The 99742-nt window shown below is 69.8% G+C and carries 97 protein-coding genes and 1 tRNA gene (1 of these 98 running past the window's edge); 20 read left to right on the top strand and 78 right to left on the bottom strand.

Annotation, left to right across the window (positions count from 1 at the left end; translation table 11 throughout):
• Positions 1–243: 243 nt before the first annotated feature.
• The 3 genes from ACIQMR_RS29865 to ACIQMR_RS29855 form a co-directional block, all read right to left on the bottom strand.
• A complete protein-coding gene (locus tag ACIQMR_RS29865; RefSeq protein WP_401393665.1) occupies positions 244–3027 on the bottom strand; it encodes a protein kinase in 2784 nt (927 codons plus the stop codon).
• Positions 3028–3227: 200 nt separating this feature from the next.
• Entirely contained in the window at positions 3228–5660 is a 2433-nt protein-coding gene (locus ACIQMR_RS29860; RefSeq protein ID WP_401393662.1) for a protein kinase, read from the bottom strand.
• Positions 5661–5824: 164 nt separating this feature from the next.
• Positions 5825–7531: a glycerol-3-phosphate dehydrogenase/oxidase gene (locus tag ACIQMR_RS29855; RefSeq protein ID WP_401393659.1), complete on the bottom strand. Its 1707-nt coding sequence runs from the start codon at positions 7529–7531 to the stop codon at positions 5825–5827.
• Between the two features lie 220 nt (positions 7532–7751).
• Here ACIQMR_RS29855 and ACIQMR_RS29850 point away from each other — a divergent pair, with 220 nt between their 5' ends.
• Both ACIQMR_RS29850 and ACIQMR_RS29845 read left to right on the top strand, forming a co-directional pair.
• Positions 7752–8993, top strand: coding sequence for a nucleotide sugar dehydrogenase (locus ACIQMR_RS29850; RefSeq protein ID WP_266381706.1), 1242 nt, complete (start codon positions 7752–7754; stop codon positions 8991–8993).
• Between the two features lie 122 nt (positions 8994–9115).
• Entirely contained in the window at positions 9116–9637 is a 522-nt protein-coding gene (locus ACIQMR_RS29845; RefSeq protein WP_401393656.1) for a hypothetical protein, read from the top strand.
• Positions 9638–9742: 105 nt separating this feature from the next.
• Here the strand turns inward: ACIQMR_RS29845 and ACIQMR_RS29840 are convergent, their stop codons facing one another.
• The 4 genes from ACIQMR_RS29840 to ACIQMR_RS29825 form a co-directional block, all read right to left on the bottom strand.
• Positions 9743–10870 (bottom strand): GuaB3 family IMP dehydrogenase-related protein, encoded by a 1128-nt coding sequence (locus ACIQMR_RS29840; RefSeq protein ID WP_401393653.1) that lies wholly within the window; start codon positions 10868–10870, stop codon positions 9743–9745.
• Between the two features lie 128 nt (positions 10871–10998).
• Positions 10999–12501, bottom strand: a complete 1503-nt coding sequence (guaB, locus tag ACIQMR_RS29835) for an IMP dehydrogenase (protein WP_401393650.1) — start codon at positions 12499–12501, stop codon at positions 10999–11001.
• 153 nt (positions 12502–12654) lie between these two features.
• Positions 12655–13242: a sigma-70 family RNA polymerase sigma factor gene (locus ACIQMR_RS29830; RefSeq protein WP_358671128.1), complete on the bottom strand. Its 588-nt coding sequence runs from the start codon at positions 13240–13242 to the stop codon at positions 12655–12657.
• Between the two features lie 355 nt (positions 13243–13597).
• Positions 13598–14209 (bottom strand): response regulator transcription factor, encoded by a 612-nt coding sequence (locus ACIQMR_RS29825; protein ID WP_003948568.1) that lies wholly within the window; start codon positions 14207–14209, stop codon positions 13598–13600.
• 382 nt (positions 14210–14591) lie between these two features.
• On the opposite strand from ACIQMR_RS29825, the gene ACIQMR_RS29820 reads away from it, so the two are divergent.
• Positions 14592–14915 carry a WhiB family transcriptional regulator gene (locus ACIQMR_RS29820; protein WP_017949599.1) on the top strand — a complete coding sequence of 108 codons (324 nt, stop codon included), beginning with the start codon at positions 14592–14594 and terminating at the stop codon, positions 14913–14915.
• Between the two features lie 161 nt (positions 14916–15076).
• Here the strand turns inward: ACIQMR_RS29820 and ACIQMR_RS29815 are convergent, their stop codons facing one another.
• A complete protein-coding gene (locus tag ACIQMR_RS29815; RefSeq protein WP_358671130.1) occupies positions 15077–15967 on the bottom strand; it encodes a LysR family transcriptional regulator in 891 nt (296 codons plus the stop codon).
• A 137-nt stretch (positions 15968–16104) separates the two neighbouring features.
• Between ACIQMR_RS29815 and ACIQMR_RS29810 the strand changes: the two genes are divergently transcribed.
• Positions 16105–16878 carry an SDR family oxidoreductase gene (locus ACIQMR_RS29810; protein ID WP_358671132.1) on the top strand — a complete coding sequence of 258 codons (774 nt, stop codon included), beginning with the start codon at positions 16105–16107 and terminating at the stop codon, positions 16876–16878.
• On the opposite strand, the gene ACIQMR_RS29805 is transcribed toward ACIQMR_RS29810, so the two are convergent.
• Positions 16841–18634, bottom strand: a complete 1794-nt coding sequence (locus ACIQMR_RS29805; protein ID WP_401393645.1) for a DUF2264 domain-containing protein — start codon at positions 18632–18634, stop codon at positions 16841–16843. The genes ACIQMR_RS29810 and ACIQMR_RS29805 overlap by 38 nt on opposite strands.
• A 145-nt stretch (positions 18635–18779) precedes the next feature.
• Here ACIQMR_RS29805 and ACIQMR_RS29800 point away from each other — a divergent pair, with 145 nt between their 5' ends.
• From ACIQMR_RS29800 to ACIQMR_RS29775, 6 genes are all read left to right on the top strand, one after another.
• Positions 18780–19874: a substrate-binding domain-containing protein gene (locus tag ACIQMR_RS29800; RefSeq protein ID WP_401393642.1), complete on the top strand. Its 1095-nt coding sequence runs from the start codon at positions 18780–18782 to the stop codon at positions 19872–19874.
• 137 nt (positions 19875–20011) lie between these two features.
• Positions 20012–21331: an ABC transporter substrate-binding protein gene (locus tag ACIQMR_RS29795; protein WP_401393639.1), complete on the top strand. Its 1320-nt coding sequence runs from the start codon at positions 20012–20014 to the stop codon at positions 21329–21331.
• 290 nt (positions 21332–21621) lie between these two features.
• Positions 21622–22512: a carbohydrate ABC transporter permease gene (locus tag ACIQMR_RS29790; RefSeq protein WP_401393636.1), complete on the top strand. Its 891-nt coding sequence runs from the start codon at positions 21622–21624 to the stop codon at positions 22510–22512.
• A complete protein-coding gene (locus tag ACIQMR_RS29785; protein ID WP_401393633.1) occupies positions 22509–23363 on the top strand; it encodes a carbohydrate ABC transporter permease in 855 nt (284 codons plus the stop codon). Before ACIQMR_RS29790 ends, ACIQMR_RS29785 begins: the two co-directional genes overlap by 4 nt.
• A gap of 70 nt (positions 23364–23433) precedes the next feature.
• Positions 23434–24504: a hydroxyacid dehydrogenase gene (locus ACIQMR_RS29780; RefSeq protein WP_401393631.1), complete on the top strand. Its 1071-nt coding sequence runs from the start codon at positions 23434–23436 to the stop codon at positions 24502–24504.
• A 145-nt stretch (positions 24505–24649) separates the two neighbouring features.
• Positions 24650–25342, top strand: coding sequence for an ester cyclase (locus ACIQMR_RS29775; protein WP_401393628.1), 693 nt, complete (start codon positions 24650–24652; stop codon positions 25340–25342).
• 108 nt (positions 25343–25450) lie between these two features.
• Here the strand turns inward: ACIQMR_RS29775 and groL are convergent, their stop codons facing one another.
• The 3 genes from groL to ACIQMR_RS29760 all read right to left on the bottom strand — a co-directional run bounded on the left by groL (position 25451) and on the right by ACIQMR_RS29760 (position 28776).
• Positions 25451–27073 (bottom strand): chaperonin GroEL, encoded by a 1623-nt coding sequence (gene groL / locus ACIQMR_RS29770; protein ID WP_401393625.1) that lies wholly within the window; start codon positions 27071–27073, stop codon positions 25451–25453.
• A 101-nt stretch (positions 27074–27174) separates the two neighbouring features.
• Positions 27175–27483 (bottom strand): co-chaperone GroES, encoded by a 309-nt coding sequence (gene groES, locus ACIQMR_RS29765; protein WP_015035628.1) that lies wholly within the window; start codon positions 27481–27483, stop codon positions 27175–27177.
• 333 nt (positions 27484–27816) lie between these two features.
• On the bottom strand, positions 27817–28776 hold the full coding sequence (locus tag ACIQMR_RS29760) for a polysaccharide deacetylase family protein (RefSeq protein WP_401393622.1): 960 nt from the start codon (positions 28774–28776) through the stop codon (positions 27817–27819).
• A 69-nt stretch (positions 28777–28845) separates the two neighbouring features.
• Here ACIQMR_RS29760 and ACIQMR_RS29755 point away from each other — a divergent pair, with 69 nt between their 5' ends.
• Positions 28846–30138, top strand: coding sequence for a methyltransferase domain-containing protein (locus ACIQMR_RS29755; protein ID WP_401393673.1), 1293 nt, complete (start codon positions 28846–28848; stop codon positions 30136–30138).
• A gap of 4 nt (positions 30139–30142) precedes the next feature.
• Here the strand turns inward: ACIQMR_RS29755 and ACIQMR_RS29750 are convergent, their stop codons facing one another.
• The 7 genes from ACIQMR_RS29750 to tsaB form a co-directional block, all read right to left on the bottom strand.
• Entirely contained in the window at positions 30143–30796 is a 654-nt protein-coding gene (locus ACIQMR_RS29750) for a hypothetical protein (RefSeq protein WP_401393619.1), read from the bottom strand.
• Between the two features lie 53 nt (positions 30797–30849).
• Positions 30850–32139 carry an RNA polymerase sigma factor gene (locus tag ACIQMR_RS29745; RefSeq protein WP_401393616.1) on the bottom strand — a complete coding sequence of 430 codons (1290 nt, stop codon included), beginning with the start codon at positions 32137–32139 and terminating at the stop codon, positions 30850–30852.
• Positions 32140–32209: 70 nt separating this feature from the next.
• Positions 32210–32566, bottom strand: coding sequence for a YciI family protein (locus ACIQMR_RS29740; RefSeq protein WP_401393613.1), 357 nt, complete (start codon positions 32564–32566; stop codon positions 32210–32212).
• A gap of 99 nt (positions 32567–32665) precedes the next feature.
• Positions 32666–32941: a hypothetical protein gene (locus ACIQMR_RS29735; RefSeq protein WP_401393610.1), complete on the bottom strand. Its 276-nt coding sequence runs from the start codon at positions 32939–32941 to the stop codon at positions 32666–32668.
• Positions 32938–34044 (bottom strand): tRNA (adenosine(37)-N6)-threonylcarbamoyltransferase complex transferase subunit TsaD, encoded by a 1107-nt coding sequence (gene tsaD / locus ACIQMR_RS29730; RefSeq protein ID WP_401393607.1) that lies wholly within the window; start codon positions 34042–34044, stop codon positions 32938–32940. Before tsaD ends, ACIQMR_RS29735 begins: the two co-directional genes overlap by 4 nt.
• On the bottom strand, positions 34037–34534 hold the full coding sequence (gene rimI / locus ACIQMR_RS29725) for a ribosomal protein S18-alanine N-acetyltransferase (RefSeq protein ID WP_385480465.1): 498 nt from the start codon (positions 34532–34534) through the stop codon (positions 34037–34039). The genes tsaD and rimI overlap by 8 nt, the downstream gene beginning before the upstream one ends.
• Positions 34531–35184: a tRNA (adenosine(37)-N6)-threonylcarbamoyltransferase complex dimerization subunit type 1 TsaB gene (gene tsaB / locus ACIQMR_RS29720; protein ID WP_401393604.1), complete on the bottom strand. Its 654-nt coding sequence runs from the start codon at positions 35182–35184 to the stop codon at positions 34531–34533. Before tsaB ends, rimI begins: the two co-directional genes overlap by 4 nt.
• Positions 35185–35287: 103 nt before the next feature.
• Between tsaB and ACIQMR_RS29715 the strand changes: the two genes are divergently transcribed.
• A complete protein-coding gene (locus ACIQMR_RS29715) occupies positions 35288–35839 on the top strand; it encodes a hypothetical protein (protein WP_401393602.1) in 552 nt (183 codons plus the stop codon).
• 104 nt (positions 35840–35943) lie between these two features.
• Here the strand turns inward: ACIQMR_RS29715 and ACIQMR_RS29710 are convergent, their stop codons facing one another.
• The 8 genes from ACIQMR_RS29710 to ACIQMR_RS29675 all read right to left on the bottom strand — a co-directional run bounded on the left by ACIQMR_RS29710 (position 35944) and on the right by ACIQMR_RS29675 (position 44036).
• On the bottom strand, positions 35944–36168 hold the full coding sequence (locus ACIQMR_RS29710) for a hypothetical protein (protein WP_401393678.1): 225 nt from the start codon (positions 36166–36168) through the stop codon (positions 35944–35946).
• Between the two features lie 135 nt (positions 36169–36303).
• The gene (gene tsaE / locus ACIQMR_RS29705; protein ID WP_401393599.1) at positions 36304–36828 is read right to left on the bottom strand and encodes a tRNA (adenosine(37)-N6)-threonylcarbamoyltransferase complex ATPase subunit type 1 TsaE; all 525 of its coding nucleotides are present in this window, start codon (positions 36826–36828) and stop codon (positions 36304–36306) included.
• Positions 36800–38029 (bottom strand): alpha/beta fold hydrolase, encoded by a 1230-nt coding sequence (locus ACIQMR_RS29700; RefSeq protein WP_401393596.1) that lies wholly within the window; start codon positions 38027–38029, stop codon positions 36800–36802. The genes tsaE and ACIQMR_RS29700 overlap by 29 nt, the downstream gene beginning before the upstream one ends.
• A 61-nt stretch (positions 38030–38090) precedes the next feature.
• Positions 38091–39350, bottom strand: a complete 1260-nt coding sequence (gene alr, locus ACIQMR_RS29695; protein WP_401393594.1) for an alanine racemase — start codon at positions 39348–39350, stop codon at positions 38091–38093.
• Between the two features lie 91 nt (positions 39351–39441).
• The gene (locus tag ACIQMR_RS29690) at positions 39442–40875 is read right to left on the bottom strand and encodes an NAD(P)H-hydrate dehydratase (RefSeq protein ID WP_401393591.1); all 1434 of its coding nucleotides are present in this window, start codon (positions 40873–40875) and stop codon (positions 39442–39444) included.
• A 76-nt stretch (positions 40876–40951) separates the two neighbouring features.
• Entirely contained in the window at positions 40952–41320 is a 369-nt protein-coding gene (locus ACIQMR_RS29685; RefSeq protein ID WP_401393588.1) for a holo-ACP synthase, read from the bottom strand.
• Positions 41317–43164: a glutamine--fructose-6-phosphate transaminase (isomerizing) gene (gene glmS, locus ACIQMR_RS29680; protein ID WP_401393585.1), complete on the bottom strand. Its 1848-nt coding sequence runs from the start codon at positions 43162–43164 to the stop codon at positions 41317–41319. The genes ACIQMR_RS29685 and glmS overlap by 4 nt, the downstream gene beginning before the upstream one ends.
• Positions 43165–43238: 74 nt before the next feature.
• The gene (locus ACIQMR_RS29675; RefSeq protein ID WP_401393582.1) at positions 43239–44036 is read right to left on the bottom strand and encodes a hypothetical protein; all 798 of its coding nucleotides are present in this window, start codon (positions 44034–44036) and stop codon (positions 43239–43241) included.
• 188 nt (positions 44037–44224) lie between these two features.
• Here ACIQMR_RS29675 and coaA point away from each other — a divergent pair, with 188 nt between their 5' ends.
• Both coaA and ACIQMR_RS29665 read left to right on the top strand, forming a co-directional pair.
• Positions 44225–45217: a type I pantothenate kinase gene (gene coaA / locus ACIQMR_RS29670; protein ID WP_401393580.1), complete on the top strand. Its 993-nt coding sequence runs from the start codon at positions 44225–44227 to the stop codon at positions 45215–45217.
• An 18-nt stretch (positions 45218–45235) separates the two neighbouring features.
• Positions 45236–46183, top strand: a complete 948-nt coding sequence (locus tag ACIQMR_RS29665) for a DUF389 domain-containing protein (protein ID WP_401393577.1) — start codon at positions 45236–45238, stop codon at positions 46181–46183.
• Here ACIQMR_RS29665 and ACIQMR_RS29660 read toward each other — a convergent pair.
• The 5 genes from ACIQMR_RS29660 to ACIQMR_RS29640 all read right to left on the bottom strand — a co-directional run bounded on the left by ACIQMR_RS29660 (position 46172) and on the right by ACIQMR_RS29640 (position 52118).
• Complete coding sequence (locus ACIQMR_RS29660; RefSeq protein ID WP_401393574.1) at positions 46172–47584, bottom strand: alpha/beta hydrolase family protein; 1413 nt, start codon at positions 47582–47584, stop codon at positions 46172–46174. The genes ACIQMR_RS29665 and ACIQMR_RS29660 overlap by 12 nt on opposite strands.
• 151 nt (positions 47585–47735) lie before the next feature.
• On the bottom strand, positions 47736–49094 hold the full coding sequence (glmM, locus tag ACIQMR_RS29655; protein ID WP_401393571.1) for a phosphoglucosamine mutase: 1359 nt from the start codon (positions 49092–49094) through the stop codon (positions 47736–47738).
• A gap of 176 nt (positions 49095–49270) precedes the next feature.
• The gene (gene rpsI, locus ACIQMR_RS29650; RefSeq protein WP_266381620.1) at positions 49271–49789 is read right to left on the bottom strand and encodes a 30S ribosomal protein S9; all 519 of its coding nucleotides are present in this window, start codon (positions 49787–49789) and stop codon (positions 49271–49273) included.
• Between the two features lie 44 nt (positions 49790–49833).
• Entirely contained in the window at positions 49834–50277 is a 444-nt protein-coding gene (rplM, locus tag ACIQMR_RS29645; RefSeq protein ID WP_266381617.1) for a 50S ribosomal protein L13, read from the bottom strand.
• A 218-nt stretch (positions 50278–50495) separates the two neighbouring features.
• Positions 50496–52118, bottom strand: a complete 1623-nt coding sequence (locus tag ACIQMR_RS29640) for an ABC-F family ATP-binding cassette domain-containing protein (protein WP_401393568.1) — start codon at positions 52116–52118, stop codon at positions 50496–50498.
• A gap of 56 nt (positions 52119–52174) precedes the next feature.
• On the opposite strand from ACIQMR_RS29640, the gene ACIQMR_RS29635 reads away from it, so the two are divergent.
• Positions 52175–53044 (top strand): hypothetical protein, encoded by an 870-nt coding sequence (locus ACIQMR_RS29635; RefSeq protein WP_401393565.1) that lies wholly within the window; start codon positions 52175–52177, stop codon positions 53042–53044.
• 51 nt (positions 53045–53095) lie between these two features.
• Here ACIQMR_RS29635 and truA read toward each other — a convergent pair whose 3' ends face one another.
• The 32 genes from truA to ACIQMR_RS29475 all read right to left on the bottom strand — a co-directional run bounded on the left by truA (position 53096) and on the right by ACIQMR_RS29475 (position 72178).
• A complete protein-coding gene (gene truA, locus ACIQMR_RS29630) occupies positions 53096–53965 on the bottom strand; it encodes a tRNA pseudouridine(38-40) synthase TruA (RefSeq protein ID WP_401393562.1) in 870 nt (289 codons plus the stop codon).
• A gap of 115 nt (positions 53966–54080) precedes the next feature.
• Positions 54081–54572, bottom strand: coding sequence for a 50S ribosomal protein L17 (gene rplQ / locus ACIQMR_RS29625; protein WP_266381606.1), 492 nt, complete (start codon positions 54570–54572; stop codon positions 54081–54083).
• A gap of 211 nt (positions 54573–54783) precedes the next feature.
• Positions 54784–55806, bottom strand: coding sequence for a DNA-directed RNA polymerase subunit alpha (locus ACIQMR_RS29620; protein WP_003956430.1), 1023 nt, complete (start codon positions 55804–55806; stop codon positions 54784–54786).
• A 134-nt stretch (positions 55807–55940) separates the two neighbouring features.
• Positions 55941–56345: a 30S ribosomal protein S11 gene (rpsK, locus tag ACIQMR_RS29615; protein WP_003948617.1), complete on the bottom strand. Its 405-nt coding sequence runs from the start codon at positions 56343–56345 to the stop codon at positions 55941–55943.
• Positions 56346–56415: 70 nt separating this feature from the next.
• Positions 56416–56796 (bottom strand): 30S ribosomal protein S13, encoded by a 381-nt coding sequence (rpsM, locus tag ACIQMR_RS29610; RefSeq protein ID WP_004946638.1) that lies wholly within the window; start codon positions 56794–56796, stop codon positions 56416–56418.
• Positions 56797–56992: 196 nt separating this feature from the next.
• Positions 56993–57106: a 50S ribosomal protein L36 gene (gene rpmJ, locus ACIQMR_RS29605; protein ID WP_003956441.1), complete on the bottom strand. Its 114-nt coding sequence runs from the start codon at positions 57104–57106 to the stop codon at positions 56993–56995.
• A 58-nt stretch (positions 57107–57164) separates the two neighbouring features.
• Positions 57165–57386: a translation initiation factor IF-1 gene (infA, locus tag ACIQMR_RS29600; protein WP_003956442.1), complete on the bottom strand. Its 222-nt coding sequence runs from the start codon at positions 57384–57386 to the stop codon at positions 57165–57167.
• Positions 57387–57546: 160 nt separating this feature from the next.
• Positions 57547–58383, bottom strand: coding sequence for a type I methionyl aminopeptidase (gene map, locus ACIQMR_RS29595; RefSeq protein WP_401393558.1), 837 nt, complete (start codon positions 58381–58383; stop codon positions 57547–57549).
• Positions 58384–58528: 145 nt separating this feature from the next.
• Positions 58529–59194, bottom strand: coding sequence for an adenylate kinase (locus ACIQMR_RS29590; RefSeq protein WP_401393555.1), 666 nt, complete (start codon positions 59192–59194; stop codon positions 58529–58531).
• On the bottom strand, positions 59194–60513 hold the full coding sequence (gene secY, locus ACIQMR_RS29585; protein ID WP_401393552.1) for a preprotein translocase subunit SecY: 1320 nt from the start codon (positions 60511–60513) through the stop codon (positions 59194–59196). Before secY ends, ACIQMR_RS29590 begins: the two co-directional genes overlap by 1 nt.
• Before the next feature lie 249 nt (positions 60514–60762).
• On the bottom strand, positions 60763–61218 hold the full coding sequence (rplO, locus tag ACIQMR_RS29580) for a 50S ribosomal protein L15 (RefSeq protein ID WP_266381595.1): 456 nt from the start codon (positions 61216–61218) through the stop codon (positions 60763–60765).
• Between the two features lie 2 nt (positions 61219–61220).
• Positions 61221–61403: a 50S ribosomal protein L30 gene (rpmD, locus tag ACIQMR_RS29575; RefSeq protein ID WP_266381593.1), complete on the bottom strand. Its 183-nt coding sequence runs from the start codon at positions 61401–61403 to the stop codon at positions 61221–61223.
• Positions 61403–62014, bottom strand: a complete 612-nt coding sequence (rpsE, locus tag ACIQMR_RS29570) for a 30S ribosomal protein S5 (RefSeq protein WP_242329302.1) — start codon at positions 62012–62014, stop codon at positions 61403–61405. The genes rpmD and rpsE overlap by 1 nt, the downstream gene beginning before the upstream one ends.
• A 42-nt stretch (positions 62015–62056) precedes the next feature.
• Positions 62057–62440, bottom strand: coding sequence for a 50S ribosomal protein L18 (gene rplR, locus ACIQMR_RS29565; protein ID WP_242329301.1), 384 nt, complete (start codon positions 62438–62440; stop codon positions 62057–62059).
• Positions 62441–62443: 3 nt separating this feature from the next.
• On the bottom strand, positions 62444–62983 hold the full coding sequence (gene rplF / locus ACIQMR_RS29560) for a 50S ribosomal protein L6 (RefSeq protein WP_266381590.1): 540 nt from the start codon (positions 62981–62983) through the stop codon (positions 62444–62446).
• 22 nt (positions 62984–63005) lie between these two features.
• Positions 63006–63404, bottom strand: a complete 399-nt coding sequence (gene rpsH / locus ACIQMR_RS29555; RefSeq protein WP_017949652.1) for a 30S ribosomal protein S8 — start codon at positions 63402–63404, stop codon at positions 63006–63008.
• A 212-nt stretch (positions 63405–63616) separates the two neighbouring features.
• Positions 63617–63802 carry a type Z 30S ribosomal protein S14 gene (locus ACIQMR_RS29550; RefSeq protein WP_003956452.1) on the bottom strand — a complete coding sequence of 62 codons (186 nt, stop codon included), beginning with the start codon at positions 63800–63802 and terminating at the stop codon, positions 63617–63619.
• A gap of 5 nt (positions 63803–63807) precedes the next feature.
• Positions 63808–64365 (bottom strand): 50S ribosomal protein L5, encoded by a 558-nt coding sequence (rplE, locus tag ACIQMR_RS29545; RefSeq protein WP_122615762.1) that lies wholly within the window; start codon positions 64363–64365, stop codon positions 63808–63810.
• A complete protein-coding gene (gene rplX / locus ACIQMR_RS29540; RefSeq protein WP_105868304.1) occupies positions 64365–64688 on the bottom strand; it encodes a 50S ribosomal protein L24 in 324 nt (107 codons plus the stop codon). The genes rplE and rplX overlap by 1 nt, the downstream gene beginning before the upstream one ends.
• A 2-nt stretch (positions 64689–64690) precedes the next feature.
• Positions 64691–65059 carry a 50S ribosomal protein L14 gene (gene rplN / locus ACIQMR_RS29535; RefSeq protein ID WP_003956455.1) on the bottom strand — a complete coding sequence of 123 codons (369 nt, stop codon included), beginning with the start codon at positions 65057–65059 and terminating at the stop codon, positions 64691–64693.
• Between the two features lie 106 nt (positions 65060–65165).
• Complete coding sequence (rpsQ, locus tag ACIQMR_RS29530) at positions 65166–65453, bottom strand: 30S ribosomal protein S17 (protein WP_262006829.1); 288 nt, start codon at positions 65451–65453, stop codon at positions 65166–65168.
• Positions 65453–65677: a 50S ribosomal protein L29 gene (gene rpmC / locus ACIQMR_RS29525; RefSeq protein WP_017949657.1), complete on the bottom strand. Its 225-nt coding sequence runs from the start codon at positions 65675–65677 to the stop codon at positions 65453–65455. Before rpmC ends, rpsQ begins: the two co-directional genes overlap by 1 nt.
• Positions 65677–66096, bottom strand: a complete 420-nt coding sequence (rplP, locus tag ACIQMR_RS29520; RefSeq protein ID WP_005313579.1) for a 50S ribosomal protein L16 — start codon at positions 66094–66096, stop codon at positions 65677–65679. The genes rpmC and rplP overlap by 1 nt, the downstream gene beginning before the upstream one ends.
• A gap of 5 nt (positions 66097–66101) precedes the next feature.
• Positions 66102–66944 (bottom strand): 30S ribosomal protein S3, encoded by an 843-nt coding sequence (rpsC, locus tag ACIQMR_RS29515; protein WP_266381584.1) that lies wholly within the window; start codon positions 66942–66944, stop codon positions 66102–66104.
• Positions 66944–67291: a 50S ribosomal protein L22 gene (rplV, locus tag ACIQMR_RS29510; protein WP_004571827.1), complete on the bottom strand. Its 348-nt coding sequence runs from the start codon at positions 67289–67291 to the stop codon at positions 66944–66946. The genes rpsC and rplV overlap by 1 nt, the downstream gene beginning before the upstream one ends.
• A 43-nt stretch (positions 67292–67334) precedes the next feature.
• Entirely contained in the window at positions 67335–67616 is a 282-nt protein-coding gene (rpsS, locus tag ACIQMR_RS29505; protein WP_003956461.1) for a 30S ribosomal protein S19, read from the bottom strand.
• Between the two features lie 12 nt (positions 67617–67628).
• Positions 67629–68465, bottom strand: a complete 837-nt coding sequence (gene rplB / locus ACIQMR_RS29500) for a 50S ribosomal protein L2 (protein WP_358667912.1) — start codon at positions 68463–68465, stop codon at positions 67629–67631.
• 39 nt (positions 68466–68504) lie between these two features.
• Positions 68505–68825 (bottom strand): 50S ribosomal protein L23, encoded by a 321-nt coding sequence (gene rplW / locus ACIQMR_RS29495; protein WP_266381579.1) that lies wholly within the window; start codon positions 68823–68825, stop codon positions 68505–68507.
• On the bottom strand, positions 68825–69475 hold the full coding sequence (gene rplD, locus ACIQMR_RS29490; protein ID WP_266381576.1) for a 50S ribosomal protein L4: 651 nt from the start codon (positions 69473–69475) through the stop codon (positions 68825–68827). The genes rplW and rplD overlap by 1 nt, the downstream gene beginning before the upstream one ends.
• Before the next feature lie 7 nt (positions 69476–69482).
• Complete coding sequence (rplC, locus tag ACIQMR_RS29485; RefSeq protein ID WP_242329291.1) at positions 69483–70127, bottom strand: 50S ribosomal protein L3; 645 nt, start codon at positions 70125–70127, stop codon at positions 69483–69485.
• A gap of 13 nt (positions 70128–70140) precedes the next feature.
• Positions 70141–70449, bottom strand: a complete 309-nt coding sequence (gene rpsJ / locus ACIQMR_RS29480; RefSeq protein WP_003948644.1) for a 30S ribosomal protein S10 — start codon at positions 70447–70449, stop codon at positions 70141–70143.
• Positions 70450–71020: 571 nt separating this feature from the next.
• Positions 71021–72178: a hypothetical protein gene (locus tag ACIQMR_RS29475; RefSeq protein WP_401393538.1), complete on the bottom strand. Its 1158-nt coding sequence runs from the start codon at positions 72176–72178 to the stop codon at positions 71021–71023.
• Between the two features lie 149 nt (positions 72179–72327).
• On the opposite strand from ACIQMR_RS29475, the gene ACIQMR_RS29470 reads away from it, so the two are divergent.
• The 3 genes from ACIQMR_RS29470 (at position 72328) to ACIQMR_RS29460 (ending at position 79401) form a co-directional block, all read left to right on the top strand.
• Positions 72328–73983, top strand: a complete 1656-nt coding sequence (locus ACIQMR_RS29470; protein ID WP_401393535.1) for an RNA ligase family protein — start codon at positions 72328–72330, stop codon at positions 73981–73983.
• A complete protein-coding gene (locus ACIQMR_RS29465; RefSeq protein ID WP_401393532.1) occupies positions 73984–77067 on the top strand; it encodes an RNA repair domain-containing protein in 3084 nt (1027 codons plus the stop codon).
• 396 nt (positions 77068–77463) lie between these two features.
• A complete protein-coding gene (locus ACIQMR_RS29460) occupies positions 77464–79401 on the top strand; it encodes a PIG-L family deacetylase (RefSeq protein ID WP_401393529.1) in 1938 nt (645 codons plus the stop codon).
• Positions 79402–79528: 127 nt separating this feature from the next.
• Here ACIQMR_RS29460 and tuf read toward each other — a convergent pair whose 3' ends face one another.
• The 14 genes from tuf to ACIQMR_RS29390 all read right to left on the bottom strand — a co-directional run bounded on the left by tuf (position 79529) and on the right by ACIQMR_RS29390 (position 97849).
• The gene (gene tuf, locus ACIQMR_RS29455; RefSeq protein WP_401393526.1) at positions 79529–80722 is read right to left on the bottom strand and encodes an elongation factor Tu; all 1194 of its coding nucleotides are present in this window, start codon (positions 80720–80722) and stop codon (positions 79529–79531) included.
• Between the two features lie 152 nt (positions 80723–80874).
• On the bottom strand, positions 80875–83001 hold the full coding sequence (fusA, locus tag ACIQMR_RS29450; RefSeq protein ID WP_358667899.1) for an elongation factor G: 2127 nt from the start codon (positions 82999–83001) through the stop codon (positions 80875–80877).
• Positions 83002–83040: 39 nt separating this feature from the next.
• A complete protein-coding gene (gene rpsG, locus ACIQMR_RS29445; protein ID WP_006347241.1) occupies positions 83041–83511 on the bottom strand; it encodes a 30S ribosomal protein S7 in 471 nt (156 codons plus the stop codon).
• A gap of 2 nt (positions 83512–83513) precedes the next feature.
• Positions 83514–83885, bottom strand: coding sequence for a 30S ribosomal protein S12 (gene rpsL / locus ACIQMR_RS29440; RefSeq protein ID WP_003948652.1), 372 nt, complete (start codon positions 83883–83885; stop codon positions 83514–83516).
• Positions 83886–84525: 640 nt separating this feature from the next.
• Positions 84526–88425, bottom strand: coding sequence for a DNA-directed RNA polymerase subunit beta' (locus tag ACIQMR_RS29435; protein WP_358667898.1), 3900 nt, complete (start codon positions 88423–88425; stop codon positions 84526–84528).
• Positions 88426–88516: 91 nt separating this feature from the next.
• Positions 88517–92002: a DNA-directed RNA polymerase subunit beta gene (gene rpoB, locus ACIQMR_RS29430; RefSeq protein ID WP_358667896.1), complete on the bottom strand. Its 3486-nt coding sequence runs from the start codon at positions 92000–92002 to the stop codon at positions 88517–88519.
• Between the two features lie 584 nt (positions 92003–92586).
• A complete protein-coding gene (gene rplL / locus ACIQMR_RS29425; RefSeq protein WP_072485559.1) occupies positions 92587–92970 on the bottom strand; it encodes a 50S ribosomal protein L7/L12 in 384 nt (127 codons plus the stop codon).
• 112 nt (positions 92971–93082) lie between these two features.
• Positions 93083–93613 (bottom strand): 50S ribosomal protein L10, encoded by a 531-nt coding sequence (gene rplJ / locus ACIQMR_RS29420; protein WP_360433161.1) that lies wholly within the window; start codon positions 93611–93613, stop codon positions 93083–93085.
• 279 nt (positions 93614–93892) lie between these two features.
• Complete coding sequence (locus ACIQMR_RS29415) at positions 93893–94858, bottom strand: hypothetical protein (RefSeq protein WP_401393520.1); 966 nt, start codon at positions 94856–94858, stop codon at positions 93893–93895.
• Positions 94859–95019: 161 nt separating this feature from the next.
• Positions 95020–95742, bottom strand: coding sequence for a 50S ribosomal protein L1 (rplA, locus tag ACIQMR_RS29410; RefSeq protein WP_266381532.1), 723 nt, complete (start codon positions 95740–95742; stop codon positions 95020–95022).
• 79 nt (positions 95743–95821) lie between these two features.
• On the bottom strand, positions 95822–96256 hold the full coding sequence (rplK, locus tag ACIQMR_RS29405) for a 50S ribosomal protein L11 (protein WP_003956479.1): 435 nt from the start codon (positions 96254–96256) through the stop codon (positions 95822–95824).
• Positions 96257–96417: 161 nt separating this feature from the next.
• Entirely contained in the window at positions 96418–97308 is an 891-nt protein-coding gene (gene nusG, locus ACIQMR_RS29400) for a transcription termination/antitermination protein NusG (protein ID WP_401393517.1), read from the bottom strand.
• 74 nt (positions 97309–97382) lie between these two features.
• On the bottom strand, positions 97383–97670 hold the full coding sequence (gene secE / locus ACIQMR_RS29395; RefSeq protein WP_266381527.1) for a preprotein translocase subunit SecE: 288 nt from the start codon (positions 97668–97670) through the stop codon (positions 97383–97385).
• 106 nt (positions 97671–97776) lie between these two features.
• A tRNA-Trp gene (locus ACIQMR_RS29390) sits at positions 97777–97849 on the bottom strand.
• A 204-nt stretch (positions 97850–98053) separates the two neighbouring features.
• On the opposite strand from ACIQMR_RS29390, the gene ACIQMR_RS29385 reads away from it, so the two are divergent.
• The gene (locus ACIQMR_RS29385) at positions 98054–99280 is read left to right on the top strand and encodes a pyridoxal phosphate-dependent aminotransferase (protein WP_358667888.1); all 1227 of its coding nucleotides are present in this window, start codon (positions 98054–98056) and stop codon (positions 99278–99280) included.
• Between the two features lie 124 nt (positions 99281–99404).
• Positions 99405–99742: the 5' end (the start) of an adenosine deaminase gene (locus ACIQMR_RS29380; RefSeq protein ID WP_401393513.1), read on the top strand. It continues 688 nt past the right edge of the window; only the first 338 of its 1026 coding nucleotides appear in the window; the start codon lies at positions 99405–99407; its stop codon lies off the right edge, out of view.

Genomic DNA, 99742 nt, shown 5'->3' with positions numbered 1-99742 from the left:
CGCGCCAGACCTTGCCCATGCCGCCCCGGCCGATGGTCTCGGTCAGCCGGTACCGGCCTGCCAGCAGCAGTCCCGCTGCCGTACTCGCGCTCTGTGCGTGTTCCACGTGTCCCCGCCCCGTTCCTTGGATTGACAGGTTACGGAGGGGAGGTACGTACGCGGAACCGGGGGCGGCTCAGTAACTCGCACCGTGATCCGATGGTTGCGGGGCGCGGTCGCCTCGCGGGGGGCCTGCCGGCCGGGTCAACCACCCGCCCGGTAGGCCGCCGTGGCCTGCTCGTAGATCTCGGTGACCTTGTCCCGCCGGTCCTCGGGGCCGATCACCTGCAGCACGTGGTACCTGTCCCCGACGATCATCGCGAGGTTGCGGACGAACACCTCGCGCCCGGTGCTGTCCTGCCAGGTGAACTGGCCTTCCGCCATGGCCTGCTTGCCCACGTCTATCCGGCGCAGCCCGGACGCGGAGGACCACGAGGAGTCGCGGAACGGCTGGAGTTCACGCTCCTTGTCGCGCTGGTACGCCATCGGGTCCGAGCCGTTGGCACTCACCGGATCGCGGCCGGGGACGACGATGAGCGTGAAGTCGCCGCCGACGTAGCGGACCTGGCCGCTGTCGTTGACGGGTCGGCGCTGCCAGGTCTTGTCGACACCGATCCGGAAGCCCTCGGGGTCGACACGCACGACATAGCCGTCGGCGAGGTCGACGGCGGGCGCGGAGGTCTGGGGCTGCCGGCCGTCCGGGGAGGCGTCGCCCGCCGGCTCGTTCGCGGGTGTGCCCCCCTGGGACGCGGGAGGGGACTGCGAAGCCGCCCCGGCGCCCGCCCCCGGGCCGGACTTCGGCATGAACAGCACGGCGTAGGCGATGGCGGCGGCGAGCGCGAGCAGGATCAGCAGGATCAGCAGGAGCAGGATCCTGCCCAGCGAGCGGGGTCCGCGCGGGCGCCGCTCCCGGGGCTCACGCGGTGCCTTGGGCTTCTTGTGGCGATGGCGGCCGTGCCTGATGTCCGGGGAACCGGCCCGGCGCCTGCGGACCAGTTCGCCCCGGCGGCGTACGACGGGCAGACGGGTGCCGTCGACCGAGGGCAGCGGAACGACCTCGGTGCCCGCCTCGGGTTCCGGAGCGGACCGCACGAGCGAGCGCAGCCAGCCGCGCAGCTCCTCGAAGTCCGGGCGCTCGGTGGGATCCTGACGCAGCAGCGACTCGACGACCGGGCGCAGCGGTCCGCATTCCTCGGCGAAGGCGGGCGGTTCGGCGCAGACGAGCTGCACCAGCTCGACGGCGCTCTCCTCGGGGTACGGGGCGTGGCCCTGCACCGCGCGGTAGAGCAGCGCGCCGAGCGCCCAGAGATCGGTGGCCGGGCCGATGGGCGGCGCCAGCTGCCAGTTCTCGTGCACGGGTCCGGCCTGCTCGGGTGCCCAGCGCTCGGTGACCGCGCCGACGACGGCGATGCGGGCCTGGCGCGCCCGCTCGGCGGCGAGAGGCGTGGCGGGCCCTCGATATGCCGTGGCCGCACCGGCGGCGACCACCTCGTCCCAGCGGCCACCGACGGTCGCCTGCTCCTCGTGGACGGACGCGCCGCTCTGGCGCCGTGCGTCGGCGCGCAGGGCGTCGCGGCCGGTCCCGGCGTAGGGCGACGCACCGTAGCGGGATGTGCCGCCGCCTGCGGAGATCGGCGCGGGGCCGTCGGCGCCGGATGCGGGGCCGTCCCGCCAGACGCCCGCGAGCTGTGGCCGGCGTGGGTTCGGGGGCGGATCCTCGTAGGGACGCTCGGACGGGCCCTCGTAGGCGTCGTCGTCCCTGTCGTCGTCCGTGGCGCCGGCGTCGCCTGCCGGCTGGGACCACCACCGCGGCGCGGGCGGGGCGGAACCGGGGCGGGGCGCGGGCAGGAGGGCGCCGCGGTCGTCGTCCGGCTCGTCCCGTACACCGGGGTGGTGCAGTCGCCCGACGCCGTCGATCCCGCGACCGGAGGCGGGCAGAAGGCCCCGATCACCGTGGTCGTCGACGGCGCCGTCACCGCCCTGGGCGTGCCGACCGTCGTGGCCGTACCGGCCTTCCAGGCCATGCGCGTCGTCCTTGCCGTGTGCGTCGTCCTGGCCGTGCGCGTCGTCCAGGCCGTGCGCGTCGTCCAGGCCGTGCCGGCCGAGTCGGCCCTCCTCGCGGTCCTGGTGGACTTGGTGGACCTGGTGATCCTGGCGGTCCTCCGGGCCGGTCACTTCCTGCCGGCGGTCCTCGCTTACGCGGGCCGCGGCCCGGGTGCCCGCCCGGTATGCGGCGATGGCACCGGCTCGTGCGGCCCGTACGTCCCCGGCGCCCTCGCCGAAGCCGTACCCGTACGCCGGCGGGGTGTACGGCGTGTACGGCTGCACCGCGTCGCCGGCGGCGGGCCCGGCGTCCTCCACCAGTTCCGCCTCCTCCACCGGCTCCACGGGGTCCGGCACCGGCGCGTACCCGCACAGGGCCTCCTCGGCGGCGCCCGCCGCGAGGCCGGTCAGGACGACTCTGCCGTCGTCGCAGACGAGGACCGTGCGCACCGTGATGTTCCGGTGGGTCCAGCCGTGCGCATGGAGGGCACGCAGCGCCGTGAGCACGTCCGAGCCGATCTCCGCCGCCCGGTAGGGATTCAGCGGCTCCTCCGCGAGCAGCGCGGCCAGCGGCCGTGCCGCCACCAGTTCACTGACGATCCACAGCGAACCGTCCTCGGCGAACACGTCGAAGACCTGGTCGAGCCGGGGGTGGTCGGGGATCTGCGCGGCGGCCTGGGCGGCTTCGACGGCCCGCCGCACCGCCGGATCCGTGGGCCGCCGGGTGCTGCGCCCGGGGGCCCGGCGAGGCGCGGGAACGCCCCCGGAGCCATCCGCGTCGAGCACTTCCGCTTCCACGACCTCCGGCAACGGCACCTGCCGGAGGAGGACTTCCTGACCGCTGTAGGTGTCAAAGGCGCGTGTCTCGACGAGTTCGTACTCGTCGGAGGGCGGCAGAGGCAGCCGATAGCGTTCGGCGAGCACCCTTCCCGCATAGTCGTCCACGACGCCTCCCCACAGCGTGCTGCTTTCATGGCTCGGCTCGCCTCGGGCCGCTCGGGCCGCCCTTCGGCCCACTCGCCGTCCCCCGGTCGCGCCGACCGCACGAAGCCGTCAATTCCGGTCGTTCACCGGTCTCTTGCGGCTGCGTACGGTCCACGGCCTCTCACGATACGTGGCCTGGTCAGTCCTTGGGGGTGAACCTCTCAGTCCTTTGGGGCGAACGTGGCGAACGCCGTCTTGCGCAGCGTGCTGCACTGCGCGCCGTCCCATTCACTCGCCTTGCAGCTGATCATGATCGAGTAGCCGTGCCCGGCGTCGACCTTGAACCCACGATTGAGCACCCGCACCCGCTGACCGTTCTGGTTGCGCTCGAAGCTCCAGTCGGCGACGGTCGGGTAGCCCTTGTAGTCGACGGCCTTGATGCCGAGGTGCTTGTAGCCGTTGCTGCTGCTCCGCACGGCGAACACCGCCGCCGTCCACGCGGCCTTCGCGTCGTCGCCCGGGCTGCCCGTGAAGTCCACCTGCACGCGCGGGAAGCCGCCGGTGGCGCTGAAGATCGCGCCGGAGTTCTGGCCGGCGGTACCGGTGCGGTGGAAGTTCTTCGGCATCGCCATGCTGAAGTGGAACTGGTCGTTCGTCACCATCGTGTACCCGGCGGGAATCCCCTTCCCGCCGCCGGGTCCTCCGGTGTCCTTGCCGCCGGACGGCTGTGTGCCGCCCGTGCCCGTGCTCCCGCCGCCGGTCTCGTCCGTGTCATCCTTCGGGGAGTCGTCGCCCTGGCCCTGGCCGCCCTGGCCGCCGTCCTTGCCCTTGGCGTCACCGCCGGCGGTGGCCCCGGCCGAGGCGGTCGCACCGCCCTTGGGCTTGCCCTTGGCACCCTCCTCGTCCCCGCCCAGCGTGACGACGAGCACGGTGGACAGGACGGCGAGCACGGCGACGACCGCGATGACCGCGATGACGACCAGCGTGCGCTTGGGCACCACATCGGTGAGCGGCGCCCGCACGGGGGCCGTCCGCGTGACCGCGGGCCCGTTCGCCGGCCTCGGAGCCGCGGCCGCGGCCGCGGACTTCTGCTCGGGCTTCGCCGCCGCGTTCCGCACGGAGCGCAGTGCGCCGCGGACCCGGTCGGCCGCCGCGTCGGCCGCCTCCTTGGCCCGGTCCCTGGCGGGAACCACGGGCTCCAGCGGGAGCGGCGGCAGCGCGACGACCCGGGTGGCCTCGGGCGACGGCTCCGGCTCGGCCGGCCGCTCCGGCGCGTGGATCACGTCCAGCAGCAGTGCCCGTGCCCCCGCCTCGTCGAGTCGCTGCGCCGGGTCCTTGGCGAGCAGGCCGTAGATGACCTCCTCCAGCGGCCCGGCGTTCTTCGGCGGGTCGAGCGGCTCGGTCATCACGGCGGTCAGGGTCGCGATGGCGGAACCCTTGTCGTACGGCGGGCAGCCCTCCACGCTCGCGTACAACAGCCCGCCCAGCGACCAGAGGTCGGCCGCCGGTCCTGGCTTGTGGCCGCGGGCCCGCTCCGGCGAGATGTACGAGGGGGCGCCGACGAGCATGCCGGTGGAGGTGATGGACGGGTCGCCCTCGACCTGGGCGATGCCGAAGTCGGTGAGCACGACCCGGCCGTCCTCCGAGATCAGCACGTTGGACGGCTTCACATCGCGGTGCAGGATGCCCTCGCGGTGCGCGGAGCGCAGCACGTCGAGGATGGCGAGACCCACCTCGGCCGCCCGGCGGGGCGTCAGAAGGCCGTCCTCGCGGACGGCTTCGGCGAGCGACTTGCCCTCGATGAGCTCCATGACGATCCACGGCCGGTCGTCCTCGTCGACCACGTCGTAGACCGTCACCGCGCCGTTGTTGCGGATCCGGGCGATCGCCTTCGCCTCGCGCAGGGTCCGTGTGATGAGGCGGCGCTTCTCGTCGTCGTCGATGCTGTTGGGGAAGCGGAGCTCCTTCACGGCGACCGTGCGGCCGAGCGTCTCGTCGACGGCCCGCCAGACGGTGCCCATGCCGCCGCGGCCGAGGACGCCTCCCAGCCGGTACCGCCCGGCCAACAGCCGTCCCTCGGCCGTCGGTCCGCGTCGCGCCGACGATCCGGCGGCCTTCGCGTCACCGCCGCGGGCGCCCTGCTGCGCCGCGTCCTTCACCGAGTCCCGCGCGTCCTTGGGCCCGGCCGCCGCGTCCTCGGCACCCCGGTCACCGGCACCGGCACGGGCGCCGCGGGCGTCCGGCGGCCCGGACTTCGTGCCGCCGCCCGCGCTCCCGGGCGCGTCCTTCGCCGTGCCACCGCGCCCGGCAGCCGACTTGGCGTCGTCCGCCCCTGCCCGGCGGGATGCCGCGGGCGCGTCGCCCCCGGTCTCAGGCCGCGCGTCGGCACTTCGTGGGTCCGGCTTCGCGCTCTTCGCTTCCTTCGCGCCGCTCACGTCCTTCGCGTCGCCGCTTCCCGCCCCCGGGCGCGACGCGTCCGACGCGTCGCGTCCGCCGTCCTTCGCCGTGCTCGCGCCCGAACCGCCGTGCTCACGCCCGGCCGAGCCCCCGGCCGCATCCGCCGTCGAGTCCGCGCCGGAGGCACGTTCGCCGTTCCGCTCCGCGTCCCGAAGGGGCTCCTGTGTCGTGTCCCGCGACTGCTCCGCCTCCGACATGCGTCCCCTCTGCGATCCCTGATCTTCGCCCGCGCCTGCCGCTTCCCGCGCGATGCGGTAACCCGCCCTGGAAGAGCCCCCATTCTCTCTCACTCCAGCACTGGCGAATCTCCCGGGTCCACCGTGTGTCAGGAAGGCTCCGGAGGAAGGGATTCCGCTGGATCCTAGATCGGGACGATGTCCGGCGCCCCCAGCCGCGCCGCGTCGGCCGTCAGATCGTCCGGCTGCCGCTGCGATTCCCGCTCGGCCTCCACCCGCTTCTCGTAGTGCTCCACTTCCTTCTCGATCTGCCCCTTGTCCCAGCCGAGCACCGGGGCCATCAGCTCCGCGCACTCCCGCGCACAGCGCGTGCCCCGGTCGAACGTCTCGATGGAGATGCGGGTCCGGCGCGTGAGCACGTCGTCGAGATGGCGCGCCCCTTCGTGGGAGGCGGCATAGACGACTTCGGCGCGCAGATAGTCCTCCGCGCCGCCGAGCGGCTCACCGAGCTTCGGGTCGGCCGCGATGAGTTCCAGCAGCTCCTCCGTCATGGATCCGTAGCGGTTGAGCAGATGCTCGACACGGGCGACATGGATGCCGGTCCGCGCCGCGATCCTCGCGCGCGCGTTCCACAGGGCGCGATAGCCCTCGGCGCCCATCAGCGGCACATCCTCCGTGACGCAGGCGGCGACCCGCTGGTCCAGTCCGTGCACCGCCTCGTCCACGGCGTCCTTCGCCATCACGCGGTACGTCGTGTACTTTCCGCCGGCGACGACGACCAGGCCGGGCGCCGGATGGGCGACCGTGTGCTCGCGGCTGAGCATGCTCGTCGCGTCCGACTCACCGGCGAGCAGCGGGCGCAGGCCCGCGTAGACCCCTTCGACGTCGTCGCGGCCCAGCGGCACGGCGAGCACCGAATTGACGTGCTCCAGCAGGTAGTCGATGTCGGCGCTGGACGCGGCCGGATGGGCCTTGTCGAGATCCCAGTCGGTGTCGGTGGTCCCCACGATCCAGTGCCGTCCCCAGGGGATGACGAACAGCACGGACTTCTCGGTGCGCAGGATGAGTCCGGTGGTCGAATGGATCCGGTCCTTGGGCACGACCAAATGGATGCCCTTGGACGCCCGGACGTGGAACTGCCCTCGCTCACCGATGAGCGCCTGGGTGTCGTCCGTCCACACACCCGTGGCGTTGACGATCTGCTTCGCCCGGATCTCGTACTCCCCGCCGGTCTCGACGTCCTGCACCCGGGCGCCGACGACCCTCTCCCCTTCGCGCAGGAAGCCGATGACCCGCGCCCGGCTGGCGACATGCGCGCCGTACGCCGCGGCCGTACGCACCAGGGTCGCCACATAGCGGGCGTCGTCCATCTGGGCGTCGTAGTACTGCAGGGCGCCCACCAGGGCGTCCTTCTTCAGGCACGGTGCGACCCGCAGAGCGTGCTTCCGGGAGAGATGGCGGTGGACGGGCAGGCCGCGGCCGTGACCCGAGGACACCGACATCGCGTCGTACAACGCGACGCCCGCTCCTGCGTAGGCCCGCTCCCAGCCCCTGTGCTGCAGCGGGTAGAGGAAGGGCACCGGCTTCACGAGATGCGGGGCCAGGCGCTCCAGCAGCAGTCCGCGCTCCTTGAGCGCCTCGCGCACCAGCGCGAAGTCCAGCATCTCCAGATAGCGCAACCCTCCGTGGATGAGCTTGCTCGATCTGCTCGATGTGCCCGAGGCCCAGTCGCGGGCCTCGACCAGCCCGGTCGACAGTCCGCGCGTCGCGGCGTCCAGCGCGGTCCCCGCGCCGACCACCCCGGCGCCGACCACGAGCACGTCCAGCTCACGCTCTGCCATTGCGGCGAGGGCCTCCGCGCGCTGCGCGGGTCCCAGTGTCGCTGTCCTCACGGTGCCTCCCGTCGCCCCCACTGGTCGGGCTCACACACATGATTCTGTCCGCACTCCGCGACTTCAGCCACCGCCTGTGGACAACACTCGGGCAGCCAGACACTCACAATCCCGCATAACGGTCATATTTACTCCTAGTCTGACATTGCGCCTCCTCGTTCTGTCCACAGAACTTGCGCGTCACGTCCCCTTCGGCTACTGGGAAGGACGCCTCACCACCATGCCCGCAGACCTCGCCGTCATCGGACTCGGCCACCTCGGACTGCCACTCGCCCAGGCCGCCGTAGCCGCGGGCATCGCGACCGTCGGATACGACACCGACCCCCGCCCCGCCGCCGAACTCGCCGCGGGACGTCCCCCCGTGGACGGTTCGCTCAGCGCCTCCGAAATCCGCCGGATGCTCTCGGGGGGCTTCCGGCCCACCACCGACTCCGCCGAACTCGGCCGGGTCCGCACGGCCGTCATCTGCGCCCCCACCACCCTGGGCGCCGACCGCAGACCCGACCTCGGCGCGGTCGGCGACGCCGCCCGGGCGCTGGCCGCGCGGCTGCGGCCGCACACCACCGTGCTGCTCGAATCCGCCGTCGAGCCGGGCACCACGGAGAGCTATCTGAAGCCGATCCTCGAAGAGGGCTCCGGGCTGCGCGCCGGCCACGACTTCCATCTGGCCTACTCCCCCAGCCGACTCGACCCGGGCAACCGCGCCTACGGCTACGCCAACACCCCCCAGGTGATCGGCGGACTCACCCCCGCCTGCACCGAATCGGCGGCGGCGTTCTACGGCCGCGTCAGCGACAAGGTGGTCCGCGCCCGCGGCCCCCGCGAGGCAGAGGCCGCCAAGCTCCTCGAAACCAACTTCCGGCAGGTCAACATCGCCCTCGTCAACGAGATGGCGGTGCTCTGCCACGATCTCGGCGTCGACCTCTGGGACGTCATCCGCTGCGCCGAGACCAAGCCGTTCGGCTTCCAGGCCTTCCGCCCCGGCCCCGGCGTCGGCGGCCACGGCGTCCCCCTCGACACGGTCGGCCCCCACCGCACCCTGCGGCTCGTCGAACTCGCCGGACAGATCAACGAACGCATGCCGCAGTACGTCATCCAGCGCTGCGCGACCCTGCTCAACGAACACGGCAAGTCGGCCCGCGCGGCCCGGGTGCTCCTCCTCGGCATCACCTACAAGCCGGACCTCGCCGACCTCGAAGGCTCTCCCGCACCCGAGATCGCGCAGCGGCTCATCGACCTCGGCGCCTCCGTCGGCTACCACGACCCGTACGTCCAGGACTGGCGCGTGCACGACCGCCCGGTCCCGCGCGCCGACTCCCTCTACGAGGCGGTGGCCAACGCCGACCTCACGGTCCTGCTCCAGCATCACCGCACCTACGACCTGCAGGGCCTCGCGGTGAAGGCGCAGATCCTGCTGGACACGAGGGGCGCGTCCCCGGCAGGCGCGGCGCACCGCCTCTGACCTGCCCAGGTCCGGGACGGCGGCCCGGGAATCCCCGTGTGCGATGTCGTAGGGAGGTGTTAGCCTCCAGCGCACTTGTCGCACATTCGTGCGCTTTTCCTTGTCCCGTGGGGGGATCCAGCATGTCTCAGTCCGTACCGCCTTCCGGCAACCCGTTCGCCGACGGCGCCACGCCCGCCGCACCCGCTCCCGCGCCCGCGCCCGCCCGGTCGGGCAACGTCGTCCTGGGCATTGTCGCCGGTGTCGTGGCGGCCCTGGCCGGCGCCGCCGCCTACGGCGGCCTGATGCGCGCGATGGCAGATGAGGACGGGAGCTACACCGAGATCGGCTTCGTCGCGCTCGGCGTCGGCGCGCTCGTCGGCTTCGCGCTCGGCAAGGTCGGCGGCCGCAACCCGCTGCTGCCGGTGCTCGGCGTCCCGCTCGCCCTCGCCGGCGTCTTCCTCGGCCAGCTCTTCGGCTACGCCCTGATGATCAGCTGGTGGTCCGCAGCCTCCGGTGAGGCCGTCACCGCCACCGAGCTGCTCACGAGCCACATCGGTGACCTGGTCGAGGGGTGGAAGGAGGAGGCCGGCGCGATGACCCTGCTCTTCTTCGCGATCGCCGGCTACGAGGGCTTCGCCATCACCAAGAAGGTCGCCGCGTGACCCGGGCCGCATGACCCGGGCCGCATGACCCGACCCGGGTAACGAACCCACATGGGGCCCGGCACCTTGGTGGTGCCGGGCCCCATGTCGTCGTCGCGGCAGGCGTCAGCGCTTGTGCTGGGAGTCCGCGACCGTCACCTCGACGCGCTGGAACTCCTTGAGCTCGCTGTAGCCGGTCGTCGCCATGGCACGCTTCAGGGCGCCGAAGAAGTTCATCGAGCCGTCGGGGGTGTGCGACGGACCGGTGAGAATCTCCTCCGTCGTGCCGACGATGCCGAGGTCGACGAGCTTTCCGCGCGGCACGTCCTCATGGACGGCCTCCATGCCCCAGTGGTGGCCGCGGCCGGGCGCGTCCGTCGCGCGGGCCAGCGGGGAGCCCACCATCACGGCGTCCGCACCGCAGGCGACGGCCTTCGGGAGGTCGCCGGACCAGCCGACCCCGCCGTCGGCGATGACGTGCACGTAACGGCCGCCGGACTCGTCCATGTAGTCGCGGCGCGCCGCGGCGACGTCCGCGACCGCCGTGGCCATGGGGACCTGGATGCCCAGCACGTTGCGGGTCGTGTGCGCGGCGCCGCCGCCGAAGCCGACGAGGACACCGGCCGCGCCCGTGCGCATGAGGTGCAGCGCCGCCGTGTACGTGGCGCAGCCGCCGACGATGACCGGGACGTCGAGCTCGTAGATGAACTGCTTCAGGTTGAGCGGCTCGGCCGCGCCGGAGACGTGCTCGGCCGAGACGGTCGTGCCGCGGATGACGAAGATGTCCACACCGGCGTCGACGACGGTCTTGGAGAACTGCGCGGTGCGCTGCGGCGACAGCGCCGCGGCGGTGACGACTCCGGAGTCGCGCACCTCCTTGAGGCGCTGCCCGATCAGCTCTTCCTTGATCGGCGCGGCGTAGATCTCCTGCAGACGGCGGGTCGCCGCGTCCTCGTCCAGCTCGTCGGCGATCTCGTCGAGCAGCGGCTGCGGGTCCTCGTACCGGGTCCAGAGGCCCTCGAGGTTGAGCACGCCCAGTCCGCCCAGCTCACCGATGCGGATCGCGGTCTGCGGGGAGACGACGGAGTCCATGGGAGCGGCCAGGAACGGAAGCTCGAAGCGATAGGCGTCGATCTGCCAGGCGATCGAGACCTCCTTCGGGTCCCGGGTGCGCCGGCTCGGGACGACGGCGATGTCGTCGAAGGCGTACGCCCTGCGGCCGCGCTTGCCGCGCCCGATCTCGATCTCAGTCACGATGTGTGGCCTTTCCCTCTACGTCTGCGCCTACCAGTATCCCCGACGCACACGTCAGGGGCGGTCCCGGGAATCCCCGGAACCGCCCCTGACGAAACGCGTGCGCTGCTTCCTGCTGTAGTCGTGCGCTACTTCCTGCTGTAGTTCGGCGCCTCGACGGTCATCTGGATGTCGTGCGGGTGGCTCTCCTTGAGTCCGGCGGAGGTGATCCGCACGAACCGGCCGCGGTCCTGCAGCTCCGGCACCGTCCTGCCGCCGACGTAGAACATCGACTGGCGCAGACCGCCGACCAGCTGGTGGACGACCGCGGAGAGCGGGCCCCGGTAGGGGACCTGGCCCTCGATGCCCTCGGGGACGATCTTCTCGTCGGAGGCGACGCCCTCCTGGAAGTAGCGGTCCTTGGAGAAGGAACGCTGCTCGCCACGGGACTGCATCGCGCCGAGGGAACCCATGCCGCGGTACGACTTGAACTGCTTGCCGTTGATGAACAGCAGCTCGCCCGGCGACTCCTCGCAGCCCGCGAGCAGCGAGCCGAGCATCACCGTGTCGGCGCCCGCGACCAGGGCCTTCGCGATGTCGCCGCTGTACTGCAGGCCGCCGTCGCCGATGACCGGGACGCCTGCCGCCTTGGCGGCGAGCGAGGCCTCGTAGATCGCGGTGACCTGCGGGACTCCGATACCGGCGACGACTCGCGTCGTACAGATGGAGCCCGGGCCGACACCGACCTTGATGCCGTCGACGCCGGCGTCGATGAGCGCCTGGGCGCCGTCGCGGGTCGCGACGTTGCCGCCGATGACATCGACGGGGGCGTTGGACTTGATCTTGGCGACCATGTCGCCGACCAGCTTGGAGTGACCGTGCGCGGTGTCGACGACGATGAAGTCGACTCCGGCCTCGATCAGGGCCTGGGCGCGCTCGAAGGCGTCACCCGCGACACCGACGGCGGCACCGACGAGGAGCCGGCCCTCCCGGTCCTTCGCCGCGTTCGGGTACTTCTCCGCCTTGACGAAGTCCTTGACGGTGATGAGGCCCTTGAGGATGCCCGCGTCGTCGACCAGCGGAAGCTTCTCGATCTTGTGGCGGCGCAGCAGCTCCATGGCGTCCACGCCGGAGATACCGACCTTGCCCGTGACCAGCGGCATCGGGGTCATGACGTCGCGCACCTGCTGGGAGCGGTCCGTCTCGAAGGCCATGTCGCGGTTGGTGACGATGCCGAGCAGCTTGCCCGCCGCGTCGGTGACGGGAACACCGCTGATCCGGAACTTGCCGCAGATGGCGTCCGCCTCGGCGAGCGTCGCGTCCGGGTGCACCGTGATCGGGTCGGTGACCATGCCGGACTCGGAGCGCTTCACCAGGTCGACCTGGTTGGCCTGGTCGGCGATGGAGAGATTGCGGTGCAGCACGCCCACGCCGCCCTGGCGGGCCATGGCGATGGCCATCCGGGACTCGGTGACCTTGTCCATGGCGGCGGACAGCAGCGGGATGTTCACCCGCACGTTCTTCGAGATGAACGAGGCGGTGTCGATCTGGTCGGGCGCCATGTCGGACGCGCCCGGCAGCAGCAGCACGTCGTCGTAGGTCAGCCCGAGTGTCGCGAATTTCTCGGGCACTCCGTCGACGTTGGCAGTCATGACACCTTCCCCAAATGGCCTTGATCGGTGCGGATGTCCATGCTAACGGGATCCGAAGGTGTCTCATTCCACGATCAAGATCGCCGAGCAGCTTTGTACGTTCGTACGTACGGAAGCGGCGTGCGGTTCATCGCGTGCCGCCATCCGTCAACGCTACTGCTCCGCCAGCGCCCGCAGGCGGCTGAGCGCCCGGTGCTGTGCCACCCGGACCGCGCCCGGGGACATCCCGAGCATCTGCCCGGTCTCCTCGGCGGTGAGCCCGACCGCGACCCGCAGCACCAACAGCTCCCGCTGGTTCTCCGGAAGGCTGGCGAGAAGCCTCTTGGCCCACTCCGCGTCATCGCTGAGCAGGGCCCGCTCCTCGGGCCCGAGCGAGTCGTCGGGCCGCTCCGGCATCTCGTCGGAGGGCACGGCCGTCGAGCCGGGATGGCGCATGGCGGCCCGCTGCAGATCGGCGACCTTGTGGGCCGCGATCGCGAAGACGAACGCCTCGAACGGGCGCCCCGTGTCCTTGTAGCGCGGCAGCGCCATGAGGACCGCGACGCAGACTTCCTGCGCGAGGTCCTCGACGAAGTGACGGGCATCACCGGGAAGCCGGCTCAGCCGGGTGCGGCAGTACCGCAGCGCGAGCGGGTGCACACGGGCGAGCAGGTCGTGCGTGGCCTGATCGTCGCCGTCGACGGCACGGTGAACGAGTGCACCGATTGCCCCATGGGCGGTCGCCGCCTCGTCGTCACGCATCGGTCCATGGTGCCTCGACTGCCGTCGATCCGTGGCACCGTGTCCATAGTTGTGCACCGAAGCGTTATGAGCAGGTGCGCCGGAAGTCATCTCCTGCGCCCTCCCCTTGCGCTCGACAGACTCGTCCCCGAGGAACTCCACAACTCAAGGATGCGGCATCGCGCGGGAAACGTGCGCCCGCTGTCGCCATCACCTCGCCCGCCGCCCCGCCCACCGTGTGACGGGCGGGACTCACGATGCCGGTGGGACCGGTGGGACCCGTGGGGCGGCGTACCGGGCGCGCGTCGCATGTACGACGGCCGCGCGCCCCTTCAGTTCGCCCGCCGGGAGCGGTCCCGGCCACGCCCGGCACCGCTCAGCGAACCAGGCCCCAGCGGAATCCGAGCGCGACGGCGTGCGCCCGGTCCGAGGCGCCCAGCTTCTTGAACAGCCGCCTGGCGTGCGTCTTCACCGTGTCCTCGGAGAGGAACAGCTCACGCCCGATCTCGGCGTTGGACCTGCCGTGGCTCATGCCTTCGAGCACCTGGATCTCACGCGCGGTGAGCGTGGGCGCGGCGCCCATCTCGGCCGAGCGCAGCCGCCGTGGGGCGAGCCGCCAGGTCGGGTCGGCGAGGGCCTGGGTCACCGTGGCCCGCAGCTCGGCGCGCGAGGCGTCCTTGTGCAGATACCCACGGGCACCGGCGGCCACGGCGAGCGCGACGCCGTCCAGGTCCTCGGCGACGGTGAGCATGATGATCCGGGCCCCGGGGTCGGCGGACAGCAGCCGGCGGACCGTCTCGACGCCGCCCAGTCCGGGCATGCGTACGTCCATCAGAATCAGGTCCGAGCGGTCGGCGCCCCAGCGGCGGAGGACTTCCTCGCCGTTGGCCGCGGTCGTCACGCGCTCTACGCCGGGCACGGTTGCCACCGCGCGACGGAGCGCCTCTCGGGCGAGCGGGGAGTCGTCGCAGACGAGGACGGATGTCATGGCCGCCCTCCGCAGCTGATGCGCGTCACCTTGAGCCTCCAGGCTGGTTACGTATCGTCACCTGTGCGGTTGAACGCCCCCGGACATCTGCCCGAGTGCTTGTTCTCTCAACCGCCTCCGCCCTCTCAACGACGGTCACTCGAAAGAGTTACGGGTGGGCCGGGCACCTTCGGCACTCTACGTGAGGACCCGTGAGCGGAGGAGAGCGACACAGCTCATCAGCACGTCACATGGCAGCTATGCCCCATTTAGCGGCATTTCTTCCCTTTTACTGGTGTCTGTGGCTAGATTCGCAATGAGTCATATTTACATCTACTTACACCGTAGATGTACGGTCGGAGCTCAGGCATCCACTCAGCACGGCTACAAGGGGACATGCGCTATGGCAGATTTCTCCCGCCTTCCCGGACCGAACGCCGATCTGTGGGACTGGCAGCTGCTCGCAGCATGCCGTGGGGTAGACAGCTCACTCTTCTTCCATCCCGAGGGGGAACGCGGCGCGGCGAGGAGTGCGCGCGAGAACTCGGCGAAAGAGGTCTGCATGCGGTGCCCGGTGCGCGCGGAGTGCGCGGCGCACGCACTGGCGGTGCGGGAGCCCTACGGGGTATGGGGTGGACTGACGGAGGACGAGCGTGAGGAGCTCATGGGGCGGGCCCGGCACCGGCTGATCCCGGCGGGTGGCGCGGGAGGTGCCCCGCACGGCTGAATCGAGCCGCCAACCTTTCGAAGAAACGTTCCTGCACAGTCCGGCCCCGGGCCGGCCGGTCCTGCACGACCCGGCCCCGCCCTGTCGTGCGCGGTCCCGCACCGAACGGTGCGGCGCGGGACCGCGGGCGGGTGCGCGGATCAGGCGGGACCGCGGGCGGATCAGCGCGCGGCGGCGAGCGCCAGCCGGTCCAGGGTGGCCGCGACCGTGGGGACCTGGGCCAGATCGGGCAGGGTCAGGGCGACGATCTCGCGGTGGACGGCAGGCTCCACCGCCACCGTTCTGGCGCCCTTGGGCAGGACGGACTCCAGCGCCAGCTCCGGCAGTACGGCCACGCCGAGACCCGCGCCGACGAGTCCGACCACGGCCGGATAGTCGTCCGTGGCGAAGTCGATCCTGGGCGTGAAGCCCGACTCCTCGCAGACCGCCACCAGTTGGCGGCGGCAGCGCGGACACCCGGCGATCCAGGGTTCGTCCGCCAGTTCCGCGATGGACAGGGATCCGGAGTCCGCCAACCGGTGCCCCTCGGGCACCAGCCCGACGAGCCGGTCGCTCAGCAGCGGCCGTACGACCAGGTCCTCCCACTCCGTGCCCCCGGGGCCGTAGCGGAAGGCCAGGGCCACATCGCAGTCCCCCTCGCGCAGCATCTCCTCGGAACGCGGCGGCTCGGCCTCGACCAGGGAGACGCGGGTGCCTGGATGTGCGGCGCGCAGCGCGGCCAGTGCGGTGGGCACGAGGGTGGAGCTGCCGCTGGAGAACGACACCAGACGGACCCGGCCCGCGCGCAGGCCCGCGATCGCGGCGACCTCCTCCTCCGCGGCGGTCAGCCCGGCCAGGATGCCGGCGGCATGGCGCACGAGGGCCTCACCGGCCTGGGTCAGCCGCATCTCCCGGCCCGCGCGGATCAGCAGCGGGGTGCCGGCGGACGTTTCGAGCGCCTTCATCTGCTGGCTGACGGCGGGCTGGGTGCAGCCCAGTTCCCGCGCCGCCGCGGAGAAGGAACCGGTGGCGGCCACGGCACGCAGGACACGGAGATGACGGGCTTCGATCACTTTTCGAGCATAAGGGACGCTTGGAGGGCCGGCGAATTGTTCGCCGGTCGCTTTGAGGAGGCTTGGAGGGGAAGCAACCGTTCCGAGGGCCGGGCCTGACAGGCCGGGGCCGGACCCCTGGCACTAACGTGCCGCCTATGACGACAGCACTGATTACGGGCGCGACCGCGGGCATCGGGGCCGCCTTCGCGCGGCGTCTCGCGGCGGACGGGCACGATCTGGTCCTGGTGGCACGGAACACCGAGCGGCTGCAGGAGCAGGCGACCGAGCTGCACGACCTGCACGGCATCGAGGCGGAGGTGCTGACGGCGGACCTGGCCGAGGAGGACGGGATCGTCTCGGTCGAGAAGAGGCTGGCCGACCGCAGGCGGCCGGTGGATCTGCTCGTGAACAACGCCGGCTTCGGCAACAAGGGCCGGTTCCTCGAAGTGTCCATGGCCGATGAGCTGCGGATGCTGAAGGTGCACTGCGAGGCCGTGCTCCGGCTGACGTCCGCGGCCACCGAGCCGATGCGCGACCGCGGCAGGGGCGGGGTGGTGAACGTGGCGTCGGTCGCCGCGTTCGTACCGCGCGGGACGTACGGGGCGTCCAAGGCGTGGGTCGTGCAGTTCACCCAGGGCGCGGCACGGGACCTGGCGGGCACGGGCGTACGGCTGATGGCGCTCTGCCCCGGGTTCGTGCGGACCGAGTTCCATCAGCGGGCGGGGATGGGGACGGAGAACATCCCGGGCTGGATGTGGCTGGACGCGGACAAGCTGGTGTCGTCGGCACTCGCCGACCTCGCCCGTGGCAGGACGCTGTCGATCCCGGACCCGCGCTACAAGGCGCTGATGGGCGTGGTCAAGCTGGCTCCGCGCGGTCTGCTCGGCGGGGTCAGTTCCCGGGCGGGCCGCAAGTACGGACCGAAGTAGTCCCGTCCGCCCAGGTCACCGTGAGGGTGCGGCCGGTGATCTCGATGTCCGCGAGCGCGGTGACGGGCGCCGGGTCCGGCTCGGCGGTGAGCGAGGCGAGCGCGACGAAGAGGCTGTCCGGCCCGCCGCCGGTGGTGCCGTGGAGGGCGGCGGTGCGGGTGCGCGGACCCTGGAGGGTGGGACCGGACGCGGAGGCGGTGCGCACCGCGTAGCCGTGCACCGGCTGGAGCTGGGCGGTGGGGCCGCCCGGGGTGGTGGCCCAGCCGGTCTGGCGTACGGGGGTGCCTTCGGGCGCTCCGGTGACGAGATGGGCGCGGATCTCGGCGCGGCCGTGGGCGAGCGTCAGGGAGTGGACCCGCACTCCCGGGCACGGGGTGTGGGCGGAGGCGGCCCAGCCGGGGCCGGCGCCCCGGGGTTCCGCGGGGCCGCGTGCGGTGGGCTTTCCGTCGACGACCAGGGCGAAGTGGTTGTCGGGGAGCGCGGTCGGCTCCGTGGTGGGCCCGGTGCGGGTCGAGTAGGCGAAGCGCGCGTAGCCGGGGTCGTCCTGCCCACCGCCCTGGCTGGAGCCGTGGTTGTGCAGCCGTACGAGTCCGTCGGCGGCGGTGGACTGGACGAGCAGACCCGGCGACGCGAGGGCGGTGACGGCGTCCTCGGTCTCGGCGGGCAGCCGCTCCTCGCGGCCGGTCCAGGCCGGGTGATCCGGTGGCAGGAGCAGGCCGAGGAAGCCCTTCGACGCCCAGTAGGGGGAGGCCGGTCCCGAGTAGTTCTGCAGGACGGGTTCGTACGGGCCGTGCCAGCCGAGGGTGAGCAGGCCGCGGTCGTCGGCGGCGCCCCGGTCGAGGAAGTGGCGCAGGGCGCCGGAGGCGAGCCGGCGGGTGGCGCCGGGCCCGAGCGGGGTGTGGCCGGTGAGGGCGCCGAGCCATGGGGCGGACGCGGCGGCGAAGCGGTACGTCAGCGAACGGCCGTACGGCATCGGTGACCCGTCGGCGCCGAAGAGGCGCGTGTAGCCGTCGAGATGGGCGCGCAGCCGGGGGCCGTAACGGTCGAGGAGGTCCTCGTCGCCGGCGAGGTGGGCGTGCAGGACGGGATAGAGGTGCAGGGCCCAGCCGTTGTAGTGGTCGAAGGACCTGTTGTCGCCGTCGCTGTACCAGCCGTCGCCTTCGTACCACTCCTCTATACGCGCCAGCGAGCGGTCGACGGTGCGCCGGGCCAGGTCGGTCTCGATGCCGGCGTCCTGGAGGAATCCGGCGACGGTGAGGCCGAAGAGCCACCAGTTGTTGTCGACGGGGGGCGGCTCGAGGGCGGGCAGCAGCCACTCGACGGCGCGCCGGCGGGTGCGGTCGTCGAGGGTGTCCCACAGCCAGGGGCGGGTCAGGCGCAGGGACAGCGCGACGGAGGCGGACTCGACGATCGCCTGGGGGCAGTCGGCCATGAGCGGCCAGCCGTCGTGCCCGTGGTCGCGCTCGGTTCCGGAGGCGAGCCCTTCGGCGTACCGGGCGAGGTGGCCGTGGGGGTCGTCGCCGTGCGCTCCCGTGACCCGGAGGGCGGCGAGGAGGAAGGTACGGGCGTAGCCTTCGAGACCGTCCGACCGGGGACCCGAGGCACTGGGGCGCGGGCCGGGAAGGTTGATCAGTCCGTGGTGGGGCGAGGCGTAGGGGCGTACGGCCAGCAGGAGTTCGTCGGCGACGGCCTCCCAGTGGCCGCGGGTCCAGCCGGTGTACGGGCTCAGCTCACGGTCTTCGGGCAACGTGGGCACGTTCCGCATCCTTCACCGCAGGTGATTCAACGGTCAATAGAATGCGAGCGAATGATCGAAACTCTTGTCGTTCGATCACCTTGCATTAAGGTCGGCTTCCTGCGAGTGACCGAAGCGAGTCATCACTGCGAGGGGGACAGCCGCCGTGCGCGAGAGTGCTGCCGAACGTCATGACCGACTGCTGAGCCTGGTTCGGGAGCGCGGCACCGCGCGCGTCTCCGATCTCGCCGGGCAGCTCGGGGTCTCCCACGTCACCGTGCGCAGGGACGTGGAGGCCCTGGCCGGGCGCGGACTCCTGGACCGGGTGCACGGTTCGGTGTCCTGGCCGGAGCGGGACGGACTGCCCCGGCAGCGCCAGGGCGGCGGCGAGGGGCTGGTCCTGGGACTGCTCGCGCCGTCGTCCACGTACTACTTCGCCGAGGTGATCCGCGGGGCGCACGAGGCGGCGGCGCACGCCGGCGCACGGCTCATCCTGCGGATCTCCGACTACCGCCCGGAGGAGGACCGCGCCCGCACGGAGGGGCTGTTGGCGGCGGGCGCGGAGGGGCTGCTGGTCGCGCCGGGCTGGCGAGGGCCCGACGATCCGGCCGAACACGGCGCCTGGATCACCGAGCTGCCGGTCCCGGCCGTACTGCTGGAGCGGCGGCCCGTCCCCGGCAGCGCGCTCGACGAGCTGGACCGGGTGTCGTCCGACCATCGGCACGGGGTGCTGCTCGCCCTGCGGCATCTGGTCGGACTCGGACACCGTACGCCGCTGCTGGTGGCGCGCGCGGACAGTCCGACGGCGCTGGAGGTGCGGTCCGGGTACGGGGAGGCGCTGGGCGCGCTCGGGCTGCGCGCGCCGGGCACGGTGATCGACTCGGTGCCGGCCGAGCGCGATCCCGCGGGCTTCGAGGCGGCGGCGCAGGCGCTGCGGTCGGCGGTGACCTCCGGCGAGGCGACGGCGGCGCTCGTGCACAACGACGTCGACGCGATCCAGCTGGTGCAGCGGCTGGCCGAGCTGGGTGTGCGGGTGCCGGAGGACCTGGCACTGATCGCGTACGACGACGAGGTCGCGGCGCTGGCCGACACACCACTGACGGCGGTCGCCCCGCCGAAGCGTCATGTGGGCCGGCATGCCGCCCAGTTGCTGGTGGAGCGGCTGACGGCCGGGCGGGACGAGGACGAGCCGGGAAGGCATCTGACGCTGCTTCCGCGACTCAACGTACGGGAGTCGTGCGGAGCGTCGACGCGCTCATAGTTTGATCAGATTTCGATCAATCAATCTTTCGCTCTTGACTTCGCTCATCCCTGGCTCAAGTATCTCGGCCAACGCCATTCGGCCGCTGTCGGTACGCACCGGTGCCGACGCAGCCATCAGGAGCCAGGAGCCCCGCCGTGATCCGTAGTTGGAGCAGATCGTCCCGAGTCATAGCCGGCACCGCCACAGCCTTCGCCGTCCTGACGGCGTGCGGCGGCGGTGACGGTGCATCAGGCCCCGCGGCGGACGGGAAGCCGGTGACCATCACCTTCTGGGCGTGGCAGAAGGGGTCGAAGGATGTCGTGGACGCCTTCAACGCGTCCCACAAGGACATCCAGGTGAAGTTCGAGGAGATCCCGTCCGGCAACGCGGGCGGCTACGCCAAGATCTCCAACGCCGTGAAGGCCGGGAACGCGCCGGACCTCATCGCCGTGGAGTACCCGCAACTGCCGGAGTACGTCAGCCAGGGCGCGGTCCAGGACATCGGCAAGCTCGTCGGCGACGACGTACGACAGAAGTTCCTGCCCCAGGCGGTCGAACTGACCACGCTGGGCGGCAAGAACTGGGCCGTGCCCTTCGACGCGGCGCCGCAGGCCTTCTTCTACCGGAAGGACCTCTTCGAGAAGTACGAGGTGGCGGTGCCGAAGACGTGGGACGAGTACCGCAAGGCCGCGGAGAAGATCAAGGCGGCCGACAAGAAGGCCCGTATCGGAACCTTCTTCCCCGATGACCCGAGCACCTTCCAGGCGATGTCCTGGCAGGCGGGGGCGCACTGGTTCAAGGCCGAGAACGACACGTGGAAGGTCGACACGACGGACCCGGCCACCCAGAAGGTCGCCGCGTACTGGCAGGGCCTCCTCGACAAGGATCTCGTCCACAACCAGGTGTCGTTCACGCCGGAATGGGTCAACTCGCTCAAGAGCGGCGGCACCGTCGGGTACGTCGGGGCGTCGTGGGGCGGCGGCGTCGTCAAGTCCACGCTGCCCGAGCAGAACGGCAAGTGGGCCGTCGCGCCGATCCCGACGTGGGACGGGAAGCCGGCGAGCGGGATGCTCGGCGGATCGACGTTCGCGGTGACCAAGGACAGCAAGCAGGCAGAGGCCGCGGTGACGTTCGCGACCTGGATGGCCACGACCCCGGAGGGCATCAAGGCCCGTATCGCGTCCGGGACGTCGAGCGCCTTCCCGGCCGCGTCCGAGCTGCGTCCGGTGGCCAAGTCGGCCTTCGACGCGGGCTTCTACGGCGGCCAGGACATCTACCAGGTCTTCGAGGACGGGGCCGCGTCGATCCGCCCCGACTGGACCTGGGGTCCCACCTCGGGCACGACCACGACCGCGATCAAGGACCGCTTCGGCAAGCTCAAGAGCGGCGACGCCACGATCGCCGACGGCATCAAGGCCGGTCATGACGCGACGGTGGCGGAGCTGAAGAAGCGCGGCCTGAAGGTCGAGGGCTGATGCCCTCGCCGACTCCCCGGGGCGGCACGGGCCGGCAGGCCCCGGCCGCCCCGGCGCCCGCGGGCGCCGGGGCGAGCGCCGGATCCGCAGGACGGAGCCCCGCGACGGGCACGCACGGAGGCGCCCCCGACGCCGTCGTGCGTGCCACCTCCGCGAACCGCCCCCGGACCACGGAGGACAACGGTCCCGCCCGGCAGAACGTCCCAGGCCGGCGCTCGGCCCCCGACGCCTCGGGGCGGGGCCGTGCCGAGGCGGGGCCTGCCGGGAGGACACCGCGGCGCGGGGTTCGGGTGAAAGGGCGTGCAGGGGCCGCGGTCGTGCTGCTCGTGCCGTTCTTCGCGCTGTTCGTGACGGTGACGGTGGTACCCATCGGGTACGCCGTGTGGCTGAGCCTGTTCACCGAGAAGCATTCGGGGCTGGGGTTCGGCGGGGCAGAGACCGTGTTCACCGGGTTCGGCAACTACGCGGCCGCACTGGGTGATCCGGCGTTCCGGGACGGGTTCCTCGTCCTGGCCGGGTACTGCCTCCTGTACATTCCGCTGCTGCTCGGCGGAGCCCTCGCGCTCGCGCTGCTGCTCGACTCCGCCCTCGCCCGCGCCCGCCGCTTCTTCCAGCTCGCGCTGTTCCTGCCGCATGCCGTGCCGGGCATCATCGCCGCGCTGATCTGGGTGTATCTGTACACGCCCCAGCTCAGTCCGGTCGTCCAGGCCATGGAGGCGGGCGGAGTCGGCTTCGACTTCTTCTCCTCCGACGGCGCCCTGCCCTCCGTGGTCAACATCGCCCTGTGGGAGTGGCTCGGCTACAACATGGTGATCTTCTACGCCGCGCTCCAGGCCATCGACCGCTCCGTCCTGGAAGCGGCCACGGTGGACGGCGCCGGCTCCTGGCGCACCGCGTTCAGCATCAAGATCCCGCTGATCCGCGCCTCCGTCGTCATGGTCGCCCTGTTCACGGTCATCGGCTCGCTGCAGCTGTTCACCGAGCCGCTGATCCTCAACAAGGGATCCGGCTCCGCCGTCTCCTCCACCTGGACGCCCAACATGTACGCCTACTCCGCGGCCTTCGACCGCAACGACTACGGACTCGCGGCCGCCGCCTCCGTGCTCCTCGCGCTGACCGCGGCACTGCTGTCGTTCGCCGTCACCCGCCTCGCCGCCGGCCGGAAGGGAAAGCAGACATGACCGGCCGACCCGCCGCGAACCGCTGGCTGTCCAGGACCGCCGTCAACGGAGTGCTCCTCCTCTCCGTCGTCTACATGCTGTTCCCCCTCGCCTGGCTGGTCACGGCCGCCACCAAGGACACCGGCGACCTCCTCGCGGGCGACGCGCTGTCCTTCGAGGGCTTCAACCTCGGCGCCAACCTCACCGCCCTCGCCTCCTTCGGCGACGGCGTCTACTTCCGCTGGTACCTCAACAGCCTTCTCTACGCGGGCGGCGGAGCCCTCGGCTGCTCGCTCATCTGCATCGCAGCCGGCTACGCCTTCGACAAGTACGACTTCCGCGGCAAGGAGAAGCTGTTCGGCGTCGTGCTGCTCGGGGTGCTGGTGCCGACCACGGCCACCGCGCTGCCCATGTACCTGCTCGCCTCGAAGACCGGGCTGGTCAACACCTACTGGGCCGTACTGATCCCCGTGCTCGTCAACCCGTTCGGCGTCTATCTCGCCCGGGTCTTCAGCGCGGGCTACGTCCCCGGCGAGGCGCTGGAGGCCGCCCGTATCGACGGCGCGGGCGAGCTGCGCGCGTTCTGGTCGATCGGGCTGCGCATGGTCATGCCCGGATTCGTGACCATCTTCCTCTTCCAGTTCACCGCGATCTGGAACAACTTCTTCCTCCCCCTCGTGATGCTCTCCGACCGTGAGCTCTTCCCGCTGAGCCTCGGCCTGTACGCCTGGAACACCAACACCCACAGCGAGCCGGAGTTCTACCCCCTCGTCGTCACCGGCTCCCTGCTCGCCGTCATCCCCCTCATCGTCGCGTTCGTCTCCCTGCAGCGTCACTGGAAGGCGGGCCTGACCGCCGGCAGCGTCAAGTGACCTCGGACGTGACCTGCCGAGCAGCCCGCCAGTTGACCCCAAGTGACCGACGAGGAGTCCGACTTCCACCATGCACCACGCCACTGACAACGCGACCGCCGGTGCCACCGGCAGCGGCGGCGGGCCGTCCGGCCCGCCGTCCCTGCTGCTCGCCATGGAGCCCGGCATCGCGGAACGCCTCTTCACCGACGCCCACCGGGCCCGCCTCGCCACGCTGACCCGGACCGACCCCCGGTTCGTCGCCCACGATCTGGCCGATCCCTCACCCGCGGTCGCCGCCGCGCTCGCCGAGGCGGAACTGCTGCTCACCTGCTGGGGCGTGACACCGCTGGACGAGCGCGTCCTGGACGCCGCCCCCCGCCTGCGCGCCGTCGTCCACGCGGCGGGCTCCGTGAAGCACCACATCACCCAGGCCTGCTGGGACCGCGGCATCGTTGTCACCTCCGCCGCCGCGGCCAACGCGCTGCCCGTCGCCGAGTACACGCTCGCCGCGATCCTCTTCGCCAACAAGCGTGTCCTGCACAGCCGTCGCCGCTACCACCAGTTGCGCGCGTCCCACGACTGGCGCGAGGAACTGCACGACGCCGGCAACTACGGCCGTACGGTCGGCGTCGTAGGTGCCTCCCGGATCGGCCGGCGGGTGATCGAGCTGCTGAGGCCCTTCGATCTGCGGGTGCTGCTGTACGACCCGTACACCGACGCGGCCGAGGCGGCCAGGCTCGGAGCGGAGGCGGTGACGCTGGACGGGCTGTGCCTGCGCAGCGACGTCGTCACCGTCCACGCCCCCGAGATTCCGGCGACCCGCCATATGTTCGACGCCCGCAGGCTGGCGCTGATGCCGGACGGAGCGACGCTGATCAACACCGCGCGCGGCTCGCTGGTCGATACGGACGCACTGCTTCCGGAGCTCGTCTCCGGCCGCCTCGGCGCCGTGCTGGATGTCACCGAACCCGATGTGCCGCCCGCCGACTCACCGCTCTACGACCTTCCGAACGTCCTGCTGACCCCGCATGTGGCGGGCTCCCTCGGCCAGGAGCTGCACCGGATGGCCGATCTGGCGCTGGACGAGGTGGAGCGTTACGCCCTGGGCCGGCCATTCGCGGACCCGGTCGTTCCGGCCGCGCTGAACCACTCCGCGTGAACCACTCCGCGTGAACCACTCCGGCTGAACCTGCTCTGCCTGAACCCGCTCCACCGATGCCGTACGAATGACATCGGAGTCAATTACCCCGATTTCACTAGAATGGGGGCATCCGACGCAGCGACCCACCCGCTCGGGAGACGCCATGACATTCGTACAGTTGATCGATTGCAAGACGGATCGCCTCGACGAACTCAACCGGCTCATGGACACCTGGGTCGAACAGACCAAGGGCAAGCGCACCGCCACCCACAACCTCGTCGCCAAGGACCGCTCCGACGCGACGCACGTCATAGAGATCGTCGAGTTCCCGTCGTACGAGGACGCGATGAGGAACTCGAACCTCCCCGAGACGGACCGGGTCTTCCAGGAGATGGTGGCGCTCTGCGACGACATGCCGACCTTCACCGATCTGGAGGTCGTCCGCGACGAGCGGCTCAACAAGGACGTCTGCGGCAGGCTCTTCACCGACGCGCTCGCCGGTGACCTCGGGCTCCTCGACGGACTGCTCACCCGGGACTACCACGATCACGACCCGGCCAACGCCCCGGACGTGATCGGCGTCGAGGCGTTCCGCCGCGAGGTCGGGATGTGGCGCGACGGCTTCGACTTCCGCTTCACCGTCGAGGACCAGATCGCCGAGGCCGACCGGGTCTGCACGCGCTGGACCTGGGAGGGCACGCACAAGGGCGAGTTCCTGGGCCTCGCACCCACCGGCAAGCGGGTCTCCATGACCGGCACGACCACCCATCGGCTCCACGAGGGACTGATCTGCGAGGGCTGGTGGCAGTACGACCGGCTCGGACTGATGGGCCGGCTCGGCGCCCTGGAGATGTAGGCGCGTCGCGCCGGATCCGCGGGCGCACGGGGAAGGCCCCCGCTCCCTCCTCGGGAGCGGGGGCCTTCGCACAGCCGTCACGGGCGGTGCGCCCGGTGCGGGCTCGGGTCAGTGGGAGTGACCGTGGCCGTGGCCCGCCTCCGCCGGCTCCTCTTCCTTCTTCTCCACCACGAGGGTCTCGGTGGTGAGCAGCAGGGAGGCGATCGACGCGGCGTTCTCCAGCGCGGAGCGCGTGACCTTGACCGGGTCGATGACGCCGGCCTTCACCAGGTCGCCGTACTCGCCGGTCGCGGCGTTGAAGCCGTTGCCCTTGTCCAGCTCCGCCACCTTCGCGGTGATGACGTAGCCCTCGAGGCCGGCGTTCTCGGCGATCCAGCGCAGCGGCTCGACGGCGGCGCGGCGCACGACCGCGACACCGGTGGCCTCGTCGCCGGCCTTGCCGAGGTTGCCCTCCAGGACCTTCACGGCGTGGACGAGCGCGGAGCCACCACCGGAGACGATGCCCTCTTCGACCGCGGCGCGGGTCGCGGAGATGGCGTCCTCCAGACGGTGCTTCTTCTCCTTCAGCTCCACCTCGGTGGCGGCGCCGACCTTGATCACGCACACGCCGCCGGCCAGCTTCGCGAGGCGCTCCTGGAGCTTCTCGCGGTCCCAGTCGGAGTCCGTGGCCTCGATCTCGGCCTTGATCTGGTTGACGCGGCCGGCCACGTCGCCGCTGTTGCCGCCGCCGTCGACGATCGTGGTGTCGTCCTTGGTGACGGTGACGCGGCGGGCGGAGCCCAGCACGTCCAGACCGGCCTGGTCGAGCTTGAGGCCGACCTCCTCGGCGATGACGGTGGCACCGGCGAGGGTGGCCATGTCCTGCAGCATCGCCTTGCGGCGGTCACCGAAGCCGGGGGCCTTGACCGCGACCGCGTTGAACGTGCCGCGGATCTTGTTGACGACGAGGGTGGAGAGGGCCTCGCCCTCGACGTCCTCGGCGATGATCAGGAGCGGCTTGGAGGCGCCGGCCTGGATGATCTTCTCCAGCAGCGGGAGCAGGTCCTGGATGGAGGAGATCTTGCCCTGGTGGATCAGGATGTACGGGTCGTCGAGGACGGCCTCCATACGCTCCTGGTCGGTCACCATGTACGGCGACAGGTAGCCCTTGTCGAAGGCCATGCCCTCGGTGAAGTCCAGCTCCAGACCGAAGGTGTTGGACTCCTCGACGGTGATGACACCGTCCTTGCCGACCTTGTCCATCGCCTCGGCGATGAGCTCGCCGACCTGCTGGTCCTGCGCGGACAGCGCGGCGACGGCGGCGATGTCGGACTTCTCCTCGATCGGACGCGCGGTGGCGATCAGCTCGTCGGAGACGGCCTTGACCGCGGCGTCGATGCCCTTCTTCAGGGCGGCCGGGGAGGCACCGGCGGCGACGTTGCGCAGACCCTCGCGGACCAGGGCCTGGGCGAGCACGGTGGCGGTGGTGGTGCCGTCACCCGCGATGTCGTTGGTCTTGGTCGCCACCTCCTTCACCAGCTGGGCGCCGAGGTTCTCGTACGGGTCCTCGATCTCCACCTCGCGGGCGATCGTGACACCGTCGTTGGTGATGGTGGGGGCGCCGAACTTCTTGTCGATCACGACGTTGCGGCCCTTGGGGCCGATCGTCACCTTGACCGTGTCGGCGAGCTTGTTGACGCCGCGCTCAAGGGCGCGACGGGCGTCCTCGTCGAACTTCAGGATCTTCGCCATGGAGCTTCTCAAGTCCTCTCAAAACGAGCTGCGCCCCGGGCACCCGGCTTCATCAGTAGCTGGGGGCCAGGGGCGCAGTGGAAAGCAAATCTGCCGGTGAATTACTTCTCGACGATCGCGAGCACGTCGCGGGCCGAGAGGACGAGGTACTCCTCGCCGTTGTACTTCACCTCGGTGCCGCCGTACTTGCTGTAAAGCACGACATCGCCGGTCTTCACGTCGAGCGGAAGACGCTCGCCGTTCTCGAAGCGGCCCGGGCCGACAGCCAGGACGACGCCCTCCTGGGGCTTCTCCTTGGCGGTGTCCGGAATCACCAGACCAGACGCGGTGGTCTGCTCGGCGTCGAGCGGCTGGACCACAATGCGGTCCTCGAGCGGCTTGATGGCAACCTTGGAGCTGGTGGTCGTCACGATCCGACCTCCCCCTTCGGAGATCTCACGGGGTTCAACTGTCTGAGGTGGCGACCAGGTCGATCCGTCGTCGCGGGTGCCGGACCTGCCCGTCGCTGTGTTGGCACTCTCCGGTGGGGAGTGCCAGAGCCGACACTATGACTGCGATTAGCACTCGGTCAAGCGGAGTGCCAATCCGCTGCGCGTTTCGGCCCGCTCCCGGCGAGATTCGACCCCCTGCCCCGTGCGGAGGCCGGCGGGGTCACTGCCCCGTGCGGAGGCCGGCGAGGTCCGGCTCCGTACCCCTCGCGCAGGGCGACATGGTTCGGCCCCGTGCCCCGCGCAAGGAGCGCGTCACACGTAGTCCTCCAGCCGCGCCACCGCGTAGCCCTTCGCCGTGACGACCTTCATCACGTTGCGGATCATGTCCGCCATGCTGCCCTTCCACTCCGCCTTGCCCCGGAAGTGCGTGAGGATGATGTCGCCGGGGTGCAGGTCCCGGTCCCACTCGCGCCACTCCATGTGGTCCGGGAAGGCCTCCGCCGCCCAGAGCGGTACCGCCTTCACGCCGCACGACTTCGCGGCCCGCAGGGTGTCCTCGTTGTAGCTTCCGTACGGCGGACGGAAGAGCCGCGGCCGCTTCCCGAACCGCTTCTCGATCTTTGCCTGCTGCTCGCAGATCTCCTTCTTCTGCTTCGCGTACGAAAGCGCCGGCATGTAGCGGTGGTTGAGAGTGTGGTTGTGCAGGGCGACACCGCGGTCCTGCATCTTCTCGAAGTAGCCGTAGTCGTCGCGCACGACGTAGTCGGTGAGGAACGCGCTGTACGGGATCCCCAGCTCGCTCATCATCCGCAGCAGCTCGGGATCCTTCTCCGCGCCGTCGTCGATCGTCAGGAAGACGATCTTCTTCTTGGTGGGCACGGTGGTGAAGACCGGCGGCAGCCCCTTCGGATGGTCGACCTCGAAGCCCTTGCGGGTGGTGATCTTCGGCTTCCTGGCGGGGGGCGCCGGCGCGAGCAGCGGGGTCTGCTTGAGGCGCCACCGCTTGGCGGCCGCGGCACGGGCCGCCTGCGTCTTCTTCATGCGCTGCGCGTACGCGGCGAGCGCCTCGGCGGGATCGGCCCGCTCGGCGCCCTTCTTCGCCTCCTTCCCGGCTTCCTCCCTGGCCCCCTTCTCGCCGCTCTCCTTCGACCGCTGCTGGCCGTGCGCGGGCTTGACCGCGGAGCTGGAGCCGGCGGCCCTGGACCCGCCGCCGCTGCCGCCACCGCTGCCGCCGTCCGGCGGCTCGGCGGCACAGCCCGAGCCGACAGCCATGGCGAGCAGCGCACACACCCACGTCCGCTTGCACCGAATTGCTGTCTTTTTGTCCTTTTGTCGTACTAGCTGCATGGCGTCGCATCCTGTCAGCGCCGCTCCCTCACGAGGCCCCGACACCGCCGCCCGGCGCGCACCATCCCCCGCCTGGCCGACAATGGCCGGGTGAACGACGCCGCCTCCCCCTCCCCCCACCTCGCCCCGCTGCTCGGCGACGAAGGACAGGCCCTGCTCGCCGCGCTGCGCGACTACGACCCGGGACAGGAACTCGCCGTCGCCACCCGGCTGCGCCGCGAGCACCCGGCCGAGCTGGTCTCGGCGGCGCTCACGCAGGCGCGGCTGCGACAGCGGGCGGTGGCGAAGTTCGGCGCGGAGGACGCGTACCGGATGTACTTCACCCCGCACGGCGTGGAGCAGTCCACGCGCGCCTCCGTCGCCGCTCACCGGGCGGACCGGTTCGCCCGGCTCGGGGTGCGCAGCGTGGCGGACCTGTGCTGCGGGATCGGCGGCGACGCACTCGCGCTCGCCCGCGCCGGGATCCTCGTCCTGGCCGTGGACCGCGACCCGTTCACCGCCGCCGTCGCCCGTGCCAACGCCGAGGCGCTGGGGCTCGCCGACCTGATCGAGGTCCGCTGCGCGGACGTCACCGAGGTCGACACGTCCCCGTACGACGCCGTCTTCGTCGACCCGGCCCGCCGGGGCGGCAGGGGCCGCATCTTCGACCCCGAGGCGTACTCCCCGCCGCTGTCCTGGGCCATCGGCGCGGCCCGTTCGCCCGGGTACGCCGCCCTCAAGATCGCCCCCGGCATCCCGCACGAGGCGATCCCCGAGGAGGCCGAGGCCGAGTGGATCTCGGACCACGGCGATGTGAAGGAGGCGGTGCTCTGGTTCGGCACCGCCCCCGGCGCCCGCCGTGCCACCCTCCTCCCGTCCGGCGCCGCGCTCATCGGCCGCGGTCTTCCGGACCCCGCGGTCCGTAAGACCGGCCGCTTCCTGTACGAGCCGGACGGCGCCGTCATCCGCGCGCATCTGGTCGCCGAGGTCGCCGAGGACCTCGACGGCGGCCTGATCGACGGGACGATCGCGTACATCACGGCGGACGAGCTGCGCCCCACGCCCTACGCCACCGCGTACGAGATCACCGACGAGCTGCCGTTCAACCTCAAGAAGCTGAAGGCGCTGCTGCGTGAGCGGGAGGTCGGCCACCTCACGGTGAAGAAGCGGGGTTCGGCGGTCGAGCCCGAGGAACTGCGCCGCAAGGTGAAGCCGAGCGGCCCGAACGCCGCGACGGTGTTCCTCACCCGGGTGGCCGGGGCCCCGGCCATGCTGATCGGCGCACCGGCGGCACGCGCCGTCCGCTGAAGGGTCAGCGGTGGGCGCCGCCGGGTGCCGCCGCGGCCGGTACGACGGAGGTCAGGCGCACCGCCCAGCGGTAGTGCGCCACCGCCTTCGTGACGCCGGTCAGGCCCGTCACCCAGCAGATGACGCCGACGCCCATGAAGTAGGCGACCTCGCCGTAGGTCCAGCTGCCGGCGCGCGCGGACGCCGGAGCCACGAACGAGATCCACAGCCCGAACGCGCCGAGCAGGAACGACACCAGGAACCACAGCAGGCTCAGCCCCGGTGCGCCGTGCCGCGCGTCCCGGGCCGGGTCGAGGTCCAGGGCCGCCCACGCGCCGAGCAGTCGCCGGATCCTCACGTCGCGGCGGATGCCGAAGCCGGCCACGAAGCCGAGCGGCACCAGGACGGCGAGGCCGAGCAGCAGTCCCACGGCCAGGAAGACGTAGCTCAGCGGATCGAACGCGCCGTCCAGGCTGACCAGCCCCGCGCCCACGAGCCCCCAGCCGGCCTGCAGCCCCGCCATCACCAGCAGGAACAGCAGCAGTTGCGGTACCCCGAGGAGCCGGCCGGTGAGCGAGCCCAGCACCGCCGCCCGGTCGGCGAGCATGGCTTCGCGGTCGGGCCAGCTGCGTATCTCCACCGGAGGCGGAGGCGGGGGAAGCGAGGGGGAACGGGACATGTCAATGAGGCTATCGCCCGCTCGCCCGGCGCTCGGCACCCCGGGCGGCGCCCTCAGTCGTCCTCCCTGCCCCCCGACGCCGCCCGCGCCAGCAGCAGTTCACGCTCCCGGGCGTTGCGGGTCAGCTCCGCGGCCCGTGCGAACTCCGCCCGCGCCTGCGCGGTGCGCCCCAGCCGGGCCAGCAGATCGCCCCGGACGCTCGGCAGCAAGTGGTAGTCCATCAACGCCGGTTCACCGACGAGCCCGTCGACGATCGCCAGGCCCGCCCCCGGCCCCTCGGCCATCGAGACGGCGACCGCGCGGTTCAACTCCACGACGGGGGACGGGGCGACGGCCGAGAGACGGGCGTACAGGGTCGCGATGGCCTTCCAGTCGGTGTCCTCGTAGTCCACCGCCCGCGCGTGGTAGGCGGCGATCGCGGCCTGGAGCACGTACGGACCGGGTGCGCCGCCGAGTGCGCCCGCCCGGTCGAGGGCGGCGAAGCCGCGACGGATGAGGAGCTGGTTCCAGCGGCGGCGGTTCTGGTCGGCGAGCAGGACCGGCTCTCCGTCGGGCCCGGTGCGGGCGGTCGTCCGGGACGCCTGGAGTTCCAGCAGCGCGGCGAGGCCGTGCACTTCGGGTTCCTTCGGCATCAGGCCGGTCAGGACGCGGGCGAGCCGCAGGGCGTCCTCGCACAGACCGGGACGCAGCCAGTCGTCGCCCGCGGTGGCCGCGTAACCCTCGTTGAAGACGAGGTAGATGACGTCGAGGACCGAGGAGAGGCGGGCGGTGCGCTCCTCGCCGTAGGGGACCTCGAAGGGCACGTCCGCCTTCGCCAGCGTCCGCTTGGCGCGCACGATGCGCTGGGCGACGGTCAGTTCGGGCACGAGAAAGGCCCGGGCGATCTCCTCGGTCGTGAGTCCGCCGAGCAGACGCAGCGTGAGCGCGATGCGCGCCTCGGCGGAGAGCACGGGGTGGCAGGTGGTGAAGACGAGCCGCAGCAGGTCGTCGTCGATGTCGTCGGGCCCCGAGACGAGATCCGCCGGATCGGGTTCGTGGACGGCCGCGGCGGTCTCCAGGTCGCGGCCCATCTCCGCGAGCTTGCGCGCGTACGTCTCACGGCGGCGTACGAGGTCGATGGCGCGGTGCTTGGCGGTGGCCATGAGCCAGGCGCCCGGGTTGTCCGGGACGCCCGACTCCGGCCACTGCTCCAGCGCGGCGACCAGAGCGTCCTGCGCGAGTTCCTCGGCGATGCCGATGTCCCGGACGATCCGGGTCACCGCGGCGATGATCCGCGCGGACTCGATCCGGAAGACGGTCGCGATGGTGCCGCCGGCGGTGTCGTCGCTGTTCCGTGCGCTCACGGACACCCATCAGAGCACCCGTGGCGTCCGGCAGCAATCGGACACGGATTCGGCCGGGTGGGCGGCCGGGTCAGCCCACGACGATCTCCCGGACCTCTGAGGTGACGGTCCAGTGCTCCTCGTGGATCTCCAGGAAGCGCTTGGTCCACTCGATCGCCTCGTCCATGTCCTTGGCCTGGATGATCGCGTAGCCGCCGACGACCTCCTTGGCCTCGGTGAAGGGCCCGTCGGTGACGGAGAGCTTCCCGCCGGACCAGGTGACGCGCTTGCCCTCGGATGTGGGGTGGAGTCCGGCCGTGTCCAGCATGAAGCCGGCCTTGGTCATCTCGTCGAGCAGCTTCCCCATCCGCTCCATGAGTTCCTGGCTGGGGCCCTCGGCGGGGGCCTCGGACTCGTTGATGCGGACCATCGACAGGTAGCGGGGCATGGTGACCTCCTCGGTCGGGTGGAGCGGGGCCGTTCCCCGCCTCTCACCCTGTACGTCGAACGGGAGAGACACCGATCGACACGGCCACCGGACTTTCTCTCAGGAGCTCCCGGTGACGACGTCGAGGGACTCGAAGCGCCAGCGGTGCACGGGGCGCGTGACCAGGTCCGCGGCCGGCTCGGGGAGCTCGGGCAGCGGGACGTCCGGGCCCGCCGCCGCCCACCAGGTCAGCACCAGCACCCGCTCCCCCGGCGCCCGGAAGGTCTCCCGGCGCAACGGGGCCGCGTCCAGGGTCTGTTCACGCGCCCACGCCAGCAGCTCCGCGCCCCGGCCGTCGGCCGCCCGCGCCTCCCACATGAGGGTGAGGACCGTCATGAGTAGAGGTTGTCCTTGCTGATCTCGTGCACATGGTCGTGGTCGTGGTGATGGCTGTGCGCGCCGGGCACGTGCGGGTCGGTCACCGGCAGCGAGGAGTCGGCGGACAGCTCCCAGTCCGAGGCCGGCCGGTTCCTCGCGACCATCTCCGCGCCGAGTGCGGCGACCATCGCGCCGTTGTCCGTGCAGAGCTTCGGCCGCGGCACCCGCAGCTGGATCCCGGCCCGTTCGCAGCGCTCCTGGGCCAGCGCCCGCAGCCGCGAGTTCGCCGCGACCCCGCCGCCGATCATGAGGTGGTCGACGCCCTCGTCCTTGCAGGCGCGCACGGCCTTGCGGGTCAGCACGTCCACCACGGCCTCCTGGAACGACGCCGCGACATCCCGTACCGGCACGTCCTCGCCCGCGTTCCGCTTGGCCTCGATCCAGCGGGCCACGGCCGTCTTCAGCCCGGAGAAGGAGAAGTCGTAGGCAGGGTCGCGCGGTCCGCTCAGCCCGCGCGGGAACGCGATCGCGCCGGGGTCGCCCTCCTTCGCCAGCCGGTCGATGACCGGGCCCCCGGGGAAGCCCAGGTGCAGGACACGCGCGATCTTGTCGAACGCCTCGCCCGCCGCGTCGTCGATCGTCGCGCCCATCGGCCGTACGTCGCTCGTGATGTCCGGCGCGAGCAGCAGCGAGGAGTGTCCGCCGGAGACCAGCAGCGCCATCGTCGGCTCGGGCAGCGGGCCGTGCTCCAGCTGGTCCACGCAGATGTGCGAGGCCAGGTGGTTCACGCCGTAGAGCGGCTTGCCCAGCGCGTACGCGTACGCCTTCGCCGCCGAGACGCCCACGAGCAGCGCGCCGGCGAGCCCGGGGCCCGCCGTGACCGCGATGCCGTCCAGGTCCCGCGCCGTGACCCCGGCTTCCTTCAGGGCGCGCTCGATGGTCGGGACCATCGCCTCCAGGTGGGCGCGGGAGGCGACCTCCGGCACGACCCCGCCGAAGCGCGCGTGCTCGTCGACGCTGGAGGCGATGGCATCGGCGAGGAGCGTCGTTCCGCGGACGATGCCGACGCCCGTCTCGTCGCAGGAAGTCTCGATTCCGAGTACGAGGGGTTCGTCAGCCATGGTTTCCGGTTCCTTGTGCGTCGTGTACGTGCAGCCGCATCACGAGGGCGTCGGCGTTGCCCGGCTGGTAGTAGCCGCGGCGGAAGCCGATCGGCTCGAAGCCGAAGCGCTCGTACAGCTTCTGGGCGCGGGTGTTGTCCACGCGGACCTCCAGCAGGACCTCGTCGCACTCGAACGCGGTCGCGTGCTGCAGCAGATCGGTGAGGAGCCGGGCGCCGAGGCCCGTGCCCCACTGTTCGCGGACGACGGCGATGGTCTGTACGTCGCCGAGGCCGCCGGCCGCCGCGAGGCCCGCGTACCCGACGATCCGGCCGTCCGCCGGGTCCTCCGCGACGACGTAGCGGCGCGTGGCCTGCGGGCCGCGCGCGTGCGCCAGCTCGGACCAGAACATCCCCGGGGACCAGGCGTCCTCCGGGAACAGCTCATGCTCCAGATCCAGCACCGGCGCGATGTCCCACCAGCGCATCTCGCGCAGGACGGCGGCACTCACCGGGGCGTGACCACCTTGTAGTTCTTCGGCACCTGCGCGTCCGGGCGGCGCAGATACAGCGGCCGCGGCGGCAGCAGTTCCTCGCCGGCCGCCAGTTTCCGGGCGGCGAGCGAGGCGAGCGCGGCCGCCGACTGGTGCTCGGGGCCGCGGGCGTCGGGGAAGACCTCGGGGTAGAGCAGGGCCCCGGCACCGACCGCGGGGAGCCCCGCGACCTGCTCGGCGATCTCCGCGGGCCGGTCGACCGCCGGCTCGCCCACCCGCGTACCGAAGCCGTCGTACCGCGCCCAGTACACCTCCTTGCGCCGTGCGTCCGTCGCCACCACGAAGGGCCCTTCGAGCCCGGACGCGTAGGCGAGGCCGTCGAGCGTGCACAGTCCGTGGACCGGGACGCCGAGCACCGAGCCGAACGTGGCCGCGGTCACGAGGCCCACCCGCAGACCCGTGTAGGGGCCGGGGCCGACGCCGACGACGAGGCCGGTGACCGCGTCCAGTTTCAGGCCGGCCGACGCGAGCACCCGGTCGACGGCGGGCAGCAGCAGCTCCCCGTGCCGGCGGGCGTCGACCTGGGTCGACTCGGCGACGACGGAATCGCCGTCGTGGAGGGCGACGGTGACGGCGGGCGTGGCGGTATCAACGGCGAGCAAGAGCACGCAAACAGCCTACGGCCACGGCGAGGGGCGCACGGCCGTCCCGCCCCGTCGCGGCCCTGCTGCTACCGTCACCCAGGCAGGTGTGCGAGAGAGGGGAGCCGGCGTGGCAAGGAGCAGCTCGGGAACGGTGGCCGGGCTCACCGTGGCGGCCCTCGCGGTGGTCGCCTTCCTCGCCTACCAGGCCTCCGCGAACGTCCCCGCGAGCCTGGAGAAGCCCGCCGTGTCCTCCCCCAAGGCTCTCCCTTCGGAGGCCGCCAAGGGCCCGCGCAAGGACCCGCTGGCCGTGCCCGTGGGCTCCGGCAAGGGGGTGCGCGTCGTCTACTCGCTGGGCGAGCGCCGGGTCTGGCTGGTGGGCGCGGGGCAGCTCACGCAGACGTTCACGGTCATGCCGAGCACGATCAGCCCGCGGCCCGGCACCTACGAGGTGCGATCGCGCAGCGGCAGGATCGAGGGCTCGGACGGCGTGGACATCGAGCACGTCGTACGGTTCACGACGGTCGACGACGTGTCGATCGGCTTCAGCGCCGCCGTGGACGGGACGCTGGAGAGCCCGGACCCGCAGCGGAAGACCGGCGGCGTGCGGATGAAGCGGGCGGACGGCGACGCGATGTGGACGTTCGCGACGATCGGCTCGAAGGTCGTCGTCGTTCCGTAGCCGGTCGGTGGGCGTTCCGTAGCCGGTCGGTGGGCGCGGTCCGTGCTCGCTCGCCCGTGGTCGTTCGGCGGTCCTCCGCGACGACGCGTTCTCACCCGAACGGACTACGCCGCGTCGCGGCGCGTCTCACGCTCCTCGGGGACGGCGGGCTCACGCGGCGGAGTGGAGACGGCGCTGGCCGCCGCGCACGACGCCAGCAGGTCCCTCATCGAGAACGCCGACGCCGGTGACGGGGACGACGGCTTCGGCCGTGGCCGCATGCGCGATTCGGCCTCTGCCTCGGCTCGCGACTCGCGCCCCGACCGCGTTTCGTACTCGGACGCCGACATGGATGCCTCCTGGTGCTCCGGGGGCAGGCGTGGTTAGGTACACCTAACTTAGCTGTCGTCATCCATGTGACCATGCCCGGAGCGGCAGACGCAACACTTTGCCGACGTCTTGTCGGAACGTACACACCCGGCCGGTCAGGCGGTGAGCGCCCCGAGCCCCGCGTCCGCCCAGCGCGCGCCGATCCCGGTCAGCGTGATCCGGCGGCGCTCGTCGTCCGTGTTGCCCACGACGCGGTGGATCACCACCTCCAGCCGGTCGTCGGACAGCTCCTCGACCTTGCCCTCGCCCCACTCGACGACCACCACCGACTCCGGCAGCGAGACGTCGAGGTCGAGGTCCTCCATCTCGTCGAGCCCGCCGCCCAGCCGGTACGCGTCGACATGCACCAGCGCGGGACCGCCCACCAGCGACGGATGCACCCGGGCGATCACGAAGGTCGGGGACGTGACGGCACCACGCACGCCCAGGCCCTCGCCGAGCCCGCGCGTCAGGGTCGTCTTGCCGGCGCCGAGCTCACCGGTGAGCATCACGAGATCGCCGGGCCGCAGCAGCTTCGCGAGCCGGCGGCCCAGCTCCTGCGTCTGGTCCGGTGAGGTGAGGGTGAGACGGGTGACGGCGGGGTCGGCGGCCTCAGCCGCCGGGCTGTGCGGTGCTTCCATACGTGCCAACGTTAGCCGCTGCCGGGACCGCTCCGATCCGCACCAGCAGGTCCGCCAGCCGGTCGGTGACCACCTCGGAGTGCTCCAGCATCACCAGATGCCCGGCGTCCGGCACGATCACCAGCTCCGCGTCCGGCAGCAGGTCCGCGATCGCCTCGCTGTGCGAGCTGGGCGTGACCAGGTCCCGGTCCCCGGCGAGGACCAGCACCGGGACCTCCTGGAAGATGTCGAGTGCCGCCGCCTTGTCGTGCTCCGTGAACGCCGGGTAGAACTCGGCGACCACATCGATCGGCGTGCCCTCGATCATCCGCTCCGCGAATCGGGCCACCGCCGGATCCACGTCCTTCGAGCTGAACGAGTACCGCTTGATCAGCCCCGCGAAGAGATCGGCCGTGGCCCGTCGGCCCCGCTCGACCAGTTCCGCCTGCGAGCCGAGCGCCTTCAGCACACCGGGCAGCACGCGCCGTACCGCGTTCACCCCGGCCACCGGCAGCCCGTAGTTCACCTCGCCGAGCCCGCCCGCCGAGGTGCCGACGAACGCGGCGCCCACCACCCGCTCCCGGATCAGCTCCGGGTACGCGGCGGCCAGCGCCATCATCGTCATGCCGCCCATCGAATGGCCGACCAGGACCAGCGGCCCCTCGGGCGCCGCCGCGTCGATGACGGCCTTGAGGTCGCGGCCCAGCTGGTCGATGGTGACGGCCACCCCGTCGGGCCCCGACTGCGCGGCCCCGCGTCCCGAGCGGCCGTGGCTGCGCTGGTCCCAGTGGACGGTACGGACCAGACCGCGCAGCGCGGCCCGCTGGAAGTGCCAGGAGTCCTGGCTGAGGCAGTAGCCGTGGCTGAAGACGACGGTGACCGGCGCGGGAGCCTTGCGGCCGAAGAGCCGGCGCCTGCGCGGCGCGGCGCCGCCCGTTTCCGGGTCCACCTCGTCGGTCTCGTAGTACAGGGCCGTGCCGTCGTCGGCGGTGGCCCTTCCCGGGGTACCGCGCAGCGCCCCGTACGGCCCCGAGGCGTCCAGGGCCAGCCGGGCCTTCCTGCGCATGCCGCGACCCACGGTCATCCGCTCTATCGCGACACCCGCCGCCGCGCCGGCGGCGATCACCCCTATGGCGGCGCCGGCGATACCCGCCCGGCGCCAGTTGCCCGTGGCGGCGTCGGACACCGCCGCCGCCACGTCCCCCGCGCTGCTCTCGCTCACCGTGCCGCTCCTACTGGTCGCCCTGTCCTTCGTCGCGTTCCGTGCTCTTCGCGTCCCGGTCCTACACGCGGGTATTCCCCGTGTTCCCCGTGTTGCCCGCGTTCTCGGTGTTGCCCGTGTTGCCCGCGTTCTTCGTGCTGCCCGCGTTGCCCGCGTTCTCTGTGTTGCCCGTGTTCTCCGTGTGGAGATGGACGCGCGGCACCCGGGTCCCGATCCGGGTCACGATCTCGTACGCGATGGTGTCCGCCGCCTCGGCCCAGTCCTGGGCGGTCGGCTCACCCCGGTCGCCGGGGCCGAACAGCACCGCCTCCGCGCCCTCCCGGATCCGGTCGCCCTCCGGGCCCAGATCGACGACGAACTGGTCCATCGCGATCCGGCCGGCCACCCGCCGCCGTTCGCCGCCGATCAGCACCGGCCCGCGGCCCGAGGCGTGCCGCGGAATGCCGTCCGCGTACCCGACCGGAACGAGACCGAGCATGGTCTCGCCCTCGGTGACGTAGTGGTGTCCGTAACTGACGCCATGACCCGCCGGGACGCGCTTGACCAGCGCCAGTGAGGCCTTGAGCGTCATCACCGGGCGCAGCCCGAAGTCGGCGGGCGTGCCCAGCTCCGGGCTGGGCGAGATCCCGTACACCGCGATGCCCGCGCGCACCAGGTCGAAGTGCGTGTCCGGAAGGATCAGCGTGGCCGGGGAGTTGGCGATGTGCCGGACCTCCGGCTCGACTCCCTCCTTCTCGGCGTACGCCACCAGGTCCTTGAAGACGGCCAGTTGGGCCGCGACGGATGGGTGGCCGGGCTCGTCGGCACACGCGAAGTGCGACCACAGGCCGGTGACCCTGACGGTGCCCGCCTCCTCGGCGGCGCGGGCGGCGGCGACCAGTTCGGCCCAGTCCCCCGGCGGGCAGCCGTTACGCCCGAGGCCGGTGTCCGCCTTGAGCTGGACACGGGCCGTACGGCCCGCCTGCCGGGCCGCGTGCGTCACTTCGCGCAGTGCCCATATGCCGCTGACCGAGACGTCCAGGTCGGCCTCGACGGCCTCGCGCCAGGGCCCGCCGGGCGTCCACAGCCAGCACATCACCCGGCCACCGATCCCTGCCGCCCGGAGCGCGAGCGCCTCCTCGGGGGTGGCCGTGCCCAGCCAGGTCGCGCCGGCGGCCCGCGCCGCCTTCGCGCAGGGCACCATCCCGTGTCCGTACGCGTCCGACTTGACCACGGCCATGAAGGCCGCGCGGGGCGCCCGCGCGCGCAGGGCGCGGACGTTGGCGCGCAGCGCGGCGAGGTCGATCTCGGCGCGGGCTCGGAAGGGTGCGTTCTGAGTCATCGCGCTCAGTCTCTCAGAGGGCCGCTGCATAGCTCGTACGGCAACGACCATGAGTGGCCCTGGTCACCCGCCTGCTGTGCCGGGGGACGCGTCAGGGGGTCTTGGCGTCGCGCCAGGCCCGGGGGATCGCCGTGGCCACGTCGTGCGCCGCCACCGGGGCGTCGTGGGAGGCGAGACGCGCCGCCAGCCCGTGCAGATACGCGGCCACGGATGCGGCGTCGAGGGGCGCGAGGCCCGCCGCGAGGAGCGAGCCGGCCAGTCCCGACAGCACATCGCCACTGCCTGCCGTGGCGAGCCAGGACGTACCGGTCGGGTTCACCCGGACCGGAGTCCTCTCGTCCGGGCCGGCCACCAGCGTCGTGGAACCCTTCAGCAGCACCGTGGCCCCGTACTTCGCGGCCAGCGCCCGTACGGAGCCGAGCCGGGCGCCCTCGACCTCCCCGCGGTCGACGCCGAGCAGCGCGGCCGCCTCGCCGGCGTGCGGGGTGAGCAGGGTCGGGGCGTTACGTGCGCGCACGGCGTCCGGGTCGAGTCCGCGCAGCCCGTCCGCGTCGACCAGTACCGGAACATCGGTGTCCAGCACCTCCTGCACCCCGGGTCCGTCGCCGAGGCCGGGACCGACGACCCACGCCTGCACCCGGCCCGCCCGTGACGGGGGCCAGCCGTGCACCAGCGCCTCCGGGAACCGGGCGATCACCGCGTCCGCCGCTGGACCCACGTACCGCACGGCTCCGGCGCCGCCGCGCAGCGCGCCCGCGACGGCGAGCACCGCGGCGCCCGGGTAGCGCGCGGACCCGGCCACCACGCCCACGACACCGCGGCGGTACTTGTCGCTCTCCGCGGCGGGTACCGGCAACAGCTGAGCCACGTCCGTGTGTTGCAGCGCCTCCAGGTCCGGCACGGACGGCAGGTGCGGCTCCAGACCGATGTCGACGAGTCGCACGGCTCCGGTGTGCTCCCGCGCCGGGTCGATGAGCAGGCCCGGCTTGTACGTACCGAAGGTGACGGTGGCGTCGGCCCGCAGCGCCTCGCCCGTCACCTCGCCCGTGTCCGCCTCGATCCCGCTCGGCAGGTCGACGGCGACGACCATCGCGTTCGAGCCGCGTGCCGCCCGCGCGACCGGCACGGCGTCGGGGCGCAGGCCGCCGTGGCCGCCGATGCCGGTGATGCCGTCCAGGACCACATCGGCCACGGCCAGCACGGCGAACGGGTCCTCGGCGACCTGCCCGCCGGCCTTCCGGAACGCGGTCAGCCCCTGCTGGTGCGCCCGGTCGGGGGCGAGCAGCACCGCGGCCACCGCCGCGCCGCGGCGCGCCAGCCGCGCGCCCGCGTACAGCGCGTCGCCGCCGTTGTCGCCGCTTCCGACGAGCAGCACGACACGGGCGCCGTACACCCGTGGGAGCAGCCCGGCGACGGCGGCGGCCAGCCCCGCGGCGGCCCGCTGCATGAGCGCGCCCTCCGGCACCCGGGCCATCAACTCGGCCTCGGCGGCCCGTACGGTCTCGACGCTGTAGGCATGACGCATGCTCAGAAGCATGCCGCGCATCGGCTCACGGGGCCATGCCGCCATGCCCGGCCCGCACGCCGCCGCCGGACACCGCTCACCCCTCCGCGATCACCATCGCCGAGGCCACCCCGGCGTCATGGCTCAGCGAGAGGTGCCACGTCCGCACCCCCCGCGCCCGGGCCGCCGCCGCCACCGTGCCGCGCATCCGCAGGCGGGGCCGGCCGGACTCCTCCACGTACACCTCGCAGTCCGTCCAGAGCAGCCCCGCCGGCGCGCCCAGTGCCTTCGCGACCGCCTCCTTCGCCGCGAAGCGGGCAGCCAGCGAGGCGACTCCGCGCCGCTCCCCGCTCGGCAGCTTCAGCTCGCTCTCGATGAACAGCCGGTCCGCCATCGCGGGTGTCCGCCGCAGCGCGTCCTCGAAACGGTCGATCTCGGCGACGTCGATCCCCACCCCGATGATCATTCGACGGTGACCGACTTCGCCAGGTTCCGCGGCTGGTCCACCTCGTTGCCACGGGCCGTGGCCAGCTCGCAGGCGAAGACCTGTAGCGGCACGGTCGCCACCATCGGCTGGAGCAGCGCCGGCGTCGCCGGGATGCGGATGAGGTGGTCCGCGTACGGCACGACCGCCTCGTCGCCCTCCTCCGCGATGACGATCGTCCGCGCCCCCCGCGCCCGGATCTCCTGGATGTTGGACACGATCTTGTCGTGCAGCACGGACCGGCTGCGCGGCGACGGGACGACGATGACGACCGGCAGGTCGTTCTCGATCAGCGCGATGGGCCCGTGCTTGAGCTCACCCGCCGCGAAGCCCTCGGCGTGCATGTACGCGAGTTCCTTGAGCTTCAGCGCGCCCTCCAGCGCGACCGGGTACCCGACGTGCCGCCCCAGGAACAGCACCGTCTTCTTGCGGGCCAGTGACCGCGCCAGTTCCCGTACCGGCTCCATGGTCTCCAGGACCCGCTCCACCTCGCCGGCGATCTGCGACAGGTCCCGGACGACGGCCCGGATCTCGTCGCCCCACTTCGTGCCCCGCACCTGCCCCAGGTACAGCGCCACGAGGTAGCAGGCGACCAGCTGCGTCAGGAACGCCTTGGTCGACGCGACCGCGACCTCCGGGCCCGCGTGGGTGTACAGCACGGCGTCCGACTCACGGGGGATCGTCGAGCCGTTGGTGTTGCAGATGGCCAGGACCCTCGCGCCCTGCTCCCGGGCGTGGCGCATCGCCATGAGCGTGTCCATGGTCTCGCCGGACTGCGAGATCGCGATGACGAGCGTGCGCTGGTCCAGGATCGGGTCCCGGTAGCGGAACTCGCTGGCCAGCTCCACCTCGCAAGGGATGCGCGTCCAGTGCTCGATGGCGTACTTGGCGATGAGACCGGCGTGGAAGGCCGTGCCGCACGCCACGATCACCACCTTGTCCGCCTCTCGCAGCACCGCGCCCGGGATCCGCACCTCGTCCAGCGTCAGCGACCCGTTCGCGTCGATCCGCCCGAGCAGCGTGTCGGCGACCGCCTTCGGCTGCTCAGCGATCTCCTTGAGCATGAAGTAGTCGTAGCCGCCCTTCTCGGCGGCGGAGGCGTCCCAGTCGACGTGGTACGACCTGACCTCCGCGGGCGCGCCGTCGAAGTCCGTCACGGTGACGCCGTCGCGCCGCAGTTCGACGACCTGGTCCTGGCCGAGCTCGATCGCCGAGCGGGTGTGGGCGATGAACGCGGCCACGTCCGAGGCCAGGAACGCCTCCCCGTCGCCGACGCCGACGACCAGGGGCGAGTTGCGCCGGGCGCCCACGACGACGTCCGGGTCGTCCGCGTGGACGGCGACCAGGGTGAACGCGCCCTCCAGCCGCCGGCACACCAGTCGCATCGCTTCGGTCAGTTCACCGCACGACGAGAACTCCTCGGCGAGCAGATGCGCCACGACCTCGGTGTCCGTGTCGGAGGCCAGGTCGTGGCCCCGCTCGCCCAGTTCGGCCCGCAGCGCCGCGAAGTTCTCGATGATGCCGTTGTGGACGACGGCCACGCGTCCGGCGTTGTCGAGATGCGGATGCGCGTTGGCGTCGTTCGGTGCGCCATGGGTGGCCCATCTGGTGTGGCCGATGCCCGTGGACCCGCTCGGCAGCGGCCGGTCGACGAGTTCCTTCTCCAGATTCAGCAGCTTGCCGGCCTTCTTGGCCGCGGCCAGCCCACCGTCGGCGAGCACGGCCACGCCCGCCGAGTCGTAGCCCCGGTATTCGAGCCGCTTGAGCCCGGCGATGACGACATCGAGCGCGGACTGCGCTCCCACATAACCCACGATTCCGCACATGGCGGCAGCCTACGACTCCGGTGGCCGTGACGCCGGAGTCGCAGGCTGCGTGAGCGGCCCGAACGGGCGAGCGGTCAGCCGAGCTTGGCGGCCTGCGCGTCGATGACGGCGGTCGGCAGCGGGAAGTCCTTGCCCGAGGCCATGGCGCCGATGTTGATGGCGGAGAACGAGGCGAGGGTGGAACCCTGGCGCACGAGGGCCAGCTTGTGCGGCATCTTCATGCCGTCCTGCTCGGACACCAGCGTCCAGGCGGCGGCCTCCTGACCGCCCGAGACCTTGGCCTCCTCCACCTTGACGACCTTGGACTTGTCCGTGCCCATCGTCATGGTGAACCCGCCGGCGCAGGCGGTGGCGGCCGTACGCAGCGTGGCGACGGCCTCCTCGGCGCCCTTCGCGTCGTACGAGGACAGGGAGACCATCGTGGCCGTCATGTTCAGGGACGCACCGAGCGCGTCCTCGATGTCCTTGTCCGTCATGTCATCGAGGTCGGTCTTGTCCGTGGTGCCCTTCTTCGGCTCCTCGACCACCTTGCGCTTGACCGTGGCCTTGGCGTCACCGAGCGCCACGGCGGCCACGGCGTCGGCCAGCGGCTTGCAGTCGGCCTTGTCGACGACGACCTTGTCGGCGGCGACCTCGTCCTCGGGACCGGCCTTCGAGACCTTGTGACCCTTGACGTCGGCGTCGGCCAGGGTGAGCTTCTCCAGCTCGGCGGCCGTCAGCGCCTTGGCCGCGGGCTCGGCGGCGGCGGTCGCCCCGGCCTTGCCCTTGTCGGTGCCCCCCTCGCCCTTCTCACCGCCGCACGCGGTGACGAGCAGTGCGAGAGAGATCGCGGTGGCGGCAACGGCGGTACGGCGGATGACAGAGGTTCGCATGGTGCATCTTTCTGTGTGAATGATGTGCACACGATAAGACCGCCCTGTGAAGCCCCGATCATGGGGGACGTACCGGTACCCGACCGTAACTTCCACGTGATCGCTGGCGTCCCGGCCGGACGCCGGCCCGGCACCTGCGTGACCGAGCCCACCCCCCACGCCCCCGTCGCAGCACCGACAATGAGCATGTGATCACTTCGCCGCCACGAAGCCGCAAGTCCGACAGGACAGAGGCGTCCCCGTACGTCGATCTCACCCGCGAGGAGTGGAGCGCCCTCCGCGAGAAGACGCCGCTCCCCCTGTCCGCCGCCGAGGTCGAACAGCTGCGCGGACTCGGTGACGTCATCGACCTCGACGAGGTACGGGACATCTATCTGCCGCTGTCCAGGCTGCTCAATCTGTACGTCGGCGCCACGGCCAACCTCCGCGGCGCGCTCAACACCTTCCTCGGCGAGGCCGGCAACGGCCACGGCACCCAGCGGGGCACACCGTTCGTCATAGGCGTCGCGGGCTCCGTCGCCGTCGGCAAGTCCACCGTCGCCCGTCTTCTGCAGGCCCTGCTCGCCCGCTGGCCCGAGCACCCGCGCGTCGAGCTGGTGACCACCGACGGATTCCTCTACCCGATGAAGGAGCTCCAGGACAGGGGCCTGATGTCGCGGAAAGGTTTCCCCGAGTCGTACGACCGCCGGGCCCTGACCCGCTTCGTCGCCGACATCAAGGCCGGCAAGGACGAGGTCACCGCCCCCGTCTACTCGCACCTCATCTACGACATCGTCCCCGGCGAGCGGCTGACCGTACGCCGCCCGGACATCCTGATCGTCGAGGGCCTCAACGTCCTCCAGCCCGCTCTGCCCGGCAAGGACGGCCGCACCCGCGTCGGCCTCGCCGACTACTTCGACTTCTCCGTGTACGTGGACGCCCGTCCCGAGGACATCGAGAGCTGGTACCTCAACCGCTTCCGCAAGCTCCGCGCGACCGCATTCCAGGACCCGTCCTCGTACTTCCGCCGGTACACCCAGGTGTCCGAGGAGGAGGCGCTGGACTACGCGCGCACCATGTGGCGCACGATCAACGGGGTCAACCTGCTGGAGAACGTCGCGCCCACCCGCGGGCGTGCCACGCTGGTGGTCCGCAAGGGCCCCGATCACAAGGTCCAGCGCCTGTCCCTGCGCAAACTCTGAACCGCCGAGGAGCACCGCGTGCTGCATCTGCGCCTGATCGTGCCGCCCCACCGCACCAAGCAGGTCGTCGACACTGTCGAGAACACGGTCGGCACGACGCATCTCGTCGTGCTCGCCGACGCCGCCCGCAATCCGTCGGGGGACGTGGTCATGTGCGATGTCGCCCGTGAGGCGGGCGACGAGCTGATCGGCCATCTTCGGGAGCTGGGCCTCGACCACGACGGCGCGATCGCCGTGGAGAACATCGACCTGTCACTGTCGAAGCGGGCGGACAAGGCGGAGGAGGAGGCTCCGGGCGAGGGCGCCGACGCGGTGCTGTGGGAGCACCTGACCGACGCGACGCACGAGGAGTCGACGCTCTCCGTCACCTACCTCGCGTTCCTGATACTGGCGACGATGATCGCCGCGTGCGGTGTGGTGCTCGACAACGCGGTCCTCATCGTGGGCGCGATGGCGGTCGGCCCGGAGTTCGGTCCGCTCGCCGGCTTCAGCACCGCCGTGGTGCAGCGGCTGCCGAAGCTGGCCTGGCGCTCCCTCGTCGCGCTGATCGTGGGTTTCGCGGCGGCCATGGCCGTGACGGTCCTCTTCAGCCTCTTCATGGGCGGCATCGGGCTCTTCGACCGCGCGCTGCTGGAGGGCGACCGGCCCAACACGGCGTTCATCTACAACCCGGACGCGTTCTCGTTCGTCGTCGCGGTCCTCGCGGGTATCGCGGGCACGCTCTCGCTGACCTCGGCGAAGTCGGGTGCCCTGGTCGGTGTGGCCATCTCTGTGACGACGGTTCCGGCCGCGGCCAACGCGGCGGTGGCGCTCAGCTTCAGCGAGTTCGGCCAGGCCTGGGGCTCCACCGAGCAGCTGCTGCTCAACCTGCTCGGGATCATCCTCGCCGGGACGCTCACGCTGTTCGTCCAGAAGGCTCTCTGGAACAACCAGCGGAAGCGCATGACGAGGAAGTCAGCTGCCTGACAGCGTCTCCTGCAGCCAGTCGAAGACGACCTCGCAGTGCAGCTGCGGGGCCATCGGGGAGCAGTGCAGCTGCGCGCCCTGGGCCGCGGTGAGCTTCACGTAGTCCTTGGGGGACGTCAGCTTGTCGTACATCTGGCGCGGCTGGCCGGGATAGAACTGCTCGTCGTCGTAGTCCAGCACGAGCGTGGGCGACTTGATGCGTCCGACCACGTCCGTGATCGTGAGTGCCCGGATGCGCGTGGCGGGCGTGTAGAAGTCGGTGAACATCTTGCCCTCGCGGGCGGCGAGCATCGCGGGGATCGAGAAGGGCTCGAAGCGCTTCTTCATCGTCGCGGCGGCGTCGGGCGGCAGCTCGGGGACGACCTCCTTGTTCCAGATGTCGTTGGTCTCCTCCTTGCTGGGGGTGAGGATCTCGCGGATCTCCGCGGGGAAGCCCAGCCAGGGCTCGACACAGCCGGGCATCGCCACCAGCGCGGCGATCCTGGTCTCGAAGGCCGCGGCACGGGGAGCCAGGTCACCGGCCATGCTCAGCCCCGTCAGGGCGATCTTCCGCGGGTCGACGTCCGGGCGCGCGACCAGCCAGTCCACCAGCGGGGTGACGACCTTCTCCCAGGTCGGTGAGAAGACCACCTGGTCCACGAAGAGCAGCTGTCCCTGGCCGGGCCCGTCGTACACGAGGGCGTTCCAGCCGCGGTCCAGGGCCGCCTGGACACCGTAGGTCCACATGTCGACGTTCTGGCCGTCGCTGCCGTTCGTGAGGATCACGGTGGGGCGGCGGGTGTCGGCCACGTCCGGCCGGAAGAACCACACCGGCAGCGGGGTCTTCCCGTACGGCACGTTCGCCTTCACCGGCGGCGGGTCGCACAGGCCGCAGAAGGTGTCCCAGGCTCCTCGCCCGGCCTTGTACAGCTGCTCCTCGTTGCCCGGATCGTCGGAGCCGAGGACGAAGAACAGCGCCTGTGCGTAGTACTGGGCCGCCCGCAGCGCGCGGAAGCGCCTGGTCTGGTCGTCGGGCTTGCTGCCCTCCGGGGCTTCCATGAGCTGGTCGCCGAGCTTCCTGAAGGTCTCGACGTACGTCTGGGAGGAAAGGCCGGCCTTGTTGATCGTGTTCACGGCGGTGAGCACCTCGCCCACCTCCCCGGCGCCGAAACCAGACCCGCCGAGCGCCATGAGACCGCCGAAGTTGTACGCGGGATCCTTGAAGAGCGTCATCGCCCCGGGCGTCGGGTTCGCCGCCGGGGCGGTGGCCCCCGGCGAACGGCTGGGGGTGGGCGCGGCGGCGGGTGACGCTCCCGAGGGGGTGCATCCGGCGGCCATCACGGCCCCGGCCCCGCCGACGAGCCCGGCCAGCGCGGTGCGACGAGTGGGTCCGGCTGCACGCTCCCTGGATTCGTACGTCATACGACCCGAAGGTACGAGCCGTCCCATCGGCCCTCACCGCGCCACACGCACGACTCGCCCGAACGGCCGACGCACCGGCCACCACCGAGCAGCTCACCGGGACCCGGAAGTGCCCACGGGGGTCGTCCCCGCGGGCACACACACCATGCTGTCAGCCGAGCGCCGACTTCACCGCGTCCGCCAGCCGTCCCGCCACCGAGCGGGCCTGGTCGATGTCCGCGGCCTCGACCATCACACGGACCAGCGGCTCCGTACCGGAGGGACGCAGCAGCACCCGGCCGGTGGTGCCGAGCTCCCGCTCGGCCTCGGTGACGGCGGCCGTCAGCTCGTCCGAAGACGAGACGCGCGACTTGTCGACGTCCGGGACGTTGATCAGGACCTGCGGGAGCCGGTCCATGACACCGGCGAGGTCCGCCAGGGAGCGGCCCGTCGCGGTGACCCGGGCCGCCAGCATCAGGCCGGTCAGGGTGCCGTCGCCGGTCGTGGCGTGGTCCAGGACGATGACGTGGCCGGACTGCTCGCCGCCCAGCGCGTATCCGTGCTCCTTCATCGACTCCAGGACGTACCGGTCGCCGACGGCCGTCTGCACCATCTCGACGCCCTCGCGCTCCATCGCCAGCTTGAAGCCGAGGTTCGACATGACGGTGGCGACGACGGTGTTGCCGCGCAGCGTGCCCGCCTCGCGCATGGCCAGCGCGAGCACGGCCAGGATCTGGTCGCCGTCGATCTCGTTGCCCGCCGCGTCCACGGCGAGGCAGCGGTCGGCGTCGCCGTCGTGGGCGATGCCGAGGTCGGCCCGGTGGTCCACGACCGCGGCCTTCAGCAGGTCCAGGTGGGTGGAACCGCAGCCGTCGTTGATGTTGAGGCCGTCCGGCTCGGCGCCGATCGTGACGACCTCGGCACCGGCCCGGGCGAACGCCTCGGGCGAGACCCGGGCGGCCGCGCCGTGCGCCTCGTCGAGGACGACCTTGAGCCCGTCGAGCCGGTTCGGCAGGACGGCGATGAGGTGGGCGACGTACTTGTCGAAGCCCTCGTCGTAGTCGCGTACGCGGCCGACGCCGGAGCCGGTCGGCCGGTCCCACGGGGCACCGGTGCGGTGCTCCTCGTAGACGGACTCGATCCGGTCCTCCAGCTCGTCGGCGAGCTTGTGGCCGCCCCGCGCGAAGAACTTGATGCCGTTGTCCGGCATGGCGTTGTGGCTCGCGGAGAGCATCACCCCGAGGTCGGCGCCCAGCGCACCGGTGAGGTACGCCACGGCCGGCGTGGGCAGCACACCGACGCGCAGGACGTCGACGCCCGCGCTGGCGAGGCCCGCCACGACGGCGGCCTCCAGGAACTCCCCGGACGCGCGGGGATCACGTCCGACCACCGCCGTCGGCCGATGGCCCTCGAACGTGCCCGCCTCGGCGAGCACGTGCGCCGCCGCGACCGACAGGCCGAGCGCGAGCTCGACTGTCAGGTCCGCGTTCGCGACACCGCGCACACCGTCCGTGCCGAAGAGTCGTCCCACTGGTGTCCTCCGAAAATGCTCCGAAAACGCGCGTCCCCCGGCGCTTTCCTGTCGTTTATACGCCCAGGACGCCGAGCTGTGTCACCCCGGGGGTCTCCCGGGTCCGATAAACGGAACGCCCCGGCAGCACGGAGTGCCGCCGGGGCGAACGTATGCCGTACAGGCCAGCAGGCGATTTAGCGCTTGCTGTACTGCGGGGCCTTGCGGGCCTTCTTCAGACCGGCCTTCTTGCGCTCGACCGCACGGTCGTCGCGGCTCAGGAAGCCGGCCTTCTTCAGCGGGCCGCGGTTGTTGTCCACGTCCGCCTCGTTCAGCGCGCGGGCCACGCCGAGGCGCAGGGCGCCGGCCTGGCCGGAGACGCCGCCACCCGCGATACGGGCGATGACGTCGTAGCGGCCGTCGAGCTCGAGCACCTTGAAGGGCTCGTTGACTTCCTGCTGGTGCACCTTGTTGGGGAAGTACTCCTCAAGGGTGCGACCGTTGATCTTCCACTTGCCGGTGCCCGGAACGATCCGGACACGGGCGATGGCGTTCTTGCGACGACCCAGGCCGGCGGCCGGCTGCGGCTCGCCGAAGCGGGACGCGAGGGACTCGGAGGTGTACTCGCCCTCGACGGGCGTCTCCGACTCGAAGGTGGTGACCTCGGCGTAGGTCTCTTCGCCCTCGACGGGGGTCTCTGCAGTGGTCTCGGCCACGATTCTCCTCAGATCTTTCTGTACGTCTTAGGGGGTGGCCGGAACTACTGCGCGACCTGGGTGATCTCGAACGGGACCGGCTGCTGAGCAGCGTGCGGGTGGTTCTCGCCCGCGTAGATCTTCAGCTTCGAGAGCATCTGACGACCCAGGGTGTTCTTCGGGATCATGCCCTTGATGGCCTTCTCCACGGCCTTCTCCGGGCTCTTGGCCAGCAGCTCGTCGTAACGGACGGAGCGCAGACCACCCGGGTACCCGGAGTGGCGGTACGCCATCTTCTGGGTCTTCTTGTTACCGGAGAGGTGAACCTTCTCGGCGTTGATGATGATGACGAAGTCGCCCATGTCCATGTGGGGGGCGTAGATCGGCTTGTGCTTGCCCCGGAGGAGGTTCGCTGCCGTGGTCGCCAGACGGCCCAGGACGATGTCCTGCGCGTCGATGATGTGCCACTGGCGAGTGACATCGCCGGGCTTGGGGCTGTACGTACGCACTTCGTAGCCTTCGCTTCTTCAGTGGATGGAGTCCAGACACACCTGAAGCGATCATGCAGCTGGGGCCTGCACTGCCGGGACACTGCCCGTATGCGAGCCACTGGTAACTGCTCCAGGGAACTTGCGTAAGGGCCCTCGCGTAAGAACGACGAAGCCAATACGCATAACAAACGGCAACAGTACCCGCGCCACCCCGGAGGGGTCAAAACGCGCCGACCCTACCGCGCCCGCTCGACCCGCCGCTCGTCCCACACCGGCTCCGCCGTCTCCCGGACCACGCCGTCCGAGCCGAAGACCAGATACCGGTCGAAGGACTTCGCGAACCAGCGGTCGTGCGTGACGGCGAGCACGGTGCCCTCATAGACCTCCAGGCCGTCCTGGAGCGCCTCCGCCGACTCCAGGTCCAGGTTGTCCGTCGGCTCGTCCAGCAGCAGCGCCGTCGTCCCGCGCAGCTCCAGCAGCAGGATCTGGAAGCGGGCCTGCTGCCCGCCCGAGAGCCGGTCGAAGGACTGGTCGCCCTGCCGCTCCAGCTCGTACCGCCGCAGCACCGACATCGCGCCGCCGCGGTCCTTGGCGTGCTCGGTCCACAGGATGTCGACCAGCGTGCGTCCGAGGAGCTCGGGGTGCGCGTGCGTCTGGGCGAAGTGCCCCGGCACCACGCGCGCGCCGAGCTTCCACTCGCCCTTGTGGGCCACGGACGTGTCGCCGGCGAGCAGCCGCAGGAAGTGGGACTTGCCCGAGCCGTTGGACCCGAGGACGGCCACCCGCTCGCCGTAGAAGACCTCCAGGTCGAAGGGTTTCATCAGCCCGGCGAGTTCGAGGCCCTTGCAGGTGAGAGCGCGTACGCCGGTCCGCCCGCCGCGCAGCCGCATCCGGATCTCCTGCTCGCGCGGCGGCTCCGGCGGCGGCCCCGCCTCCTCGAACTTCTTGAACCGGGTCTGCATCGCCCGGTACCGCGACGCCATGTCGGGGCTGATCGCCGCCTGCTGCCGCAGCCGCAGCACCAGCGCCCTCAGCCGGGCGTGCTCCTCCTCCCAGCGCCGCTTCAGCTCCTCGAACCGCGCGAACCGCTCCCGGCGCGCGTCGTGGAACGTGTCGAAGCCCCCGCCGTGCACCCACACGTCGCTGCCCGCCGGCCCCGGCTCGACCGCCACGATCTTCTGCGCCGCCCGGGCCAGCAGCTCCCGGTCGTGGGAGACGAACAGCACGGTCTTACGGGTCTCCCGCAGCCGTTCCTCCAGCCACCGCTTGCCGGGCACGTCCAGATAGTTGTCCGGCTCGTCCAGCAGCAGCACCTCGTCGGGACCGCGCAGCAGCGCCTCCAGCACCAGCCGCTTCTGCTCGCCCCCGGACAGGGTGCGGACGAGACGCCACTGGGCCTGCTCGTACGGGACGCCGAGCGCGGCCGTGGTGCACATGTCCCAGACCGTCTCGGCCTCGTACCCCTGCACCTCGGCCCAGTCGCTCAGCGCCTGCGCGTACCGCATCTGCGCGGCCTCGTCGTCCACGGTCATGATCAGGTGCTCGGCCTCGTCGACCGCCCGCGCCGCCTCCCGGATCCTGGGCTGGGCCACCGAGACCAGCAGGTCCCGGACCGTGCGCTCGTCCCGCACGGAGCCGACGAACTGCTGCATCACCCCGAGCCCGCCGCTCACCGACACGGTCCCGCCGTGCGGCTTCAGCTCCCCGGCGAGCAGCCGGAGCAGCGTCGTCTTGCCCGCGCCGTTCGCCCCGACGAGGGCGGCGACCGAGCCCTCACCGACGCGGAACGAGACGTCGCCGAGCAGCACCCGCCCGTCGGGCAGGTAGTACTCCAGATGTCCGGCTTCGAGATGTCCCATGGGGGGCATTGTCGCCGCGGGACACGCCCACGCCCAACAGGTTTAGGATGCGCGACATGAGCTTTGGGGGACCGCAGTGGCCGCAGGAGCCGCAACAGCCGTACGGACAGCAGTCACCGTCGTCGTCGACGCCCGACTGGGCCGCGCTGGCCGACGCCTCCGCGTCGCGTGCGCGCCGCAAGAGGTGGCTGCTGATCGGCGCCGGTGCGCTCGCGACGGCCGCCGTCGCCGCGATCGTGGCCACGGCCGTCGTCTTCATGAACGACGCCGCGCCCTCCGACAAGAACGCCGGTGATCTGCCCACGGCACCCGAGCTGCCGAACGAGACGACACAGCCGGAGCCTTCGTTCTCCGCGGTCGCCCCGCCGCCTCCGCCGAATCCGAAGGACTTCATCTCCAGCGAGACGAAGGACAAGGCGCCGCTCAGCGCCGACACCCTCTTCCCCGGCCGGAAGCTGACGATGGGCGACCGCGTCTACACCAAGGGCCCCACGGCGCGCACCACCAACTGCGCCTCCGCCACCCAGGGTTCACTGGGCACCGCACTCCGTTCCCACGGCTGTGACCAGGTCATCCGCGCCACGTACACCAAGGACGGCGTCGCCGTCACCATCGGCGTGGCGGTCTTCCCGACCGAGGCCCAGGCCAAGGCCGCCGTGACGAAGTCGGCCCGCAACATCGCGCCCCTCTCGGGCTCCGGCGTCGCGGGCTTCTGCAAGGGCGGCCCGGTCTGCCGCTTCGTGGGCAACTCCTACGGCCGCTACGCCTACTTCACCGCCACCGGACATCTCGACGGGAAGTCCGTCACCAAGGGCGACACCAAGGCGTTCCAGCCCGGCGACGACCTGGCCGAGTTCACGTTCCGCCAGATCGTGCGCCGCGGCGAGCTGCAGGCGTCGGCGGCCGCGACGGCCCCGGCGGGCTGACGGCCGACGCGGCGCCCCGCCCGGCGGCTGACGGCTCGCCACCGGGCCGGTTCAGCAGCAGCCGCCCGCCGCGGGGCCGGCGGCGGGAAGCGAGCGCCTGTTGCGGGCCTCCAGGTTCCTGGCGGCAAGCAACTCGTCGGCGGGGTAGCCGACTTCCTCCAGGGTGAGCCCGTGCGGTCGTACGACGTGGACGGCGGAGTCGCGGACCCCGGCGGCCAGGACCTTGCCGGGCCAGTCCACCGGCCGGTGTCCGTCACCGACGAAGAGCAACGCGCCGACGAGCGAGCGCACCATGTTGTGGCAGAAGGCGTCGGCCTTCACCGTCGCGGTGAGGATCCCCGACGGATCCCGCTCCCAGCGCAGTTGCTGCAGGGTCCGGATGGTGGTCGCGCCCTCGCGCTTCTTGCAGTACGCGGCGAAGTCGTGCTCGCCGAGGAGCCGTTCGGCGGCGGCGTTCATGGCGTCCAGGTCCAACGGCCAGTCGTGCCACAGCACATGCCCGCGCAGCAGCGGGTCGACGCCGCCGGGCTGGTCGGTGACGCGGTAGGCGTAACGTCGCCAGATCGCGGAGAAGCGGGCGTTGAAGCCGGCGGGGGCCTCCTCGGCCTTCCACACCCTCACGTCGTGGGACAGCCGCCCGGCGAGCCGTCGCAGCAGCTTCTCGCGGTGCTCGTCCCACAGGGCCTGCGGCAGATCGACGTGAGCGACCTGACCGCGGGCGTGCACACCCGCGTCAGTGCGGCCCGCGACGGTCAGCTCGTACGTCTGCGACGACCGCGTGACCGTACGGATCGCGTCCTCGATCTCGCCCTGGACGGTGCGCTGCCCACGGGTCTGCCGGGCCCAGCCGGAGAAGTCCCGGCCGTCGTACGACAGGTCCAGCCGCACCCGTACGAAACCGGGCTTCACGTCATCGCTCACGTCTCATATCCCTCTGGGGGTCCCCCCGGACGGGGTCTGGGGAAGGAACGGGCCCGCCCCCACGAGGGGGACGGGCCCGTCCGTCAGCCGTTCAGCCGGAAAGCCGCTCGAACGCTCAGGCGTCCTTCGACTCGGCCGGGGCCTCGGCGGCGTCCTCGGCCTTGGTCTCCTCGACCTTGGCCTCGTCCGCTTCCTTGACCGCACGCTTGGTGGCGGCCTCGGCCTCGGCGACCGTGGCCTTCTTCGCGATCTCGCCCTCGACGAGCTCGATCACGGCCATCGGGGCATTGTCACCACGACGGTTGCCGATCTTGGTGATCCGGGTGTAGCCACCCGGACGCTCGGCGTAGCGCGGAGCGATCTCGGTGAAGAGCGTGTGGACGATGCCCTTGTCCGTGATCGTCTGCAGCACCAGGCGACGGTTGTGGATGTCGCCCTTCTTCGCCTTCGTGATCAGACGCTCCGCGACCGGGCGCAGGCGGCGGGCCTTGGCCTCGGTCGTGGTGATGCGGCCGTGCTCGAAGAGCGACTTCGCGAGGTTCGCGAGGAGCAGCTTCTCGTGCGCGGCGCTGCCGCCCAGACGGGCACCCTTGGCGGGCTTCGGCATGGTTCTTCTCCTTGGGATCTGCCCCGGCCGTATCAGGTACCGAGGTCAGCCTGTGCGAGGGACGTCGCCCCTCGCGCACCCCCGGGGACCCGGGGGAAGCCTTGCGCCGGCCGGGACCCGAGGGCCCGGCCGGGGTCCGGGGCGGGGCCCCGGGAAAGCCACCCCGGTGGGGTGCGGGGGCGTCGGCCCCGGCACACCCACCGGGAGGGGCTCAGTACTGCTCGGTCTCGACGAAACCGGCGTCCGCGTCGTCGTCGGCGCCGAAGGCGTCCGCGGCGGCGGTCGGGTCGAATCCGGGCGGGCTGTCCTTGAGGGCCAGGCCCATGCCGGCCAGCTTCGCCTTGACCTCGTCGATCGACTTCGCACCGAAGTTGCGGATGTCGAGCAGGTCGGCCTCGGAACGGGCGACGAGCTCACCCACGGAGTGGATGCCCTCACGCTTGAGGCAGTTGTACGAGCGGACCGTGAGCTCCAGCTCCTCGATCGGCAGCGCGAGATCGGCGGCGAGGGCGGCGTCCGTCGGGGACGGGCCCATGTCGATGCCCTCGGCGTCGATGTTGAGCTCGCGGGCCAGACCGAACAGCTCGACCAGGGTCTTACCGGCCGACGCCATGGCGTCACGCGGACGCATGGCCTGCTTGGTCTCGACGTCGACGATCAGCTTGTCGAAGTCGGTGCGCTGCTCGACACGGGTCGCCTCGACCTTGTACGTGACCTTCAGCACCGGCGAGTAGATGGAGTCGACCGGGATACGGCCGATCTCCTGGCCCACCTGCTTGTTCTGCACGGCGGAGACGTAGCCGCGACCGCGCTCGACGGTCAGCTCCATCTCCAGCTTGCCCTTGCCGTTGAGCGTGGCGAGGACGAGGTCGGGGTTGTGGACCTCGACACCGGCCGGGGGCGCGATGTCGGCGGCGGTGACCAGACCCGGGCCCTGCTTGCGCAGGTACATCACGACCGGCTCGTCGTGCTCCGAGGAGACGACCAGCTGCTTGATGTTCAGGATGAGGTCGGTGACGTCCTCCTTGACGCCCGGCACGGTGGTGAACTCGTGCAGGACACCGTCGATCCGGATGGACGTGACGGCCGCGCCCGGGATCGAGGAGAGGAGCGTACGGCGCAGAGAGTTGCCGAGCGTGTAGCCGAAGCCGGGCTCCAGCGGCTCGATGACGAACCGCGAGCGGTATTCGTCGACAACCTCTTCGGTCAGCGAAGGACGCTGAGCGATCAGCATGGTGTTGTTTCCTTCAGTCGTGGGCGCCCGCTATTTGACGCCCTCGGATACTGCAAGGGTACGGGCGCCAGGGCCCGAAGGGGTCCTGGCGCCCGAAATCCCACATCGACCACAGATGCGTGACGCATCTGAGGTCAGACGCGCCTCCGCTTGGGGGGACGGCAGCCGTTGTGCGGCGTCGGGGTGACGTCCTGGATCGAGCCGACCTCGAGGCCGGTGGCCTGGAGGGAGCGGATCGCGGTCTCACGGCCGGAGCCCGGACCCTTGACGAAGACGTCGACCTTGCGCATGCCGTGCTCCTGCGCGCGGCGGGCGGCCGACTCGGCGGCCATCTGCGCGGCGAAGGGGGTGGACTTGCGCGAGCCCTTGAAGCCGACGTGGCCGGCGGAGGCCCAGGAGATCACGTTGCCGGTCGGGTCCGTGATCGAAACGATGGTGTTGTTGAACGTGCTCTTGATGTGCGCGTGGCCGTGAGCGACGTTCTTCTTTTCCTTGCGGCGCACCTTCTTGGCAGCGCCCTGACGTCCCTTGGGGGGCATGTCTTAACTCCAGATGGAGAGGAGGTGGTCGGTCCTACAGCGAAGACCGCTGATGAGCGTCCGCTGTGGACTACTTCTTGCCCGGCTTCTTCTTACCGGCGATGGCGCGACGCGGGCCCTTGCGGGTACGAGCGTTCGTGCTGGTGCGCTGACCGTGGACCGGCAGACCGCGGCGGTGGCGCAGACCCTGGTAGCAGCCGATCTCGACCTTGCGGCGGATGTCGGCCTGGATCTCGCGGCGGAGGTCACCCTCGGTCTTGAGGTTGGCGTCCACGTACTCGCGGATCTTGACCAGGTCCTCTTCGGCCAGGTCACGAACGCGGGTGTTCGGGTTCACACCGGTCGCGGCGAGAGTCGCCTTCGACTGGGTGCGGCCGATACCGAAGACGTAGGTGAGTGCGACCTCCACACGCTTGTCGCGCGGGATGTCAACACCGGAAACGCGTGCCATTCAATGGCTCCTGTGGTGTTCGGGGGTCTTCCGCAGTACCGCTCCCGACCGCCGATCTCTCCTGTTCGAAGAGGTGGTACGTCCGGGTCCCCGGCCCCCGCCGGAGGTGTCGTCAGCCGTGAGGCGTGGACGGGCACTGCTTATGTACGTATTGCTCGCGTCGCTCGAAGAACTGCGAGGTGCAGGTCGGCGTGCTTCAGCCCTGGCGCTGCTTGTGGCGCAGGTTGTCGCAGATGACCATGACCCGGCCGTGACGGCGGATCACCTTGCACTTGTCGCAGATCTTCTTGACGCTCGGCTTGACCTTCATGGGATGTGAGGTTCTCCGGGTCAGTGCCAGCACCCCACGGGAGGGGTGACGGCAAGATCTACTTGTACCGGTAGACGATCCGGCCACGCGTGAGGTCGTAGGGAGAGAGCTCCACCACGACCCGGTCGTCCGGGAGGATTCGGATGTAGTGCATCCGCATCTTGCCGGAGATGTGCGCGAGGACCTTGTGACCGTTCTGGAGCTCTACCTTGAACATGGCGTTCGGCAGGGACTCGATCACGGTGCCCTCGATTTCGATGGCACCTTGCTTCTTGGCCACGCTTCGCCCTTCGAATCGGCTACCTTGATCGACTCTCGCTACCGTTTGACCGCAACGGACTACCGCAAGCGGACATACGGGTACACGAGAGCCGACGCATCAGTCTACGTCAGGCCCCTGGAAAAGACGAATCCGGAAGTTTGCCCAACGGAAGTGATCGTTATGCCAGGGGATCCGGCGCCGCCGTGACACCGAGCTCCGCCAGCTTGGCCCTGCCACCGTCGACCGCGGTGAGGACCAGGGGGCCCTCCTCGGTCAGAGCGACGGAGTGCTCCCAGTGCGAGGACCAGGTGCCGTCGATGGTGATGACGGTCCAGTCGTCCTCGAGGACCTCGGTGTGCGGCGTACCGAGCGACACCATCGGCTCGATGGCCAGGCACACGCCGGGGACCAGCTTGGGGCCCTTGCCGCGCTTACGGCTGACGTAGTTCAGCAGATGCGGGTCCATGTGCATCTCGGTGCCGATCCCGTGGCCGCCGTACTCCTCGATGATCCCGTACTTGCCGCCGCCCGGCTTCGGCTGACGGCGGATGTACGTCTCGATGGCGCGGGAGATGTCGACCAGGCGGTTGCCGTTCTTCATCGCGGCGACACCGGCCCACATGGACTCCTCGGTCACCCGGGAGAGCTCCAGCAGCTCCGGGGCATGACCGTCACCCACGAACGCCGTGTACGCCGCGTCGCCGTGCCAGCCGTCGACGATCGCGCCGGCGTCGATGGAAATAATGTCGCCGTCCTTGAGGACCGTCTTCTCGTCCGGGATGCCGTGGACGACGACCTCGTTGACCGAGGTGCAGATGGTGGCGGGGAAACCGCCGTAGCCGAGGAAGTTCGACTTGGCGCCATGGTCGGCGATCACCTTGCGGGCGACCTCGTCGAGATCCCTCGTCGTGGCGCCGGGGACCGCCGCCTCACGGGTCGCCGCGTGGATGGCGGCGACGACCAGCCCCGCCTCGCGCATCTTCGCGATCTGCTCGGGGGTCTTGATCTGCACCATGAGTGCCGGCGCCTTTCGGAATCGGAGAGTGGTTCGGCGGAATGCCTGGGTAATCAACGATACGGCCGCGGCGTCCCTGGGACACCGCGGCCGTATCGGAAACAGCTCAGTGGTGGTGCGTACCGCGCACCGCGCACCGCATGACTCAGGCCTGGGCGGCCGGGTCGTTCTGCAGTGCCTCCATCGCCCGCTCGGTCACCTCGGTGACCTTGCCGAGCGCGGAGATGGTGACCACGAGGCCCTGGGCCCGGTAGTGGTCGATGATCGGCTCGGTCTGCGTGTGGTAGACCTCGAGCCGCTTGCGCACGGTCTCCTCCGAGTCGTCGTCGCGCTGGTACAGCTCGCCGCCGCAGACGTCACAGACGCCCTCGGTCTTCGGCGGGGTGTACGTGACGTGGAAGACGTGCGCACTGTCGTTGCGGCAGATGCGGCGACCCGCGATCCGCTTCACGACCTCGTCCTCGGGGACCTCCAGGTCCAGCACCGCGTCCAGCTTCACGCCGTCCACCGCGAGCGCGGCGTCGAGCGCCTCGGCCTGGGAGACGTTGCGCGGGAAACCGTCGAGCAGGAAGCCGTTCTGGGCGTCCGGCTGAGCCATGCGGTCCCTGGCCATCCCGATGGTGACCTCGTCGGGCACCAGGTTGCCGGCGTCCATGTACGCCTTGGCCTGCTTGCCGAGCTCCGTGCCCTTGCTGATGTTGGCCCGGAAGAGGTCGCCCGTGGAGATGTGCGGGATCGACAGGTTCTTGGCAAGGTACTGAGCCTGCGTGCCCTTGCCCGCACCGGGCGGTCCGACGAGGACGATTCGCATCAGCGGAGGAACCCTTCGTAGTTGCGCTGCTGGAGCTGGCTCTCGATCTGCTTCACGGTTTCGAGACCGACACCCACGATGATGAGGATGCTGGTGCCACCGAACGGGAAGTTCTGGTTGGCACCACCGAAGCCCGCCAACGCCATCGTCGGCACAAGAGCGATCAGACCCAGATACAGCGAGCCCGGCCAGGTGATCCGGTTGAGCACGTAGCTCAGATACTCGGCGGTAGGTCGACCAGCCCGGATACCCGGGATGAAGCCACCATACTTCTTCATGTTGTCCGCGACTTCCTCGGGGTTGAACGAGATCGCCACGTAGAAGAAGGCGAAGAACACGATCAGGAGGAAGTACAGAGCGATGTAGTACGGGTGGTCGCCCTTGACGAGATGGGCTTCGATCCAGGTCTTCCAGCTCGAGCTGGAATTCGAGAACTGTGCGATCAACGCCGGGATGTAGAGCAGCGACGACGCGAAGATGACAGGAATCACACCCGCCTGGTTCACCTTCAGCGGGATGTATGTGGACGTACCGCCGTACGACCTGCGGCCGATCATGCGCTTCGCGTACTGCACGGGGATACGGCGCTGGGCCTGCTCGACGAACACGACGAGCGCCACCATCACGAAGCCGATCAGGATGACCGTGCCGAACTCGATCCAGCCCTTGGCGAGGCTGCCGCTCTCCTTGATGGCCCAGAGGGCGCCCGGGAAACCGGCGGCGATCGAGATGAACATCAGGATCGACATGCCGTTGCCGATACCACGGTCCGTGATCAGCTCGCCGAGCCACATGACCATGGCCGTGCCGGCGGTCATGGTGACCACCATCGTGGCGGTCACGAAGATCGACTGATCAGGGACGATCTCGCTGGCGACCTGACACCCCGAGAACAGCGCTCCGCTGCGGGCGGTGGCCACCAGGCCGGTGCCCTGCAGCACGGCCAGCGCGACCGTGAGGTAACGCGTGTACTGCGTGATCTTCGCCGTGCCGGACTGGCCCTCCTTCTTGAGGGCCTCCAGACGCGGAATGACCACGGTCAGCAGCTGCAGGATGATGCTCGCTGTGATGTACGGCATGATGCCGAGCGCGAAGATCGTGATCTGCAGCAGCGCTCCGCCGCTGAACATGTTGACGAGGCCGAACAGGCTGCTGTTGTTCTTCGAGGCCTGGTCCACACAGATCTGGACGTTCTCGTAACTGACGCCGGGGACCGGAATGTGTGCGCCGACCCGGTACAGCACGATGATGGCAAGCGTGAAGAGCAGCTTCTTGCGCAGGTCGGGCGTCTTGAACGCCCGGGCGAACGCGGTGAGCACGGTGCCTCCTGCGACCCCCGCGCAAAGCGTCAGAGGTGACGGTCTTGAGGTTCGACGAATACGTATGAGTCCAAAACCGTCCGGGGAGGCCTTCGGCCCCACCTCGCGGCGCGGGGGTCACCCCCCAGGATTACAGCAACAACGCACGCCACCTTACCGGCGAGTGTGCCCCGCTTGGAACGACCAACCGGGGATGCCCCTTTTGAGAGGCATCCCCGGTTGGTGTTCAGGCCATCGGCTCGTCTCAGATCAGACGAGCTCGGTGACGGTGCCGCCGGCGGCGGTGATCTTCTCCTTGGCGGAGCCGGAGACGGCGTCGACCGTCACCTGCAGCGCCACGGAGACCTCACCCTGGCCGAGCACCTTGACGAGCTGGTTCTTGCGAACCGCACCCTTGGCGACCAGGTCCGCGACCGTGACCTCGCCACCCTCGGGGTAGAGGGCGGTGAGCTTGTCCAGGTTCACGACCTGGTACTCGGTCTTGAACGGGTTCTTGAAGCCCTTCAGCTTCGGGAGACGCATGTGGAGGGGCATCTGCCCACCCTCGAAGCGCTCCGGAACCTGGTAACGGGCCTTCGTGCCCTTGGTACCACGACCGGCCGTCTTACCCTTCGACGCCTCACCACGACCCACACGGGTCTTGGCGGTCTTGGCGCCCGGGGCGGGACGGAGGTTGTGGATCTTCAGCGGGTTCTGCTCCGCCATGATCAGTCGACCTCCTCAACCGTCACGAGGTGGCGGACGGTGTGCACCATTCCGCGGAACTCGGGGCGGTCCTCCTTGACGACCACGTCGTTGACCCTCTTCAGGCCAAGCGAACGCAGGGTGTCACGGTGGTTCTGCTTGCTGCCGATGTACGACTTCGTCTGCGTGATCTTGATGCGGGCCATTACGCACCCGCTCCCGCACCGGCACGCGCACGAAGCAGCGCCGCGGGGGCGACGTCCTCGAGCGGCAGACCGCGGCGCGCCGCGATCTCCTCGGGACGCTGCAGACCCTTCAGGGCCGCGACGGTCGCGTGGACGATGTTGATCGCGTTGGACGAGCCGAGCGACTTCGACAGGATGTCGTGAACGCCGGCGCACTCGAGCACGGCACGCACCGGGCCACCGGCGATAACGCCGGTACCGGGGGAAGCCGGCTTGAGCAGGACGACGCCCGCGGCCTTCTCGCCCGTGATCGGGTGCGGGATGGTGCCCTGGATACGGGGGACCTTGAAGAAGTGCTTCTTGGCCTCCTCAACACCCTTGGCGATGGCGGCCGGCACCTCCTTGGCCTTGCCGTAACCGACACCCACGGTGCCGTCACCGTCGCCCACCACGACCAGCGCGGTGAAGCTGAAGCGACGACCACCCTTCACAACCTTGGCGACACGGTTGATCGCGACAACGCGCTCAACGTAAGCGGTCTTCTCGGCGGCAGCTGCGCCGCCGTCACGGCCCTTCCGGTCCCGCCGCTCGCCGCCACCGGCACCGCTTCCGCGGCGCTGGGGTCCAGCCATTGGAATTACCTCTCTTCGTTTTCCGTCAGCTACGGAACCGGGTCAGAACTTCAGACCGGCTTCGCGGGCGGCGTCCGCCAGGGCGGCAATGCGCCCGGCGTACTGGTTGCCGCCACGGTCGAACACGACAGCCTCGATGCCGGCGGCCTTGGCACGCTCGGCCACGAGCTGGCCGACCTGCTTCGCCTTCGACGACTTGTCGCCTTCGCCGCCACGGATGGACGAGTCCAGGGTGGACGCCGACGCGAGGGTGTGACCCGCGAGGTCGTCGATGACCTGAGCCGTGATCCCGCGGTTGGACCGGGTGACGACCAGACGCGGACGCGCCGGGGTACCCGAGATCTTCTTGCGGATGCGGATGTGGCGACGCTTCAGGGAAGCGCCCTTGTAGGCCTTGCCCTTGGCAATCTTCACGCCGTATGCCATGGCTTACTTACCAGCCTTTCCGACCTTGCGGCGGATGACCTCGCCCGCGTACTTCACGCCCTTGGCCTTGTACGGGTCGGGCTTGCGCAGCTTGCGGATGTTCGCGGCGACCTCGCCGACCTTCTGCTTGTCGATGCCCTCGACCGAGAACTTGGTCGGCGACTCGACCTTGAAGGAGATGCCCTCGGGCGCCTCCACCAGGATCGAGTGGCTGTAGCCGAGCTGGAACTCCAGGTTGGAGCCCTTCGCGGCAACGCGGTAACCGACACCGCTGATCTCGAGCGCCTTGACGTACCCCTGGGTCACACCGGTGATCATGTTGGCCACCAGCGTGCGGGACAGGCCGTGCAGGGCCTTGTTCTGACGCTCGTCGTTGGGGCGGGTGACGTTCAGAACGCCGTCCTCACCCTTCGCGATCTCGATCGGCGCGGCAACGGTGTGGGTCAGGGAGCCCTTGGGGCCCTTCACCTGGACCGTACGGCCATCGATGGTGACATCCACGCCGGCGGGAACCGAGATGGGGAGCTTGCCGATACGCGACATGTTTCTTCTCCTCCGTTCCCGACTACCAGACGTAGGCGAGGACTTCCCCGCCCACACCCTTCTTGCTGGCCTGCTTGTCGGTGAGGAGACCGTGCGACGTGGAGATGATGGCCACGCCCAGGCCGCCGAGCACCTTCGGCAGGTTGGTGGACTTCGCGTACACCCGGAGACCGGGCTTGGAGATCCGCTTGATGCCCGCGATGGAGCGCTCACGGTTCGGGCCGAACTTCAGCTCGAGAACGAGGTTCTTGCCGACCTCGGCGTCCTCGACCTTCCAGCCCGTGATGAAGCCCTCCTGCTGGAGGATCTCCGCGATGTGAGACTTGATCTTGCTGTGCGGCATCGTCACGGAGTCGTGGTACGCCGAGTTCGCGTTACGCAGACGAGTCAGCATGTCCGCGATCGGATCAGTCATGGTCATGAATTGGCCTTCGGCCTCTCTCGCCGGGGTTTCCTGTATGCGCCATCCCTCTCCCCACACATGGGCGGGACGGGTGCGGCGCGGGGACCTACGGCGTAGTAAGTCGATCAGGGCGGCGGGCGCCCAACCCCACAAGCCTACGGCATGTGAGGGAGGGCCCCGCCGTCCCGTTGCTTACCGAGAGCCTCCGGTAATTCCGGGAAAACCCGGGATTACCAGGAGCTCTTGGTCACGCCCGGCAGCTCGCCACGGTGAGCCATCTCACGAAGGCACACGCGGCACAGGCCGAACTTGCGGTACACGGAGTGCGGACGGCCGCAGCGCTGGCAGCGGGTGTACGCACGCACACCGAACTTGGGCTTACGAGCAGCCTTGGCAATGAGAGCCTTCTTCGCCATCTCGCTTACGCCTCCTTGAACGGGAAGCCGAGGTGACGGAGAAGGGCACGGCCCTCAGCGTCGTTGGTCGCCGTGGTCACCACGGTGATGTCCATACCCCGGACGCGGTCGATCTTGTCCTGGTCGATCTCGTGGAACATGACCTGCTCCGTGAGACCGAAGGTGTAGTTGCCACGGCCGTCGAACTGCTTGGGGGACAGGCCACGGAAGTCGCGGATGCGCGGCAGCGCGAGCGACAGGGTGCGGTCCAGGAACTCCCACATGCGGTCGCCACGAAGCGTGACGTGGGCACCGATCGGCTGGCCCTCACGCAGCTTGAACTGCGCGATGGACTTGCGGGCCTTGGTGACGGCCGGCTTCTGGCCGGTGATCGTGGTGAGGTCCTTGATGGCACCCTCGATCAGCTTGGAGTCGCGGGCGGCGTCGCCCACACCCATGTTGACCACGATCTTCACGAGGCCGGGAACCTGCATGACGTTCTCGTACGAGAACTCCTCACGCAGCTTGCCGGAGATCTCCTCGCGGTACTTCGTCTTGAGACGCGGAGTGGTGGTGGTAGCCATCAGATGTCCTCACCCGTCCGCTTGGCAACGCGGATCTTGTTGCCCTCGTCGTCGAAGCGGTAACCGACGCGGGTCACGACCTTGTTGCCGTCCTTCTCCACGACGAGCTGAACGTTGCTCACGTGAATGGGGGCCTCGGTGGTGACGATGCCGCCGGCCTGCGACGCACGGCCCGGCTGGTTGGCCTTCGTGTGCTTCTTGACCCGGTTGACACCCTCGACCAGGACGCGGTCCTCGCGGGGGAAGGCCGCGATGACCTTGCCCTGCTTGCCCTTGTCCTTGCCGGTGATGACCTGGACCAGGTCGCCCTTCTTGATCTTCATGCTTACAGCACCTCCGGCGCGAGCGAGATGATCTTCATGAACTTCTTCTCGCGCAGCTCACGGCCCACCGGGCCGAAGATACGGGTGCCGCGAGGGTCGCCGTCGTTCTTCAGAATGACGGCGGCGTTCTCGTCGAAGCGGATGTACGAGCCGTCCTGACGGCGGCGCTCCTTGACGGTGCGAACGATGACCGCCTTGACGACGTCACCCTTCTTCACGTTGCCACCGGGGATCGCGTCCTTGACGGTGGCGACGATGACGTCACCGATGCCCGCGTAGCGGCGACCCGAGCCACCGAGAACACGGATGCAAAGGATCTCCTTGGCACCAGTGTTGTCGGCGACGCGAAGTCGCGACTCCTGCTGGATCACGTCTATCTCCTGTTTGTCTGCCGGTTCCCGGCAGGGGCTTTCCTCCTGGGAGGCGGAGCCCCTGCCGAGCCTGGCGGAACTGACCTGAGGGAAACCCCTCAGGTAATTACTTGGCCTTCTCGAGGATCTCGACGACGCGCCAGCGCTTCGTCGCGGACAGCGGCCGGGTCTCCATGAGGAGGACGCGGTCGCCGACACCCGCGGCGTTCTGCTCGTCGTGCGCCTTGAGCTTGTTCGTACGGCGGATGACCTTGCCGTACAGCGCGTGCTTGACGCGGTCCTCGACAGCGACGACGACGGTCTTGTCCATCTTGTCGCTGACGACCAGACCCTCGCGGGTCTTGCGGAAGCCGCGCTCCGCGGTCTTGTTCTCAGTCACGTTGCTCTCGCTCATCAGGCGCTCTCCACCGTCTCGATGCCCAGCTCGCGCTCACGCATCAGGGTGTAGATCCGGGCGATGTCCTTGCGGACGGCCTTAAGCCGGCCGTGGTTCTCGAGCTGGCCCGTCGCCGCCTGGAAGCGGAGGTTGAACAGCTCTTCCTTGGCCTCGCGGAGCTTGGCAACAAGCTCCTCGTTGCCCAGCTCGCGCAGCTCGGACGCCTTGGTACCGGCCGACATCACGCTTCACCTGCCTCGCGCTTGACGATCCGGCACTTCATCGGCAGCTTGTGCGCTGCACGAGTCAGAGCCTCACGCGCAATCTTCTCGTTCGGGTAGGACAGCTCGAACATGACCCGGCCCGGGTGCACGTTCGCGACCCACCACTCGGGGGAACCCTTACCGGAACCCATGCGGGTCTCGGCGGGCTTCTTCGTCAGCGGGCGGTCCGGGTAGATGTTGATCCAGACCTTGCCGCCACGCTTGATGTGGCGGGTCATCGCGATACGAGCCGCCTCGATCTGGCGGTTGGTCACGTACGCCGGAGTCATGGCCTGGATGCCGTACTCGCCGAACGCAACCGTCGTACCACCCTTGGCCATACCGCGACGCTTGGGGTGGTGCTGCTTGCGGTGCTTGACCCTACGGGGGATCAGCATTTCGGTCAGGCCTCCGTTCCGGTGCTCTCAGCCGGAGCGGCAGCGGCGGCGGGAGCGTCGGCCTTGGGGGCCTCGGCAGCCGGCGCGGACTGCTGCTGCGGCTTGCGACCGCGACCGCCACGCTCGCCACCGCGGCCACCACGGCCGGCCGGGCGGTCAGCGCCGCCACGGGCCGGGCGGTTGCCGGCGCGGGCAGCGGCGTTCTCGGCGCGGACCTCGGCGATGTTCTTGACGTCGCCCTTGTAGATCCAGACCTTCACACCGATACGGCCGAAGGTCGTCTTGGCCTCGAAGAAGCCGTAGTCGACGTTCGCGCGGAGCGTGTGCAGGGGCACACGGCCCTCGCGGTAGAACTCCGAGCGGGACATCTCGGCGCCGCCGAGACGGCCGCCGCACTGGATCTTGATGCCCTTGGCGCCGGCCTTCATCGAGCTCTGCATCGACTTGCGCATCGCACGACGGAAGGAGACGCGGGAGGACAGCTGCTCGGCGACGGCCTGGGCCACCAGCTGAGCGTCCACCTCGGGGTTCTTGACCTCGAGGATGTTCAGCTGGACCTGCTTGCCGGTCAGCTTCTCCAGCTCGCCGCGGATGCGGTCCGCCTCGGCGCCGCGGCGGCCGATGACGATGCCCGGACGAGCGGTGTGGATGTCAACGCGGACGCGGTCGCGGGTGCGCTCGATCTCGACCTTCGAGATGCCGGCCCGCTCCATGCCCTTCGTCATCATGCGACGAATGGCGACGTCTTCCTTGACGTAGTCCTTGTACAGCTTGTCGGCGTACCAACGGGACTTGAAGTCCGTGGTGATGCCGAGCCGGAACCCATGCGGGTTAACCTTCTGGCCCATTACCGGGTTCCTTCCTTGCTGCTGACGACCACGGTGATGTGGCTGGTCCGCTTACGGATCCGGTAGGCCCGGCCCTGAGCACGCGGACGGAACCGCTTCAGAGTCGGACCCTCGTCCACGTACGCCTCGCTGATGACCAGCGAAGAGGCGTCGGTGTGGTCGTAGTTGTGCGCGGCGTTGGCAATGGCGCTGTCCAGCACCTTGCCGACCGGCACGCTCGCGGCCTGCGGGGCGAAACGCAGGACCGCCTGAGCCTCCGTGGCGTCCATGCCACGGATGAGGTCCACCACGCGGCGGGCCTTCATGGGCGTGACGCGGATGTACCGCGCCTGGGCCCTGGCTTCCATGGTTGTCCCTTCGGTGTAAGTCATAGTCGTTTCCACCCCGCGATTAGCGGCGCTTCGACTTCCGGTCGTCCTTGACGTGGCCGCGGAAGGTGCGAGTCGGCGAGAACTCGCCGAGCTTGTGGCCGACCATGGACTCGGTGACGAACACCGGGACGTGGGTCTTGCCGTTGTGCACCGCGATCGTGTGGCCCAGCATGGCCGGGACGATCATCGAGCGACGGGACCAGGTCTTGATGACGTTCTTGGTGCCTGCTTCGTTCTGGACGTCCACCTTCTTGATCAGGTGGTCGTCGACGAAGGGCCCCTTCTTGAGACTGCGCGGCATCTAAACCCGCTCCTAGCGCTTCTTGTTCGTCTTGCGGCGGCGGACGATGTACTTGTTGCTCGCCTTCTTGGGAGAACGAGTACGACCCTCCTTCTGACCCCACGGGGAGACCGGGTGGCGACCACCGGAGGTCTTGCCCTCACCACCACCGTGCGGGTGGTCAACCGGGTTCATCGCGACACCGCGGACGGTCGGGCGAACGCCCTTCCAGCGCATGCGGCCGGCCTTGCCCCAGTTGATGTTCGACTGCTCGGCGTTGCCGACCTCACCGATGGTGGCGCGGCAGCGGACGTCGACCAGACGGATCTCGCCGGACGGCATACGAAGGTGGGCCATGGAGCCCTCCTTCGCCAGCAGCTGCACGGAGGCACCCGCGGAGCGGGCGAACTTCGCGCCGCCGCCGGGCCGCAGCTCGATGGCGTGGATGGTCGTACCGACCGGGATGTTGCGCAGCGCCAGGTTGTTACCGGGCTTGATGTCGGCGGCCGGGCCGTTCTCGACACGGTCGCCCTGGCTCAGGCCACGCGGCGCGATGATGTAGCGCTTCTCGCCGTCCGCGTAGTGCAGGAGCGCGATGCGCGCGGTGCGGTTGGGGTCGTACTCGATGTGCGCGACCTTGGCCGGCACGCCGTCCTTGTCGTGACGACGGAAGTCGATCACTCGGTAGGCGCGCTTGTGGCCACCGCCCTGGTGGCGAACGGTCACACGACCGGCGTTGTTACGGCCGCCCTTGCTGTGCAGGGGGCGGACCAGCGACTTCTCCGGCGTGGACCGCGTGATCTCGACAAAGTCGGCGACGCTGGAGCCACGACGGCCCGGAGTCGTCGGCTTGTACTTGCGGATACCCATTTCTCAGTCCTCGTCCGATATTCGGACCAGGGCGCTCCGTTAGGAGGCCTGGCCGAAGATGTCGATACGGTTGCCCTCGGCAAGGGTCACGATGGCGCGCTTGGTGTTGGCGCGCTTGCCGAAACCGGTGCGGGTGCGCTTGCGCTTGCCCTGCCGGTTGATCGTGTTGACCCCGGTGACCTTGACCTGGAAGACCGCCTCGACGGCCTGCTTGATCTGGGTCTTGTTGGCGCGCGGGTCGACGACGAACGTGTACTTGTTCTCGTCCAGCAGCGCGTAGCTCTTCTCCGAGACGACCGGCTTGATCAGCAGGTCGCGCGGGTCCGAGAAGGTCTTGCTGGTGACGGCGGCCTCAGTCATCAGGCCTCGCTCCCTTCGGTCTCAACGGCCTTGGGGCCAGACACGAAGGACTCGAAGGCGGCCTGGGTGAAGACCACGTCGTCGGAGACGAGCACGTCGTACGTGTTCAGCTGGCCCGGCTCCAGGATGTGCACCTGGGGCAGGTTGCGGGCGGACAGCCACGCGGCCTCGTCGCTGCGGTCGACGACCAGGAGCAGGTTCTTGCGCTCCGAGATCTTGCCGAACAGCGTCTTGGCGGCCTTGGTGGAGATCCCGCCCTCGACCACGCCGGAGACGACGTGGATGCGGGAGTGACGGGCCCGGTCGGTGAGGGCACCGCGCAGGGCGGCGGCCTTCATCTTCTTCGGGGTCCGCTGCGAGTAGTCACGCGGCACGGGGCCGTGGACGACGCCACCGCCGGCGAACTGCGGCGCACGGGTCGAACCCTGACGGGCGCGGCCGGTGCCCTTCTGGCGGTAAGGCTTCTTGCCACCACCACGGACTTCGCCGCGGGTCTTGGTCTTGTGCGTGCCCTGACGGGCAGCGGCCAGCTGCGCGACGACGACCTGGTGGATCAGCGGAACGCTGACCTTGGCGTCGAAGATCTCCGAGGGGAGCTCGACGCTACCGGCCTTGTCGCCAGCGGGCGAAAGGATGTCAATGGTGCTCATCGTTACCTCAGGCCCCCTTGGCCGCGGTACGGACCAGGACGAGGCCGCCGTTCGGACCGGGAACTGCGCCCTTGATGAGCAGCAGACCCTTCTCCGCGTCAACGGCGTGGACGGTCAGGTTCTGGGTGGTGACCCGCTCGTTGCCCATACGGCCCGCCATGCGGAGGCCCTTGAACACACGGCCCGGGGTGGCGCAGCCACCGATGGAACCGGGCGAGCGGTGCTTGCGCTGGGTGCCGTGACCGGCGCCGAGGCCCTTGAAGTTGTGACGCTTCATGACACCGGCGAAGCCCTTGCCCTTGCTCTTGCCCGTGACGTCGACCTTGACGCCGGACTCGAACACCTCGGCGGTGATCTCCTGGCCGAGCGTGTACTCGCTGGCGTCGGAGGTACGGAGCTCCACCAGGTGGCGGCGCGGGGTCACGTCGGCCTTGGCGAAGTGGCCCTTGAGGGGCTTGTTCACCTTGCGCGGGTCGATCTCGCCGAAGGCGATCTGGACCGACTCGTAGCCGTCGGTGTCGTTCGTACGGACCTGGGTGACGACGTTGGGGCCGGCCTTGACGACAGTGACCGGGACGACACGGTTGTTCTCGTCCCAGACCTGAGTCATGCCGAGCTTCTCGCCCAGGATGCCCTTGATCTGCTTAGCCATCTCGCGCGTCACCTCAGAGCTTGATCTCGATGTCGACGCCCGCCGGCAGGTCGAGACGCATCAGCGAGTCAACCGTCTTCGGCGTGGGGTCGAGGATGTCGATGAGGCGCTTGTGCGTGCGCATCTCGAAGTGCTCGCGCGAGTCCTTGTACTTGTGCGGCGACTTGATGACGCAGTACACGTTCTTCTCAGTGGGCAGCGGCACCGGGCCCGCGACCGACGCACCAGTGCGGGTCACCGTCTCGACGATCTTCTTCGCCGAGGAGTCGATGACCTCGTGGTCGTAGGCCTTGAGCCGGATGCGGATCTTCTGTCCCGCCATGGCTACTTCGTAGTCCTGTCTGTCTCGTAACGCTCTGGAACCCGGTGTTAACAACCTTCTCTCCGACCCACGCGGTCGGGCGTGTCGCACTCCCGCTACGCAGATATCCAGTGACGGATTCCCTGCTGGAGGGGATTGCGATCCGCAGAAGAGACCGCTGGACGGGGGAGAAAACCCACCGGGTGCCTGGCCGGGGCCCCGCTGACACTTCCCGGAAGATTCCCGTACGTCCGCCCCAGCGCTGCCCTGGGGGCAGTTGGGGCGACGAGTACTGTGGGACTCGCTTCCGGTCCTCCCGGCGGGAGGCGCGCAGCATCGGCACTCAACCGAGCAACCCCGATAGTCTGCCATACGGGGCGTCGGGCACGCCAATCGAGCCGAAGAGGTTACCCCGCGGGGGTTGCGTGTCAAACGGCGGCTCGCGGAGCGCGCGTCGTCGGCGAGACACGGGCGCCCGGCCGGGACGACGCCCGATTCACCGACGCACCTGCTGCGTCGGGGTCTTCTCCGTGCGTCGTCGCCCGGCCGAGGCGCCCGTTTCCATGGGCCCGGACTTCGTCCCCTGCGTTCCTCAGGTGCGGGTGACCGCGCCGCACTCCTGCGAGAGGTCGTCGAGGTCCCGGCTGCGGTCGTACGGGTCCACGGACGGTCCGGACACCTCCGGCGCCCCGCCGGCCAGGTCCTCCGTGAACTGTGGCCTCAGGAAACCGTCGCCGTCCTTCGAGCAGTCGGAGTTTCCGCTGTTCATGTCCATTCGGAACACGTAGAGCCGTCCGCGGGTGGTGATCACCTCGGCCGGGTCGTACAGGGCGACGGTCAGCTGGCGGCGGACGACGGTCCGCGTCACCTCGTCCGCGCCGGGCTTCGCCTTCACCACCGGGTAGACGAAGGTGTAGTCGGCGTACACCCGCACCTCGCCGCTGCGGTCGCCCTTGCCGAAGGTCATCCGCCCCCGCGTCCTGACCACGTCACCTGCGGGACGCACCTGGGACGGATCGAACCGGCTGAACATCCACAACGGATCCTGCTCCTTCGCCGGCGCGCGCAGCGCCTTCTCGAGCGCGCCGTGACCGTCCTTCTGGAGCGGGTCGAGCAGCTTCAGCGCGGCCCTGGGCCACTCGCCCCGGAGGGTGGCCGGATCGAGGTTCGAGGCGACCAGCAACTCCTTGGTGCTGCGCAGCGCGTGCGCGACCTGTTCCTTGCTCATCCCGCCGACCGCCTTGGCCTCAGGCAGCTCGATCCCGGCGGCCCCTGCCGCCCAGCCGACCGCGGGCGACCCCCGGAACGGCTCCTTCAGCGTCGGCCGGTCCGGGAACAGCTCCGCCGAGGGCGCGGCGGTGGGCCGCGCGGTCTCGGCGGCGAGCGGTGCGGACTCCTCGCGGGCGGCCTCTCCGGTCACCAGCTCGGGCCGCACGGCGACCACGGAGAGCCCGACGGCGACGAGTACGCCGAGCACCGCCACGAGGCGCCGGCGCTTCCTCGCGCTCCCGCTCCGCTCCTGCCACGCGGGCCCCGTGCGCCAGCCCTCGGGCTCGGCCGGCTTCCCCTCCCTGCGCCGCCGCTCGTCCTCCGCACGCAGCCGCGCGGCCACCATCCGCGCCCTGGCGGACGGTTCCTTGGGCGCGTCGGCACCCGAGCCCTCCCCGGCCCGGCGTACGAACTCCGCCCACTCCTCGTCCGACACCGGCGACCCGTCGCCGGGCCGCCCCTCCGGTGCGTTCTTCCCCACTGTCCCCACCCTGCGTTCCCCAGCACTGTCGTGGACATTCCACGTACAGGTCGGCAGAGGATAGAAGTGACGCCTTAATCGTTCGATCGCCGTTCCCCCGCTCTCCTACAGTGATCACGGCACGTCATCGTCACGGGGGACGAAGCACCATGCGTACGCACTATCCGAGGACCCGGCATCTGCCCTGGTCACCCGGAGCGACCGCCGACGATCTCCGGGTCACCGACCTGTCCGGCCTGCGTGGCCGGGAGGTCGTCGTCACCGAGAAGCTCGACGGGGAGAACACGACGCTGTACGCCGACGGGCTGCACGCGCGGTCGCTGGACTCGGCGCACCATCCCTCGCGGGCTTGGGTGAAAGGGCTCCAGGGGCGGATCGGGCAGGGGATTCCGGCCGGGTGGCGGGTGTGCGGGGAGAGCATGTACGCGCGGCATTCGCTCGCGTACGACGATCTGGAGAGCTGGTTCTACGGCTTCTCGGTCTGGGACGGCGACGGCCGGTGCCTGCAGTGGGACCGGAGCGTGGAGTTCCTGCGGCGGCTCGGCATACCCGTGCCGGCCGTGCTGTGGCGCGGGGTGTTCGACGAGCGGGCCCTGCGCGCCCTCAAGCCGGACACCGAACGCCGGGAGGGATACGTCGTACGGACCGTCGACGGCTTCCCGGCAGGCGAGTTCGGGCAGCGCGTCGCGAAGTGGGTGCGGCCCGGGCACGTGGTGACCGACACGCACTGGATGCATTCCGCCGTCGTGGAGAACGGGCTGGGGCCCGCCGCCGCGCTCTGGGCGGTGCGGTCGGGGGCCGCGCCGGACGCGGCCGGGCTGCTGGACGCGGTCGGGGTGCCCGACGGCGACGCCGCGGCCGCCGCCGATGTGGCCGGACGGCTGGAGCGGACCGGGGACGCGCGGCTCGCCGGTGTCCTGGCCGGGCTGCTGCACACAGGCCGGCGCTCGACGCTCGCCGGGCGGCTCGCCCGCCCGCTCGGTCTGCCTCTCGCACGTCGCGTCGCGGACCTGGTCGGCCTGCACACCGGGCTGCACCGCCCGTATCCCGACGAGGACCGCAGAGCGGGCCTCCTGCGCATGTCGTACGCCGTCGACCTGGACGTGCTGCACGCCGTCGCCGCGGCTCTCGCGCCGGACGCCGCGGCCCGGGACCAGGTGGACTGGTCCGCACTGCACGCCGAGGAGGCCGGGCCGCTCGGCTCGCTCCGGGAGACGTTCGACGGGCTCGCCCCCGACGCCGCGGAACGGTGCCTGGCCGAGGCGCGCGAGGCGTACGCCCAGGGGCGGATCCGGACCGCCGACGAGGCCGTCGCCGCGACCTGGCGATGGCGGTCGGGCGGCTTCCCGAAGCTGATCCACATGGTCGGGCCGTCCGGCAGCGGCAAGAGCACCTTCGCCCGCGCGCTGCCCGGCGTCCATACGTACGTGTCCCTCGACGACCTGCGCGAGGCCCGCGGCGCACGCACGGACCAGCGGGCCAACGCAGCCGTCCTCCGCCTCGGCCTGGAGCGGCTCGACGCCGCACTGGCCTCGGGTGGGACGGTGGTATGGGACGCCACATCCCTCAACCCGCACCAGCGTTCGCTGGTGCACGCGGTCGCCCGCCGCCGCGACGCCCTGACCACGCACGCGGTGGTCCTGGTCGACGAGGACGAGCTGGTGCGGCGCAACGAACGGCGGACGCACCCCGTGCCGCCGGACGTCCTCACCGCGCAGCTGCGCCGGTACGTGCCGCCGTACCCCGGCCAGGCGCACCGCACCTGGTACATCGGCGCGGACGGCACCGTCGAGGAGGAGGCGTAGGTGCGCACGAGCGAGGAGATCTACCACCGGGTCCGCTGGGATCCGCGCTTCGACCCGGCACGCTTCGTGATGGGTATCCACCAGCGTTCCGCCGCGCCCAAGCGGATGCCGCTGGACGACTTCGACCCCGCGGGCGAGATCCCGTGGCACCGGGTCGTCTTCTTCGAGGCGGACGGCGAGATGGTCTGGGACCGGTCGGCGGGCGTGGACCGGATCGACGCGACGGAGGCCGGGCGGGTACGGGACCCGCGGCGGCTGCCGTCCCCGTTCTTCACGGGGCGCACGCCGCACGCCTGGGACGCGGCGCGCGGCTGGACCGCGGCGGACGGTCCACTCGGGGGACCAGTCGAAGGTCGGGGGCCTGATCCGGGCCGCGCTCCGGCCACCGCTCTGCGCGTACTGACCTGGAACACCCTGTGGGACCGGTACGACAGCGACCTCATCGACACCGCCCGGCGCAGGCCACTGCTGCTGGCCGCGCTGCGCGACGCCGACGCCGACGTCATCGCGCTGCAGGAGGTCGAGCCCGAACTGCTCACGATGCTGCTGGACGCGCCGTGGGTGCGCGAGGCCTACACGCTCGGCACCGACCCGGCCGGGGCGGACGTCGGCGACCGCGGCCTGCTGCTGCTCAGCCGGCTCCCGGTGAGCGAGGCGGGCATGCACGTACTCGGCCCGCACAAAGCCGTCACGGCGGTGGTGGTGGAGACGGTCTGGGGCCAGGTCACGGTCGCCGCGACCCATCTGAGCAGCGACCACTCCGCGAACGGCGCGGCACGGCGTGACGCCGAGCTGGTCGCGCTCGCCGAGGGGCTGGCGAGCGTCCAGGGCAATGTCCTGCTGCTGGGCGACTTCAACGACGGCGGGGACGTACCGGAGACGACGCTCGGGATGAGTGACGCGTGGACCGAGGTCCATGGGCTCGGCGACCGCACCCCGACCTTCGACCCCGGTCGCAATCCGCTGGCCGCGGTGTCGTCGCTCAGCGGCCGGGCGTCCCGGCTGGACCGGGTGCTGCTGCGGGCGGCGGGGCTGCGGGTGGACGCGGCGACGCTGCTCGGCGACAGCCCGGCACCGGACGGGCTGTACGTCTCCGACCACTACGGCGTCGCGGCGGACCTGAGCGTCGCCGGCACGGAGGGTGAGCCGGCCGCCGAGGTGCTCGCCGTACGCGCCACGCCCCGGACCGCCGTCGCCTGGCTCCCGCCGCAGGAGCTGTGGCCGCGCATCCAGCACATCCGCCGCGAGCACGACCGGCAGATCCACCGCTGGCCGCCGCATGTCAACGTGCTCTTCGGCTTCGTACCGGAGTGCGACTTCGAGCGGGCGGCCCCGCTGCTCTCGGCGGCGGTGGCCGGGGTGGCGCCGTTCACGGCACGGCTCGAAGGGGTGCACAGCTTCGGGCACCGGGACGACGCCACCGTCTGGCTCGATCCCGCTGCCGCCGACGCGGCGCCCTGGGCGGAGCTGCGCCAGGCGCTGGAGGAACGCTTCCCCCGTTGCGGGGGCCGTGGCGAGGGCTTCACTCCTCATCTCTCCCTGGGCAGGACGCGCGACCCGCACGAACTCACGGCCCACTGCGAGGCTCTGCTCGGCGGCACGACCGCGCGCGTCGGTGACCTGGTCCTGCTGTCCCGGCGGGGCGACGAACCGATGCGGGTCCGGGCGCGGATCGCCCTGGGCACGGGCGAGGTCCGCTGGTCGCTCGAAGAGCCGCACGAGCCAGAGGAGCCGCAGGAGCCGGACCAGTCGGACGAGTCGGAAGGTCCGGGAAAGAGCGACCCCGGCGCACCTGCGGCCGCCGCCGGGGACCCGCGCGGCGATGAACTCGCGCGCAGGACCACGCAGCGCATCGCCGAGGCGATGGCCGACGGTGTCGTGCACGTCGTCGGCTCACGGCGCATGGGCTGTGAGCTGCCCGGCGCGGACCTCGACCTGGTCGCCGCGCTGCCCGGTACGGCCGGTCCTGCGGAGGTACGGGACCGGATCACGGCAGCCCTGCCCGAGGCCCGGGACGTACGCGAGGTGATCGGGGCCCGGGTCCCGGGCCTGCGGTTCCGCGTCGGCACGCTCGCCGTCGACCTCGTCCTCGTGCCGACCGGCGCCATGGCCCCGGACGAGGCGGTGGCCCGCCGGGCCGAACTGGGCGAACCCGCGGCGATCGCACTCAGCGCGGTCACCGACGCGGCCGCGGTCCTCGCCCTGGCGGGTCTCCGCCGGGACGCGTTCGTCCGTCTCGCCCGGCAGGTCAAGGCATGGGCGAGGACCCACGGCCTGGACGCGGCTCCGTTCGGCGGCCTGCCGGGCCTGGCCTGGGCGCTGATGGCCGCCCGTACGGTCGGCGAGGCGCATCGCGATGATCAGTACCGCGGTGATCAGTACCGCGATCATCGGCCCGGTCATGAAGAGCCCGGCGACGCCCCCGCCCTCGACGGCCCGCCCGAAGCCGGCCCGCCCGAAGCCGGCCTGCCCGAAGCCGGCCTGCCCCAAGCCGAGCTGCTGCGGCGGTTCTTCGCCACCTGGTCCATGGCGGACTGGGGCGAGCCCTCTCTCCTGACCCCCACGGAACCCGTGCGCTCCTGCACCGCCCAGGTCGGCCCTGGCGGCCGTGACCTGCTGGCCCGGGAGTTGTTCCGCGCCTGGGAGCTCCTCGACGCGACCGCCGGGGCCGGTTCCGGCCCCCGTCCCCTCCCCTGGTCCGAGCTCCTCTCCCCACCGCCCCTGCACCGGCGCCATGCCGCCTGGGCCGTCCTCACCGTCCCCGAGGGGCCCGACGAGCGCCGTGTCCGTGGACGCGTACGGGCACTGCTCACCGCGCTGGAGGACGCGGGCGCGCCGGACGCCCATGCCTGGCCCCGCCCGTTCACGTCCGGCCGAGGCGAGGCCCGTTACGCGATCGGCCTCGGGGCCGCTCCCCCGGACCGGGCACGGCTCGCGGAGATCGCCGAACGCTGGCTGCGCGGGCTGCCGGGCACGACGCTCACCTGGGCGGAGTGCGGGGACGTACCGACCCTCGGCGTTCCGTCCGCCCCCGCCGGGTCGCCAACGGCACACGACATCGCGGGCAACCCTGTACATCGATAATCCGTCTAGCTGATCGCGGAAGGCGGCTGCGACCGGCCCGCCGTCCGCGACCTGGGGAGAGCACAGTACGCAGCCGGGGGCCACGCCCGACCGCTGCGGGGGGAAGCGGACGGAGCACCACACGTGAACGACAGCGCTGCGCGCAGCATGCCCATGCCCGGCGACGGACCGGACCGAACGGACCGGCCGGAACGGTCGAACAGACCGAGCCCACTGAACCGACCGGACCGACCGGACCGACGCGACCAGCCGCGCCACAGACCCCGCCGCCGCGCCGTCCCCCGCCGCACCGTCGTCGCCACCCTCGCCGCGGCCGCCGGAGCCACCGCCCTGGGCGCCTGCTCCGTACCGGCGCCGCCCCGGCGCACCACGCCCACCGCCGACCCTGCGCCCGGCATGCCGATAGCCAGCTCACGCCGCGCGCAGCTGATGCAGATCCTCGCCCACCCGGACGACGACCTGTACTTCATGAACCCGGACACCCAGCGGATGCTCGACGCGGGCATACCGCTGGTCTGCGTGTACGTCACCGCCGGGGAGCACGACGGGAAGAACCACATACCGGGGAACTGGGACGTCCCCGCCGACAAGGACGCCTACTCGTCGGCCCGCCACCAGGGCCTGCGTCAGGCCTACGCGACGCTCCTCGGGCTGGACCGGTTCACCGACTGGACGAAGGGCGTCGCCACCCTCCGCCGGGACCACCAGGCCGAGATCAACACGCTCACCAACGGCCACCGCCGGGTCGAGCTGATCTTCCTCAACCTCCCGATGCACACGACCCGCCGCTACATGGCGATACCCAGCCTGTGGCGGGACCGGGCGCTCGGACTGCACACCGTCGTCGCCAAGGACTCCCCTCTGCGCAGGACCGTCCCGTACGACTACGACGAACTCGTCGACGTCCTCGTCGGGCTCATGGAGCAGTACCGGCCGACCGTGATCCAGACCCTGGACCCCGATCCGGACATCCAGCACAGCGACGAGGCGACCCGGAAGAAGGACAGCGAGCAGCGCGGCTACTCGGACCACGCCGACCACACCGCCGTCGCCTCGTTCAGCTGGGCCGCGATGGTGCGCTGGGTGGCGGAGGCGACCGAGGACGGCGGGCGGGTGCCCGGCTTCGTCGCGACCGCGTTCCGCGGCTACTACAACCGTCACTGGCCCAAGAACCTCCCGGCCGGGGTGCTGCAGGAGAAGGCCGCCCACCTGGTCCCGTACGGCGGCGACCCGTCCTGGGAGTGCGGCAACCCTTCCGGCTGCGGTGACTACAACGTGGGTGGCGTCCGTCCGCTGACGAACAAGAAGGGCTGGGTCCGCTCCACCCACCACCGCTACCCGGGCGACCGGCCCGTCGTCGCCGCCCAGCCCGACGGACGGCTCGCCGCGTACGGGGTACTGGGGCTGCGTGCCGTGCGCTGGCGGGAGACCGAGCCGGGCAGCGGCGAGTGGGGCGACCCGCAGGACCTGGGCGGCGGCCCGCTGGCCCCGGCGCTCGGCTCTGCGGCTCTCAAGGACGGACGGCAGCTGGTCTTCGGGCTGCGGTTCGCCGCGATCGGCGGCCACGGCGGGCCGAACCGCCGCGAGGTGGTGCTGCTGGAACAGCGCGCGCCGGGGGGCGGTTTCCTCGCCTGGTACGGGCTCGGCAACCCGGAGCGCGACGACGACCGGGGCCGCCGCATCGGCGTACCGGTCGCGGTGACCGCGCCCGACGGCCGGGTCCATCTCTTCGTACGCAACGCGGACAAGGGCATCAGCACGCGTGTACGGAACACGGACGGCCGCTGGGACCGCTGGCGGAACCTCGGCGGCGACGAGATCCAGGACGGTCTCTCGACGGTGGTCGACGGCGCGGGCCGGGTCCATGTCTTCGGCGCCGGCCGGGACACCGTGCACCACTGGGCGCAGGACGTCCTCGGCGAGGACGTCGCCTTCAAGCCGGACGCCGGCAGCGGGCTCCCCGCCCCCGGCGGACCGCTCGCCGCACTTGCGACCGACGACGGCGGCATCGAGCTCTACTACCGCAAGCCGACGGCGGCGGGCGTGATCGCCGTCCGCGCGGGCGGCGCCCCGGCTCGCCCCCGCAAGGAACGCTTCGACGGCTACGGCCCGCTCCGCGCGGCCGCGGCCCCCGACGGGCCCGCGCTGCTCGGCAAGGACCTCGGCGGGCGCGTCCAACTCCGCGTCGACGGACGGGTGGTGACGCGAGCCCAGGGAACGGAGCCGCTGGGCTCCCCCGCCCTGTTCATGGGCCGCTCCGGCGCCACGGCGATCGGCATGGGCGCGGACGCGCACCCGTGGATCTGGAGCCCGCAGGCCGGTACGGCGGGCTGACGGCCCTTCGGGCGCGGTCGGCACCCGCGCGGCCGCGTCCGCAACGCGAAGAGGCCCCGCACCTTCCGGTGCGGGGCCTCTCGCGTGCAGCTCGTTGCGGAGCTACCAGGTCAGACGACCAAGGAACTTACTTGGTGATCTTGGTGACCTGGCCGGCGCCGACGGTCCGGCCACCCTCACGGATGGCGAACTTCAGGCCCTCCTCCATGGCGACCGGCTGGATCAGCGAGACGGTCATGGAGGTGTTGTCGCCCGGCATGACCATTTCGGTGCCCTCGGGGAGGGTCACGACGCCGGTCACGTCCGTGGTACGGAAGTAGAACTGCGGGCGGTAGTTGTTGAAGAACGGGGTGTGACGGCCACCCTCGTCCTTCGACAGGATGTAGGCCTGGGCCTCGAACTCGGTGTGCGGCGTGACCGAACCGGGCTTGATGATGACCTGGCCGCGCTCGACGTCCTCGCGCTTGATGCCACGGAGGAGCAGACCGACGTTCTCACCGGCCTGGCCCTCGTCGAGCAGCTTGCGGAACATCTCGATGCCGGTGACCGTGGTGGTGGTCTTCTCCTGCTTGATACCGACGATGTCGACGGTCTCGTTGACCTTCAGGATGCCACGCTCGATACGACCGGTGACGACGGTGCCACGACCGGTGATCGTGAAGACGTCCTCGATCGGCATCAGGAACGGCTTGTCGACGTCACGCTCGGGCTGCGGGATCGCCTCGTCGACGGCGGCCATCAGGTTCAGGACCGACTGGCCCCACTCCTTGTCGCCCTCGAGCGCCTTGAGCGCCGAGACCTTGACGACCGGCAGGTCGTCGCCCGGGAACTCGTACTCGGAGAGGAGCTCACGCACCTCGAGCTCGACGAGCTCCAGGATCTCCTCGTCGTCCACCATGTCGGCCTTGTTCAGGGCGACGACGATGTACGGAACGCCGACCTGGCGGGCCAGGAGCACGTGCTCCTTGGTCTGCGGCATCGGGCCGTCGGTGGCGGCGACCACGAGGATGGCGCCGTCCATCTGGGCGGCACCGGTGATCATGTTCTTGATGTAGTCCGCGTGACCGGGGCAGTCGACGTGGGCGTAGTGACGCGACTCGGTCTGGTACTCGACGTGCGCGATGGAGATGGTGATACCGCGCTGGCGCTCCTCAGGAGCCTTGTCGATCTGGTCGAAGGCCGAGGCCTCGTTCAGGTCCGGGTACGCGTCGTGCAGCACCTTGGTAATGGCGGCCGTGAGGGTCGTCTTACCGTGGTCGATGTGACCGATGGTGCCGATGTTGACGTGCGGCTTAGTCCGCTCGAACTTCGCCTTCGCCACTGGGGTCCTCCTGTGGAGTGGTTCTGGTACGCCTTACTCATCGGCGCCAGGTGATCTTTGCTGGTATTGCCGGCCGCCGGGGCGAGCCTCACGGGTTCGCGAGGTACGCCCCGACGTCACGGCGTCAAGCCTAAAGCGTGTACTCGGGTGAGTTACTCGCCCTTGGCCTTCGCGATGATCTCCTCGGCGACGTTCCGGGGAACCTCGGCGTAGGAGTCGAACTGCATCGAGTAGCTTGCGCGACCCGAGGTCTTGCTGCGGAGGTCGCCGACGTAGCCGAACATCTCCGACAGCGGCACCAGGCCCTTGACGACACGGGCACCGGCACGCTCCTCCATGGCCTGGATCTGGCCACGGCGGGAGTTGATGTCACCGATGACGTCGCCCATGTAGTCCTCGGGCGTGGTGACCTCAACGGCCATCATCGGCTCGAGGAGCACGGGGGACGCCTTGCGCGCGGCCTCCTTGAAGGCCTGCGATCCGGCGATCTTGAACGCGAGCTCGGAGGAGTCGACCTCGTGGTAGCCACCGTCGAGAAGAATGACGCGGACGCCCGTCATCTCGTAGCCGGCGAGGATGCCGAACGACATCGCCTCCTGGCAGCCGGCGTCCACGGAAGGAATGTATTCCTTCGGGATACGGCCACCGGTGACCTTGTTCACGAACTCGTACGCGGCGTCGCCGCCCTCGATGGGCTCGATCGCGATCTGCACCTTGGCGAACTGACCGGTACCACCGGTCTGCTTCTTGTGGGTGTAGTCGTGACGCTCGACGGCCTTACGGATCGTCTCGCGGTACGCGACCTGCGGCTTGCCGACGTTGGCCTCGACCTTGAACTCACGCTTCATACGGTCGACGAGCACCTCGAGGTGAAGCTCGCCCATACCGCCGATGACGGTCTGGCCGGTCTCCTCGTTGGTGTGCACCTGGAAGGAGGGGTCCTCCTCCGCGAGACGCTGGATGGCGACACCCAGCTTCTCCTGGTCACCCTTGGACTTGGGCTCGATCGCGACCTCGATGACCGGCGCCGGGAAGTCCATGGACTCCAGGATGACCGGGTTCTTCTCGTCCGCGAGCGTCTCACCGGTGGTGGTCTGCTTCAGGCCCATGACGGCGACGATGTCACCGGCGCCCACCGACTCGATCTCCTCACGCTTGTTCGCGTGCATGCGGTAGATCTTGCCGATGCGCTCCTTGCGGCCCTTCACGGAGTTCAGCACCGCGGTGCCGGACTCCAGACGGCCGGAATAGATGCGCACGAAGGTGAGCTTGCCGAGGTGCGGGTCGCTCATGATCTTGAACGCCAGCGCCGACAGCGGCTCCTCGTCGGACGGCCTGCGCTTCACGACCAGGTCCGCGTCCTTGACGTCGTGGCCCTCGATGGCCTCGATGTCGACGGGCGACGGGAGGTAGCGCACGACCGCGTCGAGCAGGGGCTGGACGCCCTTGTTCTTGAACGCGGTGCCACAGAACACCGGGGTGACCGTGGTGCCCTTGCCCTTGCCGGAGGCGATGGTGATACGACGGATCGCGGCGTACAGCTGCTCCTCGGAAGGCTCCTGGCCCTCCAGGTACAGCTCCATGATCTCTTCGTCGTTCTCGGCCACGGCCTCGATGAGCTTGCCGCGGTACTCCTCGGCAGCCTCGGTGTGGGTGGCCGGGATGTCGACGATGTCGTACATCTCGCCCTTGGCCGCCTCGGCGGACCAGACCAGGGCCTTCATGCGGACCAGGTCGATGACGCCCTTGAAGTCGGCCTCGGCACCGATCGGGAGCTGCATGACGATCGGCTGCGCGCCGAGGCGGTCGCTGATCATGTCCACACAGCGGTGGAACTCGGCACCGGTGCGGTCGAGCTTGTTGACGAAGCAGATACGCGGAACGCCGTAGCGGTCCGCCTGACGCCACACAGTCTCGGACTGCGGCTCGACGCCGGCCACGCCGTCGAACACCGTCACGGCACCGTCGAGCACACGAAGGGAGCGCTCCACCTCAACGGTGAAGTCGACGTGACCCGGGGTGTCGATGATGTTGATGGTGTGGTCGACGTCCTCGAGCGGCCAGTGGCAGGTCGTCGCGGCGGACGTGATCGTGATGCCGCGCTCCTGCTCCTGCTCCATCCAGTCCATCGTGGCAGCGCCGTCGTGGACCTCACCGATCTTGTACGAAACACCGGTGTAGAACAGGATGCGCTCGGTGGTCGTCGTCTTGCCCGCGTCGATGTGGGCCATGATCCCGATGTTGCGGACCTTGGCCAGGTCAAGCGAAGTGGTGGCCATAAGGCTCAGTCTTCTCTCGGTTCTCGATGTGGGTAGCGACTACCAGCGGTAGTGCGCGAAGGCCTTGTTGGACTCGGCCATCTTGTGCGTGTCCTCACGCTTCTTGACCGAAGCGCCGAGGCCGTTCGAGGCGTCCAGCAGCTCGTTCATGAGGCGCTCGGTCATGGTCTTCTCGCGACGGGCGCGGGAGTAACCCACGACCCAGCGGAGCGCGAGGGTGGAGGCGCGACCGGGCTTGACCTCGATCGGCACCTGGTAGGTGGCGCCACCGACACGGCGGGACTTGACCTCGAGAGACGGCTTGACGTTCTCGAGAGCGCGCTTCAGCGTGATGACCGGGTCAGCGCCGGTCTTCTCGCGGAGGCCTTCCATGGCGCCGTAGACGATGCGCTCAGCGGTGGAACGCTTGCCGTTGAGCAGGATCTTGTTGATGAGCGAGGTCACCAGAGGAGAACCGTAAACCGGGTCGATGATGACCGGGCGCTTCGGGGCGGGGCCCTTACGAGGCATTCTTACTTCTCCTTCTTGGCGCCGTAGCGGCTGCGGGCCTGCTTGCGGTTCTTGACACCCTGGGTGTCAAGGGAACCGCGGATGATCTTGTAGCGAACACCCGGCAGGTCCTTCACACGGCCACCACGCACGAGCACGATGGAGTGCTCCTGCAGGTTGTGTCCCTCACCCGGGATGTAGGCCGTGACCTCGATGCCCGAGGTCAGACGCACACGCGCGACCTTACGGAGGGCCGAGTTCGGCTTCTTCGGGGTGGTCGTGAACACACGCGTGCAGACGCCGCGACGCTGAGGGGAACCCTCGAGTGCGGGCGTCTTGTTCTTCTCGACCTTGTCCTGCCGGCCCTTACGGACCAGCTGCTGGATCGTAGGCACTACTTCTCCGGTTTCTGTGTGCCGTCAGTAAAGCTAACCTGGAACGTCGCCGACCCACGCGGTCGGGTGTGTCGAATGCTGCAGACTCCCGCCGAAGGCGGAAAAGGCGCAGATTACGGTGGCCGGTCTCGGCTCGCTGTGCGGCTGAGGACACGCACAGGAGCCCAGGCACACCCCAGGCACAAGGTCTGAGCGTACCTAGCGCATCCACTTCGGTCAAAACAACTGCCGCAGGACCGGCGTCGCCACCCACTCGGCCTGACAAGGGCATGGTAGGCGCGGAGCCCCCGTCGCGCTCGGCGATCTCCGTGCCGGGGCGGCCCAGGGCCCGCCGGGCTCGTTCTCCCGGGATATGCGCAAAGGGCCGGCGCGGCCTTTTCCCGCACATCGAAGCGGCGGCACTCCGGCCGAATTCGCGCATTCCCCTCCCCTGCCCACCAGGGGGTCACTGGTGCATACACGGAACCGGACCCCGGCGAGCGTCCATCAGTCCTTGAACGGCAGACCCAGCAGGTGAGACGGCTACGAAGCCCTCACTCGGCAAGGTCGGCAAAGAACACAATTCGCCTTTCCGGGTAATTCCCGGAATTGCCGAAGGGCGGCCACCCACGGGGTGACCGCCCTTCTTCAGACATTCGCCTTACTGGTTGTACGGACCGTAGTCGTAGTCCTCCAGCGGAACGGCCTGGCCGGAGCCCGTGCCGAACGGCGAGTAGTCGATGTCGTCGTAGCCGACGGCCGAGTACATCGCGGCCTTGGCCTCCTCGGTCGGCTCCACCCGGATGTTGCGGTAGCGGGACAGACCCGTACCGGCCGGGATGAGCTTACCGATGATGACGTTCTCCTTGAGGCCGATCAGGGAGTCCGACTTGGCGTTGATCGCCGCGTCGGTCAGAACCCGGGTCGTCTCCTGGAAGGACGCCGCCGACAGCCACGACTCGGTGGCGAGCGAGGCCTTGGTGATACCCATCAGCTGCGGACGGCCGGAGGCGGGGTGACCGCCCTCGGTGACCACACGACGGTTCTCGGTCTCGAACTTCGAGCGCTCCACGAGCTCGCCCGGCAGCAGCTCCGCGTCGCCGGACTCGATGATCGTCACCCGGCGCAGCATCTGCCGGATGATGATCTCGATGTGCTTGTCGTGGATCGACACACCCTGCGAGTTGTAGACCTTCTGGACCTCGCCGACCAGGTGGACCTGAACGGCCCGCTGGCCGAGGATGCGCAGCACGTCGTGCGGGTTGGTCGCACCGAAGGTGAGCTTCTGGCCCACCTCGACGTGGTCGCCCTCGCGCACCAGGACCTTGGCACGCTTCGAGATCGGGAACGCCGTCTCGTCACTGCCGTCGTCCGGGGTGACGATGATCTTCTTGGTCTTCTCGGTCTCCTCGATCCGCACGCGGCCGGCGGCCTCGGAGATCGGGGCGACACCCTTCGGGGTACGGGCCTCGAAGAGCTCGACGACACGCGGCAGACCCTGGGTGATGTCGTCACCGGCCACACCACCGGTGTGGAAGGTACGCATCGTCAGCTGGGTACCGGGCTCACCGATGGACTGGGCGGCGATGATGCCGACCGCCTCACCGATGTCGACCAGCTTGCCGGTGGCGAGCGAACGGCCGTAGCAGTACGCGCACGTACCGACCGCGGACTCACAGGTCAGGACCGAGCGGGTCTTGACCTCCTCGACACCCGCGCCCACGAGCGCGTCGATGAGCACGTCACCGAGGTCGACGTTGGCCGGCGCGATGACCTTGCCGTCCACGACGACGTCCTCGGCGAGCATCCGCGCGTACACGGACGTCTCGACGTCCTCCGCCTTGCGCAGGACACCGTCGGCGCCGCGCTCGGCGATCCGCAGCTTCAGACCGCGGTCGGTGCCACAGTCCTCCTCGCGGATGATGACGTCCTGCGAGACGTCGACCAGACGACGGGTCAGGTAACCCGAGTCGGCCGTACGCAGGGCGGTGTCGGCGAGACCCTTACGGGCACCGTGCGTGGAGATGAAGTACTCCAGCACGGACAGGCCCTCGCGGAAGGACGCCTTGATCGGACGCGGGATCGTCTCGTTCTTGGCGTTCGACACCAGACCACGCATACCCGCGATCTGACGCATCTGCATCATGTTTCCGCGAGCACCCGAGTTGACCATCATGAAGATCGGGTTGGTCTTCGGGAAGTTCTCGTTCATGGCCTCGGCAACCTCGTTGGTCGCCTTGGTCCAGATCGCGATGAGCTCCTGCGTGCGCTCGTCCTTGGTGATCAGACCGCGCTCGTACTGCTTCTGGACCTTCTCGTCCTGCGCCTCGTAACCCGCGACGATCGCCTTCTTCGCCTCGGGAACGACGACGTCGGAGATGGCCACGGTGACACCGGAACGGGTCGCCCAGTAGAAGCCGGACGCCTTCAGGTTGTCGAGCGTCGCCGCCACGATGACCTTCGGGTAGCGCTCGGCGAGGTCGTTGACGATCTCGGAGAGCTGCTTCTTGCCCACCGAGTAGTCGACGAACGGGTAGTCCTCGGGCAGCAGCTCGTTGAAGAGCGCACGGCCCAGGGTCGTCCGCAGACGGAACGAGTCACCCTGCTGCCACTCCGGCTCGCCCTCCTCCGCGACCGGCGGGGTCCAGCCACGCGGCGGGACGGTGCCGATCGGGAAGCGGATGTCGATCTTCGCCTGGAGCGAGAGCTCCCGGGCGTCGAACGCCATGATCGCCTCGGCGGTGGAGTTGAACGCACGGCCCTCGCCGCGCACCTCGCGCTCCTCCTCGTCCGTGGTGAGGAAGAAGAGGCCCAGCACCATGTCCTGGGTCGGCATGGTCACCGGCCGGCCGTCGGCCGGCTTGAGGATGTTGTTCGAGGACAGCATCAGGATGCGGGCCTCGGCCTGCGCCTCCGCGGACAGCGGCAGGTGCACGGCCATCTGGTCACCGTCGAAGTCCGCGTTGAACGCGGTGCAGACGAGCGGGTGGATCTGGATGGCCTTGCCCTCGACCAGCTGCGGCTCGAAGGCCTGGATGCCGAGACGGTGCAGCGTGGGCGCACGGTTCAGCAGCACCGGGTGCTCGGCGATGACCTCTTCGAGGACGTCGTACACGACGGTGCGGCCACGCTCGACCATGCGCTTCGCGCTCTTGATGTTCTGCGCGTGGTTCAGGTCGACCAGACGCTTCATCACGAACGGCTTGAAGAGCTCCAGCGCCATGGCCTTGGGCAGACCGCACTGGTGCAGCTTCAGCTGCGGGCCGACGACGATGACGGAACGCGCCGAGTAGTCGACTCGCTTACCGAGGAGGTTCTGACGGAAGCGACCCTGCTTGCCCTTCAGCATGTCGCTGAGGGACTTCAGCGGGCGGTTACCGGGACCGGTGACCGGACGACCGCGGCGGCCGTTGTCGAACAGCGCGTCAACGGCCTCCTGGAGCATGCGCTTCTCGTTGTTCACGATGATCTCGGGCGCACCGAGGTCGAGAAGCCGCTTCAGGCGGTTGTTGCGGTTGATGACGCGGCGGTACAGGTCGTTCAGGTCGGAGGTCGCGAAGCGGCCACCGTCCAGCTGCACCATCGGACGAAGGTCCGGCGGGATCACCGGGACGCAGTCCAGCACCATGCCCTTGGGGCTGTTGCTGGTCTGCAGGAAGGCGGAGACGACCTTGAGGCGCTTGAGCGCACGGGTCTTCTTCTGGCCCTTGCCGGTACGGATGATCTCGCGGAGACGCTCGGCCTCCTCCTCCAGGTCGAAGGACTCCAGGCGCTTCTGCAGCGCCGCGGCACCCATCGATCCGTCGAAGTACGTGCCGAAGCGGTCACGCAGCTCGCGGTAGAGCAGCTCGTCGCCCTCCAGGTCCTGGACCTTGAGGTTCTTGAAGCGGTTCCACACCTCGTCGAGACGGTCGATCTCGCGCTGCGCACGGTCGCGCAGCTGCTTCATCTCACGCTCGGCACCCTCGCGCACCTTGCGGCGCACGTCGGCCTTGGCGCCCTCGGCCTCCAGCTCGGCCAGGTCGGCCTCGAGCTTCTTGGCGCGGGCCTCCAGGTCGGCGTCGCGGCGGTTCTCGATCTGCTGGCGCTCGACGGAGACGTGAGCCTCCAGCGAGGGCAGGTCGCGGGTGCGGCGCTCGTCGTCGACGTACGTGATCATGTACGCCGCGAAGTAGATGACCTTCTCCAGGTCCTTCGGGGCGAGGTCGAGCAGGTAGCCCAGCCGCGACGGAACGCCCTTGAAGTACCAGATGTGGGTGACGGGAGCGGCCAGCTCGATGTGGCCCATCCGCTCACGGCGCACCTTGGCGCGGGTGACCTCGACGCCACACCGCTCACAGATGATGCCCTTGAAGCGGACACGCTTGTACTTGCCGCAGTAGCACTCCCAGTCCCGGGTCGGACCGAAGATCTTCTCGCAGAAGAGTCCGTCCTTTTCGGGCTTGAGCGTGCGGTAGTTGATGGTCTCGGGCTTCTTGACCTCGCCGTGAGACCACTGACGAATGTCGTCAGCGGTGGCCAGGCCGATCCGGAGCTCGTCGAAGAAGTTGACGTCGAGCACTATGCGTCAATCCCTCTCAGGGTCGTGTCTCAATGGTCTGAACGGGTCCGGGGACGGCCGGGGCTCTTGGTGGGAGCCCCGGCCAGACCCGTCAGACCTCTTCGACGCTGCTCGGCTCGCGCCGGGACAGGTCGATACCGAGCTCCTCCGCGGCGCGGAAGACGTCCTCGTCGGTGTCGCGCATCTCGATGGACATGCCGTCCGAGGACAGCACCTCCACGTTGAGGCACAGGGACTGCATCTCCTTGATGAGCACCTTGAAGGACTCGGGGATGCCAGGCTCGGGGATGTTCTCGCCCTTGACGATGGCCTCGTAGACCTTCACGCGACCGGTGACGTCGTCGGACTTGATGGTCAGCAGCTCCTGGAGGGCGTACGCGGCGCCATATGCCTCAAGCGCCCACACCTCCATCTCTCCGAAGCGCTGGCCACCGAACTGAGCCTTACCACCCAGCGGCTGCTGGGTGATCATCGAGTACGGACCGGTCGACCGGGCGTGCAGCTTGTCGTCGACCAGGTGGTGGAGCTTGAGGATGTACATGTACCCGACCGAGATCGGGTCCGGGAACGGCTCACCGGAGCGGCCGTCGAACAGCCGGGCCTTGCCGGTCGGGAGCACCATGCGCTCGCCGTCCCGGTTCGGGATGGTGTGCTGCAGCAGACCGGCCAGCTCGTCCTCGCGCGCACCGTCGAAGACCGGGGTCGCGACGTTGGTGCCCGGCTCGACCTGGTCGGCGCCGATGGCCTGCAGGCGCTGCGCCCACTCGTCCGCGAGGCCGGAGACGTCCCAGCCACGGCTGGCGAGCCAGCCGAGGTGGATCTCCAGGACCTGTCCCGGGTTCATTCGGGACGGGACACCCAGCGGGTTGAGGATGATGTCGACCGGGGTGCCGTCCTCCAGGAACGGCATGTCCTCGATCGGCAGGATCTTGGAGATGACGCCCTTGTTGCCGTGACGGCCGGCGAGCTTGTCACCGTCGGTGATCTTGCGCTTCTGCGCGACGTACACGCGCACCAGCTGGTTCACACCGGGGGGAAGCTCGTCGCCCTCCTCGCGGTCGAAGACGCGGACGCCGATGACCTTGCCGGTCTCGCCGTGCGGCACCTTCAGCGAGGTGTCACGGACCTCACGGGCCTTCTCGCCGAAGATCGCACGGAGCAGGCGCTCCTCCGGGGTCAGCTCGGTCTCGCCCTTCGGGGTGACCTTGCCGACCAGGATGTCGCCGGCGACGACCTCGGCACCGATACGGATGATGCCGCGCTCGTCGAGGTCGGCGAGGACCTCCTCGGAGACGTTCGGGATGTCCCGGGTGATCTCCTCGGGGCCGAGCTTGGTGTCACGGGCGTCGACCTCGTGCTCCTCGATGTGGATCGAGGAGAGGACGTCGTCCTGGACGAGGCGCTGCGACAGGATGATCGCGTCCTCGTAGTTGTGACCCTCCCACGGCATGAACGCCACGAGCAGGTTCTTGCCGAGCGCCATCTCACCGTTCTCGGTGGCGGGGCCGTCGGCGAGGACCTGGCCCTCGATGACGCGGTCGCCCTCGGCGACGACGACCTTCTGGTTGACCGAGGTGCCCTGGTTGGAGCGGGAGAACTTGGCGATGCGGTACGTGGTGTACGTGCCGTCGTCGTTGGTGACGGTGACGTAGTCGGCCGAGACCTCCTGGATGACACCGTCCTTCTCCGCCTTGATGACGTCGCCGGCGTCGGTGGCACAGCGGTACTCCATGCCGGTGCCGACGAGCGGGGCCTCCGCCTTGATGAGCGGAACGGCCTGGCGCATCATGTTCGCGCCCATGAGGGCACGGTTGGCGTCGTCGTGCTCGAGGAACGGGATCATGGCCGTCGCGACCGACACCATCTGGCGCGGCGAGACGTCCATGTAGTCCACGTCCGACGGCGGCACGTAGTCGACCTCGCCGCCACGACGGCGGACGAGCACGCGGGACTCGGAGAAGCGCAGGTCCTCGCCCAGCGCGGCGTTGGCCTGCGCGATGACGTAGCGGTCCTCCTCGTCGGCGGTCAGGTAGTCCACCTCGTCGGTGACCTGGCCGTCGACGACCTTGCGGTACGGCGTCTCGACGAAGCCGAACGCGTTGACGCGGCCGTACGAGGCGAGCGAACCGATCAGACCGATGTTCGGGCCTTCGGGGGTCTCGATCGGGCACATGCGTCCGTAGTGGGACGGGTGCACGTCTCGGACCTCGAAGCCCGCCCGCTCACGGGACAGACCGCCGGGGCCCAGCGCCGACAGACGGCGCTTGTGGGTCAGGCCCGAGAGCGGGTTGTTCTGGTCCATGAACTGGGACAGCTGGCTGGTGCCGAAGAACTCCTTGATGGAGGCGACGACCGGCCGGATGTTGATCAGGGTCTGCGGCGTGATCGCCTCGACGTCCTGGGTGGTCATGCGCTCGCGCACGACGCGCTCCATACGGGCGAGACCCGTACGGACCTGGTTCTGGATGAGCTCGCCGACGTTACGCAGACGACGGTTGCCGAAGTGGTCGATGTCGTCGGTCTCGACGACGATCTGCGTGCCGTTCTCACCGACCGTCTCGACCTCGCCGGCGTGCAGCTTGACCAGGTACTTGATGGTCGCGATGACGTCGTCGGTGGTGAGCACGCCGGCGTCCAGCGGCTCGTCCGCGCCGAGCTTCTTGTTGACCTTGTAGCGGCCGACCTTGGCGAGGTCGTAACGCTTGGGGTTGAAGTACAGGTTCTCAAGAAGGGTCTGCGCGGCCTCGCGCGTCGGGGGCTCACCCGGGCGCAGCTTGCGGTAGATGTCGAGCAGCGCGTCGTCCTGGCCCTGGGTGTGGTCCTTCTCCAGGGTGGCGCGCATCGACTCGTACTCGCCGAACTCCTCGAGGATCTGCTCGGTGGTCCAGCCGAGCGCCTTCAGGAGGACGGTGACGGACTGCTTGCGCTTGCGGTCGATGCGGACACCGACCATGTCGCGCTTGTCGATCTCCATCTCCAGCCAGGCACCCCGGGACGGGATGATCTTGGCGGAGAAGATGTCCTTGTCGGACGTCTTGTCGATGGAGGAGTCGAAGTAGACACCCGGCGAGCGGACCAGCTGCGACACGACGACACGCTCGGTGCCGTTGATGACGAAGGTGCCCTTGTTGGTCATGAGCGGGAAGTCGCCCATGAAGACCGTCTGGGACTTGATCTCGCCGGTCTCGTTGTTGGTGAACTCGGCCGTGACGAAGAGCGGGGCGGCGTACGTGAAGTCGCGCTCCTTGCACTCGTCGATCGAGTTCTTCGGAGGCTCGAAGCGGTGGTCGCGGAAGGTCAGCGACATCGACCCGGAGAAGTCCTCGATCGGAGAGATCTCCTCGAAGATCTCCTCCAGACCGGACTTGGTGGGGACGTCCTGTCCGGACTCCAGAGCCACCTCGACACGAGCCTTCCACGCGGCATTGCCGAGCAGCCAGTCAAAGCTCTCGGTCTGCAGCGCGAGGAGGTTCGGAACCTCGAGGGGCTCCTTGATCTTTGCAAAGGAGATGCGCAGCGGGGCGGTGCTTGCGCCGTTGTTCGTATTCGCGGTCGAGGCGTTGCGCGAGGCGGCCAAGAGGGGGTCCTTCCGAGGGCTCGGACTCACTACGCGCGTACCGGTCCCAAGCCGGGCACAGAGACAGACGTTCCCGATCCGACGTAAAAGGCCAGGTCAGGGCTATTCGGTCAACGATGCTCATGCGAGGGGATGCCCCTGGTGACGGGCAGGGGGCAGCTAACAGGCAGCGCAAAGGGTCAGTGTAGCCACTTGGCCCACTGATGTCCAGGGCGGGTTTACCGAGACCCTCGTTGTTCTCAACTCCGCGGTATGCCGTGCGCCGGGAGGCGCACACCGATACTGCCCGTTCGGTCGTCGATCCATGCCTCGAACTTGGACCGTTGTGACGACGCGTCCTGAGAATTGCGCGCTGCGTGCGGTTCGTCAAGGCCCCCCACTCCGTGGAGATCGTCACCTGGCGCACGGCGAAGATCACCTTACTCTCCGCAGCGGACAGTGCAAGACGACCGCACGGGTGTACACGGAACGCCGAAGGGCGACCACCCGGATGGGTGATCGCCCTTCAGTGTGTGCGCGTTACACCGCGGCAGCCGGAAGGCTCCCGCTCGCGACACCACGCGCCCGTGGGCGCGTGCAGGTACTTACTTGACCTCGACGGACGCGCCGGCGGCCTTGAGGGACTCGGCAGCCTTCTCCGCGGCCTCCTTGGCGACCTTCTCGAGGACCGGCTTCGGGGTGCCGTCGACGAGGTCCTTGGCCTCCTTCAGGCCCAGGGAGGTCAGCTCACGCACGACCTTGATGACCTGGATCTTCTTCTCGCCGGCGCCGGTGAGGATGACGTCGAACTCGTCCTGCTCCTCGACGGCCTCGGCAACGGCGCCCGGGCCGGCGGGGCCGGCAACGGCGACCGCGGCGGCGGCGGTGACGTCGAACTTCTCCTCGAAGGCCTTCACGAACTCGGAGAGCTCGATGAGGGTCATCTCTTCGAACTGCGCGAGCAGGTCGTCCTGGCTGAGCTTCGCCATGGTGGCGGTCCTTCCACTAATTCGGCTGGTGCCGGATGTACATGTGAGGCGGGCGTACGTTGGCCCGCTGCGACCCGCGCGCTAGGCGGCGCGGATCAATGCGCGAGCCGAATTACTCGGCACCGCCCTGCTCGGCCTGCTTGGCACGAAGCGCGTCCACGGTGCGGACGAGCTTCGACGGAAGCGCCTGGAAGAGCTGAGCAGCCTGGGACTGCTTGCCCTTGAAGGCACCCGCCAGCTTGGCGAGCAGAACCTCGCGGGACTCGAGGTCCGCAAGCTTCTTGATCTCATCGGCGGACAGCGCCTTGCCGTCAAGGACACCCGCCTTGATGATGAGATTCGGGTTGTCCTTGGCGAAGTCACGAAGACCCTTCGCCGACTCCACCGGGTCACCGGTGATGAAGGCGACAGCCGTCGGACCAGTGAACTGGTCGTCGAGCGAGGTGATCCCGGCCTCGTTGGCCGCAATCTTGGTCAGCGTGTTCTTCACCACGGCGTACTGGGCGTTCTCACCGAGCGAACGACGCAGCGTCTTGAGCTGCGCCACGGTGAGACCCCGGTACTCGGTCAGCACGGCGGCGTTCGAGCTGCGGAACTGGTCCGCGAGCTCGGCTACCGCGGCAGCCTTGTCGGGCCTTGCCATAGAGCGTCGGCCTCCTTCCGGGTGATGACGACCGCTCGGAAGGGGCTGAACAAAACGAAACGCCCCGGCGCAGGCGCACGGGGCGTGGCTCGACCGGCTGCACTCATCGAAGAGCGACGTCCGGGAGCTCATCCACAGTCACCTGCGCGGGTCGTCCGCAGTTAGCGGATCCTTCGGCCGCCGCACCCATGACAGGCACGACAACGACCAGCGGTCTTTGGCTTCCGTGGAAGAGTACGCGAACGGATCGGCGTCAAGCAAATCGGTCCGACCGGGTGGTCAGGAGCCGGACCCGGCGCCGGTCCCGCCGTCCGCCCCGGCGCTCTCCAGCTCCTTCAGCATCGTGAAGAGGTCGAAGGTGTCCTTGGCCGGCGGCGCCTGGACGGTGGCCTTGGCTCCGTAGTCGGAGTAGTGGGCCGTCATGTCGACCGTGCCCTGAGGGGTCTTGATGCCGATGACCATCTTGACCGGGAAGTTGTCCTCGTTGACCCAGAGCTCGGTGTCGTAGCCCTTCACGCCGGCCTTCTTGACGTTGGCGACCAGCTCCTTGCGCTCCTTCTCGGAGAGCACCTCGAGGGACTTGTTGGCGTCGACCATCTCCTCGAAGGTCAGCGTGCCCTTGTAGTGCTGCGCCGGGGCGCCGTCGACCTTCTCCGGGCCGATGTGCTTGAGGTTCGGCGAGTCGAGCAACAGGGCGAGCTGCTGGGCCGGGTCCTGGTTCATGTTCTCCAGGCTGCCGGTCATCTGCTTCTTCATGGCCTCGCTGCCGGCGACCTCGGCCGCGGCCTTGAAGTCCAGCTTCATCCAGCGCTTGCCGTCCATCTCGGCGGCCTGCTTCGCGCCCATGTCCATGTACATGGCGTTGTCCACCAGGACCATGCGCACCTGGGACGGGGCATCGGGGTCACCTGCCGAGAGGGCTGAGCCCTTCATGGTGACGTCCATCACCGCGGGGTCCCACCCCTGGACGCCGGACAGCTCGATCGTGCCCTCGCCGCCGCCCGCCCCGACCGGCATCGACATGGTCATACGGACCTTGGCCGACTTGGCCTCGGACGTCTTGCGGTAGGCGGCCTGGATGACCTCGGTGATCTCGCCCTGCGTCTGGACCTGCGACTTCGGCGCCTCGGCGGCCTTCTTCTTCCCGCTCCCGCCCTCGTCGCCGTCCTGACAGCCCGCGACACCCGCGACGACCGCCACAGCCGTCAGAGAGACGCCCGCGCGCTTCCATGCGGACATGCCCATGAATCCCCACCCCTAGATCATTTGTTGCTGTTTCGTCCATCGGGACAACTGAACGGTAACTCACCGGTCCGACACCGTCGTTGCAAAAAACCGGCCCCCGCGCCTCGGAAGAGGTGCGGGGGCCGGTCTCACAGCCTACGAGCCCGTCGGGCTCGACCCGGTCAGACAGCTGCCGGGTCCTCCTCGACGAGGAGGTTGCGGGTGCGGTTGGAGTCCAGCGGGATGCCGGGGCCCATGGTGGTGGTCAGGGTCGCCTTCTTGATGTAGCGGCCCTTCGCCGCCGACGGCTTCAGACGGAGGATCTCGTCCAGCGCCGCGGCGTAGTTCTCGACCAGCTTCGTCTCGTCGAAGGAGACCTTGCCGATGATGAAGTGCAGGTTCGAGTGCTTGTCGACGCGGAACTCGATCTTGCCGCCCTTGATGTCGTTGACAGCCTTGGCGACGTCCATGGTCACGGTGCCGGTCTTGGGGTTCGGCATCAGACCACGGGGACCGAGCACGCGGCCGAGGCGACCGACCTTGCCCATGAGGTCCGGGGTGGCGACGACGGCATCGAAGTCCAGACGGCCCTTCGAGACCTCGTCGATCAGTTCGTCGGAGCCGACGATGTCGGCGCCCGCGGCTTCCGCGGCCGCAGCACGGTCACCGGTCGCGAAGACCAGGACCCGGGCGGTCTTACCGGTGCCGTGCGGAAGGTTCACGGTGCCACGGACCATCTGGTCGGCCTTGCGCGGGTCAACACCCAGGCGGAAGGCGACCTCGACGGTGCCGTCGAACTTCGTGCTGGCGGTGTCCTTCGCAAGACGGACGGCCTCGAGCGGGGCGTAGTTGCGCTCCCGGTCGATCTTGTCGTCCGCGTTGCGGAGAGCCTTGCTGCGCTTCACTTCTTCTCCTGTTGGTTCAGGTACGGAGTCGTGGTCCGGGCCGGCGCTGGCCCTGCCACTGTGGTCTCGCGGGAGCTGATCAGCCCTCGACCGTGATGCCCATGGAACGGGCGGTGCCGGCGATGATCTTCTCCGCGGCGTCCAGGTCGTTGGCGTTCAGGTCGGGCATCTTGGTGGTGGCGATGTCACGGACCTGGTCGCGCGTCAGCTTGGCGACCTTGGTCTTGTGCGGCTCGCCGGAGCCCTTGTCCACACCCGCGGCCTTGAGGATCAGCTTGGCGGCCGGCGGAGTCTTGGTGACGAAGGTGAAGGAACGGTCCTCGTAGACCGTGATCTCCACCGGCACGACCATTCCGCGCTGCGACTCGGTCGCGGCGTTGTAGGCCTTGCAGAACTCCATGATGTTGACGCCGTGCTGACCGAGCGCGGGACCGACCGGCGGAGCCGGGTTGGCCGCACCGGCCTGGATCTGGAGCTTGATCAGCCCCGTGACCTTCTTCTTCTTGGGAGGCATTGCTCTCTCCGGGTCCTAGTGAGAGTTATCCGCCTTCCACCCGATCATCCGGATGGAGGCATACCGCACAACGATAACGGGTATGGCTGCGCGGCCAAAAACCGAGCAGGTCAGAACGGCCACGAGGGCCGTTCTGACCTGATCGGAAGCTTCTGTACGAGCTAGTTCTTCTGGATCTGGTCGAAGCTCAGCTCGACCGGGGTCTCGCGACCGAAGATCTCGACGAGGCCCTTGACCTTCTTCGAGTCGGCGTTGATCTCGTTGATCGTGGCCTGCAGGGTAGCGAACGGACCGTCCGTGACGGTGACCGAGTCGCCGACCTCGAAGTCCAGCACCTGGACCTCGACCTTGCGGGCCGGAGCCGGCTTGCCCTCGGCCTCGGCGGCCTCGCGGGCGGCCTTCTCCTCGGCCTCCGGGGCGAGCATCTTGACGATCTCGTCCAGGGTCAGCGGGTACGGGTCGTAGGCGTTGCCGACGAAGCCGGTGACGCCGGGGGTGTTGCGGACGACGCCCCAGGACTCGTTCGTCAGATCCATCCGGACGAGCACGTAGCCGGGCAGCTTGTTCTGCCGGACGTTCTTGCGCTCGCCGTTCTTGATCTGGACGATCTCCTCCTCGGGCACCTCGGCCTGGTAGATGAAGTCCTCGACGTTCAGCGAGACGGCACGCTGCTCCAGGTTGGCCTTCACGCGCTTCTCGTAGCCCGCGTAGGTGTGGATCACATACCACTCACCGGGCAGACCGCGCAGCTCGTCACGGAGCGCGGCGATCGGGTCGGCGGGGGCCTCGGGCTCTGCCTCGACCTCGTCCTCGGCGGCGAGCTCCTCGTCGGCCGCTTCGTCGGCTTCCTCGTCCTCGTCGGCCTCGGTGACGGCCTCGTCCTCGTCCTCGACCTCTACGTGAGTCGCGGCCTCCTCGGCCGGCTCGCCCGCAGCGGCGTCAGCAGCTTCCGCCTGGTCCTCATCGGCCGCCTCGACGATGTCGAGCGCGTCCTCGGGGGACTCGAGGCTGTCGCTCGGCTCAACGGCGTCGTTCAGGTTCGGGTCAGACACGGTGGCTGCTTCTTCCTGGATACAGATGGGGTGGAACATGCGAAAGGGGCGCCGATGAGGCGCCCTCCGCTGGATCAGCCGAAGACGTACTTGACTGCTTCCTGGAAGCCATAGTCAATCACGGTCACCAGGCCGATCATGATGACAACGAAGACAATCACCACTGTGGTGTACGTCGTCAGCTGGCTGCGAGTGGGCCAGACGACCTTGCGCAGCTCGGCGACGATCTGGCGGTAGAACAGCGCGAGGCGACCCAGAGGGCCCTTCTTCCCGCGCTTGCCGCCCTTCCGGGTCTTCTTACGAGACTCGGGCGCCTCGTCCTCGGCATCAGGCATGTCGATGGAGCCCACGGCGTCCGTCACGTCTCTCACCTGATTCCGGGTCGTGGCCGTGCCGCGCCCGGTGGAGCCGCACGGCGATGCATTGAAGTACGTACATGCGCACACATCCTGGACAAGGTGTGTGTAGCAGGGCCGGAGGGACTTGAACCCCCAACCGCTGGTTTTGGAGACCAGTGCTCTACCAATTGAGCTACGACCCTTTGTGGTTCCCCCCAAACCTACCGCATCAGTAGAGGTGGTCGGTGAGGGCCAACGACGAGTGAGTGTACGTGGTCAGAGCCCGTGCGTCGAACAGAAAGCTTCGCGGCGGTTCCTGTCCGCATTCTGTCCGTGCCCTGTCAGCTGCGTGTCCGACCCTCGAAACCCCTGTGCCCGGGGGGTCCGGGGTCTGGGACCATGGCCGTATGAGCGCTGCAACTCCTCCCACCGAGCGCCGGGTCTCCGCCCGTATCGGCGCGATCTCCGAGTCCGCGACCCTCGCCGTCGACGCCAAGGCCAAGGCCCTCAAGGCCGCCGGCCGTCCGGTGATCGGTTTCGGCGCGGGCGAGCCGGACTTCCCGACCCCGGACTACATCGTCGAGGCCGCGATCGAGGCCTGCAAGAACCCGAAGTACCACCGCTACACGCCGGCCGGCGGCCTGCCCGAGCTGAAGAAGGCCATCGCGGACAAGACGCTCCGCGACTCCGGCTACGAGGTCGACCCGGCCCAGGTGCTGGTGACCAACGGCGGCAAGCAGGCGATCTACGAGGCCTTCGCAGCGATCCTGGACCCGGGCGACGAGGTCATCGTCCCGGCGCCGTACTGGACGACGTACCCCGAGTCGATCCGCCTCGCCGGCGGTGTCCCGGTGGAGGTCGTGGCCGACGAGACCACCGGCTACCGGGTCTCGGTCGAGCAGCTGGAGGCGGCGCGCACCGAGCGGACCAAGGTCGTCCTCTTCGTCTCCCCGTCCAACCCGACCGGCGCGGTCTACAGCGAGGCGGACACCGAGGCGATCGGCCGCTGGGCGCTGGAGCACGGTCTGTGGGTGCTGACGGACGAGATCTACGAGCACCTCGTCTACGGCGACGCGAAGTTCACCTCGATCCCGGCGCTCGTGCCCGAGCTGCGCGACAGGTGCATCGTCGTCAACGGTGTCGCGAAGACGTACGCGATGACCGGCTGGCGGGTGGGCTGGATCGTCGGCCCGAAGGATGTGGTGAAGGCCGCGACCAACCTCCAGTCCCACGCCACGTCCAACGTGTCCAACGTGGCGCAGGTCGCCGCGCTCGCCGCCGTCTCCGGCAGCCTGGACGCGGTCGCCGAGATGGGTGAGGCCTTCGACCGCCGCCGCCAGACGATCGTGCGGATGCTCAACGAGATCGACGGCGTGGTCTGCCCGGAGCCGGAGGGCGCCTTCTACGTGTACCCGTCGGTGAAGGGACTGCTGGGCAAGGAGATCCGCGGCAAGCGCCCGGAGACCTCCGTGGAGCTCGCGGCGCTGATCCTGGACGAGGCCGAGGTCGCGGTCGTACCGGGCGAGGCGTTCGGTACGCCGGGCTATCTGCGGCTGTCCTACGCGCTGGGCGACGAGGACCTGGTCGAGGGTGTCTCGCGGATGCAGAAGCTGCTCGCGGAGGCCCGGGACTGACGTTCCGCTTTCGCTCGTGGGACGGGCTCCCGGCTGCGGCCGGGGGCCCGTTTCTTCGTTCGGGCAAGGACCCGATCGGGGAAAGGGGCTGCCGGACGGGCGACGCGTGCGGCAAGATCCTGCAATGGAGCGAGTCCGCGATATCAACCTGCTGCCCAAGGCCCATCTGCATCTGCACTTCACCGGCTCGATGCGCCCCAGCACCCTGCTCGAACTCGCCGACAAGTACGGCGTGCACCTCCCTGAGGCCCTGACGAGCGGCGAACCGCCGAAGCTCCGCGCGACGGACGAGCGCGGCTGGTTCCGCTTCCAGCGTCTGTACGACATCGCGAGGTCCTGTCTGCGGGAGCCGGAGGACATCCGGCGGCTGGTGCGCGAGGCGGCCCAGGAGGATGTGCGGGACGGCTCCGGCTGGCTGGAGATCCAGGTCGACCCGACGTCGTACGCGCCCATGCTGGGCGG

This window comes from Streptomyces sp. NPDC091376, from assembly GCF_044757085.1.
In the GTDB taxonomy this organism is placed as follows: Bacteria; Actinomycetota; Actinomycetes; order Streptomycetales; family Streptomycetaceae; genus Streptomyces; species Streptomyces pratisoli.
This window is presented reverse-complemented; position numbering and strand designations above follow the sequence as displayed.

Bases quoted from the DNA above. Each gene is read 5' to 3' on its own strand.
- ACIQMR_RS29860 (WP_401393662.1), bottom strand. From the start codon at position 5,660: ATGTCGGAGGCGGAGCAGTCGCGGGACACGACACAGGAGCCCCTTCGG.
- ACIQMR_RS29850 (WP_266381706.1), top strand. From the start codon at position 7,752: ATGCCCGCAGACCTCGCCGTCATCGGACTCGGCCACCTCGGACTGCCA.
- ACIQMR_RS29845 (WP_401393656.1), top strand. From the start codon at position 9,116: ATGTCTCAGTCCGTACCGCCTTCCGGCAACCCGTTCGCCGACGGCGCC.
- guaB (WP_401393650.1), bottom strand. From the start codon at position 12,501: ATGACTGCCAACGTCGACGGAGTGCCCGAGAAATTCGCGACACTCGGG.
- ACIQMR_RS29830 (WP_358671128.1), bottom strand. From the start codon at position 13,242: ATGCGTGACGACGAGGCGGCGACCGCCCATGGGGCAATCGGTGCACTC.
- ACIQMR_RS29825 (WP_003948568.1), bottom strand. From the start codon at position 14,209: ATGACATCCGTCCTCGTCTGCGACGACTCCCCGCTCGCCCGAGAGGCG.
- ACIQMR_RS29820 (WP_017949599.1), top strand. From the start codon at position 14,592: ATGGCAGATTTCTCCCGCCTTCCCGGACCGAACGCCGATCTGTGGGAC.
- ACIQMR_RS29810 (WP_358671132.1), top strand. From the start codon at position 16,105: ATGACGACAGCACTGATTACGGGCGCGACCGCGGGCATCGGGGCCGCC.
- ACIQMR_RS29785 (WP_401393633.1), top strand. From the start codon at position 22,509: ATGACCGGCCGACCCGCCGCGAACCGCTGGCTGTCCAGGACCGCCGTC.
- ACIQMR_RS29780 (WP_401393631.1), top strand. From the start codon at position 23,434: ATGCACCACGCCACTGACAACGCGACCGCCGGTGCCACCGGCAGCGGC.
- ACIQMR_RS29775 (WP_401393628.1), top strand. From the start codon at position 24,650: ATGACATTCGTACAGTTGATCGATTGCAAGACGGATCGCCTCGACGAA.
- groL (WP_401393625.1), bottom strand. From the start codon at position 27,073: ATGGCGAAGATCCTGAAGTTCGACGAGGACGCCCGTCGCGCCCTTGAG.
- ACIQMR_RS29760 (WP_401393622.1), bottom strand. From the start codon at position 28,776: ATGGCTGTCGGCTCGGGCTGTGCCGCCGAGCCGCCGGACGGCGGCAGC.
- ACIQMR_RS29750 (WP_401393619.1), bottom strand. From the start codon at position 30,796: ATGTCCCGTTCCCCCTCGCTTCCCCCGCCTCCGCCTCCGGTGGAGATA.
- ACIQMR_RS29740 (WP_401393613.1), bottom strand. From the start codon at position 32,566: ATGCCCCGCTACCTGTCGATGGTCCGCATCAACGAGTCCGAGGCCCCC.
- ACIQMR_RS29735 (WP_401393610.1), bottom strand. From the start codon at position 32,941: ATGACGGTCCTCACCCTCATGTGGGAGGCGCGGGCGGCCGACGGCCGG.
- tsaD (WP_401393607.1), bottom strand. From the start codon at position 34,044: ATGGCTGACGAACCCCTCGTACTCGGAATCGAGACTTCCTGCGACGAG.
- ACIQMR_RS29710 (WP_401393678.1), bottom strand. From the start codon at position 36,168: ATGTCGGCGTCCGAGTACGAAACGCGGTCGGGGCGCGAGTCGCGAGCC.
- tsaE (WP_401393599.1), bottom strand. From the start codon at position 36,828: ATGGAAGCACCGCACAGCCCGGCGGCTGAGGCCGCCGACCCCGCCGTC.
- alr (WP_401393594.1), bottom strand. From the start codon at position 39,350: ATGACTCAGAACGCACCCTTCCGAGCCCGCGCCGAGATCGACCTCGCC.
- ACIQMR_RS29690 (WP_401393591.1), bottom strand. From the start codon at position 40,875: ATGCGTCATGCCTACAGCGTCGAGACCGTACGGGCCGCCGAGGCCGAG.
- ACIQMR_RS29685 (WP_401393588.1), bottom strand. From the start codon at position 41,320: ATGATCATCGGGGTGGGGATCGACGTCGCCGAGATCGACCGTTTCGAG.
- glmS (WP_401393585.1), bottom strand. From the start codon at position 43,164: ATGTGCGGAATCGTGGGTTATGTGGGAGCGCAGTCCGCGCTCGATGTC.
- ACIQMR_RS29675 (WP_401393582.1), bottom strand. From the start codon at position 44,036: ATGCGAACCTCTGTCATCCGCCGTACCGCCGTTGCCGCCACCGCGATC.
- ACIQMR_RS29660 (WP_401393574.1), bottom strand. From the start codon at position 47,584: ATGACGTACGAATCCAGGGAGCGTGCAGCCGGACCCACTCGTCGCACC.
- ACIQMR_RS29640 (WP_401393568.1), bottom strand. From the start codon at position 52,118: ATGGGACATCTCGAAGCCGGACATCTGGAGTACTACCTGCCCGACGGG.
- ACIQMR_RS29635 (WP_401393565.1), top strand. From the start codon at position 52,175: ATGAGCTTTGGGGGACCGCAGTGGCCGCAGGAGCCGCAACAGCCGTAC.
- rplQ (WP_266381606.1), bottom strand. From the start codon at position 54,572: ATGCCGAAGCCCGCCAAGGGTGCCCGTCTGGGCGGCAGCGCCGCGCAC.
- ACIQMR_RS29620 (WP_003956430.1), bottom strand. From the start codon at position 55,806: ATGCTGATCGCTCAGCGTCCTTCGCTGACCGAAGAGGTTGTCGACGAA.
- rpsK (WP_003948617.1), bottom strand. From the start codon at position 56,345: ATGCCCCCCAAGGGACGTCAGGGCGCTGCCAAGAAGGTGCGCCGCAAG.
- rpsM (WP_004946638.1), bottom strand. From the start codon at position 56,796: ATGGCACGCGTTTCCGGTGTTGACATCCCGCGCGACAAGCGTGTGGAG.
- rpmJ (WP_003956441.1), bottom strand. From the start codon at position 57,106: ATGAAGGTCAAGCCGAGCGTCAAGAAGATCTGCGACAAGTGCAAGGTG.
- map (WP_401393558.1), bottom strand. From the start codon at position 58,383: ATGGTGCAGATCAAGACCCCCGAGCAGATCGCGAAGATGCGCGAGGCG.
- ACIQMR_RS29590 (WP_401393555.1), bottom strand. From the start codon at position 59,194: ATGCGAATCGTCCTCGTCGGACCGCCCGGTGCGGGCAAGGGCACGCAG.
- rplO (WP_266381595.1), bottom strand. From the start codon at position 61,218: ATGGCGGAGCAGAACCCGCTGAAGATCCACAACCTCCGTCCCGCCCCG.
- rpmD (WP_266381593.1), bottom strand. From the start codon at position 61,403: ATGGCCCGCATCAAGATCACGCAGACGAAGTCGTACATCGGCAGCAAG.
- rpsE (WP_242329302.1), bottom strand. From the start codon at position 62,014: ATGGCTGGACCCCAGCGCCGCGGAAGCGGTGCCGGTGGCGGCGAGCGG.
- rplR (WP_242329301.1), bottom strand. From the start codon at position 62,440: ATGGCATACGGCGTGAAGATTGCCAAGGGCAAGGCCTACAAGGGCGCT.
- rplF (WP_266381590.1), bottom strand. From the start codon at position 62,983: ATGTCGCGTATCGGCAAGCTCCCCATCTCGGTTCCCGCCGGCGTGGAT.
- rpsH (WP_017949652.1), bottom strand. From the start codon at position 63,404: ATGACCATGACTGATCCGATCGCGGACATGCTGACTCGTCTGCGTAAC.
- ACIQMR_RS29550 (WP_003956452.1), bottom strand. From the start codon at position 63,802: ATGGCGAAGAAGGCTCTCATTGCCAAGGCTGCTCGTAAGCCCAAGTTC.
- rplE (WP_122615762.1), bottom strand. From the start codon at position 64,365: ATGGCTACCACCACCACTCCGCGTCTCAAGACGAAGTACCGCGAGGAG.
- rplX (WP_105868304.1), bottom strand. From the start codon at position 64,688: ATGAAGATCAAGAAGGGCGACCTGGTCCAGGTCATCACCGGCAAGGAC.
- rpsQ (WP_262006829.1), bottom strand. From the start codon at position 65,453: ATGAGCGAGAGCAACGTGACTGAGAACAAGACCGCGGAGCGCGGCTTC.
- rpmC (WP_017949657.1), bottom strand. From the start codon at position 65,677: ATGTCGGCCGGTACCAAGGCGTCCGAGCTGCGCGAGCTGGGCAACGAG.
- rplP (WP_005313579.1), bottom strand. From the start codon at position 66,096: ATGCTGATCCCCCGTAGGGTCAAGCACCGCAAGCAGCACCACCCCAAG.
- rpsC (WP_266381584.1), bottom strand. From the start codon at position 66,944: ATGGGCCAGAAGGTTAACCCGCATGGGTTCCGGCTCGGCATCACCACG.
- rplV (WP_004571827.1), bottom strand. From the start codon at position 67,291: ATGGAAGCCAGGGCCCAGGCGCGGTACATCCGCGTCACGCCCATGAAG.
- rpsS (WP_003956461.1), bottom strand. From the start codon at position 67,616: ATGCCGCGCAGTCTCAAGAAGGGGCCCTTCGTCGACGACCACCTGATC.
- rplB (WP_358667912.1), bottom strand. From the start codon at position 68,465: ATGGGTATCCGCAAGTACAAGCCGACGACTCCGGGCCGTCGTGGCTCC.
- rplW (WP_266381579.1), bottom strand. From the start codon at position 68,825: ATGACTGAGGCCGCCGTCACCAGCAAGACCTTCTCGGACCCGCGCGAC.
- rplD (WP_266381576.1), bottom strand. From the start codon at position 69,475: ATGAGCACCATTGACATCCTTTCGCCCGCTGGCGACAAGGCCGGTAGC.
- rplC (WP_242329291.1), bottom strand. From the start codon at position 70,127: ATGGCTAAGCAGATCAAGGGCATCCTGGGCGAGAAGCTCGGCATGACT.
- rpsJ (WP_003948644.1), bottom strand. From the start codon at position 70,449: ATGGCGGGACAGAAGATCCGCATCCGGCTCAAGGCCTACGACCACGAG.
- ACIQMR_RS29470 (WP_401393535.1), top strand. From the start codon at position 72,328: ATGCGTACGCACTATCCGAGGACCCGGCATCTGCCCTGGTCACCCGGA.
- ACIQMR_RS29460 (WP_401393529.1), top strand. From the start codon at position 77,464: ATGCCGATAGCCAGCTCACGCCGCGCGCAGCTGATGCAGATCCTCGCC.
- fusA (WP_358667899.1), bottom strand. From the start codon at position 83,001: ATGGCCACCACTTCGCTTGACCTGGCCAAGGTCCGCAACATCGGGATC.
- rpsG (WP_006347241.1), bottom strand. From the start codon at position 83,511: ATGCCTCGTAAGGGCCCCGCCCCGAAGCGCCCGGTCATCATCGACCCG.
- rplL (WP_072485559.1), bottom strand. From the start codon at position 92,970: ATGGCGAAGCTCAGCCAGGACGACCTGCTCGCGCAGTTCGAAGAGATG.
- rplJ (WP_360433161.1), bottom strand. From the start codon at position 93,613: ATGGCAAGGCCCGACAAGGCTGCCGCGGTAGCCGAGCTCGCGGACCAG.
- ACIQMR_RS29415 (WP_401393520.1), bottom strand. From the start codon at position 94,858: ATGGGCATGTCCGCATGGAAGCGCGCGGGCGTCTCTCTGACGGCTGTG.
- rplK (WP_003956479.1), bottom strand. From the start codon at position 96,256: ATGCCTCCCAAGAAGAAGAAGGTCACGGGGCTGATCAAGCTCCAGATC.
- ACIQMR_RS29385 (WP_358667888.1), top strand. From the start codon at position 98,054: ATGAGCGCTGCAACTCCTCCCACCGAGCGCCGGGTCTCCGCCCGTATC.